Genomic DNA, 114586 nt, shown 5'->3' on the forward strand with positions numbered 1-114586 from the left:
GACTTTCAGAAAGCAGGCAAAGAGGTTCTGGAGATTGAACGTGAAGGTCTGGCGCAGTTAGATCAGTACATTAATCAGGATTTTAGTCTGGCATGTGAGAAGATATTCTACTGTGCCGGGAAAGTCGTGGTGATGGGGATGGGCAAGTCCGGCCACATTGGGCGCAAAATGGCGGCAACGTTTGCCAGCACCGGAACCTCGTCCTTCTTTGTACACCCGGGGGAAGCCGCGCACGGCGACCTGGGGATGGTCACGCCGCAGGATGTCGTTATCGCGCTGTCCAACTCCGGTGAGTCCAATGAAATTCTCGCATTGATCCCCGTACTGAAGCGTCTGCAGGTGCCGCTGATTTGCATGACCAGCCGTCCGGAAAGTAGCATGGCGCGTGCGGCCGATATTCATCTGTGCGTTAAAGTACCGAAAGAGGCCTGCCCGCTCGGCCTGGCGCCAACATCCAGCACCACCGCCGCGCTGGTCATGGGCGATGCGCTTGCCGTCGCGCTGCTTGAAGCCCGCGGTTTTACGCCGGAAGATTTCGCGCTCTCCCATCCGGGCGGCGCGCTGGGGCGCAAGCTGCTGCTGCGGGTAAACGATATTATGCACACCGGGGATGAGATCCCTCACGTCAGCAAAGAAGCCTCCCTGCGTGATGCGCTGCTGGAAATCACCCGTAAGAATCTGGGTATGACGGTCGTGTGCGACGATCTGATGAAAATTCAGGGGATCTTCACCGATGGCGACCTGCGTCGCGTGTTCGACATGGGTGTAGATGTCCGCACGCTCGGCATTGCCGATGTGATGACGCCCGGCGGCATTCGCGTGCGTCCGGGAACGCTGGCCGTGGATGTGCTGAACCTGATGCAGTCCCGCCATATCACCTCCGTTATGGTTGCCGATGGCGACCAGTTGCTGGGTGTGGTACATATGCATGATCTGCTGCGCGCTGGCGTAGTGTAATAAAGGATAAGACAATGAGTAATGCGGGTGCATCCCTTGCAACCTGTTATGGTCCGGGCAGTACCCAGATGATGGCAAAGGCGGAAAATATTCGTCTGCTCATTCTGGATGTGGATGGCGTACTTTCCGATGGCCTGATTTACATGGGCAATAATGGTGAAGAGCTGAAAGCGTTTAACGTTCGCGATGGCTACGGTATCCGCTGTGCGCTCACCTCGGGTATTGAGGTTGCTATCATCACCGGACGAAAAGCTAAACTGGTAGAAGACCGCTGTGAAACCTTAGGCATTACCCATCTTTACCAGGGTCAATCCGATAAGATGGCAGCGTTCAATGATTTACTGGGTAAACTGGCTATCGCACCGGAAAACGTGGCCTACGTCGGGGACGACCTGATTGACTGGCCGGTGATGGCTGAAGTCGGTCTCAGCATCGCGGTTGCTGATGCTCATCCGCTGTTGATCCCGCGCGCTGACTACGTTACCCACATCAACGGTGGCCGGGGTGCCGTCCGTGAAGTCTGCGATCTGCTTCTGCTGGCGCAGGGCAAGCTTGATGAAGCCAAAGGGCAATCGATATGAGTAAAACCAGACGTTGGGTTATCATTCTGCTTTCGCTTGTCGCACTGGTATTGATTGGCGTGAACCTTGCCGATCGCGACGATACGCAAACGGAAGTCGTCAACAATAACGATCCAACCTATAAAAGCGATCACAGTGACACCGTGGTCTATAGCCCGGAAGGTGCGCTGAATTATCGCCTGATTGCCCAGCACGTTGAATACTTTTCCGATGACGGCGTTTCGTGGTTTACCCAACCTGTCATGACCACTTTCGATAAAGACAAAGTGCCGACGTGGTCAATTAAGTCAGATCGGGCCAAACTGACAAATGATCGTATGCTTTATCTGTATGGCCACGTTGAAGTCAACGCCCTGACCGCTGACTCGCAACTGCGAAAAATTACGACGGATAATGCCCAGATCAACCTGGTAACCCAGGACGTGACGTCGCAGGATCTGGTCACACTGTATGGCACAACATTTAATTCCAGCGGTTTAAGAATGCGCGGGAACTTACGCAGCAAGAACGCCGAGCTGATTGAAAAGGTTAGAACCTCCTATGAAATTCAAAACAAACAAACTCAGCCTTAAAGTAATTATCGCCAGCGCGATGCTGGCGGCCAGTCTCCCCGCGCTTGCTGTAACGGGCGATACCGACCAGCCGATCCATATCGAGTCCGACACTCAGTCTCTCGATATGCAGGGTAACGTCGTCACCTTCACGGGTAACGTCGTCATGACTCAGGGGACCATCAAAATTAACGCCGATAAAGTGGTCGTTACCCGTCCGGGCGGCGAGCAGGGCAAAGAAATCATTGATGGTTACGGCAACCCAGCCACCTTCTACCAGATGCAGGACAATGGCAAGCCGGTGAAGGGCCACGCCTCGCATATGCACTATGAGCTGGCGAAGGACCTGGTCATCCTGACCGGAAACGCGTATCTGGAACAGCTGGACAGCAATATTACCGGTGACCAGATTACCTATCTGGTGAAAGAGCAAAAAATGCAGGCCTCCAGCGAGAAAGGCAAACGCGTAACCACCGTGCTGTTTCCGTCGCAGCTGCAGGACAAAGGCAAGGGCCAGGCCCCGGCACAGAAGAAGAGTAACTAATTCGCTATGGCAACATTAACTGCAAAAAATCTCGCGAAGGCCTATAAGGGCCGCCGTGTCGTAGAAGATGTCAGTCTGACCGTCAACTCCGGCGAAATTGTGGGCCTGCTTGGCCCCAACGGTGCGGGTAAAACCACCACCTTCTACATGGTGGTGGGCATTGTGCCGCGTGACGCCGGCAACATCATCATCGACGATGAAGACATCAGCCTGCTGCCGCTGCACGCCCGCGCGCGCCGTGGCATTGGCTATCTGCCGCAGGAAGCCTCTATTTTCCGTCGTCTGAGCGTCTTTGATAACCTGATGGCAGTCCTGCAAATTCGCGACGACCTGACCAACGAACAGCGTCAGGATCGTGCCAACGAGCTGATGGAAGAGTTTCATATCGAACACCTGCGCGACAGCCTGGGCCAGGCCTTGTCCGGGGGGGAACGCCGTCGTGTTGAGATTGCGCGCGCGCTGGCCGCCAATCCGAAGTTTATCCTTCTGGATGAACCGTTTGCGGGCGTTGACCCGATCTCCGTTATCGACATTAAACGCATTATCGAGCATCTGCGTGACAGCGGACTTGGCGTGCTGATCACAGACCACAACGTTCGTGAAACGCTGGCGGTATGTGAACGCGCGTATATCGTGAGCCAGGGCAATCTGATCGCTCACGGTACGCCGCAGCAGATCCTCGAAGACGATCATGTTAAGCGCGTCTATCTTGGGGAAGACTTCAGACTCTGATAGGGTAGAGGTAACGTAACGCCGAACCGGAGAAAAATGCTCTGAACATGAAGCAAGGTTTGCAATTAAGGCTCAGCCAACAGCTGGCGATGACGCCGCAGTTACAGCAGGCAATTCGTCTGTTGCAACTGTCCACCTTAGAACTCCAGCAGGAGCTCCAGCAGGCGCTGGACAGCAATCCCCTGCTGGAGCAAGCCGATCTTCATGACGAGGTAGATACCCAGCAGTCACAGGACACAGAAGCGCTCGACACCGCGGATGCACTCGAACAAAAAGAGATGCCGGACGAGCTTCCGCTGGATGCCAGCTGGGATGAAATCTATACCGCCGGGACCCCTTCCGGCACGCGTGCAGACTACCAGGACGACGAATTACCGGTCTACCAGGGCGAAACCACCCAGTCGCTGCAGGATTACCTGATGTGGCAGGTAGAGCTTACCCCCTTCTCCGATACCGACCGCGCCATTGCCACCTCAATTGTCGACGCCGTTGATGACACCGGTTATTTGACCGTCACGCTGGACGACATTCTGGAAAGCATGGGCGATGAAGAGATTGAGATTGAGGAGATTGAAGCGGTACTGAAACGCATTCAGCGCTTCGATCCGGTCGGGGTGGCCGCGAAGGATCTGCGCGACTGTCTGCTGATCCAGCTTTCTCAGTTCAGTAAAGAGACGCCGTGGCTCGACGAGGCTCGCTTAATCATCAGCGATCATCTGGATCTTCTGGCTAACCACGATTTCCGCACCCTGATGCGCGTGACGCGCCTGAAGGAAGAGGTGCTGAAAGAGGCGGTAAATCTGATCCAGTCTCTCGATCCGCGTCCCGGTCAGTCGATCCAGACCAGCGAACCCGAGTACGTTATCCCGGACGTGCTGGTCAGAAAACACAATGACCGCTGGGTCGTTGAACTGAACTCTGACAGCATCCCTCGCCTGCAAATCAACCAGCAGTACGCCTCCATGTGTACCAGCGCGCGCAACGACTCCGACAATCAATACATTCGCAGCAATCTTCAGGAAGCGCGATGGCTGATCAAGAGCCTGGAGAGCCGGAATGATACCCTGCTTCGCGTGAGCCGCTGCATCGTCGAACAGCAGCAGGCCTTCTTTGAGCAGGGCGAAGAGTATATGAAGCCGATGGTGCTGGCGGATATCGCCCAGGCCGTCGAGATGCATGAATCCACTATTTCCCGCGTTACTACGCAGAAGTATCTGCACAGTCCGCGCGGTATTTTTGAGCTTAAGTATTTCTTCTCCAGCCACGTGAACACCGAGGGTGGCGGCGAAGCCTCCTCAACGGCGATTCGCGCTCTGGTGAAGAAGTTGATCGCCGCGGAGAATCCCGCGAAGCCACTAAGTGACAGTAAGTTGACCACCATGCTGTCCGATCAGGGTATTATGGTGGCACGTCGTACTGTTGCGAAGTATCGAGAGTCTTTATCCATTCCGCCGTCTAACCAGCGTAAACAGCTGGTCTGACACAACCGATAAGGAAGACACTATGCAGCTCAATATCACAGGACATAACGTCGAGATTACTGAGGCTTTACGTGACTTCGTGAACGCTAAGTTCGCGAAACTCGAGCAGTATTTCGAAAGGATCAATCAGGTCTACGTTGTGTTAAAAGTGGAGAAAGTGACTCATATCTCGGATGCAACCCTGCATGTTAACGGGGGTGAACTCCATGCCAGTGCGGAAGGGCAAGACATGTACGCGGCTATCGACGGCTTGATTGACAAGCTTGCGCGACAGCTCAATAAACATAAAGATAAACTGAAACAACACTAATTGTCCGGGCAGTTAACGGGTGCAGGACGGCCTGTTGTGAAACACAACGGGCCATTTGTACAGTTAGCGCTTAGGTGAAATTATGATGAACAACGATTCCGCTCTTCAACTGAGCAATGTCCTTAACCAGGAATGTACCCGCAGTGCCGTTCACTGCCAGAGCAAAAAACGTGCGCTGGAGATCATCAGTGAATTGGCTGCAAAACAGCTGGGCCTGCCACCGCAGGTGGTGTTCGAAGCCATTCTGACCCGTGAAAAGATGGGCAGTACCGGTATCGGCAACGGCATCGCGATCCCGCACGGCAAGCTGGAAGAGGACACCCTGCGTGCCGTCGGTGTGTTTGTGCAGCTGGAAACGCCAATCGCTTTTGACGCCATTGATAACCAGCCCGTCGATCTCCTCTTCGCGCTGTTGGTGCCTGCCGACCAGACCAAGACCCACCTGCATACGCTTTCGCTGGTTGCTAAACGTCTGGCGGATAAAACCATCTGCCGTCGACTGCGCTCAGCCCAAAGTGATGAAGAGCTTTATCAAATTATCACTGAAGCAGAAGGCAATCAGGATGACGCATAACCAGGTGATGGCCTTCACATCTGTTGTCCTGAGGAGAAACGGAACATGGTGCTGATGATTGTCAGCGGTCGTTCAGGGTCGGGGAAATCCGTTGCCCTGCGCGCGCTGGAAGACATGGGTTTTTACTGCGTCGATAACCTGCCGGTCGTGTTATTGCCCGATCTGGCACGCACGTTAGCGGAGAGACAAACCTCCGCCGCCGTCAGTATCGACGTTCGTAACATGCCGGAATCGCCAGAGATCTTCGAACAGGCCATGAGTAACCTGCCTGACGCGTTCTCGCCTCAGCTGCTGTTCCTTGATGCCGACCGCAATACCCTGATCCGCCGCTACAGCGACACCCGTCGTCTGCACCCGCTTTCCAGCAAGAATCTCTCGCTGGAGAGCGCCATCGACGAAGAGAGCGATCTGCTTGAGCCGCTGCGCTCTCGTGCCGATCTGATTGTCGACACCTCAGAGATGTCCGTTCACGAGCTGGCGGAAATGCTGCGAACCCGGCTGCTGGGCAAACGCGAGCGCGAGCTGACGATGGTGTTCGAATCCTTCGGCTTTAAACACGGTATTCCGATTGATGCGGACTATGTTTTCGACGTGCGCTTCCTGCCGAACCCGCACTGGGATCCCAAACTGCGTCCAATGACCGGTCTGGATAAGCCCGTGGCGGCGTTCCTCGACCGACACACAGAAGTTCACAATTTTATCTACCAGACGCGAAGCTACCTTGAGCTATGGTTACCTATGCTGGAGACAAACAATCGTAGCTACCTGACGGTGGCGATTGGCTGTACCGGCGGTAAACATCGTTCGGTCTACATCGCCGAACAGCTGGCCGACTATTTCCGCTCGCGCGGTAAGAACGTTCAGTCCCGTCATCGCACGCTGGAAAAACGTAAAACATGACCGTAAAACAAACCGTTGAGATCACCAATAAGCTGGGCATGCATGCACGCCCGGCGATGAAGCTGTTTGAGCTGATGCAGGGTTTCGATGCAGAAGTGCTGCTGCGTAATGACGAAGGCACCGAAGCGGAAGCCAACAGCGTGATTGCGCTGCTGATGCTGGACTCCGCCAAAGGGCGTCAGATTGAGGTTGAAGCCACCGGTCCTCAGGAAGAGGAAGCTCTGGCAGCGGTAGTTGCGCTGTTTAACGCCGGGTTCGACGAAGATTAGGCCTGCTATTCTGGCGGGTGGCGCTGCGCTTACCCGCCCTACATTAACGCATTTCTCTCCATAAACCCTTCCCCACCCAGCTGGCGCATCTGGCGCATGATCCACGCCTGACGGCTTCGCACGTACCCTGACGGGGCGCTGGCCTTGAAGCGGACAGGATTAGGCAGAACAGCCGCGAGCAGCGCCGCCTCCGACATGCTCAGCCTGCTGGCAGGTTTATTAAAATAGCGTTGTGATGCAGCTTCGACACCAAATACCCCGTCGCCGAACTCGGCGATATTAAGGTAAACGGTCAGAATACGCTTTTTGCTCCAGACCGTTTCCATTCCCAGGGTCAGGCCCGCTTCCAGCCCTTTTCGCACCCAGCTTCGGCCATCCCACAGGAACAGGTTTTTAGCCGTCTGCTGCGACAGCGTTGACGCACCGCGCACGCGGTTTTCGTGACGTTCGTTATGGGCCAGCGCCTTTTCAATCGCAGCCACATCGAACCCCCAGTGCTCCGGGAATTTTTGATCTTCCGCCGCGATAACCGCCAGCCCCATGAACGGAGAAATTTCATCCATGCTCACCCAGTCAGAATGGGCAACATAGCCGAAATCACCGGAGAACCACGCGCTAAGCTGGCGCTCAACCATGACCGCTGAAAACGGTACCGGCAAAATGCTGAACACGGCCAGCCCGCCCCCCCAGAACACCGCCAGGACGAGTACGATGCGGAAAAGAAGGCGTTTCACCCATGCGCCTGCGGAAAACTGTCGCCTCATTCCGTCAGCACCAGCACCCGGGCGACCAGCTTTTCAATGCCCACGGCGGCTTCCGCAATATTCTTCGCCAGCATATACGCGGGCGTGGTGACAATTTTGTTGTCTTCATCCACCACAATGTCATCGACCGGACACGGAACGTGTTCACCCCCCATATCCTCGACGACCTCTGCGGTATCAATATCGGTTCCGATCGTCAGCCGTAACGGAAAATCGAAAATATTTGGCAGCATGGCCGGTGCAATACAGATAAAGCCCAGCGGCTTGCCCGCGGCATGCATCGCCAGCGTCAGCGCTTTGAGATCAGGGTCCACCGCGCATGCGGCACCCTCGGCAGCAAAGGTGCTGAGATTTTTCGCGGCGCCGAAGCCGCCCGGCACAATGAGCGCATCCAGTTCAGCGGCATCTGCCTTCGCCAGCGGATGAATCTCTCCCCGGGCAATACGCGCGGCTTCAATCAGCACGTTACGCGTTTCGGCCATCGGCTCGCCGGTCAGATGGTTAATCACATCCGACTGATTTTTGTCGGGCGCAAAACAGATAACCTCTGCTCCCTGTTTTGTGAGGGCCAGCAGCGTGATTACGGCTTCATGTATTTCTGAACCATCAAAAACACCGCATCCGCTCAGGACAACACCAATTTTTTTCATCTTGACGATCCTTCTTTGCAACTCGCTGAAGCACATTAATAATTTTGATTAAAACGCTATGCTTCACACATTTCACTGATTCATGTAACAAACCATTTAAGATTTGCTATCTTATCTGCGTGCGGCCTAAATTTTTACGGCGGCGCCCATTAGAAAATTACTTTAAAAAACAGGCGCAGCCACGATTTCCCTGGTGTTGGCGCAGTATTCGCGCACCCCGGTCTAGCCGGGGTCATTTTTTTCTGGCATCCACCCAGGCTTTAAGCACCGCAACATCGTTCTGCCACTCTTGTTTCATCTCTTCAACCCAATCACCAACGTTATCTTCCCAAGCTGGTAAATCAGGCGACTGAATCTGTTGACCCAGCTGCTGCAGATGGCGTAACCCGACCGAGCCGGCTGCGCCTTTGATTTTATGCCCTTCTTCCACGATGCCCTTCTGGTCACGCGCCGTCAGGTTTGACTCCAGCACGCTCAAATAACCCGGCATCATTTTTTCAAACACCGCCAGGCCGTCGGTAATCAGTTTCGGGCCGACCAGATCGATATACTGCTCCAGCATCGCGGTATCGAGTATCGTTTGGGCTTTTGCGCTATCAACAGACGTCATGGTGCTCTCCTCTTCATCGTGGGTATCCCAGAACTTCTTGATCATGGCGGTCAGAGCAGGCACCGCCAGAGGCTTGCTGAGTACATCGTCCATACCGGCGTCGAGATACTCTTTTTTATCTTTCAGCACGTTCGCCGTCAGCGCCACCAGCGGCGGCAGTTCATCAGCCGCGTACTGACGCGTCAGTTCACGCGAGATATCCAGCCCGGTCATATCCGGCAACTGGATATCCAGCAGAACGAGGTCATATTCACCAGGTGTAAACATCTCCAGCGCGGCTTTACCGGTCATCGCGACATCCACGCTGTTGCCCAGTTTTTCCAGCACCGAGCGCGCTACAATCACGTTAAGCTCAATATCCTCCACCAACAGGACGTGCAGCGCAGGCAGCGGCATATCGTCGTTTTCAAAGGTATCCTCTACCTCTTCCGCCACCGCCGGCGCATGCACCGTCAGCGTGAAGGTTGACCCTTTGCCCGCCTGGCTGGCAACGGTGATGTCACCCCCCATGCTCTTCGCCAGCCGCTTAGACACCGCCAGGCCGATTCCGGTACCAGTGGCCGGTTTTCCACCGTTGCTGTCCTTCACCTGGTAGTACATCGCGAAAATCTTGTCCTGCTCCTCCTGCGGAATACCAATCCCGGAGTCCTCCACCTCGAAGTGCAGCATGTCCCCGTCGTCATAGCGAATACGCACCGCCACCTGCCCCTTCTGGGTAAATTTCACCGCGTTGCTGATGAGATTCCACAGGATCTGACGCAGGCGCGTGCCATCGGTAATCACTTTATGCGGCAGCGGCAGGGTGGGATCCATGACAAAATTCAGCCCCTTCTGCTGGGCCTGCAGACCAGACAAGTTTTCCAGATCGGCAAGGAAGCTGGTGAAATCAACCGGCTGGTTATCAAGCTGAACCTTTCGGCGCTCCATCTTATCCATGTCAATAATATCGTTGAAGATATTACCCAGCGTGACCGCCGAGACATGAATCGTTTTGAGGTATTTTTCCTGCTCTGCGGTCAGGTCGGTATCCAGCAGAATGCGGCTCAGCCCCACAATGCCGTTAAGCGGCGTACGAAGCTCATGGCTGATGGTGGAGATGAAGGTGGTCTTGTCGCGGCTGGCGCGCTCCAGCGCATCCTGATAGCGCTTACGCTCGGTAATATCACGGCCGAAGCCCATCAGGCCGTGGCGCTTCCCGACGCGGTCATAGTACGGCACCTTACGGATCTCAAAGCAGGCTTTGCGCCCGTCTGGGTAATCCAGCCACTGTTCGTAGGTCAGCGAGACGTTATGGCGGAACACTTTTTCATCCGTCTCCATGACCTTGGCGGCCGCCTCTTCGGAGTAAACGTCCTGCGGCTTGAGGTGAATCAGCTGCTTCTCGCTTTTCCCGGTCAGGAGCTCCATCGCCCGGTTACAGCCTGAAAATTCTTTATCTTCGTTACGGTAGAATACCAGATCCGGCGAAGCGTCCAGGAACGAACGCAGGAAGGAGGATTGCTGCTCAAGCTGGATCTGCGTCACCTCTCGCTCTTTCATTTCGATTTTCAGCTGTTCCAGCGTGGCCTGACGCTCTGCCTCCGCCTTCTCACGATCTGAAATTTCCTGATTCAACTGAGCAATGTTGTCTTTAAGCTGAACGTTGAGCTTCAGGTCGCGCTCGCGCATCTCCTCCAGCTTATCGACCAGTTTTGATAAGCGCTGACGGGACTCCTCAAGCTGTTCGACCACCACGGAAAGAAAATAGACTGCCCAGGGGGTAATGAGCAGGCCGAAGAAGATAGAGCGGATAACGTCGATACTCTCGACCTGACCATGCAGAACCATCGTAACGGCCATCTGCACGACAATCGCCAGAACGACCAGCGCCAGCGCCAGCAGCATGGAGAAACGCACCAGTCCAAGCTTCATCATCAGGTCGACGTAGTACTGGGCTAGCATTCGAATTTGCTTCATAGAGGATCCCTTCACGACTTTATCGCTCAATAATACTCAAATTCGAGGCGGGACGTTGAAGGTTGTGAGAAAAAGTGCGGGGTGAAACAGGAGATTAGCCTCGCCTCCGGTTCACCGGAAGCGAGGAGAGGTCAATCAGGAGCGTTTCAGCAGCAGCCAGAGGCTGATCAGGAAGAAGCTAGCGCTCGGCAGCAGCGCACCGATAATCGGCGGGATGCCATAAACCAGCGTCAGCGGACCGAAGATCTGATCGAGTACATAGAAGACAAAGCCGAAGCTAATACCGGTCACGACGCGCACGCCCATCGGCACGCTACGCAGCGGGCCGAAGATAAACGACAGCGCCATCAGCATCATCACCGCCACGGACATCGGCTGGAAGATTTTGCTCCACATGTTGAGCTGATAGCGTCCGGCATCCTGCCCGCTCGACTTCAGGTACTTCACATAGTTGTGCAAGCCGCTGATAGAGAGCGCGTCAGGATCCAGCGCAACAACCCCGAGCTTATCCGGCGTGAGGTTGGTCTTCCAGGTGCCGGTCACCGTCTGTGACCCGGTAATCTGTTTTGGATCGGTCAGGTCAGATTCATCAACCTGCGACAAACGCCACTGCTTATGTTCAGCGTCAAACTTCGCGGAAGAGGCGTGTCGGACAGACTCCAGACGGCGCTGGTCGTTGAACGCGTAGATGCTCACCCCGCCCAGTTCATCATTACCCTTTACCCGTTCGATGTAGACGAAGTTTTTCCCGTCTTTCGCCCATAAACCTTGCTGAGTCGAGAGCAGTGAACCACCGTACATTGCCTGAGCACGATAGTTACGCGCCATCTGCTCGCCCTGCGGTGCCACCCACTCGCCAATCGCCATGGTCAACAGCACCAGCGGGATTGCGGTTTTCATTACCGACAGCGCAACCTGCATACGGGTAAAGCCTGAGGCCTGCATCACCACCAGCTCGCTGCGCTGAGCCAGCATCCCCAGCCCCAGCAGCGCGCCCAGCAGAGCCGCCATCGGGAAGAAGATCTGCACATCTTTTGGCACGCTGAGCAGGGTGTACATCCCCGCACCCATCGCGTCATAGCTGCCCTGCCCGGCTTTTTTCAGCTGATCGACAAATTTGATAATGCCGGAGAGCGACACCAGCATGAACAACGTCATCATGATGGTGGTGAAAATGGTTTTACCGATATAGCGATCAAGAACGCCAAACGCCTGCATTAGATGGCTCCTTTACGCGAGAATCGGGCACGTATGCGGCGCACAGGCACCGTATCCCACAGGTTTAATCCCAGCGCCAGTAAGATGTACAGGCTGTTAACGAACCACGTCCAGACCATCGGATCCAGCTTACCCTTCGCGCCGTTAGAGCGAATCGAGGTTTGCAGCAGGAAGTAGATCAGGTAAAGCAGCATCGCTGGCAGCATAGAGAGCACGCGGCCCTGGCGCGGGTTCACCACGCTCAGCGGCACGACAATCAGTGCCATCATAAACACGGTGAATACGAGCGTAATACGCCAGTGGAACTCAGCCCGCGCTCTGTCGGTATCGGTATTCCACAGCGTGCGCATATCCATTTGCTCGGTATCCGTCGGATCGAGCGCCACCGCCTGATGACCAATAATGGCCTGATAGTTCTGGAAATCCGTAATACGGAAGTCACGCAGCATCGCGGTGCCTTCGAAACGGGTGCCTTTATTCAGCGTGACGACCTGAGAACCGTCTTTGCGCTGAGAAAGTTGGCCAGAATCGGCAACCACCACGGACGGACGCGCGTTACCTTTAGGACGCAGCTGCGCCAGAAATACATCGTTGAATTTACTGCCGTCAACGCTCTCAATAAACAGCACGGAGTTTCCGTCAGTCGCCTGCTGGAACTGCCCCTGCGCGAGCGCCGCCATGCCGGGGTTTGCTTTCGCCTCGGCCAGCACTTCGTCCTGATGACGGGAAGACATAGGGCCCGCCCACATCACATTCACCGCCGCAACAATGCCCGTGAACAGCGCCAGTATCATCGCCGCTTTCACCAGTACGGCTTTACTCAGGCCGCAGGCATGCATCACCGTAATTTCACTCTCGGTGTACAGCTTACCGAGGGTCATCAGCAGGCCGAGGAATAGACTCAGCGGCAGAATAAGCTGCGCCATTTCCGGGATCCCCAGCCCAAGCAGGGAAAGCACCAGATTCGTTGGAATTTCGCCGTCAACGGCCGCACCGAGGATCTTCACCAGCTTCTGACAGAAAAAAATCAGCAGCAGGATGAAGAGGATCGCCAGTTGGCTTTTGAGCGTCTCCCGCACCAGATATCTTATGATTATCACTTTAAATACGCCCGTAAAAACCCGTCTCTTTGCTGGAAAATCGCTTGTTTCATGGCTTAAACGTCATTTATTCTCTTGAGTCGTCGAAATCGTCGCTAAGATTAAAACATCCGGCGGATTCACGCTTCAGGACTTTTTCTGACGTGTCGAAACCGTAGTAACGTAAGATTAACACGAAGTCACCACAACAGCGGACATGAGTTACGAAAGGTTTCAATTCTATCCGTAGCAGCCGCCGTTGTCTTTAAGATTCAGGAGCGTAGTGCATGGAGTTCAGTGTAAAAAGTGGTAGCCCGGAGAAACAGCGGAGTGCCTGCATCGTTGTGGGCGTCTTTGAACCGCGCCGACTCTCCCCGATCGCCGAGCAACTCGATAAAATCAGTGACGGCTATATCAGCGCCCTGCTGCGCCGTGGCGAACTGGAAGGCAAACCTGGGCAGACGCTGTTACTGCACCATGTTCCGAACGTCCTGTCAGAGCGTATTCTGCTGATTGGCTGCGGCAAAGAGCGCGAGCTGGATGAACGTCAGTATAAGCAGGTTATTCAGAAAACCATTAATACGCTGAATGACACCGGTTCAATGGAAGCCGTCTGCTTCCTGACCGAGCTGCACGTCAAAGGCCGTAACACCTACTGGAAAGTGCGTCAGGCCGTCGAAACGGCAAAAGAGAGCCTTTACAGCTTCGATCAGCTTAAGACCAACAAAAGCGAGCCGCGTCGCCCGCTGCGTAAAATGGTCTTTAACGTGCCAACCCGTCGCGAACTGACCAGCGGCGAGCGCGCCATCCAGCATGGTCTGGCGATTGCCGCCGGTATCAAAGCGGCAAAAGATCTCGGCAACATGCCGCCAAACATCTGTAACGCCGCCTACCTCGCCTCTCAGGCGCGCCAGCTGGCTGACTCCTACAGCAAAAACGTCATCACCCGCGTCATCGGCGAACAGCAGATGAAAGAGCTGGGGATGCACTCTTATCTGGCGGTGGGTAACGGCTCGCAGAACGAATCCCTGATGTCGGTCATCGAATACAAAGGCAATCCGTCTGAAGACGCGCGTCCGATCGTGCTCGTCGGTAAAGGGCTGACCTTTGACTCCGGCGGTATCTCCATCAAGCCTTCAGAAGGCATGGATGAGATGAAGTACGACATGTGCGGCGCGGCGGCGGTTTACGGCGTCATGCGCATGGTTGCGGAGCTTCAGCTGCCCATCAACGTAATCGGCGTGCTGGCAGGCTGCGAAAACATGCCTGGCGGTCGCGCGTATCGTCCGGGCGACGTCCTGACCACCATGTCCGGCCAGACCGTTGAAGTGCTGAATACCGACGCCGAAGGCCGTCTGGTACTCTGTGACGTGTTGACCTACGTTGAGCGCTTCGAACCTGAAGCGGTTATCGACGTGGCCACCCTGACCGGTGCCTGCGTGATTGCCCTGGGCCATCACATCACCGGCCTGATGTCGAACCACAACCCGCTGGCGCACGAGCTTATCGGCGCGTCCGAGCAGGCCGGTGACCGTGCATGGCGTCTGCCGCTGGGTGACGAGTATCAGGAACAGCTGGAGTCTAACTTTGCGGACATGGCTAACATCGGCGGTCGTCCTGGCGGCGCAATTACCGCAGGCTGCTTCCTGGCGCGCTTCACCCGTAAATATAACTGGGCGCACCTGGATATCGCGGGTACCGCATGGCGCTCCGGTAAAGCCAAAGGCGCTACCGGACGTCCGGTGGCCCTGCTGTCGCAGTTCCTGCTTAATCGTGCGGGTTTTAACGGCGACGAGTGATGTAATGTGCCGGGTGGCGGCTTCGCCTTACCCGGCCTACACGCCGCTCAACCTTAGGCCGGGTAAGCGAAGCGCCACCCGGCTTTGCATTTAAATCCACGACAAGAAGCCCCATATATGAAGAATGCAACGTTCTACCTTCTGGACAACGACACCCATCAGGATGGCCTCAGCGCCGTTGAACAGCTGGTGTGTGAAATTGCCGCAGAACGTTGGCGCGCAGGTAAACGCGTACTGATTGCCTGTGAAGATGAGCAGCAGGCGATTCGCCTGGATGAAGCGCTATGGGCGCGCCCGCCGGAAAGTTTTGTTCCGCATAACCTGTCGGGCGAAGGTCCACGCGGCGGGGCTCCGGTCGAAATAGCCTGGCCGCAAAAGCGCAACAGCAGCGCGCGCGATATTCTCATTAGCCTGCGGACAGACTTTGCAGATTTTGCCACCGCTTTCACAGAAGTGGTAGACTTTGTCCCTTACGAAGAATCCTTGAAACAACTGGCGCGCGAACGCTATAAAGCGTACCGCCTGGCCGGTTTTAACCTGAATACGGCAACCTGGAAATAATGGAAAAGACATATAACCCACGCGATATCGAACAGCCGCTTTACGAGCACTGGGAACAGCAGGGCTATTTCAAGCCTAACGGCGACGAAAGCAAAGAGTCCTTCTGCATCATGATCCCGCCGCCGAACGTCACCGGCAGTTTGCATATGGGGCATGCTTTCCAGCAGACCATCATGGACACCATGATCCGCTACCAGCGCATGCAGGGCAAAAACACCCTGTGGCAGGCGGGGACTGACCACGCGGGTATCGCGACCCAGATGGTGGTTGAGCGTAAAATTGCCGCTGAAGAAGGTAAAACTCGTCACGACTACGGTCGCGATGCGTTCATCGACAAAATCTGGCAGTGGAAGGCAGAATCCGGCGGCACCATTACCCGTCAGATGCGCCGTCTCGGCAACTCCGTGGACTGGGAGCGCGAGCGCTTCACCATGGACGAAGGCCTGTCCAACGCCGTAAAAGAAGTGTTCGTCCGTCTGTACAAAGAAGACCTGATTTACCGCGGCAAACGCCTGGTAAACTGGGACCCGAAACTGCGCACCGCAATTTCTGACCTGGAAGTGGAAAACCGCGAGTCCAAAGGCTCCATGTGGCACATCCGCTATCCGCTGGCCGACGGCGCAAAAACCGCAGACGGTAAAGATTACCTGGTGGTGGCGACCACCCGTCCGGAAACCCTGCTGGGCGATACCGGCGTGGCCGTTAACCCGGAAGATCCGCGCTATAAAGATCTGATCGGCAAATTTGTGGTGCTGCCGCTGGTGAACCGCCGCATTCCGATTGTGGGCGACGAACACGCCGACATGGAAAAAGGCACCGGCTGCGTGAAAATCACCCCGGCGCACGACTTCAACGACTATGAAGTGGGTCGTCGTCACGCCCTGCCGATGATCAACATTCTGACCTTCGACGGCGATATCCGCGAAAGCGCAGAGGTGTACGACACCAAAGGCAACGAATCCGACGTTTACTCCAGCGAGATCCCGGCGGAGTTCCAGAAGCTGGAGCGCTTTGCCGCACGTAAAGCCATCGTAGCCGCCGTTGATGCCCTCGGCCTGCTGGAAGAGATTAAGCCTCACGATCTGACCGTGCCGTACGGCGACCGTGGCGGCGTGGTTATTGAGCCAATGCTGACCGACCAGTGGTACGTCCGTGCCGACGTGCTGGCGAAACCGGCTGTGGAAGCGGTTGAGAACGGCAGCATCCAGTTCGTGCCGAAGCAGTACGAAAACATGTACTTCTCCTGGATGCGCGACATTCAGGACTGGTGTATCTCCCGTCAGCTGTGGTGGGGTCACCGCATCCCGGCATGGTACGACAACGAAGGCAACGTCTACGTTGGCCGTAGCGAAGACGAAGTGCGTCAGGAAAATAACCTGAGCGCTGACGTGGCCCTGCGCCAGGACGAAGACGTGCTGGATACCTGGTTCTCCTCCGCGCTGTGGACCTTCTCTACCCTCGGCTGGCCTGAAAACACCGACGCGCTGCGTCAGTTCCATCCTACCAGCGTAATGGTGTCCGGCTTCGACATCATCTTCTTCTGGATTGCCCGCATGATCATGATGACCATGCACTTCATCAAAGACGAAGACGGCAAGCCGCAGGTTCCGTTCCATACCGTCTACATGACCGGCCTTATCCGCGACGACGAAGGGCAGAAGATGTCCAAGTCCAAGGGCAACGTGATTGACCCGCTGGACATGGTTGACGGGATCTCCCTGGAAGACCTGCTGGAAAAACGTACCGGCAACATGATGCAGCCGCAGCTGGCTGAGAAAATCCGCAAGCGTACCGAGAAGCAGTTCCCGAACGGGATCGAATCTCACGGTACCGACGCCCTGCGCTTCACCCTGGCGGCGCTGGCCTCTACCGGCCGCGACATCAACTGGGACATGAAGCGTCTGGAAGGTTACCGTAACTTCTGTAACAAGCTGTGGAACGCCAGCCGCTTCGTGCTGATGAACACCGAAGATCAGGATTGCGGCTTCAACGGCGGCGAGATGACTCTGTCTCTGGCAGACCGCTGGATCCTGGCGGAATTTAACCAGACGGTGAAAGCCTTCCGCGAGGCGCTGGACAGCTACCGCTTCGATATCGCAGCGGGCATTCTGTATGAATTCACCTGGAACCAGTTCTGCGACTGGTATCTGGAGCTGGCGAAGCCGGTCATGAACGGCGGTTCTGAAGCAGAGCTGCGCGGCACGCGCAACACGCTGATTACCGTCCTGGAAGGCCTGCTGCGCCTGGCGCATCCGGTTATTCCATTCATCACCGAGACCATCTGGCAGCGCGTGAAGGTCATTGCGGGCATCAACGCCGATACCATCATGCTGCAGCCGTTCCCGGAATTCGATGCGGCTAAGGTTGATGAAGCCGCGTCAGCGGATACCGAGTGGCTGAAGCAGGCGATCGTTGCGGTACGTAACATCCGTGCCGAAATGAACATCGCCCCGGGTAAACCCCTGGAGCTGCTGCTGCGCGGTTGCAGCGACGCTGCCGTTCGTCGCGTCACCGAGAACAACACCTTCCTGAAAACCATGGCGCGTCTGGAAAGCATCACCGTGCTGCCTGCCGATGACAAGGGTCCGGTTTCCGTGACTAAAATCATCGACGGTGCGGAGCTGCTGATCCCGATGGCGGGCCTGGTCGACAAAGACGCAGAGCTGGCGCGTCTGGCGAAAGAAGTGGCGAAAGTCGATGTGGAAATTGGCAAAATCGAAAGCAAGCTGGCGAACGAAGGCTTTGTTGCCCGCGCGCCGGAAGCGGTCATCGCCAAAGAGCGTGAGCGTCTGGTTGCCTTCGCCGATGCGAAGACCAAACTGATCGAGCAGCAGGCCGTTATCGCGGCCCTGTAATGCTTTTACCCCTTACGCTTCAGGGCGTAAGGGGTAACCTTCCTGAAAACTCCTCGCTTGCACTCCCTTTTCTGCGGTGCTATTAACAGCAACTGTGTGTCAATTTTTGTAATGAGTAATGCTATGAGCGTGATTACCCCCGTCGCGACGACGATGCGTCGGATCACTGAGCAGGACAATCCGGCTATCGCCGCCGTTATCCGCACCGTTTCTGCAGAGTTTGGGCTGACGGCGGATAAAGGTTACACCGTTGCCGACCCGAATCTTGACGAACTGTTTAAGCTGTACAGCCAGCCGGGCCACGCCTACTGGGTCATTGAGCAGGACGGCCAGGTTATGGGTGGCGGCGGCGTTGCGCCGCTGAGCTGCAGCGAGCCGGATATCTGTGAGCTGCAGAAAATGTATTTCCTGCCGTCGGTTCGTGGACAGGGTCTGGCGAAGAAGCTGGCGCTGGTCGCCCTGGAGCACGCGCGCAATCAGGGTTTTAAACGCTGCTACCTCGAAACCACCGCCTTCCTCAAAGAGGCCATCGGCCTGTATGAACATCTGGGCTTTGAGCATATCGATGCGCCGCTGGGCTGCACGGGCCACGTCGACTGCGAAGTCAGAATGCTGAAAAGTCTGTAAGTTTCGTTCCTGCCCCCTTCTGTTAAGCGGCTGTAAATTGAATGCTCTACACTCTCAGTTCACACCACAACGGGGGAAATACGATGTCGAAGATAAAAAGCTACGCCGCACCGCAGGCGGGTGCAGAACTTGAGCTGTACGAGTACGATGCGGGCGAACTAAAAGCAGAAGACGTCGAAGTACAGGTTGATTACTGCGGGGTCTGCCACTCAGATCTCTCGATGATCGACAACGAATGGGGCTTCTCCAGCTATCCGCTGGTTGCCGGGCACGAAGTGATTGGCCGCGTCGTCGCGCTCGGCAGCGCCGCGCAGGACAAAGGGCTGAAGGTTGGTCAGCGCGTGGGCATTGGCTGGACAGCACGGAGCTGCGGCCACTGCGACGCCTGTATCAGCGGCAACCAGATCAACTGCCTTGAAGGCGCAGTGCCCACCATCCTGAACAAGGGCGGTTTCGCCGATAAGCTGCGCGCCGACTGGCAATGGGTCATCCCGCTGCCGGACAGCATTGATATTGAATCTGCTGGTCCACTGCTGTGCGGCGGGATCACCGTCTTTAAACCGCTGTTGATGCACCACGTCACCGCCACCAGCCGCGTGGGCGTGATCGGTATCGGCGGTCTGGGCCACATCGCCATCAAGCTGCTGCACGCGATGGGCTGTGAAGTGACGGCGTTTAGCTCGAATCCGGCGAAGGAAAAAGAAGTGCTGGCAATGGGCGCGGACAAAGTCGTGAACAGCCGCGATCCGGACGCGCTGAACGCGCTGGCTGGGCAGTTTGACCTGATCATCAACACCGTGAACGTCGATCTCAACTGGCAGCCGTACTTTGAAGCGCTGGCCTACGGCGGTAACTTCCACACCGTGGGTGCGGTGATGAAGCCGCTGCCGGTTCCGGCCTTTACCCTGATCGGCGGGGATCGCAGCGTGTCAGGCTCCGCGACCGGTACGCCATACGAGCTGCGCAAGCTGATGAAGTTTGCCGGCCGCACCAAAGTGACGCCGACCACCGAGCTGTATCCAATGTCGAAAATTAACGAAGCCATCCAGCACGTGCGCGACGGCAAAGCCCGTTATCGCGTGGTGTTGAAAGCGGATTTCTGATGTGAGTTTGCCGGGTGGCGGCTTCGCCTGACCCGGCCTACTTTTGCTACTGTGCCAATGTATTAAACACTTCCGCCACCGCGACCGCCCCCGGGTCCATTACCCCATCCAGATTCTCTTTATTCACATACGATGAGCGCCCTGCTCCGGCTTTCGCCATTTTCGCCGTTGCCTCCGCTCCCTGCTGCGCAGCCTGCGCTGCCGCCTGAAGATCTTTTTTCTTCAAGGCTTCCAGCGCCGGTTGCAGCGCATCGATCAGCGTACGATCGCCGAGATCTGCCCCGCCATACTGCTTCATCTGCGCCAGTCCGCTCAGCAATGCTTCAGGTAGCGGCTGTCCGTCGTGAAGCTTTTGCCCCGCCGCCGTGAAGAAGATCGACATGAGTACACCGCTCGATCCGCCCATCACCGTGGCCAGTCGTTCCCCCACCAGCAACAGCAGCTTAGGCACGTCATTCAGCGGGAGAGTGTTTTCTTCCAGGCGCTGCGCAATATCCCGTGCACCTTGCGCAAACGTAGAGCCGGTATCGCCATCGCCCACTTTGGCATCCAGCGCATTCAGGCGGTTTTCAAGCTGTATGAGCGTCTTCGTCACCTGTGAAACAGACTCCTTCACCTGCGGATTGTCGGACGCGACATATTCCACGCTATCGTGAATAGCGCTTTGCGGAACGGTACGCAGAGGGGCAAACGCCACAGGCTTCTGCCAGCCCAGCGTCTCGACCTCGGCGTGAATCGCCTTTTCAAAGTAATCGTTGAGCTTTAGCAGCGTCAGAGAAAAGCCCTTCATATCCAGCGCGCTCACCAGCGGCGCAGGGCCAATCAGGTACGCAATATTCTCTTTCAGCGCTGAATGTGCCAGCTCTTTGGTGAGCAAAGCCATCTCCAGCGCGGACACGCCGCCGAGGTTGTTGATCAGCACCGCGAAACGCCCCTCGCCCGCCTGCGCTTTGAGCGGCGTCACCAGCGTGTCGATAATCGCTTTGCTGTTTTGCGTATCAACCACCGAGGCACCCGGCTCCCCGTGGATCCCCAGCCCCAGCTCGACATGGCCCTGCTTGATGCGCCCCTCTTCATCGTCGCTGCCCGGCAGGTTGCAGGTTTGCATCGCAACGCCCAGGCTCCAGAGGTTATCGCAGGCCTGCTGCGCAATATCCCGCACCTCGCTCAGCGATTTTCCTTGCTCCGCTGCATAGCCCGCAATCTTGTGCACCAGCGCCGTGCCGGCAATGCCGCGCGGCTGCTTGTTGTCGGGCAGCGCGATATCGTCCGCCACAATCACCATCTCGACCTTCAGGCCGTAGCGTTTGGCCTTTTCTGCTGCCAGGCCAAAGTTAAGCCGGTCACCGGTATAGTTTTTGACGATCAGCAGGCAGCCACGATCGCCCGTCACCGCCACAATAGCGTTCAGCACCGCATCCACGCTCGGGGAGGCGAACAGATCGCCACACACTGCCGCCGTCAGCATGCCTTTACCGACAAATCCGGCGTGCGCCGGTTCGTGCCCGGAGCCACCGCCGGAGATCACCGCCACGCGGCTTTTATCCCAGTCGCCGCGGGCGACAACCCTGATAGCTGGATCGATATCAAGTTTGACGAGATTCGCATGTGGCGCAGAAAGCAGTATGCCTTCAATGGCGTCGTTGACCAGCTGTTTGCGATCGTTAAAGAAGAATCTGGACATTGTTTTCCACTATTTTATGAACCGTATGCAAAAGCATAGTCCGCGCTGGACAATGCGCCGCAAAGTCAGCAATTTACTCAACCATTTTGCCGTCAGGTTGCCTATACTCCACCCAGGACTAAGAGAGGAAGCGCATCATGAGTACACCATTGTTAATTGCCCGGACGCTGGAAAAAGAGCTGTATCTACTGCCCGCGATGGCGAACCGCCACGGTCTGATTACCGGCGCCACCGGCACAGGGAAAACAGTCACTCTCCAGAAGCTAGCGGAGTCACTTTCAGAGATTGGCGTGCCGGTCTTTATGGCTGACGTAAAAGGCGATTTAACCGGTGTGGCTCAGGAGGGTACCGCTTCTGAAAAACTGCTCGAACGACTGAAGAATATTGGCATTACGGACTGGACGCCGCACGGCAACCCGGTGGTGGTCTGGGACATCTTCGGTGAGAAAGGCCACCCGGTACGCGCCACCGTTTCCGATCTCGGCCCGCTGCTGCTGGCCCGCCTGCTCAACCTCAACGACGTGCAGTCCGGCGTGCTGAACATCATCTTCCGTATCGCCGACGATCAGGGGCTGCTGCTGCTCGATTTCAAAGATCTGCGCGCCATTACCCAGTACATCGGCGATAACGCCAAATCTTTCCAGAACCAGTACGGCAATATCAGCAGCGCCTCTGTCGGTGCCATTCAGCGTGGGCTACTGACGCTGGAGCAGCAGGGCGCCGAACACTTCTTCGGCGAGCCGATGCTGGACATTAAAGACTGGATGCGCACCGACAGCAGCGGCAAAGGCATCATCAACATTCTGAGTTCAGAGAAGCTCTACCAGATGCCAAAGCTTTACGCCGCCAGCCTGCTGTGGATGCTCTCCGAACTGTACGAGCAGTTACCGGAAGCGGGCGATCTGGAAAAACCCAAACTGGTCTTCTTCTTTGACGAAGCACACCTGCTGTTTAACGACGCGCCGCAGGTGCTGCTGGATAAAATTGAACAGGTTATCCGCCTGATCCGCTCCAAAGGGGTCGGCGTCTGGTTTGTGTCGCAAAACCCGTCGGATATTCCTGACAATGTGCTGGGCCAGCTTGGTAACCGCGTGCAGCACGCCCTGCGCGCCTTTACGCCGAAGGATCAGAAAGCGGTGAAAGCCGCCGCGCAAACCATGCGTGCCAATCCGGCCTTTGATACCGAAGCCGCGATTCAGGCGCTGGGCACCGGTGAAGCGCTGATCTCGTTCCTGGATGCCAAGGGCAGCCCGTCCGTGGTGGAACGCGCAATGGTGATCGCGCCCTGCTCGCGCATGGGGCCGGTTACCGACGATGAACGTAACAGCCTGATTAATCACTCCCCGGTGTACGGCAAGTATGAAGACGAGGTGGATCGAGAGTCTGCGTTCGAGATGCTGCAAAAAGGGGTACAGGCAACCACCGAATCGCAGGATGCTCCACCCGCTAAGGGCCAGTCAGTCGCAGTGGATGACGGCATTCTCGGTGGGCTAAAAGACATTTTGTTTGGCACAACCGGACCGCGCGGCGGCAAGCGCGACGGCGTGGTACAGACTATGGCGAAAAGCGCCGCGCGGCAGGTCACCAATCAGATTGTGCGCGGCATGCTGGGGAGTCTGCTAGGCGGCCGCCGTCGGTAGACGGGGAACCCACGGGCGGCCCAGCGCCGAACCCTGTACGCCGTTTTCCTGAAGATAGCGGTCGATTTCCACCATCCCCGTCCACCGGTTCTCGCACCAGAGCGGTGCCAGAAGCGTTGGACGGCGGGCGCTGGCGGAGATGCGGTGGTAGACAATCTCCGGCGGCGTGTGGCGAATCATCTCTCCCGCCGTCACCGTATAGTCGTCGAGCTCGATACTGCTTAACCGCCCGGCTTCCCAGGCTTTCGCCATTATGCTTCCCTTCACGATATGCAGCGGGTGCAGCTTAATGCCGTCTACGCCGGTTTCAACGACTTTTTCCAGCGTCTCCAGGCTGTGCTGCTGCCCTTCTCCGGGCAAGCCGACAATCAAATGCGAACAGACTTTCAGGCCACGCTCGCGGGCGAGACGCGTGGTGCGCTGGTAGCAGGCGAAATCATGCCCGCGATTGATACGGTGCAGGGTTTTATCGTGCGCGGTCTGCAGGCCCAGCTCCAGCCAGATCTCATAGCCCTTCTCTCTGTACTCGCTAAGTAAATCCAGCACCGCCTCCGGTACGCAGTCCGGGCGCGTACCCACGCACAGCCCGACAATGTTCGCCTGAGCAACCGCCTGCTGATACATGGAACGCAGCACCTGCACCTCCGCCCACGTACTGGTGTAGGCCTGGAAATAGGCCAGATACTGCTTCGCGCGGTTCACCAGGCTGGCCTGATGGGCGAGCTGTTCCGCGATGGATTTATGCTGCTGGGCTTCGTCAGCAAACGACGCAACGTTACAGAAGGTGCAGCCGCCGCGCCCGATGGTGCCGTCGCGGTTCGGGCAGCTAAAGCCGCCGTGCAGCGTCAGCTTATGCACCTTTTGTCCGTACCGCTGCAAAAGATCCCCACCAAACATATTGACTAATTTCTGTAACTGCATAATCTGATAGACCGTCCCGAAGAAAGGGGACAAGCCTGCCATTTTTAGCCTCTGTCGGCGATGACCTGGATCAATCGCCCTGGACGGCCTTTATCCATTTGAATAAATAATCACGATTACCGAGATTTCATTCACCCGCCACGTAATTACTTTTCCTTATGTTCTGATGGTTTTTTTCATTTATAGCGCCAGGACTGAAAAACAGTGATTTTATGCGGGTTCGAAGACTGCGCCAGATTATTATTCTGCCATAAAACCGCATTTCAGCACGCTGCATCAATAATACCGCTTTCATATAGTGAGTCAGATCACACTCCCCTGCACCTTCCTGGCGCTTTCAGTGGTTGTAAAATTAGTAAAATAACCAATAAAAACAAAATGATAATTACGCTTTAGCACATTTTTGTATAAATAAGATTGCCATTTGACCTGTGTACCAATTCCCGATAAGTTGGAAATCCGCTGGAAGCTTTCTGGATGAGCGGCCTGCTCATCATATTTATGCAGTAATTGAGATTCCCTCTGAAGCAAGTCCTCAAACTTGTTTACCTGCGCGAAAGGATGAAAAAGAGGGCGAATGCGAGGTCCGCGTATGAAACGCTAACCCCGTCGCCATGCTCTTTCTGCGCCTGTGCGCCACGGTAAAGTTCAGTGGGAAGCCCGACGAGCCTGGGGAGGTTCACTGATATGTTGTACGATAAATCCCTTGAGAAGGATAACTGTGGTTTCGGCCTGATCGCCCACATAGAAGGCGAACCTAGCCACAAGGTAGTGCGTACCGCTATTCACGCACTGGCCCGTATGCAGCACCGTGGCGCCATCCTGGCCGATGGTAAAACCGGCGACGGTTGCGGCCTGCTGCTGCAAAAACCGGATCGTTTCTTCCGCATCGTGGCGGAAGAGCGCGGCTGGCGTTTAGCCAAAAACTACGCTGTCGGCATGCTGTTCCTGAATCAGGATCCTGAAAAGGCTGCCGCCTCACGCCGCATCGTTGAAGAAGAACTTCAGCGCGAAACCCTGTCGATTGTCGGCTGGCGCGATGTGCCAACCAACGAAGGGGTACTCGGTGAAATCGCCCTCTCCTCGCTGCCTCGTATTGAGCAGATTTTCGTTAACGCGCCTGCGGGCTGGCGTCCGCGCGATATGGAACGCCGTCTGTTTATCGCCCGTCGCCGCATTGAAAAACGTCTCCAGGACGATAAAGAGTTCTACGTCTGTAGCCTCTCTAACCTGGTGAACATCTATAAAGGTCTGTGTATGCCGGCTGACCTGCCGCGCTTCTACCTGGACCTGGCGGACCTGCGTCTGGAATCGGCCATTTGCCTGTTCCACCAGCGCTTCTCCACCAACACCGTTCCACGCTGGCCGCTGGCTCAGCCGTTCCGCTACCTGGCGCACAACGGCGAGATCAACACCATCACCGGTAACCGTCAGTGGGCGCGTGCTCGTACCTATAAGTTCCAGACCCCGCTAATCCCTGATCTGCACGATGCCGCGCCGTTCGTGAACGAAACCGGCTCTGACTCCAGTTCCATGGATAACATGCTGGAACTGCTGCTGGCAGGCGGGATGGATATCGTGCGCGCCATGCGTCTGCTCGTGCCGCCGGCCTGGCAGAACAACCCGGATATGGATCCGGAGCTGCGCGCGTTCTTCGACTTTAACTCCATGCACATGGAGCCGTGGGACGGCCCGGCGGGCATCGTGATGTCCGACGGTCGCTTCGCTGCCTGTAACCTGGACCGTAACGGTCTGCGTCCGGCGCGCTACGTCATCACCAAAGACAAGCTCATCACCTGCGCCTCTGAAGTGGGGATCTGGGATTACCAGCCTGACGAAGTGGTCGAGAAAGGCCGCGTCGGTCCGGGCGAGCTGATGGTGATCGATACCCGCGGCGGCCGTATTCTGCACTCTGCGGAAACCGATAACGATCTGAAAAGCCGCCATCCGTATAAAGAGTGGATGGCGAAAAACGTCCGTCGCCTGGTGCCGTTCGAAGATCTGTCTGACGACGAAGTGGGCAGCCGCGAGATGGACGACGATACCCTCGCAAGCTTCCAGAAGCAGTTTAACTACAGCGCGGAAGAGCTGGATTCGGTTATTCGCGTGCTCGGCGAAAACGGCCAGGAAGCGGTCGGCTCGATGGGTGACGATACCCCGTTCGCCGTGCTCTCCAGCCAGCCGCGCATAATTTACGACTATTTCCGTCAGCAGTTTGCGCAGGTGACCAACCCGCCAATCGACCCGCTGCGTGAAGCCCACGTGATGTCGCTGGCCACCAGCATCGGCCGTGAGATGAACGTCTTCTGCGAAGCCGAAGGCCAGGCGCACCGTCTGACCTTTAAATCGCCGATCCTGCTGTACTCTGATTTTAAACAGCTCACCACCATGACCGAGGAGCACTACCGCGCCGACACGCTCGATATCACCTTCGACGTGACCGAAACGAGCCTCGAAGAGACGGTAAATGCGCTGTGTGACAAAGCCGAGCAGATGGTGCGTAACGGCACCGTTCTGCTGGTGCTGTCTGACCGTAACATTGCGAAAAACCGTCTGCCGGTGCCTGCGCCAATGGCGGTGGGGGCTATCCAGACGCGTCTGGTCGACAAGAGCCTGCGCTGCGACGCCAACATCATTGTGGAAACCGCCAGCGCCCGCGATCCGCACCACTTTGCCGTGCTGTTAGGCTTTGGTGCGACGGCGATCTATCCATACCTGGCCTACGAAACGCTGGCCCGCCTGGTAGACACCCGCGCCATCGACAAAGATTACCGCACGGTGATGCTGAACTACCGTAACGGCATCAACAAAGGCCTGTACAAGATCATGTCCAAAATGGGCATCTCGACCATTGCCTCTTACCGCTGCTCGAAGCTGTTTGAAGCGGTCGGCCTGCACGACGACGTCGCCAACCTCTGCTTCCAGGGCGTGGTCAGCCGCATCGGCGGGGCCGGTTTTGCTGACTTCCAGCAGGATCTGGTGAACCTGTCGAAGCGCGCCTGGCTGGCACGTAAGCCGCTGGAACAGGGCGGCCTGCTGAAATACGTTCACGGCGGCGAATATCACGCCTACAACCCGGACGTGGTGCGCACGCTGCAACAGGCGGTACAGAGCGGCGAATACAGCGATTATCAGCAGTATGCCGAGCTGGTGAACAACCGTCCGGCAGCGACGCTGCGCGACCTTATTGCCCTCAATCCGGGCGATGAAGCGGTCAGCGTTGACGAAGTTGAGCCAGCGTCCGAGCTGTTCAAACGCTTCGATACCGCGGCGATGTCCATCGGCGCGCTGAGCCCGGAAGCGCACGAAGCGCTGGCGGAAGCCATGAACAGCATCGGCGGCAACTCCAACTCCGGCGAGGGCGGTGAAGATCCTGCCCGTTACGGCACCAACAAAGTGTCGCGCATCAAGCAGGTGGCGTCCGGCCGCTTTGGCGTAACCCCTGCCTACCTGGTTAACGCCGATGTGATCCAGATTAAGGTCGCTCAGGGTGCAAAACCGGGTGAAGGCGGTCAGCTGCCGGGTGATAAAGTCACCCCGTACATCGCCAAACTGCGCTACTCGGTGCCGGGCGTGACGCTGATTTCCCCGCCGCCGCACCACGATATCTACTCTATCGAGGATCTGGCGCAGCTCATTTTCGACCTGAAGCAGGTCAACCCGAAAGCGATGATCTCCGTGAAGCTGGTTTCCGAGCCGGGCGTCGGCACCATCGCCACCGGCGTGGCGAAAGCCTATGCGGATCTGATCACCATTGCCGGCTATGACGGCGGCACCGGCGCAAGCCCGCTCTCCTCCGTGAAATACGCGGGCTGCCCGTGGGAGCTTGGCCTGGTGGAAACCCAGCAGGCGCTGGTGGCTAACGGTCTGCGTCACAAGATCCGTTTGCAGGTGGACGGCGGTCTGAAAACCGGCCTCGACATCATCAAAGCGGCGATTCTGGGTGCGGAAAGCTTCGGCTTCGGTACCGGTCCTATGGTGGCGCTCGGCTGTAAATACCTGCGCATTTGCCACCTGAACAACTGCGCAACCGGCGTTGCAACCCAGGACGAGAAGCTGCGTAAGAATCACTATCATGGCCTGCCGTTCAAAGTGACCAACTACTTTGACTTCATCGCCCGTGAAACCCGCGAGCTGATGGCGCAGCTGGGCGTGAAGCGTCTGGTGGATCTGATTGGCCGTACCGACCTGCTGAAAGAGCTGGAAGGCTTCACCGCCAAGCAGCAGAAGCTGGAGCTGTCTAAGCTGCTGGAAACGGCTGAGCCGCATCCTGGCAAAGCGGTTTACTGCACCGAGAACAACCCGCCGTTCGACAACGGCGTGCTGAACGCGCAGCTGCTGCAACAGGCGAAGCCGTATGTGGACGAGAAGCAGAGCAAAACGTTCTGGTTTGATATCCGCAACACCGACCGTTCTGTCGGCGCGTCCCTCTCCGGTTACATCGCGCAAACGCACGGTGACCAGGGGCTGGCGTCGGATCCGATTACCGCGCACTTCAGCGGTACCGCGGGCCAGAGCTTCGGCGTGTGGAACGCCGGCGGCGTTGAGTTATACCTGACCGGCGATGCCAACGACTACGTCGGCAAAGGCATGGCGGGCGGTCTGCTGGCGGTGCGTCCTCCGGTCGGTTCAGCCTTCCGCAGTCATGAAGCCAGCATCATCGGCAACACCTGTCTGTACGGTGCGACCGGCGGTCGTCTGTTTGCCGCGGGCCGTGCGGGCGAGCGTTTTGCGGTGCGTAACTCCGGTGCCATCACCGTGGTGGAAGGCATCGGCGATAACGGCTGCGAATACATGACGGGCGGAATTGTGTGCGTCCTGGGTAAAACCGGCGTGAACTTTGGCGCCGGCATGACGGGCGGTTTTGCCTACGTGCTGGATGAAGACGGTGAGTTCCGCAAACGCGTGAACCCGGAACTGGTGGAAGTGCTGGACGTTGATTCGCTGGCCATTCACGAAGAACACCTGCGCGGTTTGATTACCGAACACGTGCAGCATACCGGTTCTTCGCGCGGCGAAGAGATCCTGGCGAACTGGCCAGCGTTCTCTGCGAAATTCGCGCTGGTTAAGCCGAAGTCCAGCGATGTTAAAGCCCTGTTGGGTCACCGTAGTCGTAGCGCAGCAGAGCTGCGCGTGCAGGCGCAGTAAGGAATTCAGATGAGCCAGAACGTTTACCAGTTTATCGACCTGCAGCGTGTTGATCCGCCAAAGAAACCGCTGAAGATCCGTAAAATTGAATTTGTTGAAATCTATGAGCCGTTTTCAGAAGGCCAGGCCAAAGCACAGGCAGACCGCTGCCTGTCCTGCGGTAACCCTTACTGCGAATGGAAATGTCCGGTCCATAACTACATTCCGAACTGGCTGAAGCTGGCCAACGAAGGGCGTATTTTTGAAGCCGCCGAGCTGTCTCACCAGACCAACACCCTGCCGGAAGTGTGCGGCCGCGTGTGTCCTCAGGATCGCCTGTGCGAAGGCTCCTGTACGCTGAACGACGAGTTTGGCGCGGTGACCATCGGCAACATTGAACGCTATATCAACGATAAAGCGTTCGAGATGGGCTGGCGTCCGGATATGACCGGCGTGCGTCAAACCGACAAGCGCGTGGCGATCGTCGGCGCGGGTCCGGCAGGCCTGGCCTGTGCGGACGTGCTGACACGCAACGGCGTGAAGGCGGTGGTTTTTGACCGTCACCCGGAAATCGGCGGTCTGCTGACCTTCGGTATCCCGGCCTTCAAGCTTGAAAAAGAGGTGATGACCCGCCGCCGTGAAATCTTCACCGGCATGGGCATTGAGTTCAAACTCAACACCGAAGTGGGCCGCGACGTGCAGCTCGACGATCTGCTGAAGGATTACGACGCCGTGTTCCTGGGCGTGGGTACCTATCAGTCCATGCGCGGTGGTCTGGAGAACGAAGATGCGCCAGGCGTTTACGACGCGCTGCCGTTCCTGATTGCTAACACCAAACAGCTGATGGGCTACGGCGAAACTGCCGACGAGCCGTTTGTCAGCATGGAAGGTAAACGCGTTGTCGTGCTGGGCGGTGGTGATACCGCGATGGACTGCGTGCGTACGTCCATTCGTCAGAACGCAGCGCACGTCATCTGTGCTTACCGTCGTGACGAAGAGAACATGCCGGGCTCTAAGCGCGAAGTGAAAAACGCGCGTGAAGAGGGCGTGGAGTTCCAGTTCAACATCCAGCCTCTGGGCATTGAAGTGAACGCCAACGGTAAGGTAAGCGGCGTGAAGATGGCGCGTACGGAGATGGGTGCGCCGGATGCGAAAGGCCGTCGTCGTGCGGAGATTGTGGCTGGCTCTGAGCACGTGATCCCGGCCGACGCCGTGGTGATGGCGTTTGGTTTCCGCCCTCACAGCATGGAGTGGCTGGCGAAGCACAGCGTAGAGCTGGACTCACAGGGCCGCGTGATTGCGCCGGAAGGCAGCGACCACGCCTTCCAGACCAGCAACCCGAAAATCTTCGCCGGTGGCGATATCGTTCGCGGTTCAGACCTGGTGGTTACCGCGATTGCCGAAGGACGTAAAGCGGCTGACGGGATCATGAACTTCCTGGAAGTGTAAGCCCCTCTGACTCCCCGGCAGAAGCATAAAGCGGAACGCCGGGGAGCCTGTTTTCAGTAACCTCCCCTTCAGTTAACGATACCCATTTCCCCACAAATGCAGCGTAAACCCCGGACGTAAACGTTTGCATTGTCGAAAAAAATGGATATTATGCGGCGGATTTTTTGGCCAAAATTCAAGGAGGCGTTGTGTCGCAAGATAACAATTATAGCCAGGGCCCCGTCCCTCTGACGGCGCGGAAAGGCGTGGTTCCACTCACTTTTGTGATGTTAGGGTTAACGTTTTTTTCCGCCAGTATGTGGACCGGAGGCACGCTCGGTACCGGTCTTTCCTATAATGATTTCTTCCTCGCAGTTCTCTTCGGCAATCTCCTCCTCGGTATTTACACTGCTTTTCTTGGCTACATTGGCGCAAAAACCGGCCTCTCAACCCATCTTCTTGCGCGTTACTCGTTCGGTATAAAAGGTTCCTGGCTTCCCTCCATGCTTTTAGGCGGTACGCAGGTAGGATGGTTTGGCGTCGGCGTAGCGATGTTTGCCATCCCGGTGAGTAAAGCCACGGGCATCGACGTGAACATCCTGATTGCGGTTTCCGGCCTGCTGATGACGTTAACCATTTTTTTTGGCATCTCGGCACTGACGATTTTATCCATCATCGCCGTACCCGCTATCGTCATCCTGGGTAGCTATTCCGTCTGGCTGGCGGTGGACGGCGTGGGAGGGTTGGATCACCTCAAATCCATTGTGCCGCAGACGCCGCTCAACTTTTCCAGCGCGCTGGCGCTGGTTGTAGGTTCGTTTATCAGCGCAGGCACGCTGACCGCCGACTTCGTCCGCTTTGGCCGCAATGCTAAAGGTGCCGTTCTGGTAGCGATGGTGGCATTTTTCCTTGGCAACTCGCTGATGTTTATCTTCGGTGCGGCAGGCGCTGCTGCCGTAGGACAGGCCGATATTTCTGACGTGATGATCGCCCAGGGACTGCTGCTGCCGGCGATTGTCGTTCTCGGCCTGAATATCTGGACCACCAATGACAACGCGCTGTACGCCTCTGGTCTGGGTTTCGCCAATATTACTGGCCTTTCCAGCCGTACGCTGTCGGTGGTGAATGGCATTATCGGTACGCTGTGCGCGCTGTGGCTATACAACAACTTCGTTGGCTGGCTGACCTTTCTGTCGGCAGCGATTCCGCCGATTGGCGGGGTGATTATCGCCGACTACCTGATTAATCGCCGCCGCTATGCCAGCTTCGACCACGCAAAATTTGTGTCCGTTAACTGGATTGCCATTTTCTCGGTCGCCCTGGGCGTTGCTGCCGGGCACTACATTCCGGGAATTGTCCCCGTTAACGCAGTATTGGGTGGCGTCTTCAGCTATTTGGTGTTAAACCCATTCGCCAAACGTACCCTTGCCAATCCTTCGGAGGCTTCCCATGCAGAATAATTCCCTCACTATCCGTCAGGCCCGTTTGCAGGGGCAGGAGGGTTTATGGCAGATCACGATTGAGGACGGACGCTTCAGCCGTATCGATCCTCAGGAAACCGCCTCTGCGCCAGTCGGTCAGGTGCTGGACGCCGAATGCGGGCTGGTTATCCCTCCTTTCATCGAACCGCATATCCATCTGGATACAACGCAAACGGCGGGTGAACCGAGCTGGAACCAGTCAGGCACCCTTTTCGAAGGCATCGAGCGCTGGGCCGAACGTAAGGCGATGCTCACCCACGAAGACGTTAAAGCTCGCGCGATGCAAACCCTGAAGTGGCAGATCGCCAACGGCATTCAGTACGTACGTACTCACGTTGACGTCTCGGACCCTACCCTTACGGCACTGAAAGCCATGCTGGAGGTGAAGCAGGAAGTCGCCCCGTGGGTCGATATGCAAATTGTGGCATTCCCGCAGGAAGGCATTCTTTCTTATCCGAACGGTGAAGCACTGCTTGAGGAAGCAGTGCGTTTAGGGGCGGATGTCATCGGCGCAATCCCGCACTTTGAATTTACGCGTGAATATGGCGTGGAGTCGCTGCATAAAACGTTTTCCCTGGCCAGAAAGTACGACCGCCTGATCGATGTCCACTGTGACGAAATTGATGATGAACAATCGCGCTTCGTTGAAACCGTTGCAGCCCTGGCACATCGTGACGGAATGGGTTCGCGCGTGACCGCCAGCCATACCACGGCGATGCACTCCTATAATGGCGCGTATACGTCCCGGCTGTTCCGCCTGTTAAAAATGTCAGACATTAACTTCGTGGCAAACCCGCTGGTTAACACGCATTTGCAGGGCCGTTTCGATACCTATCCCAAACGCCGCGGCATTACACGCGTCAAAGAAATGCTGGAAGCGGAGATCAACGTCTGCTTCGGTCATGACGACGTTTTCGATCCGTGGTATCCGCTGGGAACCGCGAATATGCTTCAGGTTCTGCATATGGGACTGCACGTTTGCCAACTGATGGGTTACGGGCAAATAAACGATGGGCTTAACCTGATCACTACCCACAGCGCGAAAACGCTTAATTTGCAGGACTATGGCGTGCGCGTTGGGAATTCAGCAAACCTGGTGATCCTCCCGGCAGAGAATGGGTTTGATGCCGTTCGTCGCCAGACGCCGGCACGATACTCTGTTCGCCACGGCAAGGTGATTGCCGAGACGGTGCCCAGCCAGACAACCTTGCACCTGACGCAGCCGGAAGCGGTGACGTTTAAGCGCTAATTCTGGGTTGGAAACCGCGTGGTAAACGTCATCGCGTACATAAAGATATCCTCACGGCGGAGCTAACGCCCTGCCGCTTTTTCCAGCGGATTAACTTTTGCTTTTGGCTAAAGCGCTTTTATCGCCGCCAAACGGGACGGCTCCGCTGAGAGGTTTACCGTCGATGGCGTCGTGGGTTCGAATCGCCTCCGGCCGCAGCCAGTGCTGAACGCGGGACGGCATATCCAGTCCAATCAGCAGGATCACCACAAAGGTCAGGCCGAAGGAGAGCGATCCCAGGGCTGTGCCCAGCGCCATATTCTGCGACAGCAGCGCGCCAATCACCGGGGCGATCGCCCCGCCCAGCGCCCCGACGTTATAGGTAAAGCCCAGACCCGCCGCACGCTGGTCGGTGTCGAAATAACCGCCGATGAGTTTCGGTAAGATCCCCGAGATCCCCTGCCCTAGCATCTGCTGGAAAAAGAGCAGCAGGCCCAGCACCCAGACATTTGCGCCACCGATCGCAAAGACGGGAACGATCAGCAGCTGTGAGGCCAGCAGGCTACAGACGTAGGCCTTCCGAGTGCCCAACCAGTCGCCGAGAAAACCACCCACGCAGCAGCCTACAGCCGCGCCGAAGCCGCTAAAGAACAGCACCTTCGCCACCGTTGACGGATCATAGGCCAGATCGGTTTTCAGATACGTGGGTAATAGCGCCTGAATCGGCCAGGAGTAGAGGAAAGCGAAGAGCACGACAACCATCAGCGTGACGCCCGTAGGCCAGCGTTTACCGCTGCTTTGCACCATAAAGCTGATAAACACAATGGCGCACAGCAGGCCGAGAATAACCACCAGCCCGGCGTTGTTGAGTTCGCCGGCAAAGCAGAACCACAGCGCCGTGCCGGCAAACAGCGTCATCGCCATATTGATCAAGCGGTATTTGCCGCGATAAAGAATATCAACCATTGTACGTACCGGCGCCTGACCTTCGTGCTTCGCTTTCCAGTCTTCAGCCTCCGGAATATTTTTCCGCAGCCACAAGGCAAAGACGATGGGCAGGATGCCGATAAAGAACAGCGCTCGCCAGCCCCAGACGGGCACGACAAGGCTGTAGACCTGGGCCGCAACCACGGCACCGATGGAGAAGCCAGAAATCAGAAAACCACTCGCCTTATTGCGCAGGTGTTTCGGCCAGCTTTCGATGACGTAGGTTGCGCTGGAGCCGTATTCCCCCGCCATCCCCATACCAATCACCATGCGGGCGATAAACAGGGTGACGTAACCCGGCGCAAAACCGCAGGCCAGCGTACCGCAGGAGAAGAGTACGATGCTGGTTATCATTGCCAGCTTGCGGCCATAGCGGTCGCCCATGGCGCCCAGCAGCAGGCCGCCGAACCAGCGCGAAATAAAGGCCGCCGAAATGAGGCTCGCCGCTTCCACGGTCGTGAGGCCAAATTCACTTTTAATTTCTGTCAGGACTAAGGCAATCAGGACAAAATCGAAGCCATCAAGCAGATATCCCAGCCAGGCGGCAGAGAAGGCGCGCCACTGAGGGCGGCTTAGATGACGGTACCACGGGATGCTTTGGGTAGACTTACTCATTTCACTCTCCCGACGATTTCTCTGTCGTTTTACCGGATGGCGGCTGCGCCTTATCCGGCAGTGCGTTAGCATTTTTCCGCCATTAACTGCTCCGCAAGCGCCTTCAGCGCCGGCACGAATTTCTCGTCTACAGGGGCAAACGGTTTACGGCACAGCGGCACGGACACCACGTCCATGTAGTGCAGAACCGTTTTCAGACCACGGAAGACCCCGGTTTTGATCAGCAGGTCGATGACCTTGTTGCATTCGCTTTGCAGGCGCTGTGCGGTGGCGTTATCCCCCTCACGAACCGCGTTGGCGATAGCCCGGTAGCGCCAGCCCATAATGTTGTAGGTGCTGCCGATCCCCCCGTCCGCGCCGGCCAGCAGGCCGGAGGCAAAGATTTCGTCATAGCCGTTGTAGAGCACCAGATCCGGATGCTCACGGCGGATCTGCTCCATCTGGAAGAGATCGCCGGAGGTTTGTTTTAACGCGCCGACGCCGGGCAGCGTCACCAGAGTGTTGATCTGATCCAGGCTTAGCTTCACGCCGCTTAACGCCGGGATGTTGTAGACCACCATCGGCAGACCATCCGCCGAATCAATAATTGCACGGTAGTGATCGCAATGTTCTTCAAAGCTAAAGGGGTAATAAAACGGCGTGACGGCGGACACGGCGTCAAAGCCCAGGCGGGCAGCGGCGGTGGCCAGCTGCTGGCTTTCCGCAGTGCTCACGCAGCCAACGTGGGCAATAAGCGTGATTTTTCCTTTCGCCTCCTCCGCCACGATCTCCATCACCTGCTCGCGTTCAGAAAGGCTTTGGACAAAGGCTTCCCCCGTTGAACCGCCGACATAAAGCCCGTCGATGCCCTGCGCAATATTGAATTGCACCAGACGGCGCAGGCTCTCCTTATCCAGCGCCTGCTGTTGGGTAAACGGAGTCAGAAGTGCGGCCATTACGCCGCGAAGTTGCGTTGCCATAGATACCTCAATCATTCGTGTATTTGTTATAACGATATACCTTTATACCTGTTATACCAGATCAATTGAGCAGCAGTAGAATACAGAACGCTTATATTGCGATCTGCTTCACTAAAGGATCGTTACTTTTTAGCTTTTGAATGCTGGCCGAAGGCGTGCCAGGTAGCGGAAACGCTGTTGAGGTGAGTTTGCAACGCCCGATCGGCTTCATCGGGATCGCGGCGGCGGATCGCGTCAACGATCGCGATATGCTGGCGATAGCTGGCTGCGTTATGTTGATAAAGCTCTGCATCCGGCACTTTAGGACGCGCCGCGATTAGCCAGTCGAGCAGCGCAACGTGGATCGCGTTGAAGATTGGGTTGCCGGGGATCTCCGCCAGCACGCGGTGAAAATCGACGTCGGATCGAATGAACAGCGCGTTGTCATCCAGGGACTGGCTGTTGATCTCCAGCGCTTTCGTCAGCCGCGCAATCTGATCGTCCGTGGCGTACTCTGCGGCATAACGCACGAGGCTGGATTCAAAGAACAGACGGAGCTGCTCAAAATGGGCAATACCACCGGGCTGGGTCAGAAAATCTTTCGCCATCCCCGACAGCTCGCTGATGATGGTATCGGCAGACGGCAGGGTGACGCGGGCGCGTTCACCGTTGTTAATCTGTACCAGACCTTTACGCTTCAGCGCCGCCAGCGCTTCGCGCACCGAGGGGCGGCCCACGTTGAAGAATGCCATCAGCTCGCGCTCGGAGGGCAGTTGCTCTCCCTGGGCAAATTCCTTCCGGCGGATCATCTGCTCCAGCTCTTCTTCCACCATATCCGACAGCTTTTTGCGCGTCAGCGGTCGGCGACGCAGGCTGCGGCCAAGGGTTTCATCTGAGTTTTCAGCGTTACGATCGGTCGGTTTCATTGCAGTCCGGTGCCATTGAAGGAAAACGCTGCATCATAACACAGGAAATTAGAGGGGGCGAAAATGGGCAGAAAGCAAAACAGGCCCGTCGGGCCTGTTTGTTTATTTCACAACGCGCAGTGCGGGACGACCACCGCGCGGTGGCGGTTCATCATCGGGACCCTCGTCGTCGTCCTGACGATCGGGCTTGTCACCATCAATCACAGACATTACCGGGTCGCTTTCGCGTTCATCGGATGCCTCATCGTCATTCAGGCTGGCAACCTCTTCATCATACGCCGCTTCCGGCTCGAACATGGTGCCTGCACCGTTTTCACGGGCGTAGATAGCCAGAACCGCAGCCAGCGGAACGGAAACCTGACGCGGCACGCCGCCGAAACGCGCATTAAAGCGCACTTCGTCGTTTGCCAGCTCCAGGTTACCCACTGCACGTGGCGCAATATTCAGTACAATCTGTCCGTCGCGTGCGTATTCCATTGGAACCTGCACGCCCGGCAACGTCACATCCACAACCAGGTGCGGCGTGAGCTGGTTATCCAGCAGCCATTCATAGAAGGCGCGCAGCAGATACGGACGGCGTGGGGTAAGTTGTGACATTTCCACAGTCATTAGCCTCGGCCGAGACGCATTTCACGTTCCGGTTCAGTTAAAGATGCCAGGAAAGAGTCGCGCTCAAATACGCGAGTCATATAGCCTTTCAGCTCTTTTGCGCCAGGGCCGCTGAACTCAACGCCCAGAATTGGCAGACGCCACAGCAGCGGGGCCAGATAGCAATCCACCAGGCTGAACTCGTCGCTCAGGAAGAACGGTTTCTGACCAAACACAGGGGCAATTGCCAGCAGCTCTTCACGCAGTTGCTTACGCGCAGCGTCGGCTTCAGAAGCGGAGCCGCTGGTAATGACGTTCATCAGCGAGTACCAGTCTTTTTCGATACGCTGCATGTACAGGCGGCTTTCACCACGCGCAACAGGGTAAACAGGCATCAGCGGCGGATGCGGGAAACGCTCATCCAGATATTCCATAATGATACGGGATTCCCACAGGGTCAGCTCGCGATCCACCAGCGTCGGTACGCTTTGGCTCGGGTTGAGATCGATCAGATCCTGAGGCGGGTTATCCTTTTCCACATGCTCGATCTCAAAACTGACACCCTTCTCGGCCAGCACGATACGAACCTGATGGCTATAAATGTCAGTAGGACCAGAAAACAGCGTCATTACCGAACGTTTGTTGGCAGCGACAGCCATGAAAACCTCCAGGTATATTCAGAATTTTTACTGCTACCGGCCCAACGGGGCCAGCCAGATGAAGTATCGCCCATCCCAGAGAAGACACATTGTTCAAGAATCGAACAAAAATCGAGTATTCACCGATATTTGGGCAGAAAATTGGATGATAGTTTACCAGATTTTGATGGCTTTGTGGTGAGGGGATGCCGGAAATGTGGAAAAAGAGAAGATATATGAAATGTTACTGTGGATAACCTGCGCATTATCCATAAAAAAAACCCGCCGAAGCGGGTTTTTCGCCAATCGTTCTGCGTAAGCAGAATGGATTAACGTTTGGAGAACTGTGGACGACGACGTGCTTTACGCAGACCCACTTTCTTACGTTCAACCTGACGCGCGTCACGAGTAACGAAGCCAGCTTTACGCAGTTCAGAACGCAGGGATTCGTCGTACTCCATCAGAGCGCGGGTGATACCGTGACGGATCGCACCTGCCTGACCGGAGATACCACCACCTTTAACGGTGATGTACAGATCCAGTTTTTCTACCATATCAACCAGTTCCAGCGGCTGGCGAACTACCATGCGGGCAGTTTCGCGACCGAAGTACTGTTCCAGAGAACGCTGGTTGATTACGATTTTACCACTGCCCGGTTTGATGAAAACGCGAGCTGCGGAACTTTTGCGGCGACCAGTGCCGTAGTATTGATTTTCAGCCATTGCCTATAATCCCGATTAGATGTCAAGAACTTGCGGTTGCTGTGCCGCGTGGTTGTGCTCGTTGCCTGCGTAAACTTTCAGTTTACGGAACATAGCACGACCCAGCGGGCCTTTTGGCAGCATGCCTTTAACCGCGATTTCAATCACACGCTCAGGACGGCGGGCAATCATCTCTTCAAAGGTCGCTTCTTTGATACCACCGATGTGGCCGGTGTGGTGGTAGTACACTTTGTCAGTACGCTTGTTGCCGGTAACAGCAACTTTGTCAGCGTTCAGAACGATGATGTAATCACCGGTATCAACGTGCGGAGTGTATTCCGCTTTATGCTTACCGCGCAGGCGACGAGCCAGTTCAGTAGCCAGACGGCCCAGAGTTTTACCGGTCGCGTCAACAACATACCAGTCGCGCTGTACGGTTTCTGGTTTAGCTGTAAAAGTTTTCATTAAAAGCTTACCCAAATAATAAGTTACACGTTGGTGAACACCCAAACGTTTAGTCAGTTGAGGTTCACACGACAAAGTCCGGCAAACCTACCCCTTCGAATAGCACATGCCGACACATAGAAAGTTTCGGGAAAAAAACCTTCTCGTAACGTGGGGTCGCAAGATTATAGAGAAGTTGAGGTCAAAGATCGACCCTTAAATGTGATTTGGAATGGGTTTTTCGGGGGGCGCGTTTGTGCGGTCTGGTGCCCTCACTCCCAGCCCCTCTCCCCGTGGGAGAGAGGAGCATTGATTAGGGCATATGCTCACGCTTGAGATACTCTTCGCTCTGCATCTCTTGCAGGCGCGAGAGGCAGCGCTGGAACTCAAACTTCAGCCGCTCGCCCTGGTAGATCTCATATAAAGGCACCTCGGCGCTGACGACAAGCTTGACGTGGCGCTCGTAAAACTCGTCCACCAGCGCAATGAAGCGCCGCGCTTCGCTCTCCATCAGCCGCGTCATCACCGGCACATCCAGCATCATCACGGTGTGGAACAGGCGCGAAAGCGCAATATAGTCATGCTGGCTGCGGGCATCCACGCATAGCGTCGCAAAAGAGACCGCCAGCGTCTGGTTTTCTACGCCAAGGGTAGGTAACGGGCGATGGTTAATCTCTAGCGTCGGTGCGTTTTCGCGTTTTGCGCCCGCCAGCGCCAGCCAGAGTTTATCCATCTCGCGAGCGGTATCGGCGTTTAACGGCGAAAGCCACAGGTGCGCCTGCGTTAACGTGCGCAGACGATAATCGACACCGGCATCGACATTCATGATGTCGCAATGCTGTTTGATAGCATCAATGGCCGGCAGGAAACGCGCCCGCTGCAGGCCGTTGCGATAGAGTTCATCCGGCGGGATATTCGACGTGGCAACGAGCGTGATCCCGCGGGCAAACAGCGCTTTCATCAGCCCGCCTAACAGCATGGCGTCGGTAATGTCAGAAACAAAAAACTCATCGAAGCAGAGCACGTCCGTTTCCGCCTTGAACCTGTCAGCCACAATCTCCAGCGGATCGCTTTTGCCCTGCAGCGCTGTCAGCTCTTCATGCACCCGCAGCATAAAGCGATGGAAGTGGAGGCGCTGTTTACGCTCCCCCGGCAGGCTGAGATAAAACAGATCCATCAGCCAGGTTTTTCCGCGACCGACGCCGCCCCACATATATAAACCGCGCACCGGAGCCTGAGCCTGCGGCGCTTTTTTGCCGAGCAGTCGGCCAAACGCCGCTTTGAGCCCACCACTCTGTTCTACTTCAGCAGGTTTTGCCGTGAGCGCCTGATAAATCATCTCCAGACGGTTTACCGCCTCACGTTGAACGTCATCAGGCTGATGAGTACCCTCATTCAGGGCCAGTTGATATCGCGATGCAGGGGACAGGATTTGCATAATCTTATTGTTATTCCTTCAATTAATGCTCATCAGCAGGCGTGACTGATGAAAAAAAGGCCGTTCTACACTACGCGATGATACGTCAGGATTCCACTTCTGCGGAAATAGCGGTTATAGTGGCATTATCAGGCACAGGCAGGAGCCGAGCCAACACCCTACGGAACAACAAGACAACGGGAGAAGTTCATGACCTGGGAATATGCGCTAATCGGTTTAGTCGTCGGCATCGTGATCGGTGCTGTGGCCATGCGTTTCGGTAACCGCAAATTGCGTCAGCAGCAGTCACTGCAGTACGAACTGGAAAAGAATAAAGCAGAGCTGGAAGAGTATCGCGAAGAGCTGGTCAGCCACTTTGCCCGTAGCGCCGAGCTGCTGGACAACATGGCGACCGACTACCGTCAGCTGTATCAGCATATGGCGAAAAGCTCCAGCAGCCTGCTGCCGGAAATGACCGCGGAGACTAACCCGTTCCGCAACCGTCTGGCCGACTCAGAAGCGGGTAACGATCAGGCTCCGGTTCAGATGCCACGCGACTACTCTGACGGCGCGTCCGGCCTGCTGCGCGGTGGCGCAAAACGCGATTAATCGCACAACATAAATATATTTTACGGGCGCATCTCTTGCGCCCGTCCTTTCTTCCCGTCCCCAGCTATTATTTAGTCAAACACCTCATTGTTCAGCGGTATAAAATTCAATAACATCATCATGATTTTGGGCCGTTCTTCTTTCATTCCAGGATACGAGAGTCAGCATCAATGAAGAAAAAAAACCAGCTGTTGAGCGCTATAGCGTTAAGTGTCGGGTTATCTCTCTCGGCGTCCTTCCCTGCCGGTGCGGCGCTGCCTTCGCAGGTGCCGGGACAGGCAGCCACTCCCAGCCTCGCGCCAATGCTGGAAAAAGTGTTGCCCGCGGTCGTGAGCGTTCAGGTAGAAGGCACGGCGGTTCAAAGCCAGCGCGTACCGGAAGAACTGAAAAAATATTTTGGCGATGAGTCCCCCAACCAGCAGGCTCAGCCTTTTGAAGGCCTGGGCTCTGGCGTCATCATTGATGCGGCTAAAGGCTATATTCTGACCAACAATCATGTCATCAGCCAGGCCGATAAAATCAGCGTCCAGCTGAACGATGGTCGTGAATTTGATGCCAAACTGATTGGCGGCGATGATCAGAGCGACATCGCGCTATTGCAGGTGCAGAACCCGAGCAACCTGACCCAGATTGCCATTGCGGATTCCGACAAGCTGCGCGTCGGTGATTTTGCCGTCGCCGTGGGCAACCCCTTTGGTTTAGGTCAAACCGCCACCTCCGGCATAGTCTCGGCGCTGGGACGCAGTGGCCTGAATCTGGAAGGTCTGGAAAACTTCATCCAGACCGATGCCTCAATCAACCGGGGCAACTCCGGCGGGGCATTACTCAACCTTAACGGCGAGCTGATTGGCATTAACACGGCAATTCTGGCTCCGGGCGGCGGCAGCATTGGGATTGGCTTTGCGATCCCGAGCAATATGGCTAAAACGCTGGCGCAGCAGCTAATCCAGTTCGGCGAAGTCAAACGTGGACTGCTGGGTATTAAAGGCATGGAGATGAGCGCGGATATCGCGAAAGCGTTCAATATCAACGTGCAGCGCGGTGCGTTTGTCAGTGAAGTGCTGCCAAACTCCGGCTCGGCAAAGGCAGGCATCAAATCGGGTGATGTGATCGTCAGCCTTAACGACAAGCCGCTGAGCAGCTTTGCTGAACTGCGTTCGCGTATCGCCACTACCGAACCGGGGGCCAAAGTGAAGCTGGGCCTGATCCGTGACGGTAAGCCGCTGAATGTCGAAGTGACGCTGGATAAAAGCACCTCGTCCTCTGCCAGCGCGGAGCTTATCGCCCCGGCGCTGCAAGGGGCAACGCTAAGCGATGGGCAGCTGAAAGACGGTACGAAAGGCATTCGCCTGGACACCGTCGAGAAGAGCAGCCCTGCCGCGCAGGCCGGATTGCATCAGGAAGATGTCATCATTGGCGTGAACCGCAATCGCGTGCAGTCCATTGCCGAACTGCGCAAGGTGCTGGAGAGCAAACCGGCGGTCATTGCCCTGCAGGTCATGCGTGGCAATGAGTCTATCTACATTCTGTTGCGCTAAGCATTTGCGATCCCGGACATCACCGCTGCGTGTGATGTCCGGATAACTCATGTTATGCTGCAAATCGTTCCTTTTTTCACGACACGCGCATCATGCTTTTAAAGCTCTTACGTTCCATTGTCATCGGTTTGATTGTCGCTGGCCTGCTGCTGCTGGCGATGCCGTCTTTGCGTCAGTTTAATAAGCTGTCTGCCCCCCAGTTCGACAGCACGGATGAAACGCCGGCGACCTATAACCAGGCCGTTCGCCGTGCCGCCCCTGCCGTGGTTAACGTTTATAACCGCGGCCTCAACAGCTCAGCACATAACCAGCTTGAGATCCGCACCCTTGGCTCCGGGGTGATTATGGACGAGCGCGGCTACATTATTACGAACAAACACGTGATCAACGATGCCGACCAGATCATCGTCGCCCTGCAGGATGGCCGCGTGTTTGAGGCGTTGCTTGTGGGTTCAGACAGCCTGACCGATCTGGCCGTGCTGAAGATTAACGCCACGGGCGGATTGCCGGTCATTCCGATCAACCGTAAACGTACGCCGCACATCGGCGATGTGGTGCTGGCGATCGGTAACCCGTACAACCTGGGCCAGACCATCACGCAGGGAATTATCAGCGCGACCGGTCGAATCGGCCTCAACCCGTCAGGACGGCAGAACTTCCTGCAAACGGATGCGTCAATCAACCACGGCAACTCCGGCGGCGCGCTGGTCAACTCGCTGGGCGAATTGATGGGCATCAACACCCTCTCGTTCGATAAAAGCAACGACGGCGAGACGCCGGAAGGGATCGGCTTTGCTATTCCGTTCCAGCTGGCGACCAAGATTATGGATAAGCTGATCCGCGACGGACGCGTGATCCGCGGCTATATCGGTATCGGCGGGCGCGAAATTGCGCCAATGCATACTCAGGGCGGCGGTATCGATCAGATTCAGGGCATCGTCGTCAACGAGGTGGCACCGGGTGGCCCGGCGGCTAACGCGGGCATTCAGGTTAATGATGTCATCGTGTCGGTCAACGGCTCGCCGGCAGTCTCTGCCCTGGAGACGATGGACCAGGTGGCCGAAATTCGCCCTGGCTCGATCATCCCTGTGGAAATCATGCGCAACGATAAGAAAATGACGCTGCACGTGACGATTCAGGAATATCCGGCAACAAATTAGCCCCATAAAAAAACCGAAGCGCTTACTGGCTTCGGTTTTTTTGCCGGGTAGCGCTAACGCTTACCCGGCCTACGGGAGACACTTCGTTTTACTTGTTAACGAACTCTTCACCCAGAGTGATATCTTTCTTCAGCGTGTCCAGCATGCCTTCCATCGCGTTTTGCTCAAACGCGCTCAGCGTACCGATAGGCTTACGCTCTTCAATACCGTTTTTGCCCAGCAGCAGCGGCTGAGAGAAGAAGCGGGCATGTTCGCCGTCGCCTTCAACGTAAGCACATTCAACAACGCCTTTCTCGCCCTGCAGGGCGCGAACCAGTGACAGACCGAAACGTGCAGCCGCCTGGCCCATAGACAGGGTTGCAGAACCGCCACCCGCCTTCGCTTCCACCACTTCGGTGCCCGCGTTCTGGATTCGTTTGGTCAGGTCAGCCACTTCCTGCTCGGTGAAGCTCACGCCCGGGATCTGGGACAGCAGAGGCAGAATAGTCACGCCAGAGTGGCCGCCGATAACCGGCACTTCCACTTCTGTTGGCTGTTTGCCTTTCAGCTCAGCAACGAAGGTGTTGGAACGGATGATATCCAGCGTGGTCACGCCGAACAGTTTGTTTTTGTCGTACACACCCGCTTTCTTCAGCACTTCGGCTGCGATAGCAACGGTGGTGTTCACCGGGTTAGTGATGATACCGATGCATGCTTTCGGGCACACTTCAGCGATCTGCTGCACCAGGTTTTTCACGATGCCCGCGTTGACGTTGAACAGGTCTGAACGATCCATGCCTGGCTTACGCGCCACGCCTGCAGAAATCAGGACCACGTCAGCACCCTGCAGCGCAGGACGCGCATCTTCACCGGAGAAGCCTTTGATTTTTACAGCGGTCGGGATGTGGCTCAGGTCAACCGCCACGCCTGGGGTTACCGGAGCAATATCGTACAGGGAGAGTTCTGAGCCTGAAGGCAGTTGGGTTTTCAGTAGTAGGGCAAGCGCCTGGCCGATACCACCAGCAGCGCCGAGGACTGCGACTTTCATCCTAAACTCCTTATTATGGTTAACTTAAGTATCTGTAAATCCGTTGCCGCGACCTTAAATCAGCATGTCTTTAATTACAATTTTCGAAGCTAAAGAATTTGAGGTCACACGACTTTATCTCTCACCAGAAAGCTATCTGACGACAGATGGCAACGAATTAAGAGGTGGTTACAATACACCCTGCCACGCCACCAAAACAACATCATTTTGATAACATTTAATTTACTTTTAAGCTTATTTGCGCGGCGTGACCCAGGCATGTTTTCTGATAACGAAATCTGATAAAATCACTCCCTTTCATAACATTATTTCAGCCTGCCGTTGAGCAGATAATTTGCATAAAAATTCATCCACATGCATAATAATGTTGTTTCTTTCGTCATATTCCGGGTGACTTATGCGAAGCTCGTCTAAGCAAGAAGAATTGGTAAAAGCGTTTAAGGCGCTACTTAAAGAAGAGAAATTCAGTTCTCAGGGAGAAATTGTTCAGGCGCTGCAGGAACAAGGCTTCGATAACATCAACCAGTCGAAAGTCTCCCGCATGTTAACCAAGTTTGGCGCGGTGCGTACCCGCAACGCCAAGATGGAGATGGTCTATTGCCTGCCGGCTGAACTTGGCGTGCCGACCACCTCCAGCCCGCTCAAGAATTTGGTTCTTGATATCGACTATAACGACGCCGTTGTGGTCATCCACACAAGCCCGGGTGCCGCGCAGCTGATTGCCCGCATGCTGGACTCGTTAGGTAAAACAGAGGGTATTCTCGGCACCATTGCCGGTGATGACACCATCTTTACCACCCCGGCTAGCGGTTTCTCCGTGAAGGATCTCCACGAAGCGATTCTGGTTCTGTTCGAACAGGAACTGTAATGCGCCCTCCCCCGTAGCGCCGCTGCGGGGATCATTCTGCTCTCGCATCATTTCCCCCTTTATTTCACTGCCCTTGCTTTGACGATTAGTGCTTTTTACCACTCATTAACATTCATCCAGTGAATAGCAATCCCGTAAATCGCACAAAAAATCAAAAAGCATTATCCCTATGATTTTCTTATAAATACCAGCAAAAATTGCTCATAAAACACCCAGCATTATGCAATTAGGTTATAAAAAAAAGCGTGTTTAACACGTAATAACAAGGGAAACCATTAGTCTGGTATTAATTTTTTACGTTATTAGTGTATACTTGATTTTGTGATGAGGGTCACGAAACAAGACCCCACTAAAAAATTCGACGAGGTAAGAATCATGAAAATCAAAACTACTGTAGCGGCGCTGAGCGTCCTGTCTGTCCTGTCCTTCGGTGCTTTCGCGGCTGACGCTATTAATGCTGACCAGGCGCAATCCCGTGAGGCAATCGGTACGGTTTCTGTCGGCGCTGTTGGCACGTCTCCAATGGACATGCATGAGATGCTGAACAAAAAAGCGGAAGAAAAAGGTGCGTCATCCTATCGCATTATCGAAGCGCGTTCCGGTGACCACTGGCACGCCACCGCCGAGCTGTACAAATAAGTTTAAGTAATCACTGAAGACATAACTCTCCACTCAACGGCACCAGGCATAAAAATAGCAGTTCAACCCTTCTCGCCGTTGAGCAAAAACCTGTTCAGGAGTAAAGACTATGAAAACCAAATTGATCATCGCAACCCTGGGTCTGGCATCCGCTCTCTCTTTCGGCGCAAGCGCAGCCGTACAGCAAGTGAATGCCGATCAGGCACAAAATCTGCAGCCAATGGGCAGCGTCTCCGTGACGTCAGTCACCGGCTCCCCGATGGACATTCGTCAGGAACTTGCCGCCAAAGCTGAAAAAGCAGGCGCCAGCAGCTATCGCGTCACCGAACTGAATCAAGGTGACCACTGGCACGCCACGGCTGAACTGTATAAATAAACCCTCGTCGTATCTCATCATACGACTTGCCCCTGGCCTCGTGGTCAGGGGCTTTTTTCATTTAATGCCGCGCGTTAAAGCGAAGCTGTCCTTCAAGCTCTTCCTCCGCTTCATCGAAGAGTAATATCAGCGCGCCGAAACGTCTGCGCAGCTTATCGGGCAGATGGATAAACTCAATCTCCAGCGGTAGCGGCAGCATGCTGCCGGTGACCACGTCCCACAGCGTATCCAGATTGGTCACGCTTTCCCGTTCAAGATCAAACGCCCGGATAAATTCCCGATAAAAGTCTTCCTGACTGTCGATTTCGTCAAAATCAAAAGTATAGGTTTTCATTGCCAGCCACCCAGTCCAGGCGGGCGGCAGATGCCGCCCAGTCTATTATAATCCCCCGATATGCAGGGTTTTAACTTCCAGATACTCTTCCAGCCCCAGCACGGATCCCTCACGTCCAAGACCGGACTCTTTTACGCCGCCGAAAGGCCCCAGCTCGGTGGAAACGGCGCACTCGTTAATGCCAATCATCCCGCTCTCGATGGCCTGTGAAACGCGGAAAACCCGGGAAAGGTTCTGGGTGTAGAAGTAAGCTGCCAGCCCGTAAGGCGTGTTATTCGCACGCTGGATGACTTCATCTTCCGAGGTGAAGCGGAAACACGCCGCAACCGGACCAAACGTCTCTTCTTCTGCCAGCTTCATGCCTTCGTGACAGTCGCCCAGCACGGTTGGCATCCAGAAATTACCGCCCAGCGGATGGGGTTTGCCGCCCGCCAGCACGGTCGCCCCTCGTGTGACAGCATCTTCAACATGCTCACGGACCTTGTCGACCGCGGCGGATTCAATCAGCGGCCCGACGACGACGCCGTCCTCAAGGCCATTCCCCACCTTAAGGGCATTAACCGCATCTGCGAGCTTATTCACAAACTTGTCGTAGACGGTTTCCTGAATGTAGAAGCGGTTCACGCTGACGCAGACCTGCCCGGCATTGCGGAATTTATTGGCGATCGCGCCTTTTACCGCAGCCTCGATGTCGGCATCCTCAAAGACGATATACGGAGCATTTCCCCCCAGCTCCATCGAGACTTTTTTCATGGTTTCTGCGGCGTTGCGCACCAGCGTTTTGCCGACGGAGGTCGAACCGGTAAAGGAGATTTTACGCACGTCGTGGCTTGCCATGATCGCATCGCTGATTTCATGGGTATTTCCGGCCACCGCGTTGAGCACACCGTCGGGCACGCCCGCCTGTTTTGCCAGCGTCAGCAGCGCAAAGGCGCTGAGCGGCGTGTTATTGGCCGGTTTGATGACACCGGTACACCCGGCTGCCAGCGCCGGGCCTAGCTTGCGGGTGAGCATCGCCATCGGGAAGTTCCACGGCGTGATGGCCGCGACGACGCCGATGGGTTCACGGGTCGCCAGAATGCGCGAGCCGGGCTTGATTGGCGGAATAATTTCACCGTTCGCGCGCTTGGCCTCTTCGGCAAACCACTGGATAAAGCTGGCGGCATACTCCACTTCCCCTTCCGCCTCTTTCAGGGGCTTGCCCTGCTCGGTGGTCATTAACCGCCCGAGCCAGCTTTTATTTTCAATAATCAGTTCGTACCAGCGGTACAGAATCGCCGAACGCTCTTTCGCGGTTTTGGCACGCCATGCCGGGAAGGCTTTGGTGGCCGCTGCGATCGCTTCTTCGGTTTGCGCTTTACCCGCTTTCGCAACTTTAGCGATGACCTCACCGGTCGCGGGGTTCAGCACATCAAACGTTGTGTCCAGCGTTTTCCAGATGCCGTCGACCAGATAGCCGGTCTGAAAAAGGGTGTTGTCCTGAAGCGCCTGAGTCGTCATGTGTCCTCCCTTCCTGAATGTAAGTACGTGCTGGAATAAGTATAGCCACAAAAAAACCGGCGCTTTTGGCGTCGGTTTTTTTACTTCAGTCAGTTATCCGTGAGGGCATTCTGGTAGCGATGCAGCATAAACACCAGCCGCCCTACCGGCTCGGTCACCTGTGGAGGCGCTTGCCAGTGCTTGAGCTTTTCCTGATAAATATCCAGTTCTTCAAGCAGTTGGGTAAAGTAACGACGGCGTTTGTCGTCACTGCTGGCGGAAAGCACATGGTCGGCGGTACGACGCAGCTGACGGTGGAAGGCCGAGAGATCGTCGTTAATCGGCACCGGCGCGTTGCGCAGACGCTGGTGCGCGATGATCATGGTTAACGCCAGGCGGAACTTCGCTATGTCGCCCGGGAACTTGTTCAGCAGTAAAAACAGCTGCTGGTAGAGCGCGGGCAGGTGGTTCTCTTTACGACGCGCGGTATTGGTAGTCATCGACGACACGGCAGCCGATACAAACTGGTTCAGCAATACGCGCCCCGTCCGCGCCTGCGAGTTATCCCGAACCAGCAGAATCACCATCATCGCCAGGAAGCAGCCCACCAGCTGACCCAGCGCGCTGTCGAGGAACTGGCTGAAGTGGAAGGTCATCGGGTTATCCAGCACGATGATGTTAATCGTACTCGCCAGCGCCCCCAGCGATCCCAGGCGGCGCTTTTGCACTTCAATGCCGATAAAGAACGCCATCACCGCCAGGCTAATACAGAGCAGCAGCATGCTCTGTTGCGTCGACGGGATGATGACCAGGAAATAGAGCGCGCCTATCGGCAGCGCGGCGATGGTGCCGTAGAGGAAATCAATGGCGACCATGCGCGGGTTAGGCAGACGCATCGCCAGTGCGGTCACGACGGCAATCATCACCATCGCGCCGCTGCCAGACGTCCAGCCCGTCCACAGCCAGAACAGCGTGCCGAGCATACAGGCAAGCGTGGTACGCCAGAAGTTGACCATCGCGTGATGGCGCTCGGCAGACTCCGCCTTGATCACCACTTCGCCCTGGAGCACCTCTTCTTCCGCCGCGCTGATTTTGGTGTTACCGATCACGCCGCGCTTAAGCAGCAGATAGCGCGTTGCGGCTCCAACCCAGGTGTAGATCGTCACCGGCGTCTCGCGCTCCCCGGTCCAGGCAATCACCCGGCGCATGCGCTTAAGTTGCTTATGCACGTCCTGCACGGTCTCTACCGGCTCGGCAAACAGTTCGCGGAACGTATCGGTGACCGCTTCCGGGCGGGTGTTCTGGATAAGATAGGTTTCGCACGCCTGGGTAATCAGCGTTAAGGAGACGGTATTCAGGGCTTTAAGGCGACGATTCGCCCGCGCCCAGCGAGACGACTCCATATTGAGGTTGCTGCGCATCCCTTCCAGCGCCTGCGTACGACGAACCAGCCCGCTCCAGGCTTTATCCACCTCTTCGCTGTCGCCGTGTTTAATGCACAGCTGCATCAGCTGGTACTGGGCAACGATCAGCGCGTCCAGCTCGCGATCCACCTCTTGCTTGATCGAGCGCGGGGAGAAAAGCAGGTCAGCCACGATCGCGCAGACAATACCAATCACAATCTCGCTGCAGCGCTCCACGGCAAACTGCGGCGCGAGCAGCGGTTCGCTTTGGATGGTGATGACAATGATCAGCGCGGTATAGCCCGCCAGCCCCCAGGCGTAGGAGTTCTCCACTTTTACCAGAGACGAGACCCAGGTGCAGAAGCCTGCCCAGATGCAGCACACCATTAGCATCAGCAGCGGCGTGCGGATCATCAGAATAATAATGGTCAGCGCCGCGAAACAGCCGATAAACGTCCCGATGATACGTAGCATCCCGCGATAGCGGATCGCACCAGAGTAGGGTTCTCCACCCGCGGCGAAGGCAGGGCCCGCCGCGACAATCGCGGCGGTCAGCACCGCCCAGCGAGGGGTTTCAAGCTGGAAGTGGAAGCCAACGAACAGCGCCAGCACGATGGCGCACGCCAGCTTCACGGCGAAGCGAATGTGCTGGCTGGCGATGGAAAAGATACCCATGGCGATTAACCAAACTCGCGCAGGCGATGGGCAATTTTACGGAAGAGGGAGTCCTGGCTGGCATCCCGATCTTTTTCTCCGGTGATCACCACCGTCGCCGTGGTACCCGCTGGCCACAGGTTGCCCTGCTGCTCATCCAGATGAATACGTACCGGCACGCGTTGCGCCAGACGCACCCACTCCAGGTTAGAATCCACCGTCGCCATCCCTTTGGCATCGTTAGAGCTGCTGGAGTTGGTTACCCCTGCGGCGACGCTGTCGACGGTACCTTTAAAGACGCGGTTGCTGCCAAGCGGCGTGACTTCTGCGCGATAACCCGGACGAACGCCCTCCAGCTTGGTCTCTTCCATATAGGCGAGCACGTAGAAGGAGTTCTGTTTAACCAGCGCCACGGCGGTTGAGCCACGGGTGATAAACTCCCCGGCATAGACGTTCAGGTTGGTCACCCAGCCATCGGCCGGCGCGCGGATCACGGTACGCTCCAGGTCGAGCTTCGCCAGATCGCGCGTTGCCTGCGCTTTCGCTAACTGGTGCAGCACGGTTTGCAGCACGTTGTTGGACTGGTCAATCTCTTCGCGGGACATGGCCTGAACGCCCAGCTGGTTACGACGGCCTGCCTCACGGCGTTTCTCTGCGGCCAGCGCCTGGTAATAGGCCACGTCTGCTTCTGCTTCCTCCAGCGCCTTCTGGTAACGAGGCTGGTCGATGGTGAACAGGACCTGATCTTTCTTCACCAGCTGGTTATCGTGAACGTTAACCGCCGTGATAAGGCCGGCCACGTCGGGGGCAATTGCCACCACATCGGCGCTAAAGCGCGCGTCACGCGTCCACGGTGATTCGGTGTAATAAACCCAGGCGCGAAAAATAGCGATGAACGCGAGGATAACCAGCGCCATGGTAATGGCGGTGCGGGAGATTTTTCTTGTTAGCGTTTTCACATCAACCTCAGACAAACATGCGCGATATCAGGTAAAACAGGCAGCAATACAGCGCGGTATTGAACAATGCAGGGTGCCAGACGAAATCGTAGATCCCAGTCGGGACCAGCACCTTGCGCACCAGCCAGAAGATCGCCAGTGATAAAAGAAGCTCGAAAAATATCGGTGGGAACGACAGACCGAACACCACGATAACGGGAAACAGACTCATGTTGACCTTGATAAGAGAGAGTGCAGGCTTCAGAATTTTTTAGCGCACGCCATCGCAGGAGAGCTAGAAACGCAGGGCGAGAATGGCGCAGCCGTTATGTAATTAATAATATATTAACGTAACTGTTATGCTGTTATCTATCATATGTGATCTAAATCACTTTTAAGCCAGAGTGAACAATGGAACGTTTAAAACGCATGTCCGTCTTCGCCAAAGTGGTTGAACTCGGCTCATTTACCGCCGCTGCGCGCCAGCTTCAGATGAGCGTCTCATCCATCAGCCAGACGGTGTCCAAACTGGAAGATGAGCTTCAGGTTAAGCTACTCAACCGCAGCACCCGCAGCATCGGGTTGACGGAAGCCGGTAAAATTTACTATCAGGGCTGTCGCCGCATGCTGCATGAAGTGCAGGATGTTCACGAACAACTCTATGCCTTTAACAACACGCCCATCGGCACGCTGCGTATAGGGTGTTCTTCAACTATGGCACAAAATGTTCTCGCTGCCATGACGGCGGACATGCTGAAAGAGTACCCTGGGCTTACCGTCAATCTGGTGACGGGCATCCCTGCCCCAGACCTGATCGCCGATGGATTAGACGTGGTGATCCGCGTTGGTGCGTTGCAGGACTCCAGCCTGTTCTCACGTCGCCTCGGAAGCATGCCGATGGTGGTCTGTGCCTCGAAGAGCTATCTGGCGCAGTACGGTGTGCCCGAGAAACCTGCCGATCTCGCTAACCACTCCTGGCTGGAGTACAGCGTCCGCCCCGATAATGAATTTGAGCTGATTGCTCCGGAAGGGATCTCCACCAGGCTGCTGCCGGAAGGCCGGTTCGTCACCAACGATCCGATGACCATTTCGCGCTGGCTGGTGGCCGGCGCCGGGATCGCCTACGTGCCGCTGATGTGGGTGATCAATGAGATCAACAGCGGCGTGCTGGAGATCCTCTTCCCGCGCTATCAGTCCGATCCACGCCCGGTCTACGCCCTGTATACCGAGAAGGACAAGCTGCCCCTCAAAGTACAGGTGTGTATTAACTATCTGACCGACTATTTTGTCGACGTAGCAGAGCTGTTTCAGGGAATGCGCGGAAGAAGAAAGGAATAAGTAATTAATTTCTGAAATATCCGCGCCATTAATATTTCAGGATGAAGCCGGCCTTCATCCAGGGATATTCTTTAGTTTCTATCAGGAATAGCGAATTGACACTGCCGCCGCCTGCCCTTTACCTTATAAACAGTCTGGCATTCAGACTGTTATTATTTTGTTGCTGATTTGAATAATAAAATGTATTCCGCAGGATGACGTTAAACAAGGAAACGAAATGAATCTATTTGAACAAACACCGCCGTCACGCAGGCGCTACGGACTCGCCGCGTTCATTGGCTTAATTGCAGGAATTGTCTCCGCGTTTGTCAAATGGGGAGCCGAGGTACCACTCCCGCCACGCAGTCCCACCGATTTATTTACCGGCGCATGCGGCCCTGAGCAATTAATAAGAGCCGCAGGCCAAATTGATTGCTCCCGCAATTTTTTAAATCCACCCTATGTTTTTTTACGCGACTGGCTGGGCGTAGTTGATCCTAACGCAGCAGTTTATACCTTTGCCGGACATATATTTAACTGGGTCGGCGTAACGCATATTATTTTCTCAATCGTCTTCGCGGTTGGGTATTGTGTCGTTGCTGAAGTCTTCCCGAAAATTAAACTCTGGCAGGGTTTGCTGGCGGGTGCATTGGCACAGCTTTTTGTTCACATGCTCTCCTTCCCGCTGATGGGGCTGACGCCACCGCTGCTTGATCTGCCCTGGTATGAACACGTGTCAGAGATCGTGGGTCATCTGGTCTGGTTCTGGTCGATCGAAATCATTCGACGTGACTTGCGTAACCGCATTACTCACGAGCCGGATCCGGAGATCCCGCTGGGTAACTTACGTTAAAAAAATGGCGCTACATCTGTAGCGCCATTTTTTATGTTTGCTCAGGTCAGGCCGTGCCGCCCACTGTCAGATTATCCACTTTCAGCGTTGGCTGACCCACGCCAACCGGCAGGCTCTGGCCTTCTTTACCGCAAACACCTACGCCGTTATCCAGCTTCAGATCGTTACCGACCATGGAAATCTGCTGCATCGCTTCAATGCCGGAGCCAATCAGCGTCGCGCCTTTCACCGCTTTGGTCACTTTGCCCTTCTCGATCAGGTACGCTTCTGAAGTCGAGAAGACAAACTTACCGGAGGTGATATCCACCTGGCCGCCGCCAAAGTTTGGCGCAAAGATACCGTAATCCACGGATTCGATAATCTCCTGCGGCGTGGATTTGCCCGGCAGCATATAGGTGTTGGTCATGCGCGGCATCGGCAGGTGCGCGTAAGATTCACGACGGCCGTTACCCGTTGGCGCTACGCCCATCAGGCGCGCGTTGAGTTTGTCCTGCATGTAGCCTTTCAGCACGCCGTTTTCGATCAGCACGTTGTACTGGCCTGGCGTACCTTCATCGTCGATAGAAATCGAGCCGCGGCGGTCAAGCATGGTGCCATCATCCACTACGGTGCAAAGCTCAGAGGAGACGAGCTGTCCGATCTGGCCGCTGAACACGGACGTCCCGCGACGGTTAAAATCGCCTTCCAGACCGTGGCCCACCGCTTCGTGCAGCAACACGCCCGGCCAGCCTGCGCCCAGCACCACCGGGAATGTCCCGGCCGGCGCCGCAACAGCATTAAGATTCACCAGCGCCATGCGCACGGCTTCTTTAGCCCACGCGTCAGCACGCGCTTCGCCGTCAACATCCCCCAGGAACCAGTCATAGCCGAAACGACCGCCGCCGCCGCTTGAGCCGCGCTCGCGTTTGCCGTTGTCATCGACCTGCACGCTGATGGAGAGACGCACCAGCGGACGCACATCGGCCGCCAGCGTACCGTCCGTTGCCGCCACCAGAATCAGTTCATACACACCGCTCAGGCTGGCGGAAACTTCCTGAACACGTTTGTCGGCAGCGCGGGCCACTTTGTCCACGCGGCGCAGGATGTCCAGCTTCTCTTCACGGCTCATGCTCTGGAGCGGGTCGATGCTGGTATAAAGCGCGGAGTGCTGCACTTCACCCAGGGTTTTCACGCGACCGTCGCCGGCATCGCGCACAATGGTACGCGCGGCCTGCGCGCTCTGCTCAAGCGCGGCCAGGCTAATCTGGTCGGCATAGGCAAAACCGGTTTTTTCACCGCTGATGGCGCGCACGCCGACGCCCTGGTCAATGTTATATGAGCCATCTTTGATGATGCTGTCTTCTAAAACCCAGGATTCGTGATAGCTCGACTGGAAATAGAGATCGCCGTAGTCGAGACGGCGTTCGGTCAGTTGACCAAGAATGGAGAACAGGTCCTGATGGCTCAGGCCGTTCGCTGCGAGCAAATGTTCACTTACCAGGTTCAGACTCATCGTATTGCTACTCGTTCGTTGCCGCCCGTGGCGGTATAAAGATCGTATTTATTGAGAGTGAGGCAATTACCAGCCCACGTCAAATCATTGCTGTGCATCTTTGCGCGGCTGGCGCAGCACCTCGTTAATCTGCGGTTTATCCACCGGACCGGTAATGCGGTAGCGCAGAATGGAGACCTTGCTCCACAGCGGCCCCAGCACTTTACTGGCGGCAAACACCGCCGCACCGACAATCGGGTTAACCACAAAGGCCGCCGCCACGCCCACGCTGGCGGAAATTTCCGGCGCCACCACGGCTTCCATATCCAGCTCGCGACGCACGAGGTTGACCGAGCCTTTCATGGCGATGTCCGCTTCCAGCCCATCCACCAGCGTGTCGTCCGTGTGCAGAACGCCGTCCTTGATCCACGCCGTACTGCGGATGGAATCGTAATAGAAACCTTCGCTGAAGGTGTCGCTGAAATCGAAGCGCAGCTTGCGAAGCAGCGCATCAAAACTCAGCAGGCGCAGGATCTGCCCGGCACGCCCCGTGCTCACATCGGCGATTTCACCTTTGCCAAAGTGTGTTTTCAGAATACCGTTCAGTGACGCTTCGTCCGGTGTCCACGGCGCGGCACGCCAGTGAAGATCGTAATTAACGTTAAACGAGGAGCCGCGCAGCGGCGTGCTGATGCCAAAGAAGTTGGCTGCCGCATCCAGCTTGTTGCCTTTAATGTCGCCCTTCAGGGACGTGCGCTGCTCGCCCGGGTTATTCACCCACTCTCCACCCGCCGTCATGCGGCCAAAGCCGGTGTCGATCAATCCGCCGGAGAGCTTGAGCGTATTCCCCTGGATGGCAAAATCACCGTCGATACGGCCATATTTTTGCCCCCACAGCCAGCACTCCGCGCAGCGCAGTTGCAGATCGGGCCAGCCGCTAAAATCGACGCGGGTAGTATTACTCAGCGGCGATGTATTCGCCGGTTTATCTTTACTCGCGGCAGCCGGATTGTAGTAGAGATAGCGGATCGCTGCCTGCCACGGCGCGTTATTGCGCATGGTCAGCGTGCCGTTGATTTCCCGGCCCTGCGCCTCCACTTTTGAGCCGTTAGCGGTTGGCTGGGAGACAATGCTCAGATTGTTCCACTGCTGTCCGCCCAGCATCAGCGACGGCGTGCGTACGGTAATGGTCTGCGGGAACTGGGCGGCCTCATCAACGTTTTGCCCAACGCCTTTCTGAAACAGCGCCAGCCACTCCGCGCCGTCCATCGGCGGGAGATTCAGCTCAACGCCCGCATGCTCAGGCAACGGCGGCGTGGTTTTGCTGTCCGTCGTCCAGATGGCTTTGTCGAGGGTAAGCTTGCGGTTAAGCAGCCAGCGGCTGTTAAAGTGGTTTGTTCCGCCCGCGCTTCCGGTCAGCGCGAAGCTGTCCAGATTGCCATCCACGTTAAGCTTCACCGGCAGCGGCTGTCCGGCCTGTTTATCCAGCGGCGCAGGCAGCTGACTTTGAAGATTCTTCAGGTCACCCGTAATGTCGACCTTATAGTGTGCGCCCGCGTGATAAGGCAGGTCGATTGCCACTTTGCCCTGCCAGGCGACCGCGCCCGCTACTGACGCCTCAATCGGCTTCGGCAGGACGTCCATACGCGACGGCTGCCAGTTGCCGTCCAGATTAACGGCCACCTGATAAGCCTTTTGCCCCTCGGCTGTTGAGAAGTCGATATTCACCGGCTGATTAAACCAGCTGGCGGTCAGCGGCTCGCTTTTCAAATTACCGTTCACAAAGCTGAACTGTCCGCTGAGGTCTTTCAGGGTGCTATCAAGCGGTTTAATGTACAGGCTGTTGTTCTTCAGACGGACGTCACCTTTGGCGGTGGTCATTTCACCGTCCAGCGGGATATCCAGATGTAAGCGAGCATTCACATCGCCATCGAGCTGGAGCTGCTGAAGGGTCGCCGCCAGCGACTCTTTGAGTGGCGTCTCCTCAAAGTACGGCCCCACCGCTTTCCCCGGGCCGTTGATGTCGGCATCAATCAGCAGCTTCTCTTTTGAGTAGTCCGGGATGTTGGCCGTCAGGTTGCTGGCCGTTACGCCTCCCAGCGCAACGCTGTCCGCCTTCATCCATAATCCGTCGTTGAGGAAGTTAAGCTCGATATCCAGGTTTTTCAGCGCGGGCCAGCCCGGCTGGAACGCGAAGGTGGCGTCGTGCAGCGGCACCAGCACCTGGAACTGCCCCTCATTATGTTTGTACGGGAAAAGATGCGGGTTACCGCCGTAGACCAGCGTGGCGTTTTCCGCCTGACCGCCCTGAATTGCGCCGCTCAGATAGTCGACCAGCGCTTTACCCATCAGATTTTCCGGGAAATAGCGCCAGGCCTGAGAACCGTCATCGGTACTGATCCCGGCCAGAATGCCCAGCCACGGTTCGTCACCCTGCGGCTGTAAATAGCGGAAGTCACCCCGCGCGTGTACCGCTTTGGCTTTGACGTCGATATGGCGACCATCAAGCTGGAAGCCCTTATCGTTACGGAGCCAGTTAAGCACCGCGCTGCCCTGTTCAATTTCCAGCGGCGCGCGGAAGACCGTCTCGTAAGGCATTTTAGCGTTGTGCATATCGGCCGTGAGCCTGCCGTTCTCCACGCTGCCTTCCAGCTTGCCGCTGAAATGCTCCGCGCCCGGCAGCATCTTCCACTGCTTCCAGGCAAGATCTTTCCATGTTGCCTGGAAACGGGTTTTTTCCGTCGCCTGAAGCGGGATATCCAGCGCCAGAGAATCAATTTTTCCGCTCGGCTGCGTTGCCAGCCAGATCTCGCCCAGGTCCGGAGAGAGCTTTGCCGCCATGGAGCGCAGGCCTTCAATGGCCGCCAGATCCAGGTTACTGGCGCGGATGCGCAGCTCATCGCTGCGTTTACTCGCCGCGCCGCCCACGTCCTGCTCCGGCATCCAGGCCAGCGTCAACGCACCGCGCGGCCACGGCTTGCCGTCCATCGTGATGCGCGTATCCGGGATGGCGAACTGCCAGCCCTCTTTTTCCTGCGTCACGTGCGCGGTGAGGTTATCGACGGAAAGCTGATGCTGCTGTCTTTCACCCTTCCAGCTCGCGCCCCCTTGCTTCAGCCAGATATCGCCGCTGGCAAATTTCCCTTTCGTCAGGGTCATCCAGCCCTCAAGGCTGAAACGGGCGGTTTCCAGCTGCATGTTTTGCTGCAGCCAGTCGCCGAGCCAGGGCTTTACATCCACATCGTCGGCCTGCAGCCAGACTTTGCCGTTGTTTAACAGGCCGTCATCGTCACGCAAGTCCATACGCACCTGCATGACGCCGTGCTGGCCGTTCAGGCTGGAAAGATTGACCTGCCCTTCGGCGCGGTGTCGATCCTTGCCGTTAAGCCAGGTCAGCTGCGGGATCGCCAGTTCGGCGCGCTGGCCAGAAAGGGTAATAAAGCTCACTTCGCTGTCGCGCAGATCGAAATGATCGAACTGGCGGAGGAAGAGATCGCTGAAGCGGTTGGCTTCCAGGCCCTGATTGTTATCACCGCCAGTCAGCGGCGTATTGGTCAGAAACTGGAGTTGATAAAAGGTGAGATCGCGAAACTGCCAGCGCAGATGCAGCAGGCTTTGCCAGACGTCCAGCGCCAGGGTTACGCGTTTGATTTTGAGATGACCGCCATCTTTCAGGCTGGCGTTGATGTCACGGACATCCAGCGTCGGGCCAAAATTCTGCCAGCTGGCGCTAACCTGGCTTACGTCGACCGGTACGCCGGTGGTGGATTCGATTTTCGCCAGCAGCTGCGGACGCCAGCTGTCCAGATGCGGTAAAACGAGGCGTAGCCCGCTCACGAGCAACGCGACAATCACGACCAGCGTTGCCCCTGTAAGCACTAAAATCCCCGGCAATCGCCTCACGCATCTCTCCTTGTCAGCTTTCGTCACGCAGCGTACTGCGTTTTACATCATTACGACGTCAAACTGCTCCTGGTTATAGAGCGGTTCAATTTGTACTTTTACCTGTTTGCCGACAAAGATTTCCACTTCCGCCAGCGCGTGCGACTCTTCGCCTTTCAGGGCTTCAGCCACCGCAGGGGAAGCATAGACCAGAAAACGATCGGAGTCGTAGGCATGATGGACACGGACAATTTCACGCATGATCTCGTAGCAGACCGTCTCCACCGTCTTTACCGTTCCGCGTCCATGGCAGGTTGGACACTCATTACACAGGACATGTTCCACGCTTTCGCGGGTCCGTTTCCGGGTCATTTCCACCAGGCCGAGCTGCGAGAAGCCATTGATGCTGGTCTTCACGCGATCTTTACTCAGCGCCTGCTCCAGCGAGTGCAGCACACGACGACGATGGTCTTCATTACTCATATCGATAAAGTCGATGATGATAATGCCGCCGAGGTTGCGCAGACGAAGCTGACGCGCAATCGCCTGCGTGGCTTCGATGTTGGTGTTGAAGATGGTGTCGTCCAGATTGCGATGACCGACAAACGCGCCGGTGTTGATATCGACGGTGGTCATCGCTTCGGTCTGATCGATGATCAGATAGCCGCCGGACTTCAGTTCAACCTTACGCTCCAGGGCTCGCTGGATCTCGTTTTCGACATCATAGAGATCGAAGATCGGCTGACGCCCGGTGTAATGCTCCAGCAGGCCCGGCATTTCCGGGATGTATTCAGCGGTAAACTCCAGCAGCGCTTCATACGTCAGGCGAGAATCCACGCGGATGCGGTCGAGCTGCGCGTCGGCAAAATCACGCAGCACGCGCTGCGCAAGCGCCAGCTCACCGTATAGCTGGTAGCGAGTCTGGTTGCGTTTTTTACGCTCCATCACTTTGGTCCAGACGCGCTTCAGGTAAGCCGCATCCGACGCCAGGTCTTCTTCGCTGATCCCTTCTGCAGCGGTACGGATAATAAACCCGCCCTGTTCATCGCAGTAGGCGCTGACCACTTTCTTCAGCCGCTCGCGCTCGCTTTCGCTCTCAATACGCTGCGAAACGCCCACGTGCGACGCGCCGGGCATAAAGACCAGATAGCGGGAAGGTAAGGTAATGTCGGTGGTCAGACGGGCACCTTTGGTGCCAAGGGGATCTTTCACCACCTGCACCATTAAGTCCTGGCCCTGACGCACCAGCTCGGAAATGTCGCGCACGGCAAACTGCTTTTGCTCTTCGCCCGCGACGCATTCGGTGTGCGGCATGATGTCGGAGGCATGTAAAAATGCCGCCTTATCCAGTCCAATATCTACAAAAGCCGCCTGCATACCCGGCAGTACACGACTGACACGACCTTTGTAGATATTGCCTACTATTCCGCGCCGCGCTTCACGCTCAATATGAATTTCCTGAAGAATGCCACCGTCAATATAGGCCACACGGGTTTCCGATGGCGTTACGTTTACCAACAATTCAGCCGTCATAATTATCCCTTCCCTCACGCAGTGAGTTAAAATTGCTCAGCAACTCATACGTTTCCACCAGCGGTAAGCCGACTACGGCGTGATAGCTGCCATTAATCTTCCTGACAAAACAGCCACCCAACCCTTGAATACCGTATGCACCTGCTTTATCCATCGGTTCACCGCTGGCAATATAAGCGGCGATCTCGTCGTCGGTAATCACTCTGAACGTGACATCCGTAACCACCAGGCAATCCAGCACGTGCTGGCTGTCCGCCAGCGCGACGGCCGTCATCACCTGGTGCGTTTGCCCGGACATCTTGCGCAGCATGCGCGCCGCATGGTCGGCGTCATGCGGTTTCTCGAGGACTTCACCGTTAAGGATAACGATGGTATCTGCTCCCAGCACGGGCAGATCGCGCGGCACACAGGCCACGCCCGCCTGCGCTTTCTCGCGTGCCAGGCGAGACACGTACTGCTGAGCACTTTCGCCCTCAGCACGTTTTTCTTCAATGCCGGTCACGATGCGTTCAAAAGAGACCCCTAACTGCGTCAGGAGTTCCTGACGGCGCGGGGAGCCGGAAGCAAGATACAGAGACGTCATAGAAACCTTTTATTGCACAGCAAACTGCTGGCGAACCTTACGCATCAGCAGGAATAGCCACGGCCAGAGCACACCGTTTACTACACTACTCCAGAACACTTCCGGTCGGAAAGAGACGTTGATCACTAAAAACTCTGCCCAGAAAACAACGATATCCGCAGCAAGCGACAACAGCATCACGACCAGGGCCTGTTGCCAGAGCGCGAGGTTACGGAAGAGCTGGAATTTCAGTGCGACGAGGTACGCAATAATGCTCATGGACAGGGCGCGCACGCCCAGCGTAGAGCCACTAATGAGATCCAGTATGGCACCCATCACAAAACCCGTGCCGACATTTACGCGATGCGGCAGGGCAAGGATCCAGTAAAGTAAAATGAGCAAGACCCAGTTTGGCCGGAAAACGAGAATGTTATCCGGCCAGGGCATAATCTGCAGCAACAGTGCAATGAGGAACGAGAGCCAGATGACCCAGCGTCCCTGGCTACGATAGCTTGCCACTACTGCCCTCCCGAAGAGAGTTTAGGCGGTGGCGGCGCATCAGGCTGCGGCTGCGTTAACCCGGTTGCCGGCGCAGGCACGGGCGCAGGCGGCCCCATAGAGTCCGCTGGCGGAAGAACCTGCGGCATCATCTGCATCAGGCGTTCGTTCGCCACGCGATGCACCTCTTCAGGCGTCATCGGGTTAGCACCGTTACGATCGGCACCCCAGAGCAGCAGCAGGTAGCGCAGACGCTGTAAACCGGCGGTTGGACGGGCCTGAATCACGGTGTATGCACGCTGCGTATCCAGCTTAACCGAAGAGACCACCGCAACCGGGTAACCTTCAGGGAAGCGTCCACCGAGACCGGACGTCACCAGCACGTCGCCGACACGGATGTCCGTGTTAGCAGGCAGATGTTCCAGCTGCAGATCGTCCGTGCAGCCGTTACCGGCCGCAATCACGCGGATATCGTTACGCAGGACCTGGATCGGCAGTGCGTGGGTGGCGTCGCAAATCAGCAGCACGCGGCTGGTCAGTTTGGCGACGGCAACGACCTGGCCTACTACGCCCTTATCACTAATGACGGGCTGACCTTCATACACCCCGTTCACGCTCCCTTTGTCGATCACAACCTGATCGCTGTAAGGGTCGTTCACGGTGGAGATCACCTGGGTAACCATCTTCTGCTCGTCCTGACGCAGCGGCGAGCCGAGCAGTTCACGCAGACGCGCGTTTTCCTGCTTGTATTGCCCCAGCATCAGCAGTTCGCTGTTTTTCAGCAGCAGTTCCTGGCGTAATGCCCGGTTTTCAAGTTCGAGCTGGTCTCGTGAAGACAGCGTTTGAGAAACGGAGTCGAGCAGTTCACGGGGACCATTTGATATAAAGTAGAAAGGACTGACGGCGGTATCCATGTACGTTCGGATCTGGCTGAACGTACCGAGGCGGCTATCGGCAATAATGACGCCAAGCGCAACCAGAACCGCCAGAATGAGGCGAAACTGTAGCGATGGGCCACGGCTAAAAATTGGCTTCATAGGCTATGCGTATTCTCGTGTCAGAGAGAAAGGGTAGCGATTCGCTACCCTTTCACCATGACTACTCTTCGCTGAACAAGTCGCCGCCGTGCATGTCGATCATTTCCAGCGCCTTGCCACCACCGCGGGCGACGCAAGTCAGTGGATCTTCTGCAACTACGACAGGAATACCTGTCTCTTCCATCAACAGGCGGTCGAGGTTACGCAGCAGCGCACCACCACCGGTCAGAACCATACCGCGCTCCGAGATGTCGGACGCCAGTTCTGGTGGGCACTGTTCCAGCGCAACCATTACCGCGCTCACGATGCCCGTCAGTGGTTCCTGCAGTGCTTCCAGAATTTCGTTGGAGTTCAGGGTAAAGCCGCGTGGAACACCTTCTGCCAGGTTACGGCCACGCACTTCGATCTCACGCACTTCATCGCCCGGATACGCAGAACCGATTTCGTGTTTGATACGCTCTGCGGTGGCTTCACCGATCAGAGAGCCGTAATTACGGCGCACGTAATTGATGATGGCTTCATCGAAGCGGTCACCACCGATACGTACGGAGGAGGAGTACACCACGCCGTTCAGTGAGATAACGGCCACTTCAGTGGTACCACCACCGATATCCACCACCATAGAACCGGTGGCTTCAGAAACTGGCAGACCCGCACCGATTGCCGCAGCCATTGGCTCTTCAATCAGGAACACTTCACGTGCGCCTGCACCCTGGGCAGATTCACGGATTGCGCGACGTTCTACCTGGGTTGCGCCAACCGGCACACACACCAGAACACGCGGGCTTGGGCGCATGAAGCTGTTGCTGTGAACCTGCTTGATGAAGTGCTGAAGCATTTTTTCAGTCACGAAGAAATCAGCGATAACGCCGTCTTTCATTGGGCGAATAGCGGCGATGTTGCCAGGGGTACGACCCAGCATCTGCTTCGCGTCATGACCCACTGCGGCCACGCTTTTCGGCGAGCCTGCACGATCCTGACGAATGGCCACAACAGAAGGCTCATTCAATACGATGCCTTGTCCTTTTACATAAATAAGGGTATTCGCGGTACCCAGGTCAATGGACAGGTCATTGGAAAACATGCCACGAAATTTTTTCAACATACTAAGGGATAATCCTGAAAGCTGGGGCGGAAAACAAAATCCGCTTACTTTACCAACCACACGCAGCAGCGACAAGGCGCAAAAATCATCTGCAACGGTGAAAATTTGTGCAGTACGTTTCCTGTTGTTACAAATTCATCCCCTGACTCCCTCAGGGCTGAGTAAACAGTCGTGTTCCTCACTGATATTTGTAACCCATTAAAGGTCGTTCACTGGCTTTTTGCTCGACATACTCAAAGCTACAGGCGCGATATTCTACGTGAAAACAACGTAAACGGCAGGTCAAACAGAGTATCTTTGCAAATATTTTTTCACGTTGGTGTCAAGCGGCTGAGAGGCGGCAAAAAAATCGCCCTGACCGCCCGTCACTCCGCGCTCTGTTAACATCTGCCACTCGCCTCTGGAGCGCACGCCTGCGGCAAATACCTGTGTTCTTGTTCCCTTACACGCTTCAACCAGACTCTGAACCAGCAGCTGGTTTTCCGTGCGCTTCTCAATATTCCTTACCAGCCCCGGATGTAGCTTTAATAGCTCCACATCCAGCTCCTTGATCCAGCTGGTACTGACCAGCGTTAAACCCGCCTGCGTTACCGCGACACGGGCACCGAGCGCGTTGATCAAACGGACCACCGGACGCAACCGGCTGATGTGTTGACCCACATCCGCCTCAGCAAGTTCAAAAATAATGCGTTTGCGTTGCGATTTTTCGCATTGCATTAATGTATCACGCAGCCAGCGCTGAAAACGCGGGCGTATTAATGACTCAACGGTAACCTGTAACGCCAGATTCTCTTCAGGCCAGAATGATAAAAATGGAATCAAGCGTGTAATTTGCTGGCGGTCATACTCTTCGGAGAGCCCAAATTGCAGAACCATCGGCAGATATTCCGCAGAAATAACCTCTTCCGTCCCGTCGAAAATACGGCACATCAATTCCCGGTGGTGGACAAAACCGTTCTTCATGACCGCCGGTTTTTGATAAATACGCGGCCCGCCGCGACTCAGCATTTGCTCAATCAAAGTACGCCAGCGCACGTTTCCACGCCCCTTTTCAGGCAGCGAATCATCATAGACCGCCCATCCGTTCGCCCCTTGCAATACCGCGTTGCGGGTGGCCGCTTCCGCATGCTCCATCACCTGCTCTGTCGACTGTCCGCCGCGCCAGGCGCAAATCCCCATATGGACCATATCGTCTCTGTCGAGCATTTTGCTCTGCGGCAGCGCGTCGACGGCCTTAAGTAGCTGGCTGGCAATGCTTTCTGATTCCTTCAGCGTGCGATGCGGCAGCAATACGGCAAAGTCACTGCGGTGGTAGCGGGCCAGCAGCGCCCCCGGATAGCGCATAATAAAGGTGGAGAGCAGGTTGATCAGCGTAAAGAGATTTTCTTCCGCCGCCCGCTGCCCCCATGTGTCGCGCAGCAGATCGAAATCGGGCAGGCGAATCATCATCACCACCCCGTGCGTGCCCACTTTTTCCGGGTCGTCGAGCAGCGTGGCGAGTTGATTGTCAAAGAAAAGGCGGTTGTTCAGGCCGGTTTTATTATCCTGCGCGGCATAAGAGCGGATCAGCGTATCCATTCGGCTGCGCTGGTCGCTGGCAAACTGGATCTCTGAGAGCAGCGTATCCAGCGCGCTGCTGGCGCGTGAGGGCCATTCATGGACCGAGCCGCGAACCTGCGGGCCGCGTTCACCGTTCAGGATACGCACGGAGCGGATCTCCAGCAGTTCCTGGCCTGAAAGCTGGCGGCGCAGCCAGCGGACCGCGAGAAAAATCAGCAAAATAATGAAGGCGACGGCAACAGTGAGCGGCGCGGTGGTCATCATAGAACGGAAATAGCTGGCCATCGGATCGAGGTAGACCATGTGTATGGTCATCCCCGGATTTTTGAGGGAGTGTACCGTTACTTCCCGATACTGACTCACCACGCCCGCAGGTCGATAGCTGTCCTGTCGTTCATGGCTTAAAACCGGATGCTTTCCCTGCTGGATGTCGACCTGAATAATATCAACCGGCACCATCAACTCATCCAGCTCCCGGGATAGCTCAGGAAGTGGAGTGGTCAACAGACGCGTATCAATGACCGACGCAACGGACTGCACCCGGTTGACCAGTTTGTCCTGAATGGCGTTATAAAAGCTCAGAGAGCAACCAAGAAGCGTGACAAAGATGGTAAGCCCCGTCAGCAGGGTGATAAAAGCCGAGAACTTCGTCGTTAATCGCATCCTTGAGATTACTCCGTGGGTTGATGGGGTAGCGAGTAAGCGCTAACTTGCATTTCAAATGCGGCATACTACCAAACCTGGCGTATCTGGCAATTTATTGCGTTAAATCGGCATTGCTTTACCCTGAGCGAGTATAGTCTTCAGGAACTCTTTTCCAATCATCTGAGCCGTGAGGACCCCGTATGCAGGCTTTAATCTTAGAACAGCAGGACGGCAAAACGCTTGCCTCAGTACAGGCCGTAGAAGAGACTCGCCTGCCGGAAGGCGACGTCACCGTCGACATCGACTGGTCCAGTTTAAATTATAAAGATGCGCTGGCGATCACCGGCAAGGGTAAAATCATCCGAAATTTCCCTATGGTGCCGGGTATTGATTTTGCTGGCCGGGTTCATAGCAGCGAAGATCCCCGTTTTCATGCGGGCCAGCAGGTGCTGCTCACCGGCTGGGGCGTGGGCGAAAATCACTGGGGCGGGCTGGCAACGCAGGCGCGCGTGAAGGGCGACTGGCTGGTGCCTATGCCGAAAGGCATAGATGGTCGCAAAGCGATGATCGTTGGTACCGCAGGCTTTACCGCCATGCTGTGCGTGATGGCGCTGGAAGAGGCGGGTGTTCGCCCCGAGTCGGGTGAAATTGTTGTGACCGGGGCCAGCGGTGGCGTGGGCAGCACGGCGGTCACGCTGCTGCACAAGCTGGGTTATCAGGTTGCGGCGGTTTCCGGCCGTGAAAGCACGCATGATTATCTGCGCCAGCTCGGCGCCAGCCGCATTCTTGGCCGCGATGAGTTTGCCGAGACCCGCCCGCTGGAAAAACAGGTCTGGGCAGGTGCGGTGGATACCGTCGGTGACAAGGTGCTTGCAAAAGTCCTGGCGCAGATGAACTACGGCGGCTGCGTGGCAGCCTGCGGCCTGGCGGGCGGATTTGCCCTGCCAACGACCGTCATGCCATTTATTCTGCGTAACGTCCGCCTGCAGGGCGTGGATTCCGTGATGACGCCTGCGGCTCGCCGTGCAGAGGCATGGGAGCGTCTGGTGCGCGATTTGCCGGAATCGTTCTATACCCAGAGCGCTACCGAAATTACGCTCAGCCAGGCACCTGAATATGCCAGTAAGATCATGGATAACCAGTTCCACGGCCGCGCGCTGGTGAAAATCGCCTAATCTTCAAATTTTCGTGACATATTCGCGCTAACGCTTCTCCTCCGTCATGCTTAGAAAAACGCATGACGGAGGATGCCATGAAAAACCGAAAACTGACGGAAGCCGACGTAACGTCTGAGTCTGTCTTTATGTTACAGCGCCGCCAGATCCTGAAAATGCTTGGCATCAGCGCCACGGCACTGACGCTCTCTCCAGCGGCACACGCCGACCTGCTCGACTGGTTTAAAGGCAACGATCGCCCTAAGGCGCCTTCCGGTGCCCCGCTTACCTTTACCAAACCCGCAGAATGGCAAAACACGCTGGCGCTCACGCCGGAAGATAAAGTCACCGGCTACAACAACTTCTACGAATTTGGTCTGGATAAAGCCGATCCTGCCGCCAATGCCGGCAGCATGAAAACCGATCCGTGGACGCTGAAAATCGACGGTGAAGTGGCAAAACCTCTGACGCTGGATCATCACGATCTGACCACCCGCTTCCCGCTTGAAGAGCGTATCTATCGCATGCGCTGCGTAGAGGCCTGGTCGATGGTGGTGCCCTGGGTAGGCTTCCCGCTGCATAAGCTACTGGCGATGGTTGAACCCACCAGCAACGCAAAATACGTCGCCTTCCAGACGCGCTACGCCCCGGACGAGATGCCGGGCCAGAAAGACCGGTTCATCGGCGGCGGGCTGGAGTATCCCTACGTTGAAGGGTTACGTCTTGACGAAGCCATGCATCCCCTTACCCTCCTGACCGTCGGCGTTTACGGCAAGGCGCTTCCGCCGCAGAACGGTGCCCCCATCCGTTTAACCGTGCCGTGGAAATACGGTTTCAAAGGGATTAAATCGATCGTCAGCATTAAGCTGACCCGCGAACGTCCGCCGACGACATGGAACCTGGCGGCGCCGGGTGAATACGGCTTCTTCGCCAACGTGAACCCGCATGTGGATCATCCCCGCTGGTCGCAGGCGACGGAACGCTTTATTGGCTCCGGCGGCGCGCTGGACGTGAAGCGCCAGCCCACGCTGCTGTTTAACGGGTATGCGGATGAAGTGGCGTCCCTTTACCGTGGCCTCAATTTACGGGAGAACTTCTGAGTGCGTTTAACGGCAAAGCAGATTACCTGGCTGAAAGTGCTGCTGCATTTAGCCGGGATACTTCCTTTTATCTGGCTGTTCTGGGCGGCCAGCCAGGGCCTCTTTAGCGCCGATCCGGCAAAGGATATCCAGCATTTTACCGGTCGGATGGCTCTGAAATTTTTGCTGGCCACCTTGCTCGTCTCGCCGCTGGCGCGCTACGCTAAACAGCCATTATTGATACGCACCCGTCGACTTTTGGGGCTATGGTGTTTTGCCTGGGCGACCCTGCACCTCACCAGTTACGCCCTGCTGGAACTAGGAATTAACAATCTGACACTGCTTGGCCGCGAGCTGGTAACACGCCCTTACCTGATGCTGGGCATTGTTAGCTGGCTGATCCTGCTGGCATTAGCGCTGACATCCACGCAGTATGCGCAGCGAAAGCTGGGCCGTCGCTGGCAGTTGCTGCACAACTTCGTCTATCTTGTCGCGATCCTCGCCCCCATTCATTATCTGTGGTCGGTGAAGATCCTCTCTCCGCAGCCGGTCCTTTACGCGCTGGCAGCCGTGGCGCTTTTAGCATGGCGTTACAAGAAGTTCCGCCAGTGGTTGCGATAGTTCGCGAAACTGTGCGTTTTCCCGCAGATTACCTCTCAACCGCAAATCTTTTTTGGATTGCGGTTGATAATCTTCCCTGATAAGACCAGTATTTAGCTGCCAAATGCTACGAAATCGTTATAATGTGCGACCTTGGTTCGCCTGACAGCGGTTTTGAGCCTCTGAAAAGGTGACATTTGCGCTTCGACGGTATATTTTGTTTTTTACCCGAAAATCGCAGGAGATAGCGGCATAATGACTGATAAGTTCCACATCTTAGTTTTAAACGGACCGAACCTGAACATGCTCGGCACCCGTGAGCCAGAGAAGTACGGCACGCTGACATTGAGCGAAATTGTTAACCGTCTGAGCACGGAAGCAGCCTCGCTGAATGTGGATTTGGATCATTTTCAGTCAAACGCGGAGTACGCAATCATCGACCGTATTCATCAGGCTAAAGACACTGTGGACTATATCCTGATCAATCCGGCCGCGTTTACGCACACCAGTGTTGCTATCCGCGACGCACTGCTCGCGGTGAGTATCCCGTTTATCGAGATCCACCTGAGTAACGTGCACGCCCGAGAGCCGTTCCGCCACCATTCGTATCTGTCGGATATCGCTGCTGGCGTTATCTGCGGACTGGGCGCAGACGGCTATTCATACGCTTTACAGACAGCGGTAAAACGCTTGTCACAATCACACTAAACAAGAGTACGGAACCCACTCATGGATATTCGTAAGATTAAAAAACTGATCGAGCTGGTTGAAGAATCAGGCATCTCCGAACTGGAAATTTCTGAAGGCGAAGAGTCTGTACGCATCAGCCGTGCAGCCCCAGCCGCTAGCTTCCCGGTAATGCAGCAAGCTTACGCTGCGCCAGTGCAGCAGCCTGCGCTTTCCGCAGCCGTTGCGCCAGCAGCAGCTGAAGCCGCACCTGCCGCTGCAGCAGAAATCAGTGGTCACATCGTACGTTCCCCAATGGTTGGTACTTTCTACCGCACCCCGAGCCCGGACGCGAAGGCGTTCATCGAAGTGGGTCAGAAAGTCAACGTAGGCGATACCCTGTGCATCGTTGAAGCGATGAAAATGATGAACCAGATCGAAGCTGACAAGTCAGGTACTGTGAAAGCGATTCTGGTCGAAAGTGGTCAGCCGGTTGAATTTGACGAGCCGCTGGTCGTCATCGAGTAACGAGGCGAACATGCTGGATAAAATTGTTATCGCCAACCGTGGCGAGATTGCACTGCGTATTCTTCGTGCCTGTAAAGAACTGGGCATCAAGACCGTGGCCGTGCACTCAAGCGCGGATCGCGATTTAAAACACGTATTGCTGGCGGATGAGACGGTCTGTATTGGCCCGGCTCCGTCCGTAAAAAGCTATCTGAACATCCCGGCTATCATCAGCGCCGCTGAAATCACCGGCGCGGTGGCAATTCATCCGGGTTACGGCTTCCTCTCTGAGAACGCCAACTTTGCTGAGCAGGTTGAACGCTCAGGCTTTATCTTCATCGGTCCGAAAGCCGACACCATTCGCCTGATGGGCGACAAAGTGTCTGCAATCACCGCAATGAAAAAAGCCGGTGTTCCAACCGTGCCAGGCTCTGACGGCCCTCTGACCGACGACATGGATGCTAACCGTGCTCATGCTAAACGCATTGGCTACCCGGTTATCATCAAGGCGTCAGGCGGCGGCGGCGGTCGCGGTATGCGCGTTGTGCGCAGCGATGCTGAACTGGCGCAGTCCATCTCCATGACCAAAGCGGAAGCGAAAGCGGCTTTCAGCAATGACATGGTGTACATGGAAAAATACCTGGAAAACCCACGCCACATCGAAATTCAGGTGCTGGCTGACGGTCAGGGTAACGCGATCTATCTGGCAGAACGTGACTGCTCCATGCAGCGTCGTCACCAGAAAGTGGTCGAAGAAGCGCCAGCGCCGGGCATTACCCCGGAACTGCGTCGCTACATCGGCGAGCGTTGCGCCAAAGCGTGCGTTGATATCGGCTATCGCGGGGCGGGTACCTTTGAGTTCCTGTTCGAAAACGGCGAGTTCTACTTCATTGAGATGAACACCCGTATTCAGGTTGAACACCCGGTTACCGAAATGATCACCGGCGTTGACCTGATCAAAGAGCAGCTGCGTATCGCAGCCGGTCAGCCTCTGTCCATCAAGCAGGAAGAAGTTGTGGTGAAAGGCCATGCGGTAGAGTGCCGTATCAACGCCGAAGACCCGAACACCTTCCTGCCAAGCCCGGGTAAAATCACGCGTTTCCACGCGCCGGGTGGTTTTGGCGTGCGCTGGGAGTCTCATATCTACGCCGGCTACACCGTACCGCCGTACTATGACTCAATGATCGGCAAGCTCATCTGCTACGGCGAAAACCGTGACGTGGCCATTGCCCGCATGAAGAACGCCCTGCAGGAGCTGATCATCGACGGTATTAAAACCAACGTTGATCTGCAGATGCGTATCATGAGCGACGAGCACTTCCAGAATGGTGGAACGAATATCCACTACCTGGAGAAAAAACTCGGCCTGAACGAGAAGTAAGAGAGCTGTGTTGCTAAAAGGCCGGATTATCCGGCCTTTTTTTATTTCTGGGGATCGCAAAGCCCCATCATGTACAATCCCCGCTTTCTGCATCCACAAGGGACAAAAAATGGACAAACGTTTTGTTCAGGCCCATAAAGAAGCGCGCTGGGCGCTGTGGCTGACCCTTCTCTATCTTGCTGCATGGTTAGTAACTGCTTACTTACCTGACTCCGCTATTGGCATCACCGGCCTGCCGCACTGGTTCGAAATGGCCTGCCTGCTGGTACCGCTGGTGTTTATCCTGCTGTGCTGGGCAATGGTGAAATTTATTTACCGGGATATTCCGCTGGAGGACGATGATGCAGCTTGAAGTCATTCTGCCGCTTGTCGCATACCTGCTGGTCGTGTTTGGTTTATCCATTTACGCCATGCGCAAAAGAACGACCGGTGCTTTTCTGAACGAGTATTTCCTCGGCAGCCGTTCGATGGGCGGCGTTGTGCTGGCAATGACGCTGACCGCGACCTATATCAGCGCCAGCTCGTTTATTGGCGGCCCCGGTGCGGCCTACAAGTACGGGTTAGGCTGGGTACTGCTGGCGATGATCCAGCTGCCTGCCGTCTGGCTCTCCCTCGGTATTCTTGGTAAGAAATTTGCCATTCTGGCGCGCCGCTATAATGCCGTCACGCTCAACGACATGCTGTTTGCCCGTTACCAGAGCCGCTTACTGGTGTGGCTGGCGAGCTTAAGCCTGCTGGTCGCCTTTATTGGCGCGATGACCGTACAGTTTATCGGCGGGGCACGCCTGCTGGAAACGGCGGCCGGGATCCCTTACGAGACAGGCCTGCTTATCTTCGGGGTAAGCATCGCGCTCTATACCGCGTTTGGCGGGTTCCGCGCCAGCGTGCTGAACGATACGCTGCAGGGAATGGTCATGCTCATCGGCACGATTGTTCTGCTGGTGGGGATTGTTCATGCCGCGGGTGGACTCACTCATGCGGTGGAAACCCTGGAAGCGATTGACCCGAAACTGATTTCACCGCAGGGCGCGGATGATATCCTCTCGCCGACCTTTATGACCTCGTTCTGGGTGTTAGTCTGCTTCGGGGTGATTGGTCTGCCGCATACCGCCGTGCGCTGTATCTCCTATAAAGACAGTAAAGCCGTTCACAAGGGCATCATCATCGGGACGATTGTAGTCGCGGTCCTGATGTTTGGTATGCACCTGGCAGGTGCATTAGGGCGCGCGGTGATCCCCGACCTTACCGTGCCGGATCTGGTGATCCCGACGCTGATGGTTAAAGTGCTGCCGCCCTTCGCCGCCGGCATTTTCCTCGCAGCGCCAATGGCCGCCATTATGTCGACCATTAACGCCCAGTTACTGCAAAGTTCCGCTACGATCATTAAAGATCTCTATCTGAACCTGCGCCCTGAGCAGGTTGAAAATGAACGTCGCCTGAAGCGGATGTCTGCCGTCATTACGCTGGTGTTAGGAGCTTTGCTGATGTTAGCTGCATGGCGTCCGCCGGAGATGATCATCTGGCTGAACCTGCTTGCGTTTGGTGGGCTTGAAGCCGTTTTCCTGTGGCCGCTGGTATTAGGTCTTTACTGGGAACGCGCGAACGCTGCAGGCGCGCTGAGCGCGATGATTGTTGGCGGTGTGCTGTATGCCATCCTTGCGACATTTAAGATTCAGTATCTGGGCTTCCATCCGATTGTGCCTTCGTTACTGCTAAGTTTACTGGCGTTTGTGGTGGGGAACCGTTTCGGTCAGCCCGCCCCACAACCCGCTATGATTTCTACTGATAAATAAAGAGTTTTGCCATGCCGTGGATCCAACTAAAACTGAACACAACCGGCGCGAACGCCGAAGAGCTAAGCGATGCGCTGATGGAAGCCGGCTCTGTCTCCATCACCTTTCAGGACACGCACGACACGCCGGTCTTTGAACCGCTGCCGGGCGAAACGCGCCTGTGGGGTGATACCGACGTGATCGGCCTGTTCGATGCCGAAACCGACATGAAAGAGGTGGTGGCGATTCTGGAAAACCATCCGCTGCTGGGAGCAGGCTTCGCGCATAAAATCGAACAGCTGGAAGACAAAGACTGGGAACGCGAGTGGATGGACAACTTCCACCCGATGCAGTTCGGCAAACGTCTGTGGATCTGCCCAAGCTGGCGCGAGGTTCCCGATGAAAACGCGGTGAACGTGATGCTTGACCCAGGCCTGGCGTTTGGCACCGGCACCCATCCAACCACGTCTCTGTGCCTGCAGTGGCTGGATGGTCTGGATCTGGAAGGTAAGACGGTGATCGACTTCGGCTGCGGTTCCGGGATCCTCGCGATTGCCGCTCTGAAACTGGGCGCGGCGAAAGCCATCGGGATCGATATCGATCCGCAGGCCATTCAGGCCAGCCGCGATAATGCCGAGCGTAACGGCGTCTCCGATCGTCTGGAGCTCTACCTGCCGGAAGCGCAGCCAGAAGCCATGAAAGCCGATGTGGTGGTCGCAAACATTCTCGCGGGCCCACTGCGTGAACTGGCGCCATTAATCAGCGTGCTGCCGGTTGAGGGCGGTCTGCTGGGACTTTCAGGCATCCTGGCAAGCCAGGCGGAGAGCGTTTGCGAAGCCTACGCCGATCTCTTTGCGCTCGACCCGGTCGTCGAGAAAGAAGAGTGGTGCCGCATTACCGGTCGTAAAAAATAAGTATTTGGCGTGGTCCTCTGACCACGCCTTTTCTCCTCGAATATTCCTCCCGCACCTGGCCTGCCTCCGGTAAAATAACCCTACAAATCATATTGATAAATTTTGATTTGGATAATAAAAATTCACGGGAAGAATATTATGAAACACGTTTATAGCAAGGCAGCGCTGTTAGCGCTGAGCATGATCTCGGCTTCAGCATGCGCATCACACTGGAGCTACAAAGGAGAAAGTTCACCTGAGCACTGGGGCGAACTGGATGAGGCCTACAAGACCTGCCAAAGCGGGATGAACCAGTCCCCGATTGACATCGATTCCACCGTTAACGCCCATCTTTCCCCGCTGCAAACGCACTACGTTGACGGCCCTGTGACGCTGACAAATAATGGCCATACCATTCAGGCAAGCGAGCAGGCCGACACTCGCGACACTATCACGCTGGATAAGCAAACCTGGGCATTACAGCAGTTCCACTTCCACGCGCCGAGCGAAAACACCGTACACGGCAAGCATTACGCGATGGAAATGCACCTTGTGCATAAAAATGCGAAGGGGGAACTGGCGGTGGTCGCGGTCATGTTCGACAAAGGGGCAGAGAACCGTGAACTTGATAAACTGTGGGACGTTATGCCTCAGCAGGCTGAGCTGAACGTCTCCATCAAGCAGGAGCTCAACCTGAATAAGTTGCTGCCGGAAGATAAAACGTACTGGCGCTTTAGCGGCTCGCTGACAACGCCACCGTGTTCAGAAGGCGTCACCTGGATCGTGCTTAAGCATCCTCTGACGGTCTCCGCCGGGCAGCTCGAGAAATTCACCCACACAATGCATCACGATAATAACCGGCCGGTACAGTCTCTCCATGGTCGTGTTATCCTCGAATAACGTCTATTTTTTGCCCTGAGATCATGTTCTAAAATGCGACGCAGATCGCAAAGAAGTGGGGAAATCTGCTGTTAAAAACAGCAGATTATCCCGCTCATCTGTCGCATTTATTCAGAAATGATGAGAAGTTACGGGAAATTGTAAGCGCACATAAAATAGCCATCAGCGCATAACTCAATGATTTCAATAATGAATAATTTTAAACGAAAAGATTGCGCGGCGATTCCTTGATCTACAACAGTGGATTGTTCAAAGTTTGGCCTTTCATCTCGTGCAAAAAATGCGTAATATACGCCGCCTTGCAGTCACAGTATGGTCATTTCTTAACTCATGCGCATCGGACACCACCAGCTTAGAAATCGCCTGATCGCAGCCCCAATGGCAGGTATTACCGACCGGCCGTTCAGGACGCTGTGCTATGAGATGGGAGCCGGTTTAACCGTATCCGAGATGATGTCGTCTAACCCACAGGTTTGGGAAAGCGATAAATCCCGCCTTCGGATGGTGCACATTGATGAACCAGGTATTCGCACCGTGCAAATTGCCGGAAGCGTGCCTGAAGAGATGGCAGATGCCGCGCGTATTAACGTGGAAAGTGGTGCCCAGATTATTGATATCAATATGGGTTGCCCGGCCAAAAAGGTGAATCGCAAGCTTGCAGGTTCAGCCCTTCTGCAATACCCCGACCAGGTGAAAGCTATCCTGACGGCGGTTGTCAGCGCAGTGGACGTTCCTGTTACGTTGAAGATTCGCACGGGTTGGTCGCCGGAACACCGTAACTGTGTAGAGATTGCCCAACTGGCCGAAGATTGTGGTATTCAGGCCCTGACCATCCACGGACGCACTCGCGCCTGTTTGTTCAATGGTGAAGCTGAATACGACAGCATTCGGGCAGTTAAGCAGAAGGTTTCCATTCCGATTATCGCGAATGGCGACATAACTGACCCGCTTAAAGCCAGGGCTGTACTCGACTATACGGGAGCTGATGCTCTGATGATAGGACGTGCAGCTCAGGGAAGACCCTGGATCTTCCGGGAAATCCAGCATTATCTGGACACTGGGGAGCTGCTTGCCCCACTGCCTCTGGCAGAGGTAAAGCGCTTGCTTTGTTCGCATGTTCGGGAACTGCATGACCACTACGGTCAGGCAAAAGGGTACCGAATTGCGCGTAAACACGTCTCCTGGTATCTCCAGGAGCACGCTCCAGATGACCAGTTTCGGCGCACATTCAACGCCATTGAGGATGCCAGCGAACAGCTGGAGGCGTTGGAGGCATACTTCGAAAATCTTGCGTAATGAAATAAAGAGCTGACAGAACTATGTTCGAACAACGCGTAAATTCTGACGTACTGACCGTTTCTACCGTTAACTCTCAGGATCAGGTAACTCAAAAGCCCCTGCGTGACTCGGTTAAACAGGCACTGAAGAACTATTTTGCTCAACTGAATGGTCAGGATGTTAATGACCTGTATGAGCTGGTACTGGCTGAAGTTGAACAGCCACTGTTGGACATGGTGATGCAATACACCCGCGGTAACCAGACCCGCGCTGCGCTGATGATGGGTATCAACCGTGGTACTCTGCGTAAGAAACTGAAAAAATACGGCATGAACTAATTTAGATTAGCTAACTGCTTGTTTAAAAAGGCGCTACCTGGCATGGGGATGCGCCTTTTTTATTGTCTTATTCTTTCACCGTCAACGCTTTGTAAACCTTTGCTTATCTCGCTTTTAAACCGCTTCTTTTCGTGTATATTTCCACCACTTCAGTGGCTCTCTTCTCGCGGAATGACACAATGATTCGTAAATACTGGTGGCTGGTCGTCTTTGCAATCTCCGTTTTTCTATTCGATGCCCTCCTGATGCAGTGGATTGAACTGATGAGCACCGAAACCGACAAGTGCCGCAATATGAACTCCGTCAATCCGCTGAAATTAGTGAACTGTTCAGAACTCGATTAACCCCCTGCCGTCACCAACCTCCCCGTATTACCCACTAAAAACGGGGATTTAAATCCCTTTGAGCCGTTACCTGACGGTGATAATGTCTCGCCCTTCTCAACCTCTCCTGCGTAACGTCATACTCGAGTAGAACCGACCATGCTGGTTAGCCAATACAACCCTATCCTTGTAGCCCTCTCCTTTGCTGTTGCCATCCTTGCTGCTTACACCGCGCTGAATATGGCTGCACGCGTCGCCGGGAGTCAGGGCGTCGCAGCGCGCATCTGGCTGGCGGGAGGCGGTGTTGCGATGGGTATTGGCATATGGGCAATGCACTTTATCGGCATGCTGGCGATGGATCTCTCCATGAGCATGAGCTACAACGCGACCCTGACGATTTTATCTATGGTCATCGCCGTGGGGTCGTCACTGTTTGCGCTATGGCTCGTCAGCTGTGAACAGCTGCGCATGCGCCGCCTGCTCCCCGGCGCTCTGGTGATGGGAATCGGCATTGTTGCCATGCATTACACCGGTATGGCGGCGCTGGAGGTGAGGCCGGGGATCGTTTGGGACACGCTGTGGGTGGCCATTTCGGTCGTGATTGCGCTTGCCGCTTCGCTTGCAGCATTGTGGCTGACCTTCCGCCTGCGTCACGAAGCCGCTCAGGTGGTGCTGATGCGCCTGGGTGCCGCCATCACGATGGGAATTGCTATCGCCGGTATGCACTACGCCGGGATGAAGGCCGCGCAGTTTCCAATGTCCACCATGGTTCACCATCATGGTATTAACGGCAGCTGGCTGGCCGTGCTGGTCAGCGTCGTCGCGCTCTCTATTCTTGGGATCACCCTGCTGGTGTCGATGCTGGATGCCCGCCTGCAGGCACGAACCGCCCTTCTGGCCTCGTCGCTGGCAGAAGCGAACCGGGAACTTGCGCAGCTGGCGCTGCACGATACGCTGACGCGTCTGCCCAACCGTATCCTGCTGGAGGACCGGCTCGATCAGGCCATCAGCAAAGCTGACCGTGAAGGTACCCATTTCGCCCTGATGTTCATGGATCTTGACGGTTTTAAAGCCATCAATGACGCCTACGGCCATGATGTCGGTGACAGGCTGCTGGTCGCCGTTACGCAGCGTCTGCTGCATCTCCTGAAGGGCCAGTTTACCCTTGCACGCATTGGCGGCGATGAGTTTGTTCTGCTGGCTGAGGGAGAAGGTCCGGACGATGCGGCCTCGCTGGCAAATTCGCTGGTGCGGGCGATCGATAGCCCGTTCACTCTCGACCCCTACGAACTGGTGGTAACGCTTAGCATTGGTATCGCCCTGTACCCTCACGACGGCAAAACCGAACGTGAGCTGATGTTTAACGCCGACGCGGCGATGTATCACACCAAGCATATGGGCCGAAACGGCTATCACTTTTTCCAGCCCTCCATGAACACTCTGGCGCAGACCCATCTTCAGTTAATGAACGATCTGTGGATGGCCGTCGATCGTAATGAACTGCGCCTGCTTTATCAGCCAAAGTTTCACGCGCCCGCGGGCCCTCTCCTCGGGTTTGAAGCGCTGCTGCGCTGGCAGCATCCGAAGCAGGGTTTACTGACGCCGGATCTTTTCCTGCCGCTGGCGGAAAAAACCGGGCTTATCATCCCTATTGGTAACTGGGTGCTCAATGAAGCCTGTCGCCAGCTGAGAGAATGGCATCTGCAGGGGCATCGAAACTGGTCAATGGCAGTAAACCTGTCGACGCTGCAGTTCGAACAGCCCTCGCTGGTTAAAACAGTGCTCGACTGCCTGGAGCGTCATCACGTCCCGCCGGAAATGTTGATCCTGGAAGTCACGGAAACTACGGCGATGAGCAACCCCGATGAGAGCGTGCGGGTGCTGACAGAGCTGACGGATGCTGGGGTGAAAGCCTCGATTGATGATTTTGGGACCGGATATTCGAGCCTGCTGTATCTCAAGCGTTTACCGGCCTGTGAACTGAAGATAGACAGAGCGTTTGTGAAAGAGTTAAGCGGTGAAAGCGAAGATGCCACCATTGTCTCTGCGATTGTGGCCCTCGCGAAAACGCTCAACCTGAAAGTCGTGGCCGAAGGTGTGGAAACCGAAGCGCAGCAAGTCTTTTTGACGGAGCTGGGCTGTAATACCTTACAGGGTTATCTGTTAGGTAAACCCGCCAGCGTGCAGACCATCGAGGCGCTTTGTGCACGGGGTGAAATGTTGCCAGGCGCTGAGCCGTAATCATTATGAGGCGACACGCGCAAGAGAGGGAGTGTCGCCAGAATACTGTCGACCAGGGCTGGCGCCTGCTGATAAAGATTAAAACTGTCGGTATTCATTAACCAGTTTTTAATGATGCCGCTAAAAAAACCGTGGAATACGATCATGGTCAGCTCAACGTTCACCTGCGACGAAATGATGTTTCGAGAAATACATTTCTCCAGCGTAACGCGCAAAGAATCATAATTGAACCCAATACGTTTCCGAATTTCATCCTCTGAAATCATATCGCTAGTAAATTCACATTTATGATACAAAATTTGTAATAGCGCACATTGACGGGGTTCGCGTGCGATATACTGAAGCGCAGTAATGAATTGCTCACGAAGTATTAACAACGGATCATCATTTTCGGAGAGAGAAAGCCTGTCGCGAATGATGTCACGTAGCGGTAATTGCTGTTCCCAAATGGCATTAAATATCTCTGCTTTACTGGTAAAGTGCCAGTAGATAGCACCACGCGTAACCTTTGCGGCATCGGCGATATCCTTCAGCGTCGTGCTGGCTACGCCTCGCGTCGCAAACTGCCCGATAGCCGCCTCAATCAACTGCTGTCGGGTTTGTTGAGCCTCTTCTTTCTTTTTACGCGCCATTGACAGCTACTCTTTACTCGCAGGGTATATACATAACATCAGGTTCGGATGGCTGGAAGTATTCACTAAAAGCCGTTTTAATTTTGCACAAAAAAAGTCAATTTACTTAATCTATAAACAATCTAAATACATGCTCGGAATTAAATTCACGAAATGGATAAATTTACCGGTTAAGCTCTATTAGCCTGATTTAGCGGGCAGAAGTATAGCCGTATTTTCTACGGGACTGATTCTGATTTTCCTCTCAGGCCTCGTCATTCGCACTTATAAATTAAAAAACATTAAACACCCTCATTATTATACGCAGCTACATTTTATTTTTTCCCTCTGCCCCACTACCGATCTACGGCAAACATCGGTTAATGGGTATTTAAAGGAACAGTCATGACGAATCATTTCAGACGTTTACCCTTAGCCGGTTTCATTGTCTGCGCTGTACTGCTCACTGGATGCGATGGCCAGGAAAATCAACAACAACATGCACAGGCGCCTCAGGTCAGCGTCCATATCGTGAAAAGTGCGCCGCTGGCCGTCACAACTGAACTCCCGGGCAGAACAGATGCGTTCCGCGTTGCGGAGGTTCGTCCACAGGTTAGCGGTATCATTCTGCGTCGCAACTTCACGGAAGGTAGCGATGTAAAAGCTGGGGACTCACTTTATCAAATTGATCCTGCGACCTATCAGGCGGCTTACGACAGCGCGAAAGGCGAGCTGGCAAAGGCGCAGGCGGCGGCCAATATTGCACACCTGACGGTGAAACGTTATCTCCCACTGGTGGGAACACAGTATGTCAGTAAACAAGAGTATGACCAGGCCGTGGCTACGGCCCAGCAGGCAGATGCCAGCGTTGTCGCCGCAAAAGCGGGCGTTGAAAGCGCACGTATCAACCTTGCGTATACCAAAGTAACGTCCCCTGTCGATGGCCGCATCGGCAAATCCAGCGTGACGGAAGGGGCGCTCGTGACGAACGGGCAGGCCGCAGCGCTGGCGACGGTCCAGCAGCTTGATCCGATTTATGTCGATGTGACCCAGTCGAGCAATGAATTTATGCGCCTGAAGCAGACGAGCCTGCAAAAAGGCGACACGGCCAGCAGCGTTGAGCTGCTGATGGAGAATGGTCAGCCCTATCCGCTGAAAGGCACCCTGCAGTTCTCCGACGTTACGGTGGATGAAAGCACCGGCTCAATCACGCTGCGCGCCATTTTCCCGAATCCTCAACACCTGCTGTTACCGGGGATGTTCGTTCGCGCCCGCATTGATGAAGGCACACAGCCAGATGCCATTCTGGTTCCGCAGCAGGGCGTGACCCGAACGCCGCGAGGCGACGCAACCGTGCTGGTGGTTAATGATAAAAACCAGGTTGAATCACGTACCGTCGTTGCGCCTCAGGCCATTGGCGACCGCTGGCTGGTGACGGAAGGGCTGAAAAACGGTGACCGCGTGATTGTCAGCGGATTACAAAAAGTCAGACCAGGGGCTACCGTCGTCGCCACGCCAGATACCACCACGACTCCCGCCAGTTAAGGAACGACGACATGGCTAATTTCTTTATTCAAAGGCCGGTTTTCGCCTGGGTACTTGCCATCATTTTGATGATTGCAGGCGGGCTGGCCATTCTCAAACTGCCCGTCGCCCAGTATCCGACGATTGCTCCGCCAGCCGTGGCGATTTCTGCGACCTACCCCGGCGCTGATGCCCAGACGGTGCAGGATACCGTGACCCAGGTTATCGAACAGAACATGAACGGTATCGACAACCTGATGTACATGTCTTCCACCAGCGATTCAGCAGGTAATGTCACCATCACACTGACCTTCGAGTCAGGAACGGATCCGGACATCGCCCAGGTGCAGGTGCAGAACAAGCTGCAGCTCGCCATGCCGCTGCTGCCGCAAGAGGTACAGCAGCAAGGGATTGGCGTTGAGAAATCCAGCAGCAGCTTCCTGCTGGTCGCTGGTTTTGTTTCGGACAACAAAAACCTCACTCAGGATGATATCTCCGACTATGTCGCCTCGAACGTCAAAGATGCTATCAGCCGAACGACGGGTGTCGGCGACGTTCAGCTGTTTGGCGCCCAGTATGCGATGCGCATCTGGCTCGACAGCAACGCGATGAATAAATACCAGCTGACGCCGCTGGATATTATCAACCAGCTTAAAACGCAGAACGACCAGATAGCGGCAGGTCAGTTGGGCGGTACGCCGTCTGTGCCCGGACAGCAGTTGAATGCCTCCATCATCGCGCAAACTCGCCTGAAATCACCGGAAGAGTTTGGCCGCGTGACGCTCAAGGTGAACCAGGACGGCTCGATGGTTCACCTGAAGGATGTCGCTCGCATTGAGCTCGGCGGCGAAAACTACAATATGGTGACCAAAATCAACGGGCAGGCAGCCACCGGCCTGGGGATTAAGCTGGCAACCGGGGCAAACGCGCTGGATACCGCGGCAGCCATCAAGAGCAAACTGGCGCAACTGCAACAGTTCTTCCCGCAGGGGTTGAAGGTCGTCTATCCCTATGACACCACGCCTTTTGTGAAAATTTCTATTCATGAAGTGGTGAAGACCCTGTTTGAAGCGATCGTTCTGGTCTTCCTGGTCATGTATCTGTTCCTGCAAAACCTGCGCGCGACGCTCATTCCGACTATCGCGGTGCCGGTGGTTCTGCTGGGTACCTTCGCGGTTCTTGCGGCGTTCGGTTTCTCCATCAACACCCTGACGATGTTCGGGATGGTACTGGCGATAGGGCTACTCGTTGATGACGCCATCGTGGTGGTCGAGAACGTTGAGCGCGTGATGGTAGAGGACAAGCTGCCGCCGAAAGAGGCCACGCAGAAGTCTATGGAGCAGATCCAGGGCGCGCTGGTGGGGATCGCTATGGTTCTCTCGGCGGTCTTTGTCCCGATGGCCTTTTTTGGTGGCTCGACGGGCGCCATCTATCGCCAGTTCTCGCTGACTATCGTTTCCGCCATGGCGCTCTCCGTGCTGGTTGCGCTGATCCTGACGCCCGCACTCTGCGCAACGCTGCTTAAGCCCGTTTCTGGCGATCATCATGAGAAGAAAGGGGGGTTCTTTGGCTGGTTCAATGCGCTCTTTGATAAGAGCGTGGAGCACTACAGCAACAGCGTAAGCGGTATTTTGCGTAAGACCGGCCGCTATCTGGTGGTGTACGTCCTTATTGTCGCTGGGATGGCGGTGCTGTTCCTGCGCTTACCTACCTCCTTCCTGCCTGAAGAGGATCAGGGGGTATTTATGACGATGGTTCAACTCCCGGCGGGTGCGACCCAGACGCGTACTCAGCAGGTTCTCGACCAGGTTCAGGACTATTATCTGACCCAAGAGAAAGCGAACGTTGAATCCGTCTTTACCGTTAACGGCTTTAGCTTTAGCGGCCAGGGCCAGAACTCCGGTATCGCCTTCGTCAGCCTGAAGCCCTGGGAAGAACGTTCTGGGGAGAAAAATAGCGTTGAGGCCATCGTGGGCCGAGCGACAAAAGCGTTCAGCCAGATTAAAGACGGCCTTGTATTTCCGTTTAACCTGCCTGCCATTATCGAACTGGGAACCGCAACGGGCTTCGACTTTGAACTTATCGATCAGGCAAACCTGGGGCATACCCAGCTGACGCAGGCGCGTAATCAGCTGCTCGGCATGGTGAAAGAGCACCCTGACCTGCTGGTTCGCGTGCGTCCTAACGGCCTGGAGGATACACCGCAGTTCAAACTGGATGTCGATCAGGAGAAAGCGCAGGCGCTGGGGATTAGCATTTCTGACGTCAACCAGACGATATCGACGGCGTTGGGTGGTACCTATGTGAATGACTTTATCGATCATGGCCGCGTGAAAAAAGTTTACGTCCAGGCGGATGCGAAATTCCGAATGTTGCCGGGGGACATCAACAATCTCTACGTGCGCAGCGCGAATGGGGAAATGGTGCCGTTCTCATCCTTTAGCAGCGCTCACTGGGTTTACGGTTCTCCTCGTCTGGAACGCTATAACGGCATGCCGTCCATGGAGATCCTCGGTGAGTCGGCCCCAGGGAAAAGTACCGGTGAGGCCATGGTGATGATGGAAAGCCTGGCGGCAAAACTGCCTTCCGGCATCGGCTATGACTGGACGGGAATGTCTTATCAGGAACGCCTTTCCGGTAACCAGGCGCCTGCACTGTACGCCATTTCACTGATCGTGGTGTTCCTGTGCCTGGCTGCACTGTATGAAAGCTGGTCCATACCCTTCTCTGTCATGCTGGTTGTGCCGTTAGGCGTCATCGGGGCTCTTTTCGCAGCGTCGCTGCGCGGGTTAAACAATGACGTCTATTTCCAGGTCGGCCTGCTGACAACGATTGGGTTATCGGCGAAAAACGCCATCCTGATCGTCGAATTTGCTAAGGACCTGATGGATAAAGAAGGTAAAGGTATCATTGAGGCCACGCTGGAAGCCTCAAGAATGCGCCTTCGCCCGATCCTGATGACCTCCCTGGCCTTCATTCTTGGCGTCATGCCGCTGGTAATTAGCACCGGAGCCGGGAGCGGAGCGCAAAACGCCGTCGGTACGGGTGTGATGGGAGGCATGCTTTCCGCAACGCTTCTGGCTATTTTCTTTGTGCCCGTTTTCTTTGTGGTTGTCCGGAGACGGTTTACCAACCATAAGGATTAACGTATCCCTGAAGGCACCGTTTGGTGCCTTTTTTATTTTAATATAAACAATGGATTAGTCATTATTGAATCGCATATAAAAAATTCATGAGTTTGCATTAAGTAAAAGCGCCTTCTTGCGACTCCATAATTTCTCCATGAATTTATCCAGAAAACGCTTTTTCTCCATGATTTTTACAAACTACATAATTTGAGATTATTCCACGTGTAACGGGAACTTACCCTGGTGGTAAAATAATCTCCAGTTCGTTAATAGCCCTCCTGGCTATGTAGCGAATAAGAAATAATATTGAGGTAACATCATGAAAAGATTCATTTCCGTTGCACTTCTCGCTGCGCTGCTTGCTGGTTGCGCGCACGACTCTCCTTGTGTACCGGTTTACGATGATCAGGGCCGACTGGTCCATACCAATACCTGTATGAAAGGCACCACCCAGGACAACTGGGAAACTGCGGGTGCCATCGCCGGCGGCGCTGCCGCAGTAGCGGGTTTAACGTTAGGTATTGTTGCCCTGACGAAGTAACATCTGTTCAGAAAGCGCGGCTCCGGCCGCGCTTTTGCTTTTAATGAGTGCACCAATTTCTAATAAATAAAAAAGTTCCGCATTTATTCTTATATGTAATTTCAACCAACCGCTATCAACACCTTTTTCTTATCTCTGATGATTTTCATACATTAATACTATTGAATACTCTGCCAATATTCACCTCAGAAACTATCTCTTCTTTTTATCTCATCCCGGTTAAAACTTTTGCTCCAATTTGTGGCACAGGTTGTAATTTCGCACTGTTTCGGGGCGCTCATTTTATTTAAGCCTGTCTACACTCTGCATTAAGCGTTCAGTTTTCTCTTATCTCGCTGAACTCAAAACTGGCATTACGTTTGCTTTATAAACGTTGGCCAATGCCACAGACAGGTTAAGCGCTTAAAAACGCTTCTATAACAATAAATTTCGCCACACAGGATCCATTATGAAAAAGACGATGATAGCCAGCCTGACCGCTGCAGGCATGTTGTTTGCCATAGCCGGTCAAGCCCATGCGGGAACGACGCTGGATGCCGTTAAAAAGAAAGGTTTTGTTCAATGCGGTATCAGCGACGGTCTGCCTGGCTTCTCTTATGCCGATGCGAACGGCAAATTTACCGGTATTGATGTGGATGTCTGCCGTGGCGTCGCAGCAGCGGTTTTTGGTGATGACAGCAAAGTAAAATACACCCCGCTGACGGCGAAAGAGCGCTTTACGGCGCTGCAGTCCGGCGAAGTTGACATGCTCTCGCGTAACACCACCTGGACCTCCTCCCGCGATGCAGGTATGGGAATGTCATTTACGGGCGTGACCTATTATGACGGCATCGGCTTTCTGACCCACAATAAAGCGGGCCTGAAAAGCGCCAAAGAACTGGATGGCGCCACCGTGTGTATCCAGGCGGGTACCGATACCGAGCTGAACGTCGCGGATTATTTCAAAGCAAATAAGTTGAAATACACCCCTGTGACTTTTGACCGCTCGGATGAATCAGCCAAAGCGCTGGAATCCGGTCGCTGCGACACCCTGGCCTCTGACCAGTCACAGCTGTATGCCTTACGCATTAAGCTGAGCAATCCGGCGGAATGGATTGTCCTGCCTGAAGTGATCTCCAAAGAACCTCTCGGACCGGTTGTGCGTCGTGGCGATGAAGACTGGTTCTCTATCGTTCGCTGGACGCTGTTTGCCATGCTGAATGCAGAAGAGATGGGCATCAACTCGAAAAACGTTGATGAGAAAGCGGCGAATCCTTCCACCCCGGATATGGCGCACCTGCTCGGTAAAGAAGGTGATTTTGGCAAGGATCTGAAGCTGGATAACAAGTGGGCTTACAACATCATCAAACAGGTGGGTAACTACGCAGAGATCTTCGAGCGTAACGTGGGATCGGAAAGCCCGCTGAAGATCAAACGCGGCCAGAACAATCTCTGGAATAACGGCGGTATTCAGTACGCGCCACCAGTACGTTAAGTCATAGCTGTAACGGGCACTGCTCGGGCAGTGCCCACTCCAGAGTCATGGTTACTGAGGTTTCTTTATGTCCCATCGCCGCTCAGCCGTAAAAGGATCGCTATCCTTTTCTCATCCCGCGGTCCGCGCCTGGCTATTCCAGATTATTGCTATTGTTGCGGTTGTTCTTATCGCCGTGTATCTCATCCATAACACCATCACTAACCTGAATAATCGCGGTATCACCTCCGGTTTTGCGTTTCTGGATCGCAGCGCGGGCTTTGGGATTGTTCAGCACCTTATCGACTATCAGGAGGGTGACACGTACGGACGCGTGTTTGTGGTCGGTTTACTGAATACGCTGTTGGTATCGGCACTTTGTATTGTCTTCGCGTCCATCCTGGGCTTCTTTATTGGGCTGGCGCGTCTTTCTGAAAACTGGCTGCTGCGAAAGCTTTCCACCATCTATATTGAGACGTTTCGCAACATCCCACCGCTGCTGCAGATCTTCTTCTGGTATTTCGCGGTGCTGCGTAATCTTCCCGGTCCCCGCCAGGCCGTCGATGCGTTTGAGCTGTTTTTCCTGAGTAATCGTGGGTTATACATTCCCTCTCCGCAGGTGGCCGAAGGGATTTACGCCTTTGTCGTCGCCATTATTGTTGCGCTCGCGATTTCCGTCGGCCTGTTCCGCTATAACCGTAAGCATCAGATTAAAACCGGACAGCTTCGTAAAACATGGCCAGTTGCCGCTGCGCTGATTGTTGGCTTACCGTTAGTTGCTCACTGGCTTTTTGGTGCAGCCTTGCACTGGGATATTCCTCACCTACGCGGATTCAACTTCCAGGGTGGTATGGTGTTAATTCCTGAACTGGCAGCACTCACGCTGGCGCTTTCAATTTATACCTCCGCGTTTATTGCGGAAATCATCCGCTCCGGGATCCAGGCCGTGCCTTACGGGCAGCACGAGGCGGCACGTTCACTCGGTTTGCCGAATACCGTGACGCTTCGCCAGGTTATTATTCCGCAGGCTTTACGGGTGATCATTCCGCCCCTGACCAGCCAGTATCTCAACATTGTCAAAAACTCATCGCTGGCAGCTGCCATTGGTTATCCGGATATGGTGTCTCTCTTCGCCGGAACCGTGCTTAACCAGACCGGACAGGCCATAGAAACCATTGACATCACCATGTCCGTCTATCTAATCATCAGTCTGGCTATTTCGTTGCTGATGAACCTTTATAACCGTCGTATAGCACTGGTCGAGCGCTAAGGATCTATGATGACAAAAGCGATACTGTCGCACTCCTCGCGCCCTGCCAGCTCGACGGGTGGACGTTTTATTCTCTGGGCACGCAAGAATCTCTTCTCCAGCTGGAGTAATAGCCTGCTGACGATTGTCTGCCTGTGGCTAATGTGGGAATTGATTCCTCCCCTGCTGAACTGGGCGGTTATACAGGCCAACTGGGTCGGTTCAACCCGAGCTGATTGCACAAAAGCCGGCGCTTGCTGGGTATTTATTCATGAGCGCTTCGGTCAGTTCATGTATGGGTTGTATCCCCACGAACAGCGTTGGCGGATTAATCTGGCGCTGGTTATCGGCCTGCTCTCTGTTGCAGTCATGTTCTGGAAAAAGCTGCCTCACCGTGGACGCTATATTGCCGTCTGGGCGGTGGTTTATCCGATTATTGTCTGGGTGCTGCTGTATGGCGGTTTTCTGGGGCTGGAACGCGTTGAAACACGCCAGTGGGGTGGCCTGACGCTGACATTGATTATCGCTTCAGTAGGGATCGCCGGCGCGCTACCGTTGGGTATTTTACTCGCCCTGGGTCGCCGTTCAAAAATGCCGGTCGTACGCGTGCTCTCCGTTATCTTTATTGAGTTCTGGCGCGGCGTACCGCTTATCACCGTACTGTTTATGTCGTCGGTCATGCTGCCACTGTTTATGGCGGAAGGTACAACGATCGACAAGCTGATCCGTGCCCTGGTCGGGGTGATTCTCTTCCAGTCCGCCTATGTCGCTGAAGTTGTACGCGGTGGCCTGCAGGCATTGCCTAAAGGCCAGTACGAAGCGGCGGAATCACTGGCGCTCGGTTACTGGAAAACGCAGGGACTGGTGATCCTTCCGCAAGCGCTCAAGCTGGTTATCCCTGGGCTGGTCAATACGATCATTGCTCTCTTTAAAGATACCAGCCTGGTGATCATCATCGGATTGTTCGATCTCTTTAGCAGCGTGCAGCAGGCAACCGTTGACCCTGTCTGGCTGGGTATGTCCACCGAGGGATATGTCTTTGCCGCTCTGATCTACTGGATCTTTTGTTTTAGCATGTCGCGCTACAGCCAGCATCTGGAAAAGCGCTTTAACACCGGGCGTACACCGCACTGAGGAAATTATGAGCCAAATGACTATGACAACCGCCAACGCGATGATTACGCTGGAAAACGTCAATAAATGGTATGGACAGTTTCATGTCCTGAAGGACATCAATCTTAAGGTAAAGCAGGGCGAACGCATCGTCCTTTGCGGCCCTTCCGGTTCAGGTAAATCCACAACCATTCGCTGTATTAACCATCTTGAAGAGCATCAGCAAGGGCGCATTGTGGTTGATGGTATTGAACTGAATGAAGATATCCGCAATATCGAACGCGTGCGGCAGGAAGTGGGAATGGTATTTCAGCACTTTAATCTGTTTCCACACCTGACCGTTCTGCAGAACTGTACGCTTGCGCCGATTTGGGTCCGAAAGATGCCGAAACAGGAAGCGGAGGCGCTGGCGATGCACTACCTTGAACGCGTACGTATCGCAGAGCATGCCAATAAGTTTCCAGGTCAGATCTCGGGCGGGCAACAGCAGCGCGTGGCTATCGCCCGTTCGCTGTGCATGAAACCCAAAATCATGCTGTTTGACGAACCGACATCTGCGCTGGATCCCGAAATGGTGAAAGAAGTACTGGATACCATGATTGGGCTGGCCCAATCCGGCATGACGATGCTGTGCGTCACGCATGAGATGGGTTTTGCCAGAACGGTAGCTGACAGGGTGATCTTTATGGACCGCGGCGAGATTGTTGAGCAGGCACCGCCGGATGAGTTCTTTGCGCATCCGAAGTCAGAACGTACGCGAGCATTTTTATCGCAGGTGATACATTAGTCGTTTGCTCTGCCGGGTGGCGGCTTCGCCTTACCCGGCCTACCGTTTTTCCGGCGCATAAACGCAAAAAGGCCATCCTTTCGGATGGCCTTTTCACTTATTTGATGTCTGGCAGTTCCCTACTCTCACATGGGGAGACCCCACACTACCATCGGCGCTACGGCGTTTCACTTCTGAGTTCGGCATGGGGTCAGGTGGGACCACCGCGCTAAAGCCGCCAGACAAATTCTTTTACTTCTTGCCGAACTTTAACCTAAGTATAAAGTGGTGCTGATACCCAGAGTCGAACTGGGGACCTCACCCTTACCAAGGGTGCGCTCTACCAACTGAGCCATATCAGCACGCTAAATTTGATGCCTGGCAGTTCCCTACTCTCACATGGGGAGACCCCACACTACCATCGGCGCTACGGCGTTTCACTTCTGAGTTCGGCATGGGGTCAGGTGGGACCACCGCGCTAAAGCCGCCAGGCAAATTCTGTTTAATCTGTATCAGGCTGAAAATCTGTCTCTCACCGCCAAAACAGCTTCGGCGTTGTAAGGTTAAGCCTCACGGTTCATTAGTACCGGTTAGCTCAACGCATCGCTGCGCTTACACACCCGGCCTATCAACGTCGTCGTCTTCAACGTTCCTTCAGGAGACTTAAAGTCTCAGGGAGAACTCATCTCGGGGCAAGTTTCGTGCTTAGATGCTTTCAGCACTTATCTCTTCCGCATTTAGCTACCGGGCAGTGCCATTGGCATGACAACCCGAACACCAGTGATGCGTCCACTCCGGTCCTCTCGTACTAGGAGCAGCCCCCCTCAATTCTCCAGCGCCCACGGCAGATAGGGACCGAACTGTCTCACGACGTTCTAAACCCAGCTCGCGTACCACTTTAAATGGCGAACAGCCATACCCTTGGGACCTACTTCAGCCCCAGGATGTGATGAGCCGACATCGAGGTGCCAAACACCGCCGTCGATATGAACTCTTGGGCGGTATCAGCCTGTTATCCCCGGAGTACCTTTTATCCGTTGAGCGATGGCCCTTCCATTCAGAACCACCGGATCACTATGACCTGCTTTCGCACCTGCTCGAGCCGTCACTCTCGCAGTCAAGCTAGCTTATGCCATTGCACTAACCTCCTGATGTCCGACCAGGATTAGCTAACCTTCGTGCTCCTCCGTTACTCTTTGGGAGGAGACCGCCCCAGTCAAACTACCCACCAGACACTGTCCGCAACCCGGATCACGGGTCTACGTTAGAACACCAGCCATTAAAGGGTGGTATTTCAAGGACGGCTCCACGCAGACTGGCGTCCACGCTTCAAAGCCTCCCACCTATCCTACACATCAAGGACCAGTGTTCAGTGTCAAGCTATAGTAAAGGTTCACGGGGTCTTTCCGTCTTGCCGCGGGTACACTGCATCTTCACAGCGAGTTCAATTTCACTGAGTCTCGGGTGGAGACAGCCTGGCCATCATTACGCCATTCGTGCAGGTCGGAACTTACCCGACAAGGAATTTCGCTACCTTAGGACCGTTATAGTTACGGCCGCCGTTTACCGGGGCTTCGATCAAGAGCTTCGCGTTGCCGCTAACCCCATCAATTAACCTTCCGGCACCGGGCAGGCGTCACACCGTATACGTCCACTTTCGTGTTTGCACAGTGCTGTGTTTTTAATAAACAGTTGCAGCCAGCTGGTATCTTCGACTGATTTCAGCTCCGTCCGCAGGGACTTCACCTACATATCAGCGTGCCTTCTCCCGAAGTTACGGCACCATTTTGCCTAGTTCCTTCACCCGAGTTCTCTCAAGCGCCTTGGTATTCTCTACCTGACCACCTGTGTCGGTTTGGGGTACGATTTCGTGTTACCTGATGCTTAGAGGCTTTTCCTGGAAGCAGGGCATTTATCACTTCAGCACCGTAGTGCCTCGTCATCACGCCTCAGTGTTAAAGTGAACCGGATTTGCCTGGAACACACACCTACACGCTTAAACCGGGACAACCGTCGCCCGGCTGACATAGCCTTCTCCGTCCCCCCTTCGCAGTAACACCAAGTACAGGAATATTAACCTGTTTCCCATCGACTACGCCTTTCGGCCTCGCCTTAGGGGTCGACTCACCCTGCCCCGATTAACGTTGGACAGGAACCCTTGGTCTTCCGGCGAGCGGGCTTTTCACCCGCTTTATCGTTACTTATGTCAGCATTCGCACTTCTGATACCTCCAGCATGCCTCACAGCACACCTTCAACGGCTTACAGAACGCTCCCCTACCCAACAACACATAGTGTCGCTGCCGCAGCTTCGGTGCATGGTTTAGCCCCGTTACATCTTCCGCGCAGGCCGACTCGACCAGTGAGCTATTACGCTTTCTTTAAATGATGGCTGCTTCTAAGCCAACATCCTGGCTGTCTGTGCCTTCCCACATCGTTTCCCACTTAACCATGACTTTGGGACCTTAGCTGGCGGTCTGGGTTGTTTCCCTCTTCACGACGGACGTTAGCACCCGCCGTGTGTCTCCCGTGATAACATTCTTCGGTATTCGTAGTTTGCATCGGGTTGGTAAGCCGGGATGGCCCCCTAGCCGAAACAGTGCTCTACCCCCGAAGATGAGTTCACGAGGCGCTACCTAAATAGCTTTCGGGGAGAACCAGCTATCTCCCGGTTTGATTGGCCTTTCACCCCCAGCCACAGGTCATCCGCTAATTTTTCAACATTAGTCGGTTCGGTCCTCCAGTTAGTGTTACCCAACCTTCAACCTGCCCATGGCTAGATCACCGGGTTTCGGGTCTATACCCTGCAACTTAACGCCCAGTTAAGACTCGGTTTCCCTGCGGCTCCCCTATACGGTTAACCTTGCTACAGAATATAAGTCGCTGACCCATTATACAAAAGGTACGCAGTCACACCACGAAGGTGCTCCCACTGCTTGTACGTACACGGTTTCAGGTTCTTTTTCACTCCCCTCGCCGGGGTTCTTTTCGCCTTTCCCTCACGGTACTGGTTCACTATCGGTCAGTCAGGAGTATTTAGCCTTGGAGGATGGTCCCCCCATATTCAGACAGGATACCACGTGTCCCGCCCTACTCTTCGAGTTCACAGCAAGTGTGCTTTCGTGTACGGGACTATCACCCTGTACCGTCGGACTTTCCAGACCGTTCCACTAACACACAAGCTGATTCAGACTCCGGGCTGCTCCCCGTTCGCTCGCCGCTACTGGGGGAATCTCGGTTGATTTCTTTTCCTCGGGGTACTTAGATGTTTCAGTTCCCCCGGTTCGCCTCGTTAACCTATGTATTCAGTTAACGATAGTGTGACGGATCACACTGGGTTTCCCCATTCGGACATCGACGGGTCAAGGGTTCATATCACCTCGCCGTCGCTTTTCGCAGATTAGCACGTCCTTCATCGCCTCTGACTGCCAGGGCATCCACCGTGTACGCTTAGTCGCTTAACCTCACAACCCGAAGATGTTTCACTTCTGATTGCGAAAATTTGAGAGACTCGAACACACCATTAAAGATGTGTCGTTTCAATTTTCAGCTTGATCCAGATTTTTAAAGAGCAAATATCTCAAACATGACTCGCAAGTCAGTTTTGAGATATGACGGCAGGTGACTTTCACTCACGAACCAGCAAGTGGCGTCCCCTAGGGGATTCGAACCCCTGTTACCGCCGTGAAAGGGCGGTGTCCTGGGCCTCTAGACGAAGGGGACACTGAAGTCTCAATCGCAAGACGCCTTGCTGTTTACTTTTCATCAGACAATCTGTGTGAGCACTGCAAAGGCAGGTTCTTTAAGGTAAGGAGGTGATCCAACCGCAGGTTCCCCTACGGTTACCTTGTTACGACTTCACCCCAGTCATGAATCACAAAGTGGTAAGCGCCCTCCCGAAGGTTAAGCTACCTACTTCTTTTGCAACCCACTCCCATGGTGTGACGGGCGGTGTGTACAAGGCCCGGGAACGTATTCACCGTGGCATTCTGATCCACGATTACTAGCGATTCCGACTTCATGGAGTCGAGTTGCAGACTCCAATCCGGACTACGACGCACTTTATGAGGTCCGCTTGCTCTCGCGAGGTCGCTTCTCTTTGTATGCGCCATTGTAGCACGTGTGTAGCCCTACTCGTAAGGGCCATGATGACTTGACGTCATCCCCACCTTCCTCCAGTTTATCACTGGCAGTCTCCTTTGAGTTCCCGGCCTAACCGCTGGCAACAAAGGATAAGGGTTGCGCTCGTTGCGGGACTTAACCCAACATTTCACAACACGAGCTGACGACAGCCATGCAGCACCTGTCTCAGAGTTCCCGAAGGCACCAAAGCATCTCTGCTAAGTTCTCTGGATGTCAAGAGTAGGTAAGGTTCTTCGCGTTGCATCGAATTAAACCACATGCTCCACCGCTTGTGCGGGCCCCCGTCAATTCATTTGAGTTTTAACCTTGCGGCCGTACTCCCCAGGCGGTCGACTTAACGCGTTAGCTCCGGAAGCCACGCCTCAAGGGCACAACCTCCAAGTCGACATCGTTTACGGCGTGGACTACCAGGGTATCTAATCCTGTTTGCTCCCCACGCTTTCGCACCTGAGCGTCAGTCTTTGTCCAGGGGGCCGCCTTCGCCACCGGTATTCCTCCAGATCTCTACGCATTTCACCGCTACACCTGGAATTCTACCCCCCTCTACAAGACTCTAGCCTGCCAGTTTCGAATGCAGTTCCCAGGTTGAGCCCGGGGATTTCACATCCGACTTGACAGACCGCCTGCGTGCGCTTTACGCCCAGTAATTCCGATTAACGCTTGCACCCTCCGTATTACCGCGGCTGCTGGCACGGAGTTAGCCGGTGCTTCTTCTGCGGGTAACGTCAATCGACAAGGTTATTAACCTTATCGCCTTCCTCCCCGCTGAAAGTACTTTACAACCCGAAGGCCTTCTTCATACACGCGGCATGGCTGCATCAGGCTTGCGCCCATTGTGCAATATTCCCCACTGCTGCCTCCCGTAGGAGTCTGGACCGTGTCTCAGTTCCAGTGTGGCTGGTCATCCTCTCAGACCAGCTAGGGATCGTCGCCTAGGTGAGCCGTTACCCCACCTACTAGCTAATCCCATCTGGGCACATCTGATGGCAAGAGGCCCGAAGGTCCCCCTCTTTGGTCTTGCGACGTTATGCGGTATTAGCTACCGTTTCCAGTAGTTATCCCCCTCCATCAGGCAGTTTCCCAGACATTACTCACCCGTCCGCCACTCGTCACCCGAGAGCAAGCTCTCTGTGCTACCGTTCGACTTGCATGTGTTAGGCCTGCCGCCAGCGTTCAATCTGAGCCATGATCAAACTCTTCAATTTAAGTTTGATGCTCGTGAATTAAACTTCGTAATGAATTACGTATGTTCACTCAGAGACTTGGTATTCATTTTTCGTCCGAGGACGTTAAGAATCCATGTCACTTTGAGTGCCCACACAGATTGTCTGATAAATTGTTAAAGAGCAGTGCAACGCGGCTTTCGCTCACCGTTGCGAGGTGGCGTATATTACGCTTTCCTCTTTCAGAGTCAACCCGTTATTTCAGGATTTTTTCTCTTCAACCGACCGGGTTAACTGTGAAGTGATTCACATCCGCCGTGTCGATGGAGGCGCATTATAGGGATCCCAATTTTTAGCACAAGTGTTTTTTAGATCTTTTTTTTCGACTGCTGATTTTCCGCGCTTTTCGCTGAAATCCCGCCCGATCTGCTTAAATATTGACGCATTTTGCCTTGCCTCGATCCAATAATATGATCAAGTCTTCCGTATAGCGCTCATCCTTAGAGGTAGTTATGTCTGCAGTGTTACGCCCTTATAAAGATCTGTTCCCCCAAAAAGGCGATCGCGTGATGATCGATGCCACCAGCGTGGTCATTGGTGATGTCCGAATGGCCGATGACGTCAGTATCTGGCCGCTCGTCGCCATCAGGGGAGATGTAAATTATGTGTCGATCGGTGCCCGTACCAATATTCAGGACGGTAGCGTTCTGCATGTTACGCACAAATCCTCTTATAACCCGGAGGGCAATCCCCTCATCATTGGAGAAGATGTTACCGTCGGACATAAAGTGATGCTTCACGGCTGCACTATCGGTAATCGGGTGCTTGTTGGCATGGGATCGATTTTGCTGGATGGCGTGATAGTAGAAGAAGACGTAATGATTGGGGCCGGTAGCCTGGTTCCGCAGAACAAACGTCTGGAAAGTGGTTATCTCTATCTGGGAAGCCCGGTAAAACAGATCCGCCCCCTGAAGGAGGCAGAGATCGAAGGATTAAAATACTCGGCGAACAACTACGTAAAATGGAAGAATGACTATTTGGATCAGGATAACCAAACCCAACCCTGATCGTCTTCCTGCTGCTCGCGGATTAAATCGCTGGCTTCCTCTTCCAGATCCCAGCGATTTTCGCAAAAAACGGCTATCGGGTCTGTGCCGCCAAAACGATGTAACAGCGCTTCTCCATGGATGGCACAGGTAAGCTGCATACCCTGCACCAGCACCGGAAAACAGACCGCCTGCTTATGCTCATCCCAGCTCTCTCTGTCCGGGAAATGAATAGCCTGATTCACGCCGAAAGCTCCTGCTTTAGCTTTTCAATGACCGGCTCGACTGCAGGCAACACCCCGTGCCAGAGCAGTACCGCATGCGCAGCCTGCCCCACCAGCATTCCCAGCCCATCGGCTAACTGTTTCGCACCGTGTTGTTCGCACCAGTTCAGGAAGGGCGTATTCCCTTTCTGATAAAACATGTCATAGAAGTACATGTGCGCGCTGACCAGCGAAGCGGGGATCGCCGGGATCTCGCCACTGATGCCGCTGGATGTGGCATTAATGACAAGATCGAACTCACGTTCGGCAAGATCGTCAAGCGCTACCGCACTTACGCTGCTGGTATGCGCAAACAACGCCGCCAGCGCTTCTGCCCGGGAAAAAGTTCGGTTGGTAATGGTCACCGCACAGTCCAGGGAAAGCAGAGGCAACAGTACTCCCCGCGATGCCCCACCCGCACCAATCAGCAGGACCCGGAACCCAGGTTTAATAAACGACAGTCGTTCCAGATCGCTCAGCAAACCTATTCCGTCAGTGTTGTCGCCCAGAAGACGTCCGTCCTCAAGCCGTTTTAGGGTATTTACTGCACCAGCAAGAGAAGCGCGCTCGGTCAGTTCATCAGCACGTTCGAAAGCTTCCTCTTTAAAAGGAACCGTCACATTCGCACCTTTGCCACCTGCGGCGAAAAAAGCCTCAAGCGTTGGAATAAATGCATCTACCGGTGCCAGTACGCGGCCATAGGGATGATTTATCTGCAGTTGCTCCGCAAATTGCTGATGGATCAGCGGTGACTTGCTGTGTGCAATCGGATTACCAAAAACAGCATAGGTTTCCATGAGATTACCCCTGGCGAAAACGTTCGCCGGTCAAAGCGTCGCGAATTTCAGACGGATTCAGGCGCCCTCCCGTCTCTCCAACAGCAACCGGGAAGTCATTTCCGAACTGTGCCAACACTTCTTCAGTTGTACGACAAGGTGGCAATCCGGTCAGGTTGGCGCTGGTTGAGACCAGCGGTTTACCAAATGCCAGGCAAAGCTCAACCACCAGAGGATGATCGGTGACGCGAACGGCGAGGGAATCAAAGCGTCCGGTCAGCCAGCGCGGTGTTGTCGGCTGTGCCGGGAAAACAAAGGTCACCGGTCCTGGCCATGCGGAGAAAATAGTCTCGCGCTGCGCCGGTGTCAGCATAGAGTCATCAATGTAGGGCTTAAGCTGCTCGTAATTCGCAGCTATCAAAATCAACCCTTTCTCTACGGGTCTTTGTTTTAAGGCAAGCAGGCGGCTCACAGCCGTCTCGCTGTCAGGGTCGCAACCGACTCCAAAAACAGCTTCAGTTGGATAGGCGATGACTTTTTCATTTTTCAGCACGTCCACAGCATGCGCAATGGAGCCTGATGGCAGGTTATTATTCACTATTTTGATCCGCCGTTACCGGCTTTCCACATTGTTTGCTGGCGCAGAAGCGTTTCATACCTTGCGCCGTTTTCTTCTCGATAAGTAGCGGATAGTTGCAATGAGTGCAGACGCCCGCTACCGGTTTGAAATTGATAACGAACTGGCATTCAGGGTAGCGATCGCAGGAATGGAAGGTCTTACCATAGCGGGAACGGCGCTGTACCAGCTGACCGCGCTGACACTGAGGACACGCAATAGCCGTTTCATCAGGCTTATCAATTTGTTCCGTATGCTCACATTCCGGATAACGGCTACAGCCAATAAACATACCGAAACGGCCCTGACGTAGCGCTAGTTCACCACCACAAAGAGGACATAGCTGTCCTTCCAGAATTTTGACGATATGTCCATCCGCCTGGCTTTTCAGAGGACGGACATAATCACATTCCGGATAGTGTGAACAACCGAGAAACGGGCCGTGTTTCCCGGACCGAATAACAAGTTCAGCCCCGCACTGCGGGCAGGGCTCGTTTTTATGCACCGTGAATAGTGCTGATTTGGCCATAACAACTCTTGGTGCTACACATAGAATTAATGCAGCATACCTTCATTCACTTCAAAGAGTAATTCTTCCATTTGCTGATAGGCATTTTCACAGCCCGGGATATTAAACAGAACCATCAGAATCACCCATTTCAGATCTTCCAGTTCAAATTCTGCCGTATCCAGCGCCATGACACGCTCTATCACCATTTCTCTCGTTTCGAGGTTCAGCACCTGAATCTGCTCAAGGAATAAGATGAATCCCCGGCAGCTGGCGTCCAGCCTTTCACACTCTTCTGCGGTATAAATGCGTACTGACAACGGGTCAGAAGCAAGCTGCATCGGTTCGGCGAGGCCTTCCTGATAATCAGCCAGTTTTTCCAGCCACATCAACGCATTATAGATATCTTCCCGCTCAAACCCCGCATCGGTAAGATCCTGTGTCAATTTGTCCTGATCCACTCGCATTTCTGCTTCGTTATGGATGTAAGTCTCAAACAAATACATCAGTACGTCGAACATGGCATGCCCTCCTTAATCGGACATAGCCGCCGGGTACAGCTGCGATCCACCCTGCTAACTCCAGTTCGAGTAGCTGTGCTACCGTTACTGGCACAGGTTGGCCGGCACGTTCAGCGACAACGTCAACAGGTGTTACCTCATCTCCTACGTTAGCCAGGAGCTTGGGAAATGGCAATGCCACCTTTCCCTGATCTGATGAATAATGTCGCTTTTCGGGATCTTCCTGCAGACATTGCAAGCCATATTGCAAATTTTCAAGAATGTCCCGCGCTTCTGTTACCGGCGTCGCACCCTGTTTTATCAGCCAGTGTGGTCCTTCACACCCCGGGTTACCAATCGGGCCGGGTAAGGCGAAAACCTCCCTCCCCTGATCGAGCGCGCATCGTGCAGTGACCAGCGAGCCGCTTCGCACTGCCGCTTCAACGACCAATACACCCTGGCTAAGCCCGCTGATAATTCGATTACGACGCGGAAAGTTTGCCGGCCGGGGCTGCGCCGAAAGAGGGAACTCAGACACTATCGCCCCGTCAGCTTCGACAAGCCGCATAGCCAGCGCCTGATGCCGACGGGGATAAATGCTAAACAGGCCGTTCCCCAGTACGGCCACGCTACGCCCTTTTACAGACAGCGCGGCGTTGTGAGCAACACCGTCTATACCGCAGGCCAGTCCGCTGGTGATTGTGAAACCACTTTGCGAAAGTTGTTCGCACAGAATTTTCCCCCATCGTTCTCCATACCATGACGGCGCACGGCTACCCACGACCGCCAGCTGGGTAGCATTAAGCGTTTCAGGGTTACCTTTTACGAATAAAGCACCGGGATAATCAGGAATTGCTCGAAGTAAAGGAGGATAAAGTGGATGGGTTGCCGTCAATAAATGATTTCCCGGCTGCTCAAGCCACACCAGACTACGCTCCAGCTCGCCCTCATCTGGGGCAAAGAACCGTTCAGCCTGTTTTGCTGACAGCCCGGCGTCTCTGACAGCGGAAGCATCGATATTTTTTTGCTTGTGCAGCCGTGCAGCCGCTTCCAGCATTCCATCGCCACATAATGAACCTGTGTGTATTAGCCGTAGCCATATCTCGATAGACGTCATCCTTTCCCCCTGCCATAAGCGGCCTGCGCAATCATTGCGATTGGTCACTGATGCTGTCAATCGACCCGGGATTTGTCTAGAATAGAAGTAATATTCTTATCAACTCCTGAACACGACTCTGGAAATTTATGGCAGTTTTGCAAGTGTTACATATTCCGGACGAGCGCCTTCGCATCGTCGCTGAACCGGTTAAAGAAGTGAATGCAGAAATCCAGCGTATCGTTGATGATATGTTCGATACCATGTACGCCGAAGAAGGCATTGGCCTGGCGGCGACGCAGGTAGACATTCACAAACGTATTATCGTGATCGACGTTTCTGAAAATCGCGATGAGCGTCTGGTGCTGATCAACCCTGAATTGCTTGAGAAGAGCGGTGAAACGGGCATTGAGGAAGGTTGTCTTTCTATTCCGGAACAGCGCGCTTTGGTGCCACGTGCCGAAAAAGTGAAAATTCGCGCTTTGGATCGTGACGGTAATCCGTTCGAACTGGAAGCAGATGACCTGCTGGCAATTTGCATTCAGCATGAGATGGATCATCTGGTCGGTAAGCTGTTTATCGATTACCTCTCGCCGTTGAAACAGCAGCGTATTCGTCAAAAAGTAGAGAAACTGGATCGTTTGCGCTCTCGCGCATAACGTCCCCCCGGATACAAGGATCATCGTGTCTAAAACACTACGTATTATCTTCGCGGGAACCCCTGATTTTGCAGCGCGTCATCTTGACGCGCTGTTATCTTCTGGTCACCAGGTTGTCGGCGTCTTTACCCAGCCGGACCGTCCGGCTGGTCGCGGTAAAAAACTGATGCCGAGCCCGGTAAAGGTGCTGGCAGAAGAGCATGGGCTTCCTGTTTTCCAGCCCGCATCCTTACGCCCTCAGGAAAATCAGCAGCTGGTTGCTGACCTGAACGCCGACGTAATGGTCGTGGTGGCTTACGGTTTAATTCTGCCAAAAGCGGTGCTTGATATGCCTCGTCTGGGTTGTATCAACGTGCACGGCTCCTTGCTCCCGCGCTGGCGTGGTGCGGCACCTATCCAGCGCTCCCTGTGGGCGGGGGATGCTGAAACCGGCGTCACAATCATGAAGATGGACGTAGGTTTAGACACTGGCGACATGCTGCATAAACTGGCGTGCCCTATTACTGCAGACGATACCAGCGCTACGCTGTATGACAAACTTGCAAGCCTTGGTCCGCAAGGGCTTATCGAGACGCTGCAGCAGCTTGCTGACAATACGGCGAAACCGGAAGTTCAGGATGAGGCGCTGGTGACGTATGCTGAAAAACTGAGTAAAGAAGAAGCCCGGCTCGACTGGTCCTTGTCTGCCGCTCAACTTGAACGCTGCATCCGCGCTTTTAATCCGTGGCCGATGAGCTGGATGGAGATTGATGAGCAGCCAGTGAAAGTCTGGAAAGCGTCAGTCATTAATGGCAATACGGCTGCTGAACCCGGCACGATTATCGACGCCAGCAAGAACGGTATCCAGGTTGCGACAGCAGAAGGGATCCTGAATCTTGAATCGCTGCAACCGGCCGGTAAGAAAGCCATGAGCGCTCAGGATCTATTAAATTCCCGTCGCGAATGGTTTATACCTGGTAATCGTCTTGCCTAATCCAATATATGCTTAAAGCCCGGTGTTTCCGGGCATTTTTATTTTTATAGTTATGAAAAAACAAAATCTACGCAGTATGGCGGCCAAAGCCGTTGAGCAGGTTATCGAGCAGGGCCAGTCATTGAGTAACATCCTGCCTCCCCTGCAACAAAAGGTATCTGATAAAGACAAAGCTCTGCTCCAGGAACTCTGCTTTGGCGTCCTGCGCACCCTTTCTCAGCTTGAGTGGCTCATTAATAAGCTGATGTCGCGCCCAATGACAGGCAAACAGCGCACCGTACATTATTTGATTATGGTGGGGTTTTATCAGCTTCTTCATACCCGCATTCCACCTCACGCCGCGCTGGCTGAAACGGTGGAAGGTGCCGTTGCGATTAAACGCCCTCAGTTGAAAGGGCTGATCAACGGCGTACTGCGTCAGTTCCAGCGTCAGCAGGATGAGCTACTGGCTGAATTTGCACAAAGCGAAACACGTTTTCTGCACCCGGACTGGCTGCTGAATCGCCTTAAAAAAGCGTATCCGCAGCAATGGCAAAACATTGCCGAAGCGAATAATCAACGCCCACCGATGTGGTTACGCGTCAACCGTAATCACCACACCCGTGACGCATGGCTGGCATTACTGGAAGAAACCGGAATGAGTGGATTCACGCATGCAGCCTATCCGGATGCCGTGCGTTTAGCCTCCCCTGCACCGGTACATGCTTTACCTGGTTTTGATGAAGGCTGGGTGACCGTACAGGATGCCTCGGCTCAGGGTTGCATGACCTGGCTTGAACCAGCAAACGGGGAACAGATCCTCGATCTTTGCGCCGCGCCTGGCGGAAAAACAACGCACATTCTTGAAGTGGCTCCGCAGGCCAGCGTAATAGCCGTGGATGTCGATGAGCAGCGCCTGTCACGCGTCTACGACAACCTCAAGCGTCTGGGCATGAAGGCTCAGGTTAAGCAGGGCGACGGACGCAAGCCCGCAGAATGGTGTGGTGAAACCCAGTTTGACCGCATTTTGCTGGATGCGCCCTGCTCTGCAACAGGCGTGATTCGTCGCCATCCGGATATCAAGTGGCTGCGCCGCGATCGCGATATCAAGGAACTTGCTCAACTGCAATCGGACATACTTGACGCAATCTGGCCACATCTTAAACCCGGCGGCACGCTGGTTTATGCAACCTGCTCCGTATTGCCAGAAGAAAACAGCCAGCAAATCGCGGCCTTCCTTAAACGTACCCCGGACGCAACGCTGCGCGATACGGGAACGCCTGAATGCCCGGGTCAGCAAAACCTGCCGGGCCCGGAAGAAGGCGATGGCTTCTTTTACGCTAAGCTAATCAAAGAGTGATGTTGAGAACAGGTCACGAGATATGAAAATTATCATTCTGGGCGCAGGACAAGTGGGCGGAACGCTGGCGGAAAACCTGGTTGGCGAAAACAACGACATCACAATCGTTGATACCAACGGGGATCGTCTGCGCGTTTTACAGGACAAATTTGACCTTCGCGTTGTGCAGGGCCATGGCTCACACCCGCGTGTGCTACGCGAGGCGGGCGCCGACGATGCAGACATGCTCGTTGCGGTGACCAGTTCTGACGAAACCAATATGGTGGCCTGTCAGGTGGCCTACTCGCTTTTCAACACCCCTAACCGAATCGCGCGCATCCGTTCTCCGGACTATGTCCGCGATGCTGAGAAGCTCTTTAATTCAGAAGCGGTTCCTATTGACCATCTCATCGCGCCAGAACAGCTGGTTATCGACAATATCTATCGTCTGATCGAATATCCAGGCGCACTGCAGGTGGTGAACTTTGCCGAAGGTAAGGTCAGTCTTGCCGTCGTTAAGGCCTATTACGGCGGCCCGTTGATCGGCAATGCGCTTTCCACAATGCGTGAGCACATGCCGCATATCGATACGCGCGTCGCCGCCATTTTCCGCCACGACAGACCTATTCGCCCTCAAGGCTCCACGATTGTCGAAGCGGGGGATGAGGTCTTCTTCATTGCGGCCTCTCAGCATATTCGTGCGGTGATGAGTGAGTTGCAGCGTCTCGAAAAGCCTTATAAACGCATTATGCTAGTCGGCGGTGGCAATATCGGCGCGGGCCTGGCGCGAAGGCTGGAAAAAGACTACAGCGTGAAATTGATCGAGCGCGATCAACAGCGTGCTTCTGAGCTGGCGGAAAAACTGCAAAATACGATCGTATTTTATGGCGACGCGTCGGATCAGGAATTATTGGCTGAAGAGCATATTGATCAAGTTGATCTCTTTATTGCCGTCACCAACGATGACGAAGCGAATATTATGTCCGCCATGCTCGCCAAACGTATGGGAGCAAAGAAGGTCATGGTGCTTATCCAGCGCAAGGCGTATGTCGACCTGGTTCAGGGCAGCGTTATTGATATTGCCATTTCACCGCAGCAGGCGACCATTTCCGCTCTGCTGAGCCATGTACGTAAAGCGGACATTGTCGGCGTTTCATCTCTGCGTCGCGGGGTGGCAGAAGCCATTGAAGCGGTAGCTCATGGAGATGAAACCACGTCACGCGTTGTGGGACGCGCCATCGACGAAATTAAGCTGCCGCCGGGCACTATTATCGGCGCCGTAGTGCGCGGGAATGACGTTATGATCGCCAATGATAATTTGCGTATTGAGCAAGGCGACCACGTAATTATGTTCCTTACCGATAAAAAATTTATTACCGACGTCGAACGTTTATTCCAGCCAAGTCCATTCTTCCTTTAAAACGTCGGGGCTCTCAATAGAGCCCCCGTACTTTACCCTCTTTATTTCTGTGCCTTTTATTTTCATAACGTTTAATTATCCCGCATGGCAATTGGCTAATCATTTGTTAAACTTATAGTCGTCAGCTGGCACAAGGAGAACATAATGAGTTTTATTAAAGAATTTCGCGAATTTGCGATGCGCGGGAACGTGGTTGATTTGGCAGTGGGTGTCATTATTGGTGCGGCATTCGGCAAGATTGTTTCATCATTAGTTGCGGACATCATCATGCCACCTTTAGGGCTGCTAATCGGGGGCATTGATTTCAAACAGTTCGCGTTCACACTGCGTGAAGCCCAGGGTGATATCCCGGCAGTTGTAATGCACTACGGCGTGTTTATCCAGAACGTATTTGATTTCGTGATTGTGGCGTTTGCTATCTTTATGGCTATCAAGCTGATTAACCGGCTCAACCGTAAAAAAGAAGAGCCTGCAGCAGCGCCTGCACCAACGAAAGAAGAAGTGTTACTGAGTGAAATTCGCGATCTGTTAAAAGAGCAGAATAACCGCGTTTAATCAGCAGTTAAAAACAGGAAGGCCAGTGGTAAATAAGCGATTCGCTTGCTTGCCACTGGCCTCCCAGTTACCCCGTTTTGCATGTTTGTCTTTACGCAGATAACTCCCCTTCCCTTTTTTATTCTTTTCAACGCGCTGTCGAAAAAGCGGGTCGTGAAGTAAAGCCTCGATGGCATTATCTTTAATTTGTCCCTTCGTGTGCTGATAGCGGCTCATAATTTCTCCTGAGCATGGTTTATGACGACGGAAGTCTAGACCCGAGTAGATTAAAAATCAACATCCCCGAGTTTCTCCACTGGCTCCCTGTTCAAGGGCTTCCAGAATTGAACAATAAATACTGCTATGAGCCGTTCCGCAGCAGGCATCATTCAACCTTTGCAAAGAGCGCTGCATGGTTTGCAGTTCCAGAATACGGGCTTCAACTTCATCAAGCCGGGCTTGTACGATGCTTTTGGATTCCTGACAAGTGTGATGCTCAGGATCGATGCGGATCGATAATAACTCGCGGATCGAATCAAGCGTGAAGCCAAGCTGTCGGGCGTAGCGTATGAATCTCAGACGCTGCAGATCGTTATCGGTATAAAGCCGAAAGCCGCCTTCCGTGCGTACCTCATGATCGATCATCTGCTGCTTTTCGTAGTATCGGATAGTGTCCGGCGTTACGTTCGCGAGCTTTGCAAGTTCACCGATACGGTACATCGCTACTCCTCGTTTATCTTCTTCATCACTATTTCACCGTATTCCCCATGCAGGAATTCCGTGCTCATTCCTGCCTGGCGCAGCTTGAGCTCTATCAGGGCAAGCCTGCGGCTAAGTTCTTTATGTCGAGGATCGTCCTGACGGATCCCTTTTAGCAGATCGACAAGTTCAACAGCCTCTCTACGCTGCTCAAGCTCGGGCGGGAGGCAGCCAGCATTTTTTAGCAAACGGTATCCAGCCCGGAGTTCAGGCGCAATATGCGAATCATCTTCCAGTTCGAGAGGTTCGCCGCTCCCGGGAAGATTGTCGAAATCGCCTTTATTTTGGGCATCGCGAATATGGCGTTCTGCCCACTGGTCAAGCAACCACATCATCAGCTCCAGGGGATGAACAAAATTGATACAGGTATTGTAGAGAAGTGGGGATAATGCGGATATAAAAAAACCCGCCGAGGCGGGTTTTTTTACGTTACTGCAGATTACTCTGCAGCAGCTTCTGCTTTCTCTGAACGATCAACCAGCTCGATGTAAGCCATCGGCGCGTTGTCGCCTGCACGGAAACCACACTTCAGAATGCGAGTGTAACCACCGGCACGGCTCGCGAAACGCGGGCCCAGTTCGTTAAACAGTTTTGCCACGATCTCGTTATCACGAGTACGGGCGAATGCCAGACGACGATTAGCAACGCTGTCAGTCTTGGCAAGAGTAATCAGCGGCTCAACTACGCGACGCAGCTCTTTCGCTTTAGGCAGGGTCGTCTTGATGATCTCATGACGAACCAGTGAACCTGCCATGTTGCGGAACATAGCCTGGCGATGGCTGCTGTTGCGGTTCAGTTGACGACCACTCTTACGATGGCGCATGACCTTATCCTTCTCAGTAAAACCTTAACCTGTGATCCGGTTACTCGTCAGCAATGCTTGCCGGTGGCCAGTTTTCCAGGCGCATGCCCAGAGACAGACCACGTGAAGCCAGCACGTCTTTAATCTCGGTAAGAGATTTTTTACCCAGGTTCGGCGTTTTCAGCAACTCAACCTCGGTACGCTGTACCAGATCACCGATATAGTGGATAGCTTCTGCCTTGAGGCAGTTAGCAGAGCGGACAGTCAATTCGAGATCGTCAACAGGGCGCAGCAGGATCGGATCGAATTCTGGTTTCTCTTCTTTCACTTCTGGCTGACGTACATCACGTAAGTCAACGAAAGCTTCCAGTTGTTCTGCCAGGATGGTTGCCGCACGACGAATCGCCTCTTCAGGATCGATTGTGCCGTTGGTTTCCATTTCGATGACCAGCTTGTCCAGGTCGGTACGCTGTTCTACACGCGCTGCTTCAACATTGTAGGCAATACGCTCTACAGGGCTGTAGCATGCGTCGACCAGCAGACGGCCGATTGGGCGCTCATCTTCTTCCGAATGAATTCGGGCAGAAGCCGGCACATAACCACGACCGCGCTGAACTTTGATACGCATGCTAATAGCTGCGTTCTCATCGGTCAGGTGGCAGATCACGTGCTGCGGCTTGACGATTTCAACATCACCGTCGTGGGTGATGTCGGCTGCAGTCACAGGGCCAATGCCAGATTTATTCAGAGTAAGAATAACTTCATCTTTACCCTGAACTCTCACCGCCAGCCCTTTCAGGTTGAGCAGGATTTCAAGGATATCTTCCTGAACGCCTTCTTTGGTGCTGTACTCATGAAGTACACCATCAATCTCAACCTCGGTCACCGCGCAACCCGGCATCGATGAGAGCAGAATACGGCGCAGTGCGTTACCCAGAGTATGGCCAAAGCCACGCTCTAAAGGCTCAAGGGTCACCTTGGCGTGCGTCGAACTCACTTGCTCGATATCTACCAGGCGCGGTTTTAGAAACTCTGTCACAGAACCCTGCATTGTGTCCTCTCTTTGGTACTAAGCTTTACTTGGAGTAAAGCTCGACGATCAGGTGTTCGTTAATGTCCGCAGACAGATCAGAACGCTCAGGCTGACGCTTGAACGTACCTTCCATCTTGCCAGCATCAACTTCCAGCCAGGTTGGCTTTTCACGCTGCTCAGCCAGCTCCAGAGCGGCCTTCACGCGAGATTGCTTTTTCGCTTTCTCACGAATGCTAACAACGTCATTCGCTTTAACCTGATAAGAAGCGATGTTAACAACACGACCGTTTACCATGATTGCTTTGTGGCTAACCAGCTGACGTGATTCAGCACGAGTAGCGCCGAAGCCCATACGGTATACAACGTTGTCCAGACGACCTTCCAGCAGAGCCAGCAGGTTTTCACCTGTGTTGCCTTTCAGACGTGCTGCTTCTTTATAGTAGTTACGGAACTGACGCTCCAGCACACCGTACATACGGCGAACTTTTTGCTTTTCACGCAACTGCACACCATAGTCAGACAGACGCGGTTTACGCGCACCGTGCTGGCCAGGAGCTTGTTCAATTTTACACTTGGTATCGATCGCGCGAACGCCAGACTTAAGGAATAAGTCGGTGCCCTCACGACGGCTCAGCTTGAGCTTAGGACCCAAATATCTTGCCATTTTCTATCTCCAACTAACCTAAAAAACGAGCGTTATACGCGACGTTTTTTCGGCGGACGACAACCGTTATGAGGGATCGGAGTCACATCAGTAATATTCGTGATGCGGAAACCAGCGGCGTTCAGAGCGCGAACAGTAGATTCACGACCCGGACCCGGACCTTTAACCATAACTTCCAGATTCTTGATGCCGTATTCTTTTACGGCTTCAGCGCAACGCTCTGCTGCAACCTGAGCTGCGAACGGAGTGGATTTGCGAGAACCACGGAAACCGGAACCACCGGCTGTTGCCCAACCCAATGCGTTACCCTGACGATCAGTAATAGTAACGATGGTGTTGTTGAAAGAAGCATGGATATGAGCCACGCCGTCAGAGACTTGTTTTCTTACACGTTTACGTGCACGAACTGGTGCCTTTGCCATTATTCAATCACCCCGATTATTTCTTGATCGGTTTGCGCGGACCCTTACGGGTACGTGCGTTGGTCTTAGTACGCTGACCGCGCACTGGCAGACCACGACGATGACGCAAACCGCGATAGCAACCAAGATCCATCAGGCGCTTGATGCTCATGCTGATTTCACGGCGCAGATCACCTTCAACGACAAATTTGGCAACTTCGTCACGCAGCGTGTCGATTTGTCCTTCAGACAGCTCACTGATCTTAACATCTTCAGCGATACCCGCTGCAGCCAGGATGGCTTTAGAACGGGTCTTGCCGATGCCGTAGATCGAAGTTAATGCGATCACAGCATGTTTCTGATCAGGAATGTTAATGCCTGCTATACGGGCCACTATGCACTCCTACTATTTAATATGTACGCACCATGCTGAAAAGCCCGTTTTCAGGATACTCAAATGGAAACGTACAGACATACAAAAGATTGGCTGGCTAATCTAGCCAGCTCAACCCAACTTTGCAAGAAAAATATGCGAAATAATCAGCCTTGGCGCTGTTTATGCTTCGGCTCGGCACTGCAAATCACACGGATGACACCATCACGCTTAACGATTTTGCAGTTACGGCATAATTTCTTGACGGAAGCACGAACTTTCATTTTTACTCTCCGTAACTTCTCAGGCGACCAATTAGCGGCCGTAGCCTTTCAGGTTCGCCTTCTTCAATGCAGACTCATACTGACTGGACATCATCAGAGTTTGCACTTGAGCCATAAAGTCCATAATCACGACAACAACGATAAGCAGTGAGGTCCCACCGAAGTAGAACGGTACTTTCATTGCATCACGCATGAACTCCGGGATCAGGCAGATAAAAGTAATATAAAGCGCACCAACCAAAGTCAGGCGGGTCATTACTTTATCGATATACTTCGCCGTTTGCTCTCCCGGACGAATTCCTGGTACAAATGCACCGGACTTCTTCAGGTTATCTGCTGTTTCACGCGGGTTGAAGACCAACGCCGTGTAGAAGAAACAGAAGAAGATGATCGCAGACGCATAGAGTAACACATAAAGTGGTTGCCCAGGCTGCAAATACAGCGAAATTGTTGTCAGCCAGTTCCAACCAGTACCGCCCCCGAACCATGACGCGATGGTTGCCGGGAACAGAATAATACTGGAAGCGAAGATAGCCGGGATAACCCCCGCCATATTCACTTTCAGCGGTAAATGTGTGCTCTGTGCAGCATAGACACGACGACCCTGCTGACGCTTAGCGTAGTTCACCACAATGCGGCGTTGACCACGTTCAACGAAGACAACAAAGAACGTCACTGCAAATACTAATACTGCAACCAACAGCAACAGGAGGAAGTGCAGGTCGCCTTGACGCGCTTGCTCGATAGTATGGGCAATGGCCGGCGGGAGTCCCGCAACGATACCGGCGAAGATAATGATTGAGATACCGTTACCGATACCACGCTCAGTAATCTGTTCGCCGAGCCACATCAGGAACATCGTCCCTGTGACCAGACTAACAACAGCGGTGAAATAGAATGCAAAGCCTGGGTTTAATACCAGGCCCTGCATACCAGGCATATTCGGCAGACCGGTAGCAATACCGATCGACTGGAATATTGCCAGCACCAGAGTACCGTAACGGGTGTACTGACTAATCTTACGACGTCCAGACTCCCCTTCTTTCTTCAGCTCTGCCAGGGCCGGATGAACGACCGTCAGCAGCTGGATAATAATCGATGCCGAAATGTACGGCATAATACCCAGAGCAAAGATAGAAGCACGGCTGAGAGCACCACCAGAGAACATGTTGAACATTTCAATGATGGTGCCTCGCTGTTGCTCAAGCAGTTTGGCAAGTACAGCGGCATCGATACCAGGGATCGGAATAAAAGAGCCAATACGGAACACAATCAGCGCGCCGATAACAAACAGCAGTCTGCGTTTCAGCTCGCCAAATCCACCTTTGGCACTTTGAAAATCTAATCCCGGTTGCTTAGCCATCTGCTACTTATTCCTCAATTTTACCGCCAGCAGCTTCGATAGCAGCACGAGCACCTTTAGTAACACGCAGGCCACGAACAGTTACCGGAGTAGAAACTTCACCAGACAGGATCACTTTCGCGAACTCGATCTGAATACCGATAATGTTAGCCGCTTTCAGCGTGTTCAGGTCTACAACGCCGCCTTCAACTTTCGCCAGGTCAGACAGACGGATTTCCGCTGTGATCGCTGCTTTGCGAGAGGTGAAGCCGAACTTCGGCAGACGACGGTACAGTGGCATCTGGCCACCCTCGAAACCGCGACGTACGCCACCGCCAGAACGAGAGTTCTGACCTTTGTGACCACGACCACCGGTTTTGCCGAGGCCAGAACCGATACCACGACCCAGGCGTTTACCCGCCTTTTTAGAGCCTTCGGCCGGAGACAGAGTATTTAAACGCATCTCTTACTCCTCAACTTTAACCATGAAGTAAACCGCGTTGACCATACCACGAACAGCAGGAGTATCCTCGCGCTCAACGGTATGACCAATACGACGCAGACCCAGGCCAAGCAGCGTTGCCTTGTGTTTCGGCAGACGACCGATTGCACTGCGGGTTTGAGTGATTTTAATAGTCTTTGCCATGGTCAATTACCCCAGAATTTCTTCAACGGATTTACCACGCTTGGCAGCGACCATTTCTGGAGAATTCATATTTTCCAGGCCATCAATAGTTGCACGAACCACGTTGATCGGGTTGGTGGAACCATATGCTTTAGCCAGAACGTTATGAACCCCAGCAACTTCCAGAACGGCGCGCATTGCACCACCGGCGATGATACCGGTACCTTCTGAAGCTGGCTGCATGAATACACGAGAACCCGTGTGAACACCTTTAACTGGGTGCTGCAGGGTGCCGTTGTTCAGCGCGACGTTAATCATATTGCGACGGGCTTTTTCCATCGCTTTCTGGATCGCTGCTGGAACTTCACGCGCTTTACCGTAACCAAAACCAACGCGACCGTTACCATCGCCTACTACAGTCAGAGCTGTGAAGGAGAAAATACGACCACCTTTAACGGTTTTAGATACGCGGTTTACCGCGATCAGCTTTTCCTGCAGTTCGCCAGCCTGTTTTTCGATGTGAGCCATCTTACACCTCTACCTTAGAACTGAAGGCCAGCTTCACGGGCAGCATCTGCCAGTGCCTGGACACGACCATGATATTGGAACCCGGAACGGTCAAAGGAAACATTGCTGATGCCTTTTTCCAGAGCGCGTTCTGCAACAGCTTTACCTACAGCTGCAGCGGCGTCTTTGTTACCGGTGTACTTCAATTGTTCTGAGATAGCTTTTTCTACAGTAGAAGCAGCTACCAGAACTTCAGAACCGTTCGGTGCAATTACCTGTGCGTAAATATGACGCGGGGTACGATGTACCACCAGGCGAGTTGCACCCAGCTCTTTGAGCTTGCGGCGTGCGCGGGTCGCACGACGGATACGAGCAGATTTCTTATCCATAGTGTTACCTTACTTCTTCTTAGCCTCTTTGGTACGCACGACTTCGTCGGCGTAACGAACACCCTTGCCTTTGTAAGGCTCAGGACGACGGTAGGCGCGCAGATCTGCTGCAACCTGACCGATCAGCTGTTTATCAGCGCCTTTCAGCACGATTTCAGTTTGAGTCGGACATTCTGCAGTGATACCGGCCGGCAGCGGATGCTCAACAGGGTGTGAGAAGCCCAGAGACAGGCCTACTGCATTCCCTTTGATAGCTGCACGATAACCTACACCAACCAGCTGAAGCTTTTTAGTGAAGCCTTCGGTAACACCAACAACCATTGAGTTCAGCAGGGCACGCGCGGTACCAGCCTGAGCCCATCCATCCACGAAACCATCACGTGGACCGAAGGTCAGAGCGTTATCTGCATGTTTAACTTCAACAGCTTTGTTGAGGGTACGAGTCAGCTCGCCGTTTTTACCTTTGATCGTAATAACCTGACCGTCGATTTTTACATCAACGCCGGCAGGAATAACGACCGGTGCTTTAGCAACACGAGACATTCTTTCCTCCGATTAGGCTACGTAGCAGATAATTTCGCCACCAAGACCAGCCTGGCGCGCTGCACGATCAGTCATAACACCTTTAGAGGTAGAAACAACTGCGATACCAAGGCCAGCCATAACTTTTGGCAGCTCATCTTTTTTCTTATAGATGCGCAGACCTGGGCGGCTGACACGCTGAATGCTTTCTACAACAGCTTTACCCTGGAAATACTTGAGAGTAAGTTCCAGTTCCGGCTTGGTGTCGCCTTCAACTTTAAAATCTTCGATAAAACCTTCTTCCTTCAGCACGTTGGCAATTGCCACTTTCAGCTTGGCGGAAGGCATGGTGACCGCAACTTTGTTCGCGGCCTGACCGTTACGGATACGGGTCAGCATATCCGCGATCGGATCTTGCATGCTCATCTGTCTTTACTCCCGTGATTCAATTGGTAATTACCAGCTAGCCTTTTTCAAGCCTGGCACTTCACCGCGCATGGCGGCTTCACGCAGTTTGATACGGCTCAACCCAAACTTGCCCACATAACCATGTGGACGACCTGTTTGACGACAGCGGTTACGCTGACGAGACGGGCTGGAATCACGCGGCAGAGACTGCAGCTTGAGAACCGCATTCCAACGATCTTCGTCGGAAGCGTTCACATCAGAAATGATCGCTTTCAGTTCAGCGCGTTTAGCGAAGAATTTATCAGCTAAAGCTACGCGCTTTACTTCGCGTGCTTTCATTGATTGCTTAGCCATTCAGTAACCCTACCTTACTTGCGGAACGGGAAGTCAAAGGCAGCCAGCAGAGCACGGCCTTCTTCGTCAGATTTCGCAGTAGTGGTAATGGTAATATCCAAACCACGCACGCGGTCGACTTTATCGTAGTCGATTTCTGGGAAGATGATCTGCTCACGGACACCCATGCTGTAGTTACCACGACCGTCGAAAGACTTCGCGGACAGGCCACGGAAGTCACGGATACGTGGAACAGCAATAGTGATCAGGCGCTCAAAGAACTCCCACATGCGTTCGCCACGCAGAGTTACTTTACAGCCGATCGGATAGCCCTGACGGATTTTGAAGCCTGCAACAGATTTGCGTGCTTTGGTGATCAGCGGTTTTTGACCGGAGATTGCTGTCAGATCAGCTGCTGCGTTATCCAGCAGTTTCTTGTCAGCGATCGCTTCACCAACACCCATGTTCAGGGTGATCTTCTCGACCCGAGGGACTTGCATGACAGAATTGTAGTTAAACTCGGTCATGAGTTTCTTAACTACTTCGTCTTTGTAGTAATCATGCAGTTTCGCCATCGTACTACTCCAAATTACTTGATAGTTTCGCTGTTAGACTTGAAGAAACGGACTTTTTTGCCGTCTTCGAATCTAAAGCCTACACGGTCAGCCTTACCGGTAGCCGCATTGAAGATTGCAACGTTAGAAACCTGAATAGCAGCTTCTTTTTCAACGATGCCGCCTGGTTGGTTCAGGGCCGGAACCGGCTTCTGATGTTTCTTAACCAGGTTGATACCTTCAACGACAAGTTTGCCGGAAGACAGAACATTTTTTACTTTACCGCGTTTACCTTTATCTTTACCGGTTAACACGATAACTTCGTCATCACGACGGATTTTCGCTGCCATGATTCGCTCCTTAGAGTACTTCTGGTGCCAGAGAGATAATTTTCATGAACTTCTCAGTACGAAGTTCACGAGTTACCGGCCCAAAGATACGCGTGCCGATAGGCTGCTCGCTGTTATTGTTTAAAATAACGCATGCATTACCATCGAAGCGAATGACAGAACCGTCAGGGCGACGAACACCCTTCTTGGTGCGCACCACTACCGCCTTCAGCACATCACCTTTTTTGACCTTACCACGTGGAATTGCTTCCTTGATGGTGATCTTGATGATGTCGCCTACGCCTGCGTAGCGACGGTGCGAGCCACCCAGAACCTTGATACACATTACGCGACGTGC

At 54.6% G+C, this 114586-nt stretch carries 112 protein-coding genes, 2 tRNA genes and 4 rRNA genes (2 of these 118 running past the window's edge); 55 read left to right on the plus strand and 63 right to left on the minus strand.

All coding sequences use genetic code 11. The features are described 5' to 3' along the window. From kdsD to npr, 10 genes are all read left to right on the plus strand, one after another. Nucleotides 1–957, plus strand: partial view of an arabinose-5-phosphate isomerase KdsD gene (kdsD, locus tag ACMGGH_RS02760; protein WP_028014567.1) — the 3' portion only. 30 nt of this gene lie to the left of the window's left edge; the window shows 957 of its 987 coding nt (coding positions 31–987); its start codon lies off the left edge, out of view; its stop codon occupies nucleotides 955–957. A gap of 14 nt (nucleotides 958–971) precedes the next feature. Then, nucleotides 972–1538, plus strand: a complete 567-nt coding sequence (gene kdsC / locus ACMGGH_RS02765; protein ID WP_420299062.1) for a 3-deoxy-manno-octulosonate-8-phosphatase KdsC — start codon at nucleotides 972–974, stop codon at nucleotides 1536–1538. Beyond that, nucleotides 1535–2110: an LPS export ABC transporter periplasmic protein LptC gene (gene lptC, locus ACMGGH_RS02770; RefSeq protein ID WP_028014568.1), complete on the plus strand. Its 576-nt coding sequence runs from the start codon at nucleotides 1535–1537 to the stop codon at nucleotides 2108–2110. Before kdsC ends, lptC begins: the two co-directional genes overlap by 4 nt. Continuing rightward, entirely contained in the window at nucleotides 2079–2633 is a 555-nt protein-coding gene (gene lptA / locus ACMGGH_RS02775; RefSeq protein WP_420299063.1) for a lipopolysaccharide ABC transporter substrate-binding protein LptA, read from the plus strand. Before lptC ends, lptA begins: the two co-directional genes overlap by 32 nt. A gap of 6 nt (nucleotides 2634–2639) precedes the next feature. Beyond that, nucleotides 2640–3365 carry an LPS export ABC transporter ATP-binding protein gene (gene lptB / locus ACMGGH_RS02780; RefSeq protein WP_028014570.1) on the plus strand — a complete coding sequence of 242 codons (726 nt, stop codon included), beginning with the start codon at nucleotides 2640–2642 and terminating at the stop codon, nucleotides 3363–3365. Nucleotides 3366–3412: 47 nt separating this feature from the next. Further along, nucleotides 3413–4846: an RNA polymerase factor sigma-54 gene (gene rpoN / locus ACMGGH_RS02785; RefSeq protein ID WP_028014571.1), complete on the plus strand. Its 1434-nt coding sequence runs from the start codon at nucleotides 3413–3415 to the stop codon at nucleotides 4844–4846. A 22-nt stretch (nucleotides 4847–4868) separates the two neighbouring features. After that, nucleotides 4869–5156, plus strand: coding sequence for a ribosome hibernation promoting factor (hpf, locus tag ACMGGH_RS02790; protein WP_014171818.1), 288 nt, complete (start codon nucleotides 4869–4871; stop codon nucleotides 5154–5156). A gap of 82 nt (nucleotides 5157–5238) precedes the next feature. After that, nucleotides 5239–5730 carry a PTS IIA-like nitrogen regulatory protein PtsN gene (ptsN, locus tag ACMGGH_RS02795; protein WP_008501443.1) on the plus strand — a complete coding sequence of 164 codons (492 nt, stop codon included), beginning with the start codon at nucleotides 5239–5241 and terminating at the stop codon, nucleotides 5728–5730. A gap of 45 nt (nucleotides 5731–5775) precedes the next feature. Further along, nucleotides 5776–6630 carry an RNase adapter RapZ gene (rapZ, locus tag ACMGGH_RS02800; RefSeq protein ID WP_014885397.1) on the plus strand — a complete coding sequence of 285 codons (855 nt, stop codon included), beginning with the start codon at nucleotides 5776–5778 and terminating at the stop codon, nucleotides 6628–6630. After that, a complete protein-coding gene (gene npr / locus ACMGGH_RS02805) occupies nucleotides 6627–6899 on the plus strand; it encodes a PTS phosphocarrier protein NPr (RefSeq protein ID WP_025756690.1) in 273 nt (90 codons plus the stop codon). The genes rapZ and npr overlap by 4 nt, the downstream gene beginning before the upstream one ends. Nucleotides 6900–6937: 38 nt before the next feature. Here the strand turns inward: npr and mtgA are convergent, their stop codons facing one another. The 6 genes from mtgA to ACMGGH_RS02835 all read right to left on the minus strand — a co-directional run bounded on the left by mtgA (nucleotide 6938) and on the right by ACMGGH_RS02835 (nucleotide 13320). Continuing rightward, entirely contained in the window at nucleotides 6938–7663 is a 726-nt protein-coding gene (mtgA, locus tag ACMGGH_RS02810) for a monofunctional biosynthetic peptidoglycan transglycosylase (protein ID WP_028014572.1), read from the minus strand. After that, nucleotides 7660–8313 carry an isoprenoid biosynthesis glyoxalase ElbB gene (elbB, locus tag ACMGGH_RS02815; protein ID WP_219259703.1) on the minus strand — a complete coding sequence of 218 codons (654 nt, stop codon included), beginning with the start codon at nucleotides 8311–8313 and terminating at the stop codon, nucleotides 7660–7662. The genes mtgA and elbB overlap by 4 nt, the downstream gene beginning before the upstream one ends. Nucleotides 8314–8545: 232 nt before the next feature. Beyond that, entirely contained in the window at nucleotides 8546–10879 is a 2334-nt protein-coding gene (arcB, locus tag ACMGGH_RS02820; protein WP_045260464.1) for an aerobic respiration two-component sensor histidine kinase ArcB, read from the minus strand. A 135-nt stretch (nucleotides 10880–11014) separates the two neighbouring features. Then, complete coding sequence (gene lptG, locus ACMGGH_RS02825; protein WP_028014575.1) at nucleotides 11015–12097, minus strand: LPS export ABC transporter permease LptG; 1083 nt, start codon at nucleotides 12095–12097, stop codon at nucleotides 11015–11017. After that, nucleotides 12097–13197: an LPS export ABC transporter permease LptF gene (lptF, locus tag ACMGGH_RS02830; RefSeq protein WP_028014576.1), complete on the minus strand. Its 1101-nt coding sequence runs from the start codon at nucleotides 13195–13197 to the stop codon at nucleotides 12097–12099. The genes lptG and lptF overlap by 1 nt, the downstream gene beginning before the upstream one ends. Before the next feature lie 63 nt (nucleotides 13198–13260). Then, nucleotides 13261–13320, minus strand: a complete 60-nt coding sequence (locus tag ACMGGH_RS02835; RefSeq protein ID WP_213743486.1) for a hypothetical protein — start codon at nucleotides 13318–13320, stop codon at nucleotides 13261–13263. Nucleotides 13321–13463: 143 nt separating this feature from the next. Here ACMGGH_RS02835 and pepA point away from each other — a divergent pair, with 143 nt between their 5' ends. From pepA to ahr, 5 genes are all read left to right on the plus strand, one after another. After that, nucleotides 13464–14975 carry a leucyl aminopeptidase gene (pepA, locus tag ACMGGH_RS02840; protein WP_028014577.1) on the plus strand — a complete coding sequence of 504 codons (1512 nt, stop codon included), beginning with the start codon at nucleotides 13464–13466 and terminating at the stop codon, nucleotides 14973–14975. Nucleotides 14976–15092: 117 nt separating this feature from the next. Beyond that, nucleotides 15093–15536 carry a DNA polymerase III subunit chi gene (gene holC, locus ACMGGH_RS02845; protein WP_003861884.1) on the plus strand — a complete coding sequence of 148 codons (444 nt, stop codon included), beginning with the start codon at nucleotides 15093–15095 and terminating at the stop codon, nucleotides 15534–15536. Then, nucleotides 15536–18391: a valine--tRNA ligase gene (locus ACMGGH_RS02850; protein ID WP_045630735.1), complete on the plus strand. Its 2856-nt coding sequence runs from the start codon at nucleotides 15536–15538 to the stop codon at nucleotides 18389–18391. The genes holC and ACMGGH_RS02850 overlap by 1 nt, the downstream gene beginning before the upstream one ends. 123 nt (nucleotides 18392–18514) lie before the next feature. Beyond that, entirely contained in the window at nucleotides 18515–19018 is a 504-nt protein-coding gene (locus ACMGGH_RS02855) for a GNAT family N-acetyltransferase (RefSeq protein ID WP_232949057.1), read from the plus strand. 83 nt (nucleotides 19019–19101) lie between these two features. Further along, nucleotides 19102–20121 (plus strand): NADPH-dependent aldehyde reductase Ahr, encoded by a 1020-nt coding sequence (gene ahr / locus ACMGGH_RS02860; RefSeq protein WP_028014580.1) that lies wholly within the window; start codon nucleotides 19102–19104, stop codon nucleotides 20119–20121. 46 nt (nucleotides 20122–20167) lie between these two features. Here the strand turns inward: ahr and ACMGGH_RS02865 are convergent, their stop codons facing one another. After that, entirely contained in the window at nucleotides 20168–21805 is a 1638-nt protein-coding gene (locus ACMGGH_RS02865) for a dihydroxyacetone kinase subunit DhaK (protein ID WP_232949056.1), read from the minus strand. Between the two features lie 137 nt (nucleotides 21806–21942). On the opposite strand from ACMGGH_RS02865, the gene ACMGGH_RS02870 reads away from it, so the two are divergent. Continuing rightward, on the plus strand, nucleotides 21943–23445 hold the full coding sequence (locus ACMGGH_RS02870; protein ID WP_041907858.1) for a helicase HerA-like C-terminal domain-containing protein: 1503 nt from the start codon (nucleotides 21943–21945) through the stop codon (nucleotides 23443–23445). Here the strand turns inward: ACMGGH_RS02870 and ACMGGH_RS02875 are convergent. After that, entirely contained in the window at nucleotides 23425–24366 is a 942-nt protein-coding gene (locus ACMGGH_RS02875) for a TIGR01212 family radical SAM protein (protein ID WP_100170953.1), read from the minus strand. The two genes, ACMGGH_RS02870 and ACMGGH_RS02875, sit on opposite strands and share 21 nt — an antisense overlap. Before the next feature lie 687 nt (nucleotides 24367–25053). On the opposite strand from ACMGGH_RS02875, the gene gltB reads away from it, so the two are divergent. From gltB to ACMGGH_RS02895, 4 genes are all read left to right on the plus strand, one after another. Next, nucleotides 25054–29514, plus strand: a complete 4461-nt coding sequence (gltB, locus tag ACMGGH_RS02880) for a glutamate synthase large subunit (protein WP_047367043.1) — start codon at nucleotides 25054–25056, stop codon at nucleotides 29512–29514. Between the two features lie 9 nt (nucleotides 29515–29523). Then, nucleotides 29524–30942: a glutamate synthase subunit GltD gene (gene gltD, locus ACMGGH_RS02885; RefSeq protein ID WP_232949054.1), complete on the plus strand. Its 1419-nt coding sequence runs from the start codon at nucleotides 29524–29526 to the stop codon at nucleotides 30940–30942. A 188-nt stretch (nucleotides 30943–31130) separates the two neighbouring features. Continuing rightward, on the plus strand, nucleotides 31131–32381 hold the full coding sequence (gene codB, locus ACMGGH_RS02890; RefSeq protein ID WP_045260458.1) for a cytosine permease: 1251 nt from the start codon (nucleotides 31131–31133) through the stop codon (nucleotides 32379–32381). Further along, on the plus strand, nucleotides 32371–33651 hold the full coding sequence (locus ACMGGH_RS02895; RefSeq protein WP_192987540.1) for a cytosine deaminase: 1281 nt from the start codon (nucleotides 32371–32373) through the stop codon (nucleotides 33649–33651). Before codB ends, ACMGGH_RS02895 begins: the two co-directional genes overlap by 11 nt. Before the next feature lie 90 nt (nucleotides 33652–33741). Here the strand turns inward: ACMGGH_RS02895 and ACMGGH_RS02900 are convergent, their stop codons facing one another. From ACMGGH_RS02900 to zapE, 8 genes are all read right to left on the minus strand, one after another. Continuing rightward, the gene (locus ACMGGH_RS02900) at nucleotides 33742–35232 is read right to left on the minus strand and encodes an MFS transporter (RefSeq protein WP_420299064.1); all 1491 of its coding nucleotides are present in this window, start codon (nucleotides 35230–35232) and stop codon (nucleotides 33742–33744) included. Between the two features lie 65 nt (nucleotides 35233–35297). Beyond that, the gene (gene nanA, locus ACMGGH_RS02905; RefSeq protein WP_420299065.1) at nucleotides 35298–36191 is read right to left on the minus strand and encodes an N-acetylneuraminate lyase; all 894 of its coding nucleotides are present in this window, start codon (nucleotides 36189–36191) and stop codon (nucleotides 35298–35300) included. A 122-nt stretch (nucleotides 36192–36313) separates the two neighbouring features. After that, nucleotides 36314–37096: a transcriptional regulator NanR gene (gene nanR / locus ACMGGH_RS02910; protein ID WP_045260455.1), complete on the minus strand. Its 783-nt coding sequence runs from the start codon at nucleotides 37094–37096 to the stop codon at nucleotides 36314–36316. A gap of 102 nt (nucleotides 37097–37198) precedes the next feature. Continuing rightward, a complete protein-coding gene (gene sspB, locus ACMGGH_RS02915; RefSeq protein WP_028014588.1) occupies nucleotides 37199–37699 on the minus strand; it encodes a ClpXP protease specificity-enhancing factor in 501 nt (166 codons plus the stop codon). A 5-nt stretch (nucleotides 37700–37704) separates the two neighbouring features. Next, nucleotides 37705–38343 (minus strand): stringent starvation protein SspA, encoded by a 639-nt coding sequence (gene sspA / locus ACMGGH_RS02920; protein ID WP_028014589.1) that lies wholly within the window; start codon nucleotides 38341–38343, stop codon nucleotides 37705–37707. A 308-nt stretch (nucleotides 38344–38651) separates the two neighbouring features. After that, nucleotides 38652–39044, minus strand: a complete 393-nt coding sequence (rpsI, locus tag ACMGGH_RS02925) for a 30S ribosomal protein S9 (protein ID WP_003860436.1) — start codon at nucleotides 39042–39044, stop codon at nucleotides 38652–38654. A 15-nt stretch (nucleotides 39045–39059) separates the two neighbouring features. Then, entirely contained in the window at nucleotides 39060–39488 is a 429-nt protein-coding gene (gene rplM / locus ACMGGH_RS02930; protein ID WP_006178824.1) for a 50S ribosomal protein L13, read from the minus strand. A 292-nt stretch (nucleotides 39489–39780) separates the two neighbouring features. Beyond that, entirely contained in the window at nucleotides 39781–40905 is a 1125-nt protein-coding gene (zapE, locus tag ACMGGH_RS02935; RefSeq protein ID WP_041907841.1) for a cell division protein ZapE, read from the minus strand. A 189-nt stretch (nucleotides 40906–41094) separates the two neighbouring features. Here zapE and zapG point away from each other — a divergent pair, with 189 nt between their 5' ends. The 3 genes from zapG (at nucleotide 41095) to degS (ending at nucleotide 44191) form a co-directional block, all read left to right on the plus strand. Beyond that, on the plus strand, nucleotides 41095–41493 hold the full coding sequence (zapG, locus tag ACMGGH_RS02940) for a Z-ring associated protein ZapG (protein ID WP_010436126.1): 399 nt from the start codon (nucleotides 41095–41097) through the stop codon (nucleotides 41491–41493). 170 nt (nucleotides 41494–41663) lie between these two features. Continuing rightward, a complete protein-coding gene (degQ, locus tag ACMGGH_RS02945) occupies nucleotides 41664–43031 on the plus strand; it encodes a serine endoprotease DegQ (RefSeq protein ID WP_041907839.1) in 1368 nt (455 codons plus the stop codon). Nucleotides 43032–43123: 92 nt separating this feature from the next. Further along, a complete protein-coding gene (gene degS, locus ACMGGH_RS02950; protein ID WP_232949051.1) occupies nucleotides 43124–44191 on the plus strand; it encodes an outer membrane-stress sensor serine endopeptidase DegS in 1068 nt (355 codons plus the stop codon). Between the two features lie 88 nt (nucleotides 44192–44279). On the opposite strand, the gene mdh is transcribed toward degS, so the two are convergent. Then, nucleotides 44280–45218 (minus strand): malate dehydrogenase, encoded by a 939-nt coding sequence (mdh, locus tag ACMGGH_RS02955; RefSeq protein WP_028014594.1) that lies wholly within the window; start codon nucleotides 45216–45218, stop codon nucleotides 44280–44282. Nucleotides 45219–45615: 397 nt separating this feature from the next. Here mdh and argR point away from each other — a divergent pair, with 397 nt between their 5' ends. The 3 genes from argR to yhcN (ACMGGH_RS02970) all read left to right on the plus strand — a co-directional run bounded on the left by argR (nucleotide 45616) and on the right by yhcN (ACMGGH_RS02970) (nucleotide 47101). Then, nucleotides 45616–46086 carry a transcriptional regulator ArgR gene (gene argR, locus ACMGGH_RS02960; protein WP_008502836.1) on the plus strand — a complete coding sequence of 157 codons (471 nt, stop codon included), beginning with the start codon at nucleotides 45616–45618 and terminating at the stop codon, nucleotides 46084–46086. A 375-nt stretch (nucleotides 46087–46461) separates the two neighbouring features. Beyond that, nucleotides 46462–46725 (plus strand): peroxide/acid stress response protein YhcN, encoded by a 264-nt coding sequence (gene yhcN, locus ACMGGH_RS02965; protein ID WP_014885423.1) that lies wholly within the window; start codon nucleotides 46462–46464, stop codon nucleotides 46723–46725. Between the two features lie 109 nt (nucleotides 46726–46834). After that, the gene (yhcN, locus tag ACMGGH_RS02970) at nucleotides 46835–47101 is read left to right on the plus strand and encodes a peroxide/acid stress response protein YhcN (protein ID WP_028014595.1); all 267 of its coding nucleotides are present in this window, start codon (nucleotides 46835–46837) and stop codon (nucleotides 47099–47101) included. 61 nt (nucleotides 47102–47162) lie between these two features. Here yhcN (ACMGGH_RS02970) and ACMGGH_RS02975 read toward each other — a convergent pair whose 3' ends face one another. From ACMGGH_RS02975 to aaeX, 5 genes are all read right to left on the minus strand, one after another. Next, complete coding sequence (locus ACMGGH_RS02975) at nucleotides 47163–47435, minus strand: barstar family protein (protein WP_028014596.1); 273 nt, start codon at nucleotides 47433–47435, stop codon at nucleotides 47163–47165. A 45-nt stretch (nucleotides 47436–47480) separates the two neighbouring features. Then, entirely contained in the window at nucleotides 47481–48935 is a 1455-nt protein-coding gene (locus ACMGGH_RS02980) for an NAD-dependent succinate-semialdehyde dehydrogenase (RefSeq protein WP_028014597.1), read from the minus strand. Between the two features lie 89 nt (nucleotides 48936–49024). Next, the gene (aaeB, locus tag ACMGGH_RS02985) at nucleotides 49025–50992 is read right to left on the minus strand and encodes a p-hydroxybenzoic acid efflux pump subunit AaeB (protein ID WP_047364742.1); all 1968 of its coding nucleotides are present in this window, start codon (nucleotides 50990–50992) and stop codon (nucleotides 49025–49027) included. A gap of 5 nt (nucleotides 50993–50997) precedes the next feature. Then, entirely contained in the window at nucleotides 50998–51930 is a 933-nt protein-coding gene (gene aaeA, locus ACMGGH_RS02990; RefSeq protein WP_028014599.1) for a p-hydroxybenzoic acid efflux pump subunit AaeA, read from the minus strand. 7 nt (nucleotides 51931–51937) lie between these two features. Then, entirely contained in the window at nucleotides 51938–52141 is a 204-nt protein-coding gene (aaeX, locus tag ACMGGH_RS02995; protein WP_003860416.1) for a p-hydroxybenzoic acid efflux pump operon protein AaeX, read from the minus strand. 179 nt (nucleotides 52142–52320) lie between these two features. Between aaeX and aaeR the strand changes: the two genes are divergently transcribed. Together aaeR and ACMGGH_RS03005 are read left to right on the plus strand one after the other, a co-directional pair. Further along, nucleotides 52321–53247: an HTH-type transcriptional activator AaeR gene (aaeR, locus tag ACMGGH_RS03000; RefSeq protein WP_028014600.1), complete on the plus strand. Its 927-nt coding sequence runs from the start codon at nucleotides 52321–52323 to the stop codon at nucleotides 53245–53247. 217 nt (nucleotides 53248–53464) lie between these two features. Beyond that, nucleotides 53465–54079: a YagU family protein gene (locus tag ACMGGH_RS03005; RefSeq protein WP_232949050.1), complete on the plus strand. Its 615-nt coding sequence runs from the start codon at nucleotides 53465–53467 to the stop codon at nucleotides 54077–54079. Between the two features lie 46 nt (nucleotides 54080–54125). Here ACMGGH_RS03005 and tldD read toward each other — a convergent pair whose 3' ends face one another. The 8 genes from tldD to csrD all read right to left on the minus strand — a co-directional run bounded on the left by tldD (nucleotide 54126) and on the right by csrD (nucleotide 66390). Then, nucleotides 54126–55571 carry a metalloprotease TldD gene (gene tldD, locus ACMGGH_RS03010; RefSeq protein ID WP_028014602.1) on the minus strand — a complete coding sequence of 482 codons (1446 nt, stop codon included), beginning with the start codon at nucleotides 55569–55571 and terminating at the stop codon, nucleotides 54126–54128. Between the two features lie 84 nt (nucleotides 55572–55655). Continuing rightward, nucleotides 55656–59453: an AsmA2 domain-containing protein YhdP gene (gene yhdP / locus ACMGGH_RS03015; protein WP_047367035.1), complete on the minus strand. Its 3798-nt coding sequence runs from the start codon at nucleotides 59451–59453 to the stop codon at nucleotides 55656–55658. A 42-nt stretch (nucleotides 59454–59495) separates the two neighbouring features. Further along, entirely contained in the window at nucleotides 59496–60965 is a 1470-nt protein-coding gene (gene rng, locus ACMGGH_RS03020) for a ribonuclease G (RefSeq protein WP_008502847.1), read from the minus strand. Further along, nucleotides 60955–61548, minus strand: coding sequence for a Maf family protein (locus ACMGGH_RS03025; RefSeq protein WP_028014604.1), 594 nt, complete (start codon nucleotides 61546–61548; stop codon nucleotides 60955–60957). The genes rng and ACMGGH_RS03025 overlap by 11 nt, the downstream gene beginning before the upstream one ends. A gap of 9 nt (nucleotides 61549–61557) precedes the next feature. Then, entirely contained in the window at nucleotides 61558–62046 is a 489-nt protein-coding gene (mreD, locus tag ACMGGH_RS03030) for a rod shape-determining protein MreD (RefSeq protein WP_008502849.1), read from the minus strand. Continuing rightward, on the minus strand, nucleotides 62046–63062 hold the full coding sequence (gene mreC / locus ACMGGH_RS03035; protein WP_028014605.1) for a rod shape-determining protein MreC: 1017 nt from the start codon (nucleotides 63060–63062) through the stop codon (nucleotides 62046–62048). Before mreC ends, mreD begins: the two co-directional genes overlap by 1 nt. 61 nt (nucleotides 63063–63123) lie before the next feature. Continuing rightward, nucleotides 63124–64167 carry a rod shape-determining protein MreB gene (gene mreB / locus ACMGGH_RS03040; RefSeq protein ID WP_000913396.1) on the minus strand — a complete coding sequence of 348 codons (1044 nt, stop codon included), beginning with the start codon at nucleotides 64165–64167 and terminating at the stop codon, nucleotides 63124–63126. A 282-nt stretch (nucleotides 64168–64449) separates the two neighbouring features. Next, nucleotides 64450–66390 carry an RNase E specificity factor CsrD gene (gene csrD / locus ACMGGH_RS03045; protein ID WP_041907831.1) on the minus strand — a complete coding sequence of 647 codons (1941 nt, stop codon included), beginning with the start codon at nucleotides 66388–66390 and terminating at the stop codon, nucleotides 64450–64452. 182 nt (nucleotides 66391–66572) lie between these two features. On the opposite strand from csrD, the gene ACMGGH_RS03050 reads away from it, so the two are divergent. From ACMGGH_RS03050 to ACMGGH_RS03115, 14 genes are all read left to right on the plus strand, one after another. Continuing rightward, entirely contained in the window at nucleotides 66573–67547 is a 975-nt protein-coding gene (locus ACMGGH_RS03050; protein WP_041907830.1) for an MDR family oxidoreductase, read from the plus strand. A 77-nt stretch (nucleotides 67548–67624) separates the two neighbouring features. Next, a complete protein-coding gene (gene msrP / locus ACMGGH_RS03055; protein ID WP_028014608.1) occupies nucleotides 67625–68626 on the plus strand; it encodes a protein-methionine-sulfoxide reductase catalytic subunit MsrP in 1002 nt (333 codons plus the stop codon). After that, nucleotides 68627–69226 (plus strand): protein-methionine-sulfoxide reductase heme-binding subunit MsrQ, encoded by a 600-nt coding sequence (gene msrQ, locus ACMGGH_RS03060; RefSeq protein ID WP_028014609.1) that lies wholly within the window; start codon nucleotides 68627–68629, stop codon nucleotides 69224–69226. It begins immediately after the preceding gene. A gap of 234 nt (nucleotides 69227–69460) precedes the next feature. Continuing rightward, complete coding sequence (gene aroQ, locus ACMGGH_RS03065) at nucleotides 69461–69913, plus strand: type II 3-dehydroquinate dehydratase (protein WP_028014610.1); 453 nt, start codon at nucleotides 69461–69463, stop codon at nucleotides 69911–69913. 21 nt (nucleotides 69914–69934) lie between these two features. Continuing rightward, nucleotides 69935–70399, plus strand: coding sequence for an acetyl-CoA carboxylase biotin carboxyl carrier protein (gene accB, locus ACMGGH_RS03070; protein ID WP_008502856.1), 465 nt, complete (start codon nucleotides 69935–69937; stop codon nucleotides 70397–70399). A 10-nt stretch (nucleotides 70400–70409) separates the two neighbouring features. Continuing rightward, a complete protein-coding gene (gene accC, locus ACMGGH_RS03075; RefSeq protein ID WP_003860388.1) occupies nucleotides 70410–71759 on the plus strand; it encodes an acetyl-CoA carboxylase biotin carboxylase subunit in 1350 nt (449 codons plus the stop codon). Nucleotides 71760–71868: 109 nt separating this feature from the next. Beyond that, the gene (locus tag ACMGGH_RS03080) at nucleotides 71869–72111 is read left to right on the plus strand and encodes a YhdT family protein (protein ID WP_006178860.1); all 243 of its coding nucleotides are present in this window, start codon (nucleotides 71869–71871) and stop codon (nucleotides 72109–72111) included. Next, the gene (gene panF, locus ACMGGH_RS03085; protein ID WP_028014612.1) at nucleotides 72101–73552 is read left to right on the plus strand and encodes a sodium/pantothenate symporter; all 1452 of its coding nucleotides are present in this window, start codon (nucleotides 72101–72103) and stop codon (nucleotides 73550–73552) included. The genes ACMGGH_RS03080 and panF overlap by 11 nt, the downstream gene beginning before the upstream one ends. Before the next feature lie 11 nt (nucleotides 73553–73563). Further along, nucleotides 73564–74445 carry a 50S ribosomal protein L11 methyltransferase gene (prmA, locus tag ACMGGH_RS03090; RefSeq protein WP_028014613.1) on the plus strand — a complete coding sequence of 294 codons (882 nt, stop codon included), beginning with the start codon at nucleotides 73564–73566 and terminating at the stop codon, nucleotides 74443–74445. A 138-nt stretch (nucleotides 74446–74583) separates the two neighbouring features. Beyond that, on the plus strand, nucleotides 74584–75324 hold the full coding sequence (locus ACMGGH_RS03095) for a carbonic anhydrase (RefSeq protein ID WP_048999228.1): 741 nt from the start codon (nucleotides 74584–74586) through the stop codon (nucleotides 75322–75324). Nucleotides 75325–75654: 330 nt separating this feature from the next. Continuing rightward, on the plus strand, nucleotides 75655–76620 hold the full coding sequence (gene dusB, locus ACMGGH_RS03100) for a tRNA dihydrouridine synthase DusB (protein WP_008502861.1): 966 nt from the start codon (nucleotides 75655–75657) through the stop codon (nucleotides 76618–76620). Between the two features lie 23 nt (nucleotides 76621–76643). Next, the gene (fis, locus tag ACMGGH_RS03105; RefSeq protein ID WP_000462905.1) at nucleotides 76644–76940 is read left to right on the plus strand and encodes a DNA-binding transcriptional regulator Fis; all 297 of its coding nucleotides are present in this window, start codon (nucleotides 76644–76646) and stop codon (nucleotides 76938–76940) included. Nucleotides 76941–77119: 179 nt separating this feature from the next. Next, nucleotides 77120–77284: a DUF2556 family protein gene (locus tag ACMGGH_RS03110; RefSeq protein WP_014885446.1), complete on the plus strand. Its 165-nt coding sequence runs from the start codon at nucleotides 77120–77122 to the stop codon at nucleotides 77282–77284. A 138-nt stretch (nucleotides 77285–77422) separates the two neighbouring features. Beyond that, entirely contained in the window at nucleotides 77423–79504 is a 2082-nt protein-coding gene (locus ACMGGH_RS03115) for a putative bifunctional diguanylate cyclase/phosphodiesterase (RefSeq protein ID WP_048999229.1), read from the plus strand. Here ACMGGH_RS03115 and envR read toward each other — a convergent pair. After that, nucleotides 79420–80136: an acrEF/envCD operon transcriptional regulator gene (gene envR / locus ACMGGH_RS03120; RefSeq protein ID WP_192971971.1), complete on the minus strand. Its 717-nt coding sequence runs from the start codon at nucleotides 80134–80136 to the stop codon at nucleotides 79420–79422. The two genes, ACMGGH_RS03115 and envR, sit on opposite strands and share 85 nt — an antisense overlap. Before the next feature lie 384 nt (nucleotides 80137–80520). On the opposite strand from envR, the gene ACMGGH_RS03125 reads away from it, so the two are divergent. From ACMGGH_RS03125 to ACMGGH_RS03155, 7 genes are all read left to right on the plus strand, one after another. Further along, nucleotides 80521–81660 carry an efflux RND transporter periplasmic adaptor subunit gene (locus tag ACMGGH_RS03125; protein WP_028014617.1) on the plus strand — a complete coding sequence of 380 codons (1140 nt, stop codon included), beginning with the start codon at nucleotides 80521–80523 and terminating at the stop codon, nucleotides 81658–81660. Nucleotides 81661–81671: 11 nt separating this feature from the next. Further along, nucleotides 81672–84785 (plus strand): efflux RND transporter permease subunit, encoded by a 3114-nt coding sequence (locus tag ACMGGH_RS03130; RefSeq protein WP_192971970.1) that lies wholly within the window; start codon nucleotides 81672–81674, stop codon nucleotides 84783–84785. A 301-nt stretch (nucleotides 84786–85086) separates the two neighbouring features. Then, nucleotides 85087–85308 carry a lipoprotein gene (locus tag ACMGGH_RS03135; RefSeq protein ID WP_008502867.1) on the plus strand — a complete coding sequence of 74 codons (222 nt, stop codon included), beginning with the start codon at nucleotides 85087–85089 and terminating at the stop codon, nucleotides 85306–85308. Between the two features lie 448 nt (nucleotides 85309–85756). After that, complete coding sequence (locus ACMGGH_RS03140) at nucleotides 85757–86782, plus strand: amino acid ABC transporter substrate-binding protein (protein ID WP_048999231.1); 1026 nt, start codon at nucleotides 85757–85759, stop codon at nucleotides 86780–86782. Between the two features lie 67 nt (nucleotides 86783–86849). Next, nucleotides 86850–88031 (plus strand): amino acid ABC transporter permease, encoded by a 1182-nt coding sequence (locus tag ACMGGH_RS03145; RefSeq protein WP_420299066.1) that lies wholly within the window; start codon nucleotides 86850–86852, stop codon nucleotides 88029–88031. Nucleotides 88032–88040: 9 nt separating this feature from the next. Next, on the plus strand, nucleotides 88041–89144 hold the full coding sequence (locus tag ACMGGH_RS03150; RefSeq protein ID WP_047367023.1) for an amino acid ABC transporter permease: 1104 nt from the start codon (nucleotides 88041–88043) through the stop codon (nucleotides 89142–89144). A gap of 7 nt (nucleotides 89145–89151) precedes the next feature. Further along, nucleotides 89152–89910, plus strand: a complete 759-nt coding sequence (locus ACMGGH_RS03155; protein WP_041907797.1) for an amino acid ABC transporter ATP-binding protein — start codon at nucleotides 89152–89154, stop codon at nucleotides 89908–89910. A 106-nt stretch (nucleotides 89911–90016) separates the two neighbouring features. Here ACMGGH_RS03155 and rrf (ACMGGH_RS03160) read toward each other — a convergent pair. The 6 genes from rrf (ACMGGH_RS03160) to ACMGGH_RS03185 all read right to left on the minus strand — a co-directional run bounded on the left by rrf (ACMGGH_RS03160) (nucleotide 90017) and on the right by ACMGGH_RS03185 (nucleotide 95236). Then, nucleotides 90017–90132: ribosomal RNA gene (gene rrf / locus ACMGGH_RS03160) — 5S ribosomal RNA — on the minus strand. 43 nt (nucleotides 90133–90175) lie between these two features. Further along, a tRNA-Thr gene (locus tag ACMGGH_RS03165) sits at nucleotides 90176–90251 on the minus strand. 14 nt (nucleotides 90252–90265) lie between these two features. Then, nucleotides 90266–90381: ribosomal RNA gene (gene rrf / locus ACMGGH_RS03170) — 5S ribosomal RNA — on the minus strand. A 67-nt stretch (nucleotides 90382–90448) separates the two neighbouring features. Continuing rightward, nucleotides 90449–93352: ribosomal RNA gene (locus tag ACMGGH_RS03175) — 23S ribosomal RNA — on the minus strand. Nucleotides 93353–93535: 183 nt separating this feature from the next. After that, a tRNA-Glu gene (locus ACMGGH_RS03180) sits at nucleotides 93536–93611 on the minus strand. A gap of 85 nt (nucleotides 93612–93696) precedes the next feature. Beyond that, nucleotides 93697–95236: ribosomal RNA gene (locus ACMGGH_RS03185) — 16S ribosomal RNA — on the minus strand. Together the 16S, 23S and 5S rRNA genes with 2 tRNA genes alongside form the textbook arrangement of a ribosomal RNA operon. Nucleotides 95237–95706: 470 nt before the next feature. On the opposite strand from ACMGGH_RS03185, the gene ACMGGH_RS03190 reads away from it, so the two are divergent. Beyond that, nucleotides 95707–96261: a gamma carbonic anhydrase family protein gene (locus ACMGGH_RS03190; protein WP_028014623.1), complete on the plus strand. Its 555-nt coding sequence runs from the start codon at nucleotides 95707–95709 to the stop codon at nucleotides 96259–96261. Here ACMGGH_RS03190 and ACMGGH_RS03195 read toward each other — a convergent pair. From ACMGGH_RS03195 to dprA, 6 genes are read right to left on the minus strand one after another with little or no spacing between them, the layout of a single operon-like run. Further along, nucleotides 96237–96485 (minus strand): DUF1488 domain-containing protein, encoded by a 249-nt coding sequence (locus ACMGGH_RS03195; protein ID WP_028014624.1) that lies wholly within the window; start codon nucleotides 96483–96485, stop codon nucleotides 96237–96239. The two genes, ACMGGH_RS03190 and ACMGGH_RS03195, sit on opposite strands and share 25 nt — an antisense overlap. Next, a complete protein-coding gene (aroE, locus tag ACMGGH_RS03200; protein WP_192972123.1) occupies nucleotides 96482–97300 on the minus strand; it encodes a shikimate dehydrogenase in 819 nt (272 codons plus the stop codon). The genes ACMGGH_RS03195 and aroE overlap by 4 nt, the downstream gene beginning before the upstream one ends. A 4-nt stretch (nucleotides 97301–97304) precedes the next feature. Then, nucleotides 97305–97877: an L-threonylcarbamoyladenylate synthase type 1 TsaC gene (gene tsaC, locus ACMGGH_RS03205; protein ID WP_045630331.1), complete on the minus strand. Its 573-nt coding sequence runs from the start codon at nucleotides 97875–97877 to the stop codon at nucleotides 97305–97307. Next, complete coding sequence (locus ACMGGH_RS03210) at nucleotides 97870–98424, minus strand: type I DNA topoisomerase (protein WP_045630330.1); 555 nt, start codon at nucleotides 98422–98424, stop codon at nucleotides 97870–97872. The genes tsaC and ACMGGH_RS03210 overlap by 8 nt, the downstream gene beginning before the upstream one ends. Before the next feature lie 26 nt (nucleotides 98425–98450). Beyond that, complete coding sequence (gene smg, locus ACMGGH_RS03215; RefSeq protein ID WP_008503477.1) at nucleotides 98451–98924, minus strand: DUF494 family protein Smg; 474 nt, start codon at nucleotides 98922–98924, stop codon at nucleotides 98451–98453. Beyond that, nucleotides 98896–100020 carry a DNA-protecting protein DprA gene (gene dprA, locus ACMGGH_RS03220; protein WP_192972124.1) on the minus strand — a complete coding sequence of 375 codons (1125 nt, stop codon included), beginning with the start codon at nucleotides 100018–100020 and terminating at the stop codon, nucleotides 98896–98898. Before dprA ends, smg begins: the two co-directional genes overlap by 29 nt. Nucleotides 100021–100148: 128 nt before the next feature. Between dprA and def the strand changes: the two genes are divergently transcribed. From def to mscL, 5 genes are all read left to right on the plus strand, one after another. Continuing rightward, complete coding sequence (gene def, locus ACMGGH_RS03225) at nucleotides 100149–100658, plus strand: peptide deformylase (RefSeq protein ID WP_006812188.1); 510 nt, start codon at nucleotides 100149–100151, stop codon at nucleotides 100656–100658. A 25-nt stretch (nucleotides 100659–100683) separates the two neighbouring features. Next, nucleotides 100684–101631 carry a methionyl-tRNA formyltransferase gene (gene fmt / locus ACMGGH_RS03230; protein ID WP_192972125.1) on the plus strand — a complete coding sequence of 316 codons (948 nt, stop codon included), beginning with the start codon at nucleotides 100684–100686 and terminating at the stop codon, nucleotides 101629–101631. A gap of 52 nt (nucleotides 101632–101683) precedes the next feature. Further along, nucleotides 101684–102970, plus strand: a complete 1287-nt coding sequence (gene rsmB / locus ACMGGH_RS03235) for a 16S rRNA (cytosine(967)-C(5))-methyltransferase RsmB (protein WP_100171296.1) — start codon at nucleotides 101684–101686, stop codon at nucleotides 102968–102970. Nucleotides 102971–102992: 22 nt separating this feature from the next. After that, a complete protein-coding gene (trkA, locus tag ACMGGH_RS03240; RefSeq protein WP_014885463.1) occupies nucleotides 102993–104369 on the plus strand; it encodes a Trk system potassium transporter TrkA in 1377 nt (458 codons plus the stop codon). A gap of 144 nt (nucleotides 104370–104513) precedes the next feature. Beyond that, nucleotides 104514–104924: a large-conductance mechanosensitive channel protein MscL gene (gene mscL, locus ACMGGH_RS03245; protein ID WP_028014631.1), complete on the plus strand. Its 411-nt coding sequence runs from the start codon at nucleotides 104514–104516 to the stop codon at nucleotides 104922–104924. On the opposite strand, the gene ACMGGH_RS03250 is transcribed toward mscL, so the two are convergent. The 20 genes from ACMGGH_RS03250 to rplN all read right to left on the minus strand — a co-directional run. Next, the gene (locus ACMGGH_RS03250) at nucleotides 104925–105140 is read right to left on the minus strand and encodes an alternative ribosome-rescue factor A (protein WP_045630326.1); all 216 of its coding nucleotides are present in this window, start codon (nucleotides 105138–105140) and stop codon (nucleotides 104925–104927) included. Between the two features lie 57 nt (nucleotides 105141–105197). Further along, nucleotides 105198–105623 (minus strand): Zn(2+)-responsive transcriptional regulator, encoded by a 426-nt coding sequence (gene zntR, locus ACMGGH_RS03255; RefSeq protein ID WP_028014633.1) that lies wholly within the window; start codon nucleotides 105621–105623, stop codon nucleotides 105198–105200. 2 nt (nucleotides 105624–105625) lie between these two features. Continuing rightward, complete coding sequence (locus ACMGGH_RS03260) at nucleotides 105626–105994, minus strand: DUF1992 domain-containing protein (protein ID WP_192972126.1); 369 nt, start codon at nucleotides 105992–105994, stop codon at nucleotides 105626–105628. Nucleotides 105995–106101: 107 nt separating this feature from the next. Then, nucleotides 106102–106485, minus strand: a complete 384-nt coding sequence (gene rplQ / locus ACMGGH_RS03265; RefSeq protein ID WP_001216368.1) for a 50S ribosomal protein L17 — start codon at nucleotides 106483–106485, stop codon at nucleotides 106102–106104. 40 nt (nucleotides 106486–106525) lie between these two features. Then, a complete protein-coding gene (locus ACMGGH_RS03270; RefSeq protein WP_002919219.1) occupies nucleotides 106526–107515 on the minus strand; it encodes a DNA-directed RNA polymerase subunit alpha in 990 nt (329 codons plus the stop codon). 25 nt (nucleotides 107516–107540) lie between these two features. Beyond that, entirely contained in the window at nucleotides 107541–108161 is a 621-nt protein-coding gene (gene rpsD, locus ACMGGH_RS03275; protein ID WP_004868345.1) for a 30S ribosomal protein S4, read from the minus strand. Nucleotides 108162–108193: 32 nt separating this feature from the next. After that, nucleotides 108194–108583, minus strand: coding sequence for a 30S ribosomal protein S11 (gene rpsK / locus ACMGGH_RS03280; RefSeq protein ID WP_003863312.1), 390 nt, complete (start codon nucleotides 108581–108583; stop codon nucleotides 108194–108196). 16 nt (nucleotides 108584–108599) lie between these two features. Then, on the minus strand, nucleotides 108600–108956 hold the full coding sequence (gene rpsM, locus ACMGGH_RS03285) for a 30S ribosomal protein S13 (protein ID WP_013099021.1): 357 nt from the start codon (nucleotides 108954–108956) through the stop codon (nucleotides 108600–108602). A gap of 146 nt (nucleotides 108957–109102) precedes the next feature. Beyond that, a complete protein-coding gene (gene rpmJ, locus ACMGGH_RS03290; protein ID WP_000868187.1) occupies nucleotides 109103–109219 on the minus strand; it encodes a 50S ribosomal protein L36 in 117 nt (38 codons plus the stop codon). A 31-nt stretch (nucleotides 109220–109250) separates the two neighbouring features. Further along, nucleotides 109251–110582, minus strand: a complete 1332-nt coding sequence (secY, locus tag ACMGGH_RS03295; protein ID WP_003863305.1) for a preprotein translocase subunit SecY — start codon at nucleotides 110580–110582, stop codon at nucleotides 109251–109253. Nucleotides 110583–110589: 7 nt separating this feature from the next. After that, the gene (gene rplO / locus ACMGGH_RS03300) at nucleotides 110590–111024 is read right to left on the minus strand and encodes a 50S ribosomal protein L15 (protein ID WP_014885468.1); all 435 of its coding nucleotides are present in this window, start codon (nucleotides 111022–111024) and stop codon (nucleotides 110590–110592) included. Between the two features lie 3 nt (nucleotides 111025–111027). Beyond that, a complete protein-coding gene (gene rpmD, locus ACMGGH_RS03305) occupies nucleotides 111028–111207 on the minus strand; it encodes a 50S ribosomal protein L30 (protein ID WP_003863301.1) in 180 nt (59 codons plus the stop codon). Nucleotides 111208–111213: 6 nt separating this feature from the next. Next, a complete protein-coding gene (gene rpsE / locus ACMGGH_RS03310) occupies nucleotides 111214–111714 on the minus strand; it encodes a 30S ribosomal protein S5 (RefSeq protein ID WP_003863299.1) in 501 nt (166 codons plus the stop codon). A gap of 14 nt (nucleotides 111715–111728) precedes the next feature. Then, on the minus strand, nucleotides 111729–112082 hold the full coding sequence (gene rplR / locus ACMGGH_RS03315) for a 50S ribosomal protein L18 (protein WP_003863297.1): 354 nt from the start codon (nucleotides 112080–112082) through the stop codon (nucleotides 111729–111731). Between the two features lie 9 nt (nucleotides 112083–112091). Next, the gene (rplF, locus tag ACMGGH_RS03320) at nucleotides 112092–112625 is read right to left on the minus strand and encodes a 50S ribosomal protein L6 (RefSeq protein WP_003863296.1); all 534 of its coding nucleotides are present in this window, start codon (nucleotides 112623–112625) and stop codon (nucleotides 112092–112094) included. A gap of 12 nt (nucleotides 112626–112637) precedes the next feature. Then, a complete protein-coding gene (gene rpsH / locus ACMGGH_RS03325; protein ID WP_006178918.1) occupies nucleotides 112638–113030 on the minus strand; it encodes a 30S ribosomal protein S8 in 393 nt (130 codons plus the stop codon). 30 nt (nucleotides 113031–113060) lie between these two features. After that, nucleotides 113061–113366 carry a 30S ribosomal protein S14 gene (gene rpsN, locus ACMGGH_RS03330; protein ID WP_003863291.1) on the minus strand — a complete coding sequence of 102 codons (306 nt, stop codon included), beginning with the start codon at nucleotides 113364–113366 and terminating at the stop codon, nucleotides 113061–113063. A 14-nt stretch (nucleotides 113367–113380) separates the two neighbouring features. Next, on the minus strand, nucleotides 113381–113920 hold the full coding sequence (gene rplE / locus ACMGGH_RS03335) for a 50S ribosomal protein L5 (RefSeq protein ID WP_001096202.1): 540 nt from the start codon (nucleotides 113918–113920) through the stop codon (nucleotides 113381–113383). Nucleotides 113921–113934: 14 nt separating this feature from the next. Then, nucleotides 113935–114249 carry a 50S ribosomal protein L24 gene (gene rplX, locus ACMGGH_RS03340; protein WP_003863287.1) on the minus strand — a complete coding sequence of 105 codons (315 nt, stop codon included), beginning with the start codon at nucleotides 114247–114249 and terminating at the stop codon, nucleotides 113935–113937. 10 nt (nucleotides 114250–114259) lie between these two features. Continuing rightward, on the minus strand, nucleotides 114260–114586 hold the 3' portion of the coding sequence (rplN, locus tag ACMGGH_RS03345) for a 50S ribosomal protein L14 (RefSeq protein ID WP_002919748.1). The gene runs 45 nt beyond the window's last position; only the last 327 of its 372 coding nucleotides appear in the window; its start codon lies off the right edge, out of view — the gene reads right to left on this strand; it ends in the stop codon at nucleotides 114260–114262.

Source organism: Enterobacter sp. BNK-16 (assembly GCF_048684955.1).
In the GTDB taxonomy this organism is placed as follows: domain Bacteria; phylum Pseudomonadota; class Gammaproteobacteria; order Enterobacterales; family Enterobacteriaceae; genus Enterobacter; species Enterobacter bugandensis.

Bases quoted from the DNA above. Each gene is read 5' to 3' on its own strand.
- kdsC (WP_420299062.1), top strand. From the start codon at position 972: ATGAGTAATGCGGGTGCATCCCTTGCAACCTGTTATGGTCCGGGCAGT.
- lptC (WP_028014568.1), top strand. From the start codon at position 1,535: ATGAGTAAAACCAGACGTTGGGTTATCATTCTGCTTTCGCTTGTCGCA.
- lptA (WP_420299063.1), top strand. From the start codon at position 2,079: ATGAAATTCAAAACAAACAAACTCAGCCTTAAAGTAATTATCGCCAGC.
- lptB (WP_028014570.1), top strand. From the start codon at position 2,640: ATGGCAACATTAACTGCAAAAAATCTCGCGAAGGCCTATAAGGGCCGC.
- rpoN (WP_028014571.1), top strand. From the start codon at position 3,413: ATGAAGCAAGGTTTGCAATTAAGGCTCAGCCAACAGCTGGCGATGACG.
- hpf (WP_014171818.1), top strand. From the start codon at position 4,869: ATGCAGCTCAATATCACAGGACATAACGTCGAGATTACTGAGGCTTTA.
- ptsN (WP_008501443.1), top strand. From the start codon at position 5,239: ATGATGAACAACGATTCCGCTCTTCAACTGAGCAATGTCCTTAACCAG.
- rapZ (WP_014885397.1), top strand. From the start codon at position 5,776: ATGGTGCTGATGATTGTCAGCGGTCGTTCAGGGTCGGGGAAATCCGTT.
- npr (WP_025756690.1), top strand. From the start codon at position 6,627: ATGACCGTAAAACAAACCGTTGAGATCACCAATAAGCTGGGCATGCAT.
- mtgA (WP_028014572.1), bottom strand. From the start codon at position 7,663: ATGAGGCGACAGTTTTCCGCAGGCGCATGGGTGAAACGCCTTCTTTTC.
- elbB (WP_219259703.1), bottom strand. From the start codon at position 8,313: ATGAAAAAAATTGGTGTTGTCCTGAGCGGATGCGGTGTTTTTGATGGT.
- arcB (WP_045260464.1), bottom strand. From the start codon at position 10,879: ATGAAGCAAATTCGAATGCTAGCCCAGTACTACGTCGACCTGATGATG.
- lptG (WP_028014575.1), bottom strand. From the start codon at position 12,097: ATGCAGGCGTTTGGCGTTCTTGATCGCTATATCGGTAAAACCATTTTC.
- pepA (WP_028014577.1), top strand. From the start codon at position 13,464: ATGGAGTTCAGTGTAAAAAGTGGTAGCCCGGAGAAACAGCGGAGTGCC.
- holC (WP_003861884.1), top strand. From the start codon at position 15,093: ATGAAGAATGCAACGTTCTACCTTCTGGACAACGACACCCATCAGGAT.
- ACMGGH_RS02850 (WP_045630735.1), top strand. From the start codon at position 15,536: ATGGAAAAGACATATAACCCACGCGATATCGAACAGCCGCTTTACGAG.
- ACMGGH_RS02855 (WP_232949057.1), top strand. From the start codon at position 18,515: ATGAGCGTGATTACCCCCGTCGCGACGACGATGCGTCGGATCACTGAG.
- ahr (WP_028014580.1), top strand. From the start codon at position 19,102: ATGTCGAAGATAAAAAGCTACGCCGCACCGCAGGCGGGTGCAGAACTT.
- ACMGGH_RS02865 (WP_232949056.1), bottom strand. From the start codon at position 21,805: ATGTCCAGATTCTTCTTTAACGATCGCAAACAGCTGGTCAACGACGCC.
- ACMGGH_RS02870 (WP_041907858.1), top strand. From the start codon at position 21,943: ATGAGTACACCATTGTTAATTGCCCGGACGCTGGAAAAAGAGCTGTAT.
- ACMGGH_RS02875 (WP_100170953.1), bottom strand. From the start codon at position 24,366: ATGCAGTTACAGAAATTAGTCAATATGTTTGGTGGGGATCTTTTGCAG.
- gltB (WP_047367043.1), top strand. From the start codon at position 25,054: ATGTTGTACGATAAATCCCTTGAGAAGGATAACTGTGGTTTCGGCCTG.
- gltD (WP_232949054.1), top strand. From the start codon at position 29,524: ATGAGCCAGAACGTTTACCAGTTTATCGACCTGCAGCGTGTTGATCCG.
- ACMGGH_RS02895 (WP_192987540.1), top strand. From the start codon at position 32,371: ATGCAGAATAATTCCCTCACTATCCGTCAGGCCCGTTTGCAGGGGCAG.
- ACMGGH_RS02900 (WP_420299064.1), bottom strand. From the start codon at position 35,232: ATGAGTAAGTCTACCCAAAGCATCCCGTGGTACCGTCATCTAAGCCGC.
- nanA (WP_420299065.1), bottom strand. From the start codon at position 36,191: ATGGCAACGCAACTTCGCGGCGTAATGGCCGCACTTCTGACTCCGTTT.
- nanR (WP_045260455.1), bottom strand. From the start codon at position 37,096: ATGAAACCGACCGATCGTAACGCTGAAAACTCAGATGAAACCCTTGGC.
- sspA (WP_028014589.1), bottom strand. From the start codon at position 38,343: ATGGCTGTCGCTGCCAACAAACGTTCGGTAATGACGCTGTTTTCTGGT.
- rpsI (WP_003860436.1), bottom strand. From the start codon at position 39,044: ATGGCTGAAAATCAATACTACGGCACTGGTCGCCGCAAAAGTTCCGCA.
- rplM (WP_006178824.1), bottom strand. From the start codon at position 39,488: ATGAAAACTTTTACAGCTAAACCAGAAACCGTACAGCGCGACTGGTAT.
- zapE (WP_041907841.1), bottom strand. From the start codon at position 40,905: ATGCAAATCCTGTCCCCTGCATCGCGATATCAACTGGCCCTGAATGAG.
- zapG (WP_010436126.1), top strand. From the start codon at position 41,095: ATGACCTGGGAATATGCGCTAATCGGTTTAGTCGTCGGCATCGTGATC.
- degQ (WP_041907839.1), top strand. From the start codon at position 41,664: ATGAAGAAAAAAAACCAGCTGTTGAGCGCTATAGCGTTAAGTGTCGGG.
- degS (WP_232949051.1), top strand. From the start codon at position 43,124: ATGCTTTTAAAGCTCTTACGTTCCATTGTCATCGGTTTGATTGTCGCT.
- mdh (WP_028014594.1), bottom strand. From the start codon at position 45,218: ATGAAAGTCGCAGTCCTCGGCGCTGCTGGTGGTATCGGCCAGGCGCTT.
- argR (WP_008502836.1), top strand. From the start codon at position 45,616: ATGCGAAGCTCGTCTAAGCAAGAAGAATTGGTAAAAGCGTTTAAGGCG.
- yhcN (WP_014885423.1), top strand. From the start codon at position 46,462: ATGAAAATCAAAACTACTGTAGCGGCGCTGAGCGTCCTGTCTGTCCTG.
- yhcN (WP_028014595.1), top strand. From the start codon at position 46,835: ATGAAAACCAAATTGATCATCGCAACCCTGGGTCTGGCATCCGCTCTC.
- ACMGGH_RS02975 (WP_028014596.1), bottom strand. From the start codon at position 47,435: ATGAAAACCTATACTTTTGATTTTGACGAAATCGACAGTCAGGAAGAC.
- ACMGGH_RS02980 (WP_028014597.1), bottom strand. From the start codon at position 48,935: ATGACGACTCAGGCGCTTCAGGACAACACCCTTTTTCAGACCGGCTAT.
- aaeB (WP_047364742.1), bottom strand. From the start codon at position 50,992: ATGGGTATCTTTTCCATCGCCAGCCAGCACATTCGCTTCGCCGTGAAG.
- aaeX (WP_003860416.1), bottom strand. From the start codon at position 52,141: ATGAGTCTGTTTCCCGTTATCGTGGTGTTCGGTCTGTCGTTCCCACCG.
- aaeR (WP_028014600.1), top strand. From the start codon at position 52,321: ATGGAACGTTTAAAACGCATGTCCGTCTTCGCCAAAGTGGTTGAACTC.
- ACMGGH_RS03005 (WP_232949050.1), top strand. From the start codon at position 53,465: ATGAATCTATTTGAACAAACACCGCCGTCACGCAGGCGCTACGGACTC.
- tldD (WP_028014602.1), bottom strand. From the start codon at position 55,571: ATGAGTCTGAACCTGGTAAGTGAACATTTGCTCGCAGCGAACGGCCTG.
- rng (WP_008502847.1), bottom strand. From the start codon at position 60,965: ATGACGGCTGAATTGTTGGTAAACGTAACGCCATCGGAAACCCGTGTG.
- ACMGGH_RS03025 (WP_028014604.1), bottom strand. From the start codon at position 61,548: ATGACGTCTCTGTATCTTGCTTCCGGCTCCCCGCGCCGTCAGGAACTC.
- mreC (WP_028014605.1), bottom strand. From the start codon at position 63,062: ATGAAGCCAATTTTTAGCCGTGGCCCATCGCTACAGTTTCGCCTCATT.
- mreB (WP_000913396.1), bottom strand. From the start codon at position 64,167: ATGTTGAAAAAATTTCGTGGCATGTTTTCCAATGACCTGTCCATTGAC.
- csrD (WP_041907831.1), bottom strand. From the start codon at position 66,390: ATGCGATTAACGACGAAGTTCTCGGCTTTTATCACCCTGCTGACGGGG.
- ACMGGH_RS03050 (WP_041907830.1), top strand. From the start codon at position 66,573: ATGCAGGCTTTAATCTTAGAACAGCAGGACGGCAAAACGCTTGCCTCA.
- msrP (WP_028014608.1), top strand. From the start codon at position 67,625: ATGAAAAACCGAAAACTGACGGAAGCCGACGTAACGTCTGAGTCTGTC.
- aroQ (WP_028014610.1), top strand. From the start codon at position 69,461: ATGACTGATAAGTTCCACATCTTAGTTTTAAACGGACCGAACCTGAAC.
- accB (WP_008502856.1), top strand. From the start codon at position 69,935: ATGGATATTCGTAAGATTAAAAAACTGATCGAGCTGGTTGAAGAATCA.
- accC (WP_003860388.1), top strand. From the start codon at position 70,410: ATGCTGGATAAAATTGTTATCGCCAACCGTGGCGAGATTGCACTGCGT.
- ACMGGH_RS03080 (WP_006178860.1), top strand. From the start codon at position 71,869: ATGGACAAACGTTTTGTTCAGGCCCATAAAGAAGCGCGCTGGGCGCTG.
- panF (WP_028014612.1), top strand. From the start codon at position 72,101: ATGCAGCTTGAAGTCATTCTGCCGCTTGTCGCATACCTGCTGGTCGTG.
- prmA (WP_028014613.1), top strand. From the start codon at position 73,564: ATGCCGTGGATCCAACTAAAACTGAACACAACCGGCGCGAACGCCGAA.
- ACMGGH_RS03095 (WP_048999228.1), top strand. From the start codon at position 74,584: ATGAAACACGTTTATAGCAAGGCAGCGCTGTTAGCGCTGAGCATGATC.
- dusB (WP_008502861.1), top strand. From the start codon at position 75,655: ATGCGCATCGGACACCACCAGCTTAGAAATCGCCTGATCGCAGCCCCA.
- fis (WP_000462905.1), top strand. From the start codon at position 76,644: ATGTTCGAACAACGCGTAAATTCTGACGTACTGACCGTTTCTACCGTT.
- ACMGGH_RS03110 (WP_014885446.1), top strand. From the start codon at position 77,120: ATGATTCGTAAATACTGGTGGCTGGTCGTCTTTGCAATCTCCGTTTTT.
- ACMGGH_RS03115 (WP_048999229.1), top strand. From the start codon at position 77,423: ATGCTGGTTAGCCAATACAACCCTATCCTTGTAGCCCTCTCCTTTGCT.
- envR (WP_192971971.1), bottom strand. From the start codon at position 80,136: ATGGCGCGTAAAAAGAAAGAAGAGGCTCAACAAACCCGACAGCAGTTG.
- ACMGGH_RS03125 (WP_028014617.1), top strand. From the start codon at position 80,521: ATGACGAATCATTTCAGACGTTTACCCTTAGCCGGTTTCATTGTCTGC.
- ACMGGH_RS03130 (WP_192971970.1), top strand. From the start codon at position 81,672: ATGGCTAATTTCTTTATTCAAAGGCCGGTTTTCGCCTGGGTACTTGCC.
- ACMGGH_RS03135 (WP_008502867.1), top strand. From the start codon at position 85,087: ATGAAAAGATTCATTTCCGTTGCACTTCTCGCTGCGCTGCTTGCTGGT.
- ACMGGH_RS03140 (WP_048999231.1), top strand. From the start codon at position 85,757: ATGAAAAAGACGATGATAGCCAGCCTGACCGCTGCAGGCATGTTGTTT.
- ACMGGH_RS03145 (WP_420299066.1), top strand. From the start codon at position 86,850: ATGTCCCATCGCCGCTCAGCCGTAAAAGGATCGCTATCCTTTTCTCAT.
- ACMGGH_RS03150 (WP_047367023.1), top strand. From the start codon at position 88,041: ATGACAAAAGCGATACTGTCGCACTCCTCGCGCCCTGCCAGCTCGACG.
- ACMGGH_RS03155 (WP_041907797.1), top strand. From the start codon at position 89,152: ATGAGCCAAATGACTATGACAACCGCCAACGCGATGATTACGCTGGAA.
- ACMGGH_RS03190 (WP_028014623.1), top strand. From the start codon at position 95,707: ATGTCTGCAGTGTTACGCCCTTATAAAGATCTGTTCCCCCAAAAAGGC.
- aroE (WP_192972123.1), bottom strand. From the start codon at position 97,300: ATGGAAACCTATGCTGTTTTTGGTAATCCGATTGCACACAGCAAGTCA.
- ACMGGH_RS03210 (WP_045630330.1), bottom strand. From the start codon at position 98,424: ATGGCCAAATCAGCACTATTCACGGTGCATAAAAACGAGCCCTGCCCG.
- smg (WP_008503477.1), bottom strand. From the start codon at position 98,924: ATGTTCGACGTACTGATGTATTTGTTTGAGACTTACATCCATAACGAA.
- dprA (WP_192972124.1), bottom strand. From the start codon at position 100,020: ATGACGTCTATCGAGATATGGCTACGGCTAATACACACAGGTTCATTA.
- def (WP_006812188.1), top strand. From the start codon at position 100,149: ATGGCAGTTTTGCAAGTGTTACATATTCCGGACGAGCGCCTTCGCATC.
- rsmB (WP_100171296.1), top strand. From the start codon at position 101,684: ATGAAAAAACAAAATCTACGCAGTATGGCGGCCAAAGCCGTTGAGCAG.
- trkA (WP_014885463.1), top strand. From the start codon at position 102,993: ATGAAAATTATCATTCTGGGCGCAGGACAAGTGGGCGGAACGCTGGCG.
- mscL (WP_028014631.1), top strand. From the start codon at position 104,514: ATGAGTTTTATTAAAGAATTTCGCGAATTTGCGATGCGCGGGAACGTG.
- ACMGGH_RS03250 (WP_045630326.1), bottom strand. From the start codon at position 105,140: ATGAGCCGCTATCAGCACACGAAGGGACAAATTAAAGATAATGCCATC.
- zntR (WP_028014633.1), bottom strand. From the start codon at position 105,623: ATGTACCGTATCGGTGAACTTGCAAAGCTCGCGAACGTAACGCCGGAC.
- ACMGGH_RS03260 (WP_192972126.1), bottom strand. From the start codon at position 105,994: ATGTGGTTGCTTGACCAGTGGGCAGAACGCCATATTCGCGATGCCCAA.
- rplQ (WP_001216368.1), bottom strand. From the start codon at position 106,485: ATGCGCCATCGTAAGAGTGGTCGTCAACTGAACCGCAACAGCAGCCAT.
- ACMGGH_RS03270 (WP_002919219.1), bottom strand. From the start codon at position 107,515: ATGCAGGGTTCTGTGACAGAGTTTCTAAAACCGCGCCTGGTAGATATC.
- rpsD (WP_004868345.1), bottom strand. From the start codon at position 108,161: ATGGCAAGATATTTGGGTCCTAAGCTCAAGCTGAGCCGTCGTGAGGGC.
- rpsK (WP_003863312.1), bottom strand. From the start codon at position 108,583: ATGGCAAAGGCACCAGTTCGTGCACGTAAACGTGTAAGAAAACAAGTC.
- rpmJ (WP_000868187.1), bottom strand. From the start codon at position 109,219: ATGAAAGTTCGTGCTTCCGTCAAGAAATTATGCCGTAACTGCAAAATC.
- secY (WP_003863305.1), bottom strand. From the start codon at position 110,582: ATGGCTAAGCAACCGGGATTAGATTTTCAAAGTGCCAAAGGTGGATTT.
- rplO (WP_014885468.1), bottom strand. From the start codon at position 111,024: ATGCGTTTAAATACTCTGTCTCCGGCCGAAGGCTCTAAAAAGGCGGGT.
- rpmD (WP_003863301.1), bottom strand. From the start codon at position 111,207: ATGGCAAAGACTATTAAAATCACTCAAACCCGCAGTGCAATCGGTCGT.
- rpsE (WP_003863299.1), bottom strand. From the start codon at position 111,714: ATGGCTCACATCGAAAAACAGGCTGGCGAACTGCAGGAAAAGCTGATC.
- rplR (WP_003863297.1), bottom strand. From the start codon at position 112,082: ATGGATAAGAAATCTGCTCGTATCCGTCGTGCGACCCGCGCACGCCGC.
- rplF (WP_003863296.1), bottom strand. From the start codon at position 112,625: ATGTCTCGTGTTGCTAAAGCACCGGTCGTTATTCCTGCCGGCGTTGAT.
- rpsH (WP_006178918.1), bottom strand. From the start codon at position 113,030: ATGAGCATGCAAGATCCGATCGCGGATATGCTGACCCGTATCCGTAAC.
- rpsN (WP_003863291.1), bottom strand. From the start codon at position 113,366: ATGGCTAAGCAATCAATGAAAGCACGCGAAGTAAAGCGCGTAGCTTTA.
- rplE (WP_001096202.1), bottom strand. From the start codon at position 113,920: ATGGCGAAACTGCATGATTACTACAAAGACGAAGTAGTTAAGAAACTC.
- rplX (WP_003863287.1), bottom strand. From the start codon at position 114,249: ATGGCAGCGAAAATCCGTCGTGATGACGAAGTTATCGTGTTAACCGGT.